Annotated in this window: 104 protein-coding genes (1 of these 104 only partly in view); 60 read left to right on the top strand and 44 right to left on the bottom strand. The window is 72.2% G+C overall.

Annotation, left to right across the window (positions count from 1 at the left end; translation table 11 throughout):
• The 5 genes from ACIRD8_RS23905 to ACIRD8_RS23885 form a co-directional block, all read left to right on the top strand.
• Window positions 1-428, top strand: the final stretch of a protein-coding gene (locus ACIRD8_RS23905; protein ID WP_403995010.1) for an urease subunit alpha. 1294 nt of this gene lie to the left of the window's left edge; 428 of the gene's 1722 nt are visible here — the last part of the coding sequence; its start codon lies beyond the left edge, outside the window; its stop codon occupies window positions 426-428.
• A 16-nt stretch (window positions 429-444) separates the two neighbouring features.
• The gene (locus ACIRD8_RS23900; protein ID WP_403995007.1) at window positions 445-1110 is read left to right on the top strand and encodes an urease accessory protein UreF; all 666 of its coding nucleotides are present in this window, start codon (window positions 445-447) and stop codon (window positions 1108-1110) included.
• A 42-nt stretch (window positions 1111-1152) separates the two neighbouring features.
• Complete coding sequence (ureG, locus tag ACIRD8_RS23895) at window positions 1153-1830, top strand: urease accessory protein UreG (RefSeq protein ID WP_403995004.1); 678 nt, start codon at window positions 1153-1155, stop codon at window positions 1828-1830.
• Window positions 1827-2612: an urease accessory protein UreD gene (locus ACIRD8_RS23890; RefSeq protein ID WP_403995001.1), complete on the top strand. Its 786-nt coding sequence runs from the start codon at window positions 1827-1829 to the stop codon at window positions 2610-2612. The genes ureG and ACIRD8_RS23890 overlap by 4 nt, the downstream gene beginning before the upstream one ends.
• Before the next feature lie 154 nt (window positions 2613-2766).
• The gene (locus ACIRD8_RS23885; protein ID WP_403994998.1) at window positions 2767-4344 is read left to right on the top strand and encodes an alpha/beta hydrolase; all 1578 of its coding nucleotides are present in this window, start codon (window positions 2767-2769) and stop codon (window positions 4342-4344) included.
• Window positions 4345-4420: 76 nt separating this feature from the next.
• On the opposite strand, the gene ACIRD8_RS23880 is transcribed toward ACIRD8_RS23885, so the two are convergent.
• Both ACIRD8_RS23880 and ACIRD8_RS23875 read right to left on the bottom strand, forming a co-directional pair.
• Window positions 4421-5470 (bottom strand): NAD-dependent epimerase/dehydratase family protein, encoded by a 1050-nt coding sequence (locus ACIRD8_RS23880; protein WP_403994995.1) that lies wholly within the window; start codon window positions 5468-5470, stop codon window positions 4421-4423.
• A 65-nt stretch (window positions 5471-5535) separates the two neighbouring features.
• Window positions 5536-6246 carry a lysophospholipid acyltransferase family protein gene (locus tag ACIRD8_RS23875; protein ID WP_403994993.1) on the bottom strand — a complete coding sequence of 237 codons (711 nt, stop codon included), beginning with the start codon at window positions 6244-6246 and terminating at the stop codon, window positions 5536-5538.
• 313 nt (window positions 6247-6559) lie between these two features.
• On the opposite strand from ACIRD8_RS23875, the gene ACIRD8_RS23870 reads away from it, so the two are divergent.
• Window positions 6560-7390: an IclR family transcriptional regulator gene (locus tag ACIRD8_RS23870; protein WP_403995335.1), complete on the top strand. Its 831-nt coding sequence runs from the start codon at window positions 6560-6562 to the stop codon at window positions 7388-7390.
• 32 nt (window positions 7391-7422) lie between these two features.
• Here the strand turns inward: ACIRD8_RS23870 and ACIRD8_RS23865 are convergent, their stop codons facing one another.
• A complete protein-coding gene (locus ACIRD8_RS23865) occupies window positions 7423-7992 on the bottom strand; it encodes a flavin reductase family protein (RefSeq protein ID WP_403994990.1) in 570 nt (189 codons plus the stop codon).
• Between the two features lie 314 nt (window positions 7993-8306).
• Here ACIRD8_RS23865 and ACIRD8_RS23860 point away from each other — a divergent pair, with 314 nt between their 5' ends.
• The 8 genes from ACIRD8_RS23860 to ACIRD8_RS23825 are packed head-to-tail and all read left to right on the top strand — an operon-like array spanning window position 8307 to window position 17580.
• Entirely contained in the window at window positions 8307-9176 is an 870-nt protein-coding gene (locus tag ACIRD8_RS23860) for an alpha/beta fold hydrolase (RefSeq protein WP_403994988.1), read from the top strand.
• A complete protein-coding gene (locus tag ACIRD8_RS23855; protein WP_403994985.1) occupies window positions 9173-10867 on the top strand; it encodes an FAD-binding protein in 1695 nt (564 codons plus the stop codon). Before ACIRD8_RS23860 ends, ACIRD8_RS23855 begins: the two co-directional genes overlap by 4 nt.
• Window positions 10864-11901 (top strand): 2Fe-2S iron-sulfur cluster-binding protein, encoded by a 1038-nt coding sequence (locus ACIRD8_RS23850; RefSeq protein ID WP_403994982.1) that lies wholly within the window; start codon window positions 10864-10866, stop codon window positions 11899-11901. Before ACIRD8_RS23855 ends, ACIRD8_RS23850 begins: the two co-directional genes overlap by 4 nt.
• Before the next feature lie 58 nt (window positions 11902-11959).
• Window positions 11960-12868, top strand: coding sequence for an acetaldehyde dehydrogenase (acetylating) (locus tag ACIRD8_RS23845; RefSeq protein WP_403994979.1), 909 nt, complete (start codon window positions 11960-11962; stop codon window positions 12866-12868).
• A 27-nt stretch (window positions 12869-12895) separates the two neighbouring features.
• A complete protein-coding gene (dmpG, locus tag ACIRD8_RS23840; RefSeq protein WP_403994976.1) occupies window positions 12896-13951 on the top strand; it encodes a 4-hydroxy-2-oxovalerate aldolase in 1056 nt (351 codons plus the stop codon).
• Between the two features lie 8 nt (window positions 13952-13959).
• Window positions 13960-15144, top strand: coding sequence for an acyl-CoA dehydrogenase family protein (locus tag ACIRD8_RS23835; protein ID WP_403994973.1), 1185 nt, complete (start codon window positions 13960-13962; stop codon window positions 15142-15144).
• Window positions 15145-15172: 28 nt separating this feature from the next.
• Entirely contained in the window at window positions 15173-16102 is a 930-nt protein-coding gene (locus ACIRD8_RS23830; RefSeq protein ID WP_403994970.1) for a VOC family protein, read from the top strand.
• The gene (locus ACIRD8_RS23825; RefSeq protein WP_403994967.1) at window positions 16099-17580 is read left to right on the top strand and encodes an FAD-dependent oxidoreductase; all 1482 of its coding nucleotides are present in this window, start codon (window positions 16099-16101) and stop codon (window positions 17578-17580) included. The genes ACIRD8_RS23830 and ACIRD8_RS23825 overlap by 4 nt, the downstream gene beginning before the upstream one ends.
• 81 nt (window positions 17581-17661) lie before the next feature.
• Here the strand turns inward: ACIRD8_RS23825 and ACIRD8_RS23820 are convergent, their stop codons facing one another.
• Together ACIRD8_RS23820 and ACIRD8_RS23815 are read right to left on the bottom strand one after the other, a co-directional pair.
• A complete protein-coding gene (locus tag ACIRD8_RS23820) occupies window positions 17662-17922 on the bottom strand; it encodes a ferredoxin (RefSeq protein WP_403994964.1) in 261 nt (86 codons plus the stop codon).
• Window positions 17922-19082: a Rieske 2Fe-2S domain-containing protein gene (locus tag ACIRD8_RS23815; protein ID WP_403994961.1), complete on the bottom strand. Its 1161-nt coding sequence runs from the start codon at window positions 19080-19082 to the stop codon at window positions 17922-17924. Before ACIRD8_RS23815 ends, ACIRD8_RS23820 begins: the two co-directional genes overlap by 1 nt.
• Before the next feature lie 216 nt (window positions 19083-19298).
• On the opposite strand from ACIRD8_RS23815, the gene ACIRD8_RS23810 reads away from it, so the two are divergent.
• The 15 genes from ACIRD8_RS23810 to ACIRD8_RS23740 all read left to right on the top strand — a co-directional run bounded on the left by ACIRD8_RS23810 (window position 19299) and on the right by ACIRD8_RS23740 (window position 35227).
• A complete protein-coding gene (locus ACIRD8_RS23810) occupies window positions 19299-20045 on the top strand; it encodes an SDR family NAD(P)-dependent oxidoreductase (protein WP_403994958.1) in 747 nt (248 codons plus the stop codon).
• A 124-nt stretch (window positions 20046-20169) separates the two neighbouring features.
• Window positions 20170-21330, top strand: coding sequence for a steroid 3-ketoacyl-CoA thiolase (locus tag ACIRD8_RS23805; protein ID WP_403994955.1), 1161 nt, complete (start codon window positions 20170-20172; stop codon window positions 21328-21330).
• Between the two features lie 10 nt (window positions 21331-21340).
• Window positions 21341-23536 (top strand): acyl-CoA dehydrogenase, encoded by a 2196-nt coding sequence (locus ACIRD8_RS23800; RefSeq protein WP_403994952.1) that lies wholly within the window; start codon window positions 21341-21343, stop codon window positions 23534-23536.
• Between the two features lie 2 nt (window positions 23537-23538).
• Window positions 23539-24432 (top strand): MaoC/PaaZ C-terminal domain-containing protein, encoded by an 894-nt coding sequence (locus ACIRD8_RS23795; RefSeq protein ID WP_403994949.1) that lies wholly within the window; start codon window positions 23539-23541, stop codon window positions 24430-24432.
• Window positions 24429-25076: a PaaI family thioesterase gene (locus tag ACIRD8_RS23790; RefSeq protein WP_403994946.1), complete on the top strand. Its 648-nt coding sequence runs from the start codon at window positions 24429-24431 to the stop codon at window positions 25074-25076. The genes ACIRD8_RS23795 and ACIRD8_RS23790 overlap by 4 nt, the downstream gene beginning before the upstream one ends.
• 13 nt (window positions 25077-25089) lie before the next feature.
• Window positions 25090-25854 carry an SDR family NAD(P)-dependent oxidoreductase gene (locus ACIRD8_RS23785; RefSeq protein WP_403994943.1) on the top strand — a complete coding sequence of 255 codons (765 nt, stop codon included), beginning with the start codon at window positions 25090-25092 and terminating at the stop codon, window positions 25852-25854.
• Window positions 25855-25973: 119 nt separating this feature from the next.
• Complete coding sequence (locus tag ACIRD8_RS23780) at window positions 25974-27629, top strand: AMP-binding protein (protein ID WP_403994940.1); 1656 nt, start codon at window positions 25974-25976, stop codon at window positions 27627-27629.
• 60 nt (window positions 27630-27689) lie between these two features.
• The gene (locus tag ACIRD8_RS23775; RefSeq protein WP_403994937.1) at window positions 27690-28856 is read left to right on the top strand and encodes an acyl-CoA dehydrogenase family protein; all 1167 of its coding nucleotides are present in this window, start codon (window positions 27690-27692) and stop codon (window positions 28854-28856) included.
• Window positions 28853-29815: a bifunctional MaoC family dehydratase N-terminal/OB-fold nucleic acid binding domain-containing protein gene (locus ACIRD8_RS23770; protein WP_403994934.1), complete on the top strand. Its 963-nt coding sequence runs from the start codon at window positions 28853-28855 to the stop codon at window positions 29813-29815. Before ACIRD8_RS23775 ends, ACIRD8_RS23770 begins: the two co-directional genes overlap by 4 nt.
• Window positions 29815-30933 carry an acyl-CoA dehydrogenase family protein gene (locus ACIRD8_RS23765; RefSeq protein ID WP_403994931.1) on the top strand — a complete coding sequence of 373 codons (1119 nt, stop codon included), beginning with the start codon at window positions 29815-29817 and terminating at the stop codon, window positions 30931-30933. Before ACIRD8_RS23770 ends, ACIRD8_RS23765 begins: the two co-directional genes overlap by 1 nt.
• On the top strand, window positions 30930-31376 hold the full coding sequence (locus ACIRD8_RS23760; RefSeq protein ID WP_403994928.1) for a MaoC family dehydratase: 447 nt from the start codon (window positions 30930-30932) through the stop codon (window positions 31374-31376). Before ACIRD8_RS23765 ends, ACIRD8_RS23760 begins: the two co-directional genes overlap by 4 nt.
• Window positions 31373-32554, top strand: coding sequence for a lipid-transfer protein (locus ACIRD8_RS23755; RefSeq protein ID WP_403994925.1), 1182 nt, complete (start codon window positions 31373-31375; stop codon window positions 32552-32554). Before ACIRD8_RS23760 ends, ACIRD8_RS23755 begins: the two co-directional genes overlap by 4 nt.
• Complete coding sequence (locus ACIRD8_RS23750; RefSeq protein ID WP_403994922.1) at window positions 32551-33393, top strand: MaoC/PaaZ C-terminal domain-containing protein; 843 nt, start codon at window positions 32551-32553, stop codon at window positions 33391-33393. Before ACIRD8_RS23755 ends, ACIRD8_RS23750 begins: the two co-directional genes overlap by 4 nt.
• Entirely contained in the window at window positions 33386-34201 is an 816-nt protein-coding gene (locus ACIRD8_RS23745; RefSeq protein WP_403994919.1) for a 2-keto-4-pentenoate hydratase, read from the top strand. The genes ACIRD8_RS23750 and ACIRD8_RS23745 overlap by 8 nt, the downstream gene beginning before the upstream one ends.
• Window positions 34202-34300: 99 nt before the next feature.
• Window positions 34301-35227: a 3-oxoacyl-ACP reductase gene (locus ACIRD8_RS23740; protein WP_403994916.1), complete on the top strand. Its 927-nt coding sequence runs from the start codon at window positions 34301-34303 to the stop codon at window positions 35225-35227.
• A 42-nt stretch (window positions 35228-35269) separates the two neighbouring features.
• Here ACIRD8_RS23740 and ACIRD8_RS23735 read toward each other — a convergent pair whose 3' ends face one another.
• Window positions 35270-35881, bottom strand: coding sequence for a TetR family transcriptional regulator (locus tag ACIRD8_RS23735; RefSeq protein WP_403994913.1), 612 nt, complete (start codon window positions 35879-35881; stop codon window positions 35270-35272).
• Window positions 35882-36056: 175 nt separating this feature from the next.
• Between ACIRD8_RS23735 and ACIRD8_RS23730 the strand changes: the two genes are divergently transcribed.
• The 4 genes from ACIRD8_RS23730 to hsaA all read left to right on the top strand — a co-directional run bounded on the left by ACIRD8_RS23730 (window position 36057) and on the right by hsaA (window position 41346).
• Window positions 36057-37619, top strand: a complete 1563-nt coding sequence (locus ACIRD8_RS23730) for an FAD-dependent oxidoreductase (protein ID WP_403994910.1) — start codon at window positions 36057-36059, stop codon at window positions 37617-37619.
• Between the two features lie 105 nt (window positions 37620-37724).
• Window positions 37725-38519, top strand: coding sequence for an SDR family NAD(P)-dependent oxidoreductase (locus tag ACIRD8_RS23725; protein WP_403994907.1), 795 nt, complete (start codon window positions 37725-37727; stop codon window positions 38517-38519).
• A gap of 38 nt (window positions 38520-38557) precedes the next feature.
• Entirely contained in the window at window positions 38558-40150 is a 1593-nt protein-coding gene (locus ACIRD8_RS23720; RefSeq protein WP_403994905.1) for a FadD3 family acyl-CoA ligase, read from the top strand.
• A 29-nt stretch (window positions 40151-40179) separates the two neighbouring features.
• Entirely contained in the window at window positions 40180-41346 is a 1167-nt protein-coding gene (gene hsaA / locus ACIRD8_RS23715; protein ID WP_403994902.1) for a 3-hydroxy-9,10-secoandrosta-1,3,5(10)-triene-9,17-dione monooxygenase oxygenase subunit, read from the top strand.
• Window positions 41347-41415: 69 nt separating this feature from the next.
• Here hsaA and ACIRD8_RS23710 read toward each other — a convergent pair whose 3' ends face one another.
• The 5 genes from ACIRD8_RS23710 to ACIRD8_RS23690 are packed head-to-tail and all read right to left on the bottom strand — an operon-like array spanning window position 41416 to window position 46349.
• Window positions 41416-42204, bottom strand: coding sequence for an SDR family oxidoreductase (locus tag ACIRD8_RS23710; protein WP_403994899.1), 789 nt, complete (start codon window positions 42202-42204; stop codon window positions 41416-41418).
• Between the two features lie 36 nt (window positions 42205-42240).
• Entirely contained in the window at window positions 42241-43317 is a 1077-nt protein-coding gene (locus tag ACIRD8_RS23705) for an acyl-CoA dehydrogenase family protein (RefSeq protein WP_403994896.1), read from the bottom strand.
• Window positions 43318-43342: 25 nt separating this feature from the next.
• Entirely contained in the window at window positions 43343-44326 is a 984-nt protein-coding gene (locus ACIRD8_RS23700; RefSeq protein WP_403994893.1) for an acyl-CoA dehydrogenase family protein, read from the bottom strand.
• Window positions 44326-45501 (bottom strand): acyl-CoA dehydrogenase family protein, encoded by a 1176-nt coding sequence (locus tag ACIRD8_RS23695; RefSeq protein WP_403994890.1) that lies wholly within the window; start codon window positions 45499-45501, stop codon window positions 44326-44328. Before ACIRD8_RS23695 ends, ACIRD8_RS23700 begins: the two co-directional genes overlap by 1 nt.
• On the bottom strand, window positions 45501-46349 hold the full coding sequence (locus tag ACIRD8_RS23690; RefSeq protein ID WP_403994887.1) for an enoyl-CoA hydratase: 849 nt from the start codon (window positions 46347-46349) through the stop codon (window positions 45501-45503). Before ACIRD8_RS23690 ends, ACIRD8_RS23695 begins: the two co-directional genes overlap by 1 nt.
• A gap of 46 nt (window positions 46350-46395) precedes the next feature.
• Here ACIRD8_RS23690 and ACIRD8_RS23685 point away from each other — a divergent pair, with 46 nt between their 5' ends.
• The 6 genes from ACIRD8_RS23685 (at window position 46396) to ACIRD8_RS23660 (ending at window position 52015) form a co-directional block, all read left to right on the top strand.
• Window positions 46396-47565 (top strand): acyl-CoA dehydrogenase family protein, encoded by a 1170-nt coding sequence (locus tag ACIRD8_RS23685; RefSeq protein WP_403994884.1) that lies wholly within the window; start codon window positions 46396-46398, stop codon window positions 47563-47565.
• Entirely contained in the window at window positions 47562-48347 is a 786-nt protein-coding gene (locus tag ACIRD8_RS23680) for an SDR family oxidoreductase (protein WP_403994881.1), read from the top strand. The genes ACIRD8_RS23685 and ACIRD8_RS23680 overlap by 4 nt, the downstream gene beginning before the upstream one ends.
• Before the next feature lie 4 nt (window positions 48348-48351).
• Window positions 48352-48945 carry a TetR/AcrR family transcriptional regulator gene (locus ACIRD8_RS23675; RefSeq protein ID WP_403994879.1) on the top strand — a complete coding sequence of 198 codons (594 nt, stop codon included), beginning with the start codon at window positions 48352-48354 and terminating at the stop codon, window positions 48943-48945.
• Window positions 48946-48977: 32 nt separating this feature from the next.
• The gene (locus tag ACIRD8_RS23670; RefSeq protein WP_403994876.1) at window positions 48978-50135 is read left to right on the top strand and encodes an acetyl-CoA C-acetyltransferase; all 1158 of its coding nucleotides are present in this window, start codon (window positions 48978-48980) and stop codon (window positions 50133-50135) included.
• Between the two features lie 135 nt (window positions 50136-50270).
• Window positions 50271-51221 (top strand): DUF4862 family protein, encoded by a 951-nt coding sequence (locus ACIRD8_RS23665; RefSeq protein ID WP_403994874.1) that lies wholly within the window; start codon window positions 50271-50273, stop codon window positions 51219-51221.
• 116 nt (window positions 51222-51337) lie between these two features.
• Complete coding sequence (locus tag ACIRD8_RS23660; protein ID WP_403994871.1) at window positions 51338-52015, top strand: hypothetical protein; 678 nt, start codon at window positions 51338-51340, stop codon at window positions 52013-52015.
• Between the two features lie 39 nt (window positions 52016-52054).
• On the opposite strand, the gene ACIRD8_RS23655 is transcribed toward ACIRD8_RS23660, so the two are convergent.
• The 4 genes from ACIRD8_RS23655 to ACIRD8_RS23640 all read right to left on the bottom strand — a co-directional run bounded on the left by ACIRD8_RS23655 (window position 52055) and on the right by ACIRD8_RS23640 (window position 55585).
• Complete coding sequence (locus tag ACIRD8_RS23655; protein ID WP_403994868.1) at window positions 52055-52399, bottom strand: hypothetical protein; 345 nt, start codon at window positions 52397-52399, stop codon at window positions 52055-52057.
• 118 nt (window positions 52400-52517) lie between these two features.
• A complete protein-coding gene (locus tag ACIRD8_RS23650) occupies window positions 52518-53798 on the bottom strand; it encodes an MFS transporter (RefSeq protein ID WP_403994865.1) in 1281 nt (426 codons plus the stop codon).
• Window positions 53795-54403: an ArsR/SmtB family transcription factor gene (locus ACIRD8_RS23645; protein WP_403994862.1), complete on the bottom strand. Its 609-nt coding sequence runs from the start codon at window positions 54401-54403 to the stop codon at window positions 53795-53797. The genes ACIRD8_RS23650 and ACIRD8_RS23645 overlap by 4 nt, the downstream gene beginning before the upstream one ends.
• 84 nt (window positions 54404-54487) lie before the next feature.
• Window positions 54488-55585, bottom strand: coding sequence for a hypothetical protein (locus ACIRD8_RS23640; RefSeq protein WP_403994859.1), 1098 nt, complete (start codon window positions 55583-55585; stop codon window positions 54488-54490).
• A 127-nt stretch (window positions 55586-55712) separates the two neighbouring features.
• Here ACIRD8_RS23640 and ACIRD8_RS23635 point away from each other — a divergent pair, with 127 nt between their 5' ends.
• Window positions 55713-56384 (top strand): HEAT repeat domain-containing protein, encoded by a 672-nt coding sequence (locus ACIRD8_RS23635; RefSeq protein WP_403994856.1) that lies wholly within the window; start codon window positions 55713-55715, stop codon window positions 56382-56384.
• 3 nt (window positions 56385-56387) lie between these two features.
• A complete protein-coding gene (locus ACIRD8_RS23630) occupies window positions 56388-57404 on the top strand; it encodes a MerR family transcriptional regulator (protein WP_403994853.1) in 1017 nt (338 codons plus the stop codon).
• On the opposite strand, the gene ACIRD8_RS23625 is transcribed toward ACIRD8_RS23630, so the two are convergent.
• Genes ACIRD8_RS23625 through ACIRD8_RS23610 form a run of 4 tightly spaced genes read right to left on the bottom strand, consistent with a single transcriptional unit; the run spans window position 57387 to window position 60845 of the window.
• Entirely contained in the window at window positions 57387-58454 is a 1068-nt protein-coding gene (locus ACIRD8_RS23625; RefSeq protein WP_403994850.1) for an NAD(P)H-dependent flavin oxidoreductase, read from the bottom strand. The two genes, ACIRD8_RS23630 and ACIRD8_RS23625, sit on opposite strands and share 18 nt — an antisense overlap.
• A complete protein-coding gene (locus ACIRD8_RS23620) occupies window positions 58451-59230 on the bottom strand; it encodes a CoA-transferase subunit beta (protein ID WP_403994847.1) in 780 nt (259 codons plus the stop codon). The genes ACIRD8_RS23625 and ACIRD8_RS23620 overlap by 4 nt, the downstream gene beginning before the upstream one ends.
• Window positions 59227-60075, bottom strand: coding sequence for a CoA transferase subunit A (locus ACIRD8_RS23615; RefSeq protein WP_403995332.1), 849 nt, complete (start codon window positions 60073-60075; stop codon window positions 59227-59229). The genes ACIRD8_RS23620 and ACIRD8_RS23615 overlap by 4 nt, the downstream gene beginning before the upstream one ends.
• A 14-nt stretch (window positions 60076-60089) precedes the next feature.
• Window positions 60090-60845, bottom strand: coding sequence for an enoyl-CoA hydratase family protein (locus ACIRD8_RS23610; RefSeq protein ID WP_403994844.1), 756 nt, complete (start codon window positions 60843-60845; stop codon window positions 60090-60092).
• Between the two features lie 146 nt (window positions 60846-60991).
• On the opposite strand from ACIRD8_RS23610, the gene ACIRD8_RS23605 reads away from it, so the two are divergent.
• Window positions 60992-61912: an SDR family oxidoreductase gene (locus ACIRD8_RS23605; protein ID WP_403994841.1), complete on the top strand. Its 921-nt coding sequence runs from the start codon at window positions 60992-60994 to the stop codon at window positions 61910-61912.
• A 56-nt stretch (window positions 61913-61968) separates the two neighbouring features.
• Here ACIRD8_RS23605 and ACIRD8_RS23600 read toward each other — a convergent pair whose 3' ends face one another.
• Together ACIRD8_RS23600 and ACIRD8_RS23595 are read right to left on the bottom strand one after the other, a co-directional pair.
• Window positions 61969-62460, bottom strand: a complete 492-nt coding sequence (locus ACIRD8_RS23600) for a nuclear transport factor 2 family protein (protein WP_403994838.1) — start codon at window positions 62458-62460, stop codon at window positions 61969-61971.
• The gene (locus tag ACIRD8_RS23595; RefSeq protein WP_403994835.1) at window positions 62457-63332 is read right to left on the bottom strand and encodes a TIGR03619 family F420-dependent LLM class oxidoreductase; all 876 of its coding nucleotides are present in this window, start codon (window positions 63330-63332) and stop codon (window positions 62457-62459) included. Before ACIRD8_RS23595 ends, ACIRD8_RS23600 begins: the two co-directional genes overlap by 4 nt.
• A gap of 213 nt (window positions 63333-63545) precedes the next feature.
• Here ACIRD8_RS23595 and ACIRD8_RS23590 point away from each other — a divergent pair, with 213 nt between their 5' ends.
• On the top strand, window positions 63546-64322 hold the full coding sequence (locus ACIRD8_RS23590) for an SDR family oxidoreductase (RefSeq protein WP_403994833.1): 777 nt from the start codon (window positions 63546-63548) through the stop codon (window positions 64320-64322).
• Window positions 64323-64398: 76 nt separating this feature from the next.
• Here ACIRD8_RS23590 and ACIRD8_RS23585 read toward each other — a convergent pair whose 3' ends face one another.
• Window positions 64399-66036, bottom strand: coding sequence for a class I adenylate-forming enzyme family protein (locus ACIRD8_RS23585; RefSeq protein ID WP_403994830.1), 1638 nt, complete (start codon window positions 66034-66036; stop codon window positions 64399-64401).
• A 278-nt stretch (window positions 66037-66314) separates the two neighbouring features.
• Here ACIRD8_RS23585 and ACIRD8_RS23580 point away from each other — a divergent pair, with 278 nt between their 5' ends.
• The 7 genes from ACIRD8_RS23580 (at window position 66315) to ACIRD8_RS23550 (ending at window position 74673) form a co-directional block, all read left to right on the top strand.
• The gene (locus ACIRD8_RS23580; protein WP_403994827.1) at window positions 66315-67928 is read left to right on the top strand and encodes an ABC transporter substrate-binding protein; all 1614 of its coding nucleotides are present in this window, start codon (window positions 66315-66317) and stop codon (window positions 67926-67928) included.
• 70 nt (window positions 67929-67998) lie between these two features.
• Window positions 67999-68967 (top strand): ABC transporter permease, encoded by a 969-nt coding sequence (locus tag ACIRD8_RS23575; protein WP_403994824.1) that lies wholly within the window; start codon window positions 67999-68001, stop codon window positions 68965-68967.
• Window positions 68960-69994, top strand: a complete 1035-nt coding sequence (locus ACIRD8_RS23570; RefSeq protein ID WP_403994820.1) for an ABC transporter permease — start codon at window positions 68960-68962, stop codon at window positions 69992-69994. The genes ACIRD8_RS23575 and ACIRD8_RS23570 overlap by 8 nt, the downstream gene beginning before the upstream one ends.
• Window positions 69991-71037, top strand: coding sequence for an ABC transporter ATP-binding protein (locus ACIRD8_RS23565; protein ID WP_403994817.1), 1047 nt, complete (start codon window positions 69991-69993; stop codon window positions 71035-71037). The genes ACIRD8_RS23570 and ACIRD8_RS23565 overlap by 4 nt, the downstream gene beginning before the upstream one ends.
• Window positions 71034-72053: an ABC transporter ATP-binding protein gene (locus ACIRD8_RS23560; protein WP_403994814.1), complete on the top strand. Its 1020-nt coding sequence runs from the start codon at window positions 71034-71036 to the stop codon at window positions 72051-72053. The genes ACIRD8_RS23565 and ACIRD8_RS23560 overlap by 4 nt, the downstream gene beginning before the upstream one ends.
• Entirely contained in the window at window positions 72050-73276 is a 1227-nt protein-coding gene (locus ACIRD8_RS23555; RefSeq protein ID WP_403994811.1) for an NADH:flavin oxidoreductase, read from the top strand. Before ACIRD8_RS23560 ends, ACIRD8_RS23555 begins: the two co-directional genes overlap by 4 nt.
• A complete protein-coding gene (locus tag ACIRD8_RS23550) occupies window positions 73273-74673 on the top strand; it encodes an amidase (protein WP_403994805.1) in 1401 nt (466 codons plus the stop codon). The genes ACIRD8_RS23555 and ACIRD8_RS23550 overlap by 4 nt, the downstream gene beginning before the upstream one ends.
• A gap of 45 nt (window positions 74674-74718) precedes the next feature.
• Here the strand turns inward: ACIRD8_RS23550 and ACIRD8_RS23545 are convergent, their stop codons facing one another.
• From ACIRD8_RS23545 to ACIRD8_RS23525, 5 genes are all read right to left on the bottom strand, one after another.
• Window positions 74719-74877 carry a hypothetical protein gene (locus ACIRD8_RS23545; protein WP_382495563.1) on the bottom strand — a complete coding sequence of 53 codons (159 nt, stop codon included), beginning with the start codon at window positions 74875-74877 and terminating at the stop codon, window positions 74719-74721.
• Between the two features lie 67 nt (window positions 74878-74944).
• A complete protein-coding gene (locus ACIRD8_RS23540) occupies window positions 74945-75895 on the bottom strand; it encodes a cytochrome c oxidase assembly protein (protein WP_403994802.1) in 951 nt (316 codons plus the stop codon).
• A gap of 112 nt (window positions 75896-76007) precedes the next feature.
• Window positions 76008-77033 carry a 6-phosphofructokinase gene (locus tag ACIRD8_RS23535; RefSeq protein WP_403994799.1) on the bottom strand — a complete coding sequence of 342 codons (1026 nt, stop codon included), beginning with the start codon at window positions 77031-77033 and terminating at the stop codon, window positions 76008-76010.
• Window positions 77034-77231: 198 nt separating this feature from the next.
• Window positions 77232-77960: a type 1 glutamine amidotransferase gene (locus ACIRD8_RS23530; RefSeq protein WP_099172055.1), complete on the bottom strand. Its 729-nt coding sequence runs from the start codon at window positions 77958-77960 to the stop codon at window positions 77232-77234.
• 34 nt (window positions 77961-77994) lie between these two features.
• Window positions 77995-79233: a MurT ligase domain-containing protein gene (locus tag ACIRD8_RS23525; RefSeq protein WP_403994796.1), complete on the bottom strand. Its 1239-nt coding sequence runs from the start codon at window positions 79231-79233 to the stop codon at window positions 77995-77997.
• Between the two features lie 114 nt (window positions 79234-79347).
• Between ACIRD8_RS23525 and def the strand changes: the two genes are divergently transcribed.
• Window positions 79348-79902, top strand: a complete 555-nt coding sequence (gene def, locus ACIRD8_RS23520) for a peptide deformylase (protein WP_403994793.1) — start codon at window positions 79348-79350, stop codon at window positions 79900-79902.
• Between the two features lie 44 nt (window positions 79903-79946).
• On the opposite strand, the gene ACIRD8_RS23515 is transcribed toward def, so the two are convergent.
• Window positions 79947-80597 (bottom strand): TetR family transcriptional regulator, encoded by a 651-nt coding sequence (locus ACIRD8_RS23515; protein WP_403994790.1) that lies wholly within the window; start codon window positions 80595-80597, stop codon window positions 79947-79949.
• A 184-nt stretch (window positions 80598-80781) separates the two neighbouring features.
• Between ACIRD8_RS23515 and ACIRD8_RS23510 the strand changes: the two genes are divergently transcribed.
• The gene (locus tag ACIRD8_RS23510; protein WP_403994788.1) at window positions 80782-82008 is read left to right on the top strand and encodes an acyl-CoA dehydrogenase family protein; all 1227 of its coding nucleotides are present in this window, start codon (window positions 80782-80784) and stop codon (window positions 82006-82008) included.
• A gap of 64 nt (window positions 82009-82072) precedes the next feature.
• Here the strand turns inward: ACIRD8_RS23510 and ACIRD8_RS23505 are convergent, their stop codons facing one another.
• Genes ACIRD8_RS23505 through ACIRD8_RS23495 form a run of 3 tightly spaced genes read right to left on the bottom strand, consistent with a single transcriptional unit; the run spans window position 82073 to window position 83740 of the window.
• A complete protein-coding gene (locus tag ACIRD8_RS23505; RefSeq protein ID WP_403994785.1) occupies window positions 82073-82561 on the bottom strand; it encodes a glutathione peroxidase in 489 nt (162 codons plus the stop codon).
• A gap of 31 nt (window positions 82562-82592) precedes the next feature.
• Entirely contained in the window at window positions 82593-83144 is a 552-nt protein-coding gene (locus tag ACIRD8_RS23500; RefSeq protein ID WP_403994782.1) for a GNAT family N-acetyltransferase, read from the bottom strand.
• Window positions 83145-83164: 20 nt separating this feature from the next.
• A complete protein-coding gene (locus ACIRD8_RS23495) occupies window positions 83165-83740 on the bottom strand; it encodes a helix-turn-helix domain-containing protein (RefSeq protein ID WP_403994779.1) in 576 nt (191 codons plus the stop codon).
• Window positions 83741-83869: 129 nt separating this feature from the next.
• Between ACIRD8_RS23495 and ACIRD8_RS23490 the strand changes: the two genes are divergently transcribed.
• Entirely contained in the window at window positions 83870-84301 is a 432-nt protein-coding gene (locus ACIRD8_RS23490) for a hypothetical protein (RefSeq protein ID WP_403994776.1), read from the top strand.
• Here ACIRD8_RS23490 and ACIRD8_RS23485 read toward each other — a convergent pair.
• The 3 genes from ACIRD8_RS23485 to ACIRD8_RS23475 form a co-directional block, all read right to left on the bottom strand.
• A complete protein-coding gene (locus ACIRD8_RS23485) occupies window positions 84255-85589 on the bottom strand; it encodes a chloride channel protein (protein ID WP_403994774.1) in 1335 nt (444 codons plus the stop codon). The genes ACIRD8_RS23490 and ACIRD8_RS23485 overlap by 47 nt on opposite strands.
• Before the next feature lie 127 nt (window positions 85590-85716).
• Entirely contained in the window at window positions 85717-87147 is a 1431-nt protein-coding gene (locus ACIRD8_RS23480; protein WP_403994771.1) for a DUF2252 domain-containing protein, read from the bottom strand.
• Window positions 87148-87263: 116 nt separating this feature from the next.
• Window positions 87264-88214, bottom strand: a complete 951-nt coding sequence (locus tag ACIRD8_RS23475; RefSeq protein ID WP_403994768.1) for a DUF389 domain-containing protein — start codon at window positions 88212-88214, stop codon at window positions 87264-87266.
• A 194-nt stretch (window positions 88215-88408) separates the two neighbouring features.
• Here ACIRD8_RS23475 and ACIRD8_RS23470 point away from each other — a divergent pair, with 194 nt between their 5' ends.
• Window positions 88409-88636 (top strand): DUF6011 domain-containing protein, encoded by a 228-nt coding sequence (locus ACIRD8_RS23470; RefSeq protein ID WP_403994765.1) that lies wholly within the window; start codon window positions 88409-88411, stop codon window positions 88634-88636.
• Between the two features lie 20 nt (window positions 88637-88656).
• Here the strand turns inward: ACIRD8_RS23470 and ACIRD8_RS23465 are convergent, their stop codons facing one another.
• Window positions 88657-89532, bottom strand: a complete 876-nt coding sequence (locus tag ACIRD8_RS23465) for an acyl-CoA thioesterase (protein ID WP_403994762.1) — start codon at window positions 89530-89532, stop codon at window positions 88657-88659.
• 43 nt (window positions 89533-89575) lie between these two features.
• Complete coding sequence (locus ACIRD8_RS23460; protein WP_403994759.1) at window positions 89576-92089, bottom strand: DEAD/DEAH box helicase; 2514 nt, start codon at window positions 92087-92089, stop codon at window positions 89576-89578.
• Between the two features lie 156 nt (window positions 92090-92245).
• Between ACIRD8_RS23460 and ACIRD8_RS23455 the strand changes: the two genes are divergently transcribed.
• Entirely contained in the window at window positions 92246-93037 is a 792-nt protein-coding gene (locus ACIRD8_RS23455; RefSeq protein WP_403994756.1) for a metal-dependent hydrolase, read from the top strand.
• A gap of 54 nt (window positions 93038-93091) precedes the next feature.
• Complete coding sequence (locus tag ACIRD8_RS23450; RefSeq protein ID WP_403994753.1) at window positions 93092-94627, top strand: ATP-dependent DNA ligase; 1536 nt, start codon at window positions 93092-93094, stop codon at window positions 94625-94627.
• A 54-nt stretch (window positions 94628-94681) separates the two neighbouring features.
• Here ACIRD8_RS23450 and ACIRD8_RS23445 read toward each other — a convergent pair whose 3' ends face one another.
• Window positions 94682-96043 (bottom strand): NAD(P)/FAD-dependent oxidoreductase, encoded by a 1362-nt coding sequence (locus ACIRD8_RS23445; RefSeq protein ID WP_403994750.1) that lies wholly within the window; start codon window positions 96041-96043, stop codon window positions 94682-94684.
• A gap of 205 nt (window positions 96044-96248) precedes the next feature.
• On the opposite strand from ACIRD8_RS23445, the gene ACIRD8_RS23440 reads away from it, so the two are divergent.
• The gene (locus ACIRD8_RS23440; protein WP_403994747.1) at window positions 96249-97157 is read left to right on the top strand and encodes a serine/threonine-protein kinase; all 909 of its coding nucleotides are present in this window, start codon (window positions 96249-96251) and stop codon (window positions 97155-97157) included.
• Between the two features lie 338 nt (window positions 97158-97495).
• Here ACIRD8_RS23440 and ACIRD8_RS23435 read toward each other — a convergent pair whose 3' ends face one another.
• From ACIRD8_RS23435 to ACIRD8_RS23415, 5 genes are all read right to left on the bottom strand, one after another.
• On the bottom strand, window positions 97496-99277 hold the full coding sequence (locus ACIRD8_RS23435; RefSeq protein ID WP_403994744.1) for an ABC transporter ATP-binding protein: 1782 nt from the start codon (window positions 99275-99277) through the stop codon (window positions 97496-97498).
• Entirely contained in the window at window positions 99274-101106 is a 1833-nt protein-coding gene (locus tag ACIRD8_RS23430) for an ABC transporter transmembrane domain-containing protein (RefSeq protein WP_403994741.1), read from the bottom strand. The genes ACIRD8_RS23435 and ACIRD8_RS23430 overlap by 4 nt, the downstream gene beginning before the upstream one ends.
• 179 nt (window positions 101107-101285) lie before the next feature.
• The gene (locus tag ACIRD8_RS23425; RefSeq protein WP_403994738.1) at window positions 101286-102746 is read right to left on the bottom strand and encodes a Gfo/Idh/MocA family protein; all 1461 of its coding nucleotides are present in this window, start codon (window positions 102744-102746) and stop codon (window positions 101286-101288) included.
• Between the two features lie 358 nt (window positions 102747-103104).
• Window positions 103105-106047, bottom strand: a complete 2943-nt coding sequence (locus ACIRD8_RS23420; RefSeq protein ID WP_403994736.1) for an FAD-binding and (Fe-S)-binding domain-containing protein — start codon at window positions 106045-106047, stop codon at window positions 103105-103107.
• Window positions 106048-106093: 46 nt separating this feature from the next.
• Window positions 106094-106540, bottom strand: a complete 447-nt coding sequence (locus ACIRD8_RS23415) for a MarR family winged helix-turn-helix transcriptional regulator (RefSeq protein ID WP_403994733.1) — start codon at window positions 106538-106540, stop codon at window positions 106094-106096.
• A 166-nt stretch (window positions 106541-106706) separates the two neighbouring features.
• Between ACIRD8_RS23415 and ACIRD8_RS23410 the strand changes: the two genes are divergently transcribed.
• On the top strand, window positions 106707-108512 hold the full coding sequence (locus ACIRD8_RS23410) for an ABC transporter ATP-binding protein (protein WP_403994730.1): 1806 nt from the start codon (window positions 106707-106709) through the stop codon (window positions 108510-108512).
• 342 nt (window positions 108513-108854) lie between these two features.
• Here the strand turns inward: ACIRD8_RS23410 and ACIRD8_RS23405 are convergent, their stop codons facing one another.
• Window positions 108855-109916 (bottom strand): NAD(P)-binding domain-containing protein, encoded by a 1062-nt coding sequence (locus ACIRD8_RS23405; protein WP_403995329.1) that lies wholly within the window; start codon window positions 109914-109916, stop codon window positions 108855-108857.
• A gap of 98 nt (window positions 109917-110014) precedes the next feature.
• On the opposite strand from ACIRD8_RS23405, the gene ACIRD8_RS23400 reads away from it, so the two are divergent.
• Window positions 110015-110437 carry a secondary thiamine-phosphate synthase enzyme YjbQ gene (locus tag ACIRD8_RS23400; protein WP_403994727.1) on the top strand — a complete coding sequence of 141 codons (423 nt, stop codon included), beginning with the start codon at window positions 110015-110017 and terminating at the stop codon, window positions 110435-110437.
• A 149-nt stretch (window positions 110438-110586) separates the two neighbouring features.
• A complete protein-coding gene (locus ACIRD8_RS23395; RefSeq protein WP_403994724.1) occupies window positions 110587-110850 on the top strand; it encodes a recombinase family protein in 264 nt (87 codons plus the stop codon).
• Here the strand turns inward: ACIRD8_RS23395 and ACIRD8_RS23390 are convergent.
• Window positions 110851-111084 (bottom strand): transposase family protein (locus ACIRD8_RS23390; protein WP_403994721.1); only part of this gene is annotated, 234 nt, incomplete at its 5' end. It lies immediately after the preceding gene.

Genomic DNA, 111084 nt, shown 5'->3' with positions numbered 1-111084 from the left:
CCGGCAAGCTCGCCGATCTCGTCCTCTGGGACCCGGCGTTCTTCGGCGTCAAGCCGCAGACCGTCATCAAGGGCGGCCAGATCGCGTACGCGCAGATGGGCGACGCCAACGCCTCGATCCCCACCCCGCAGCCGGTCATGCCCCGCCCGATGTTCGGCGCCGTGGGCCGGGCCCCCGCGTCCAACTCCCTCAACTTCGTGTCCTCGGCCGCCGTCGAGGACGGGCTGCCGGAACGCCTGGGGCTAGGCAAGGAGTTCGTGCCGATCACCAGCACCCGGGGCGTCACCAAGGCGGACATGCGGGAGAACGACGCCCTGCCCCGGGTCCGGGTCGACCCCGACAGCTTCGCCGTCACCATCGACGGCGACCCGGTCGAACCCGCCCCGGCCGTAGAACTCCCCATGGCCCAGCGGTACTTCCTTTTCTGAGGCAGGACAGCACCTCATGACGACGCGCGCAGCCCTGCTCGTCCTCGCCGACGGCCGGTTCCCCGCCGGTGGCCACGCCCACTCCGGCGGCGCCGAACCGGCCGTCAAAGCGGGACGCATCCGCACCACCCAGGACCTGGAGGACTTCTGCCTGGGCCGGCTCCACACCACGGGGCTCACCTCCGCCGCGCTGGCCGCGGCGGCGGCCCACGGACTCGACCCGCTCACCCTCGACGAGGCCGCCGACGCCCGGACGCCCTCGCCCGCGCTCAGGAACACCGCCCGCAAGCTCGGCCGGCAGCTGATGAGGGCGGCACGGGCCACCTGGCCCAGCGCCGACCTGACCGCGCTCGCCGAAGCCCGGCCGCGCGGCGCCCACCAACCCGTCGTCCTCGGGCTCACGGCACGCTCCGCCGGCCTGGAACCCGCCGACGCCGCACACTGCGTCGCCTACGAAACGGTCAGCGGCCCCGCCACCGCGGTGGTCCGCCTGCTGTCCCTGGACCCCTTCGAGGCCACCGCCGTCCTTGCCCGGCTCGCGCCCGCCCTCGACCGGGTCGCCGAACAGGCCACCGAGGCCGCACGGCACGGCATCGACGCGCTGCCCGCCGCCTCCGCCCCACTGCTCGACATCTCGGCCGAGGCCCACGCGGCCTGGCCGGTCCGCCTGTTCGCGTCCTGAACCCCCGCACCCCGCCCCCCTGCCATCACCAGGAGCCGCACCATGCACCTCGACCACGCGCACACCGGCCCGGCCGCCGTCAGCGCCGACTCCACACGCCCCGACGGCACCCGCCGCGCGCTGCGGATCGGCCTGGGAGGGCCCGTCGGATCGGGCAAGACGGCCACCGTCGCCGCCCTCTGCCGCGCCCTGCGCGACCGGATCTCCATCGCCGTCGTCACCAATGACATCTACACCCGCGAGGACGCCGCCTTCCTGCTCCGCAACGCGGTGCTGCCGCCCGAGCGCATCCAGGCCGTCGAGACCGGCGCCTGCCCGCACACCGCGATCCGCGACGACATCTCCGCCAACCTCGAAGCGGTCGAGGACCTGGAGGCCTCCGTGGGGCCCCTCGACCTCATCCTCGTCGAATCGGGCGGCGACAACCTCACCGCGACCTTCTCCAAGGGCCTCGTCGACGCACAGGTCTTCGTGATCGACGTCGCGGGCGGCGACGACATCCCCCGCAAGGGCGGCCCCGGTGTCACCACTGCCGACCTGCTCGTCATCAACAAGACCGACCTCGCCCCGTACGTCGGCTCCGACCTGGACCGGATGGCCCGCGACGCCGCCGAACAGCGTGGCGACCTGCCCGTGGTGTTCACCTCCCTGACCGGTGCCGTCGGTGTCGCCCCCGTCGCCGACTGGGTGCGGGAGCGGCTCGCGGACTGGACCGCATGAGCGTCACGGCCACCGCCCGGATCACGGCGGCCGCCGACGGACGGGGCTCCACCGCACTCCCGGTCCTCGAGAGCGAGGGCCCGCTCGCGCTGCGCCGGACCAGATCACCGGATCCCGCGTACGCGCGTGTCACCGTGGTCGGCGCGATGAGCGCCCCGCTGGGCGGCGACCGGCTCGCCATCGAGGTCCGGGCGGGGGACGGCGCACGGCTGACGGTGGACTCCGCAGCCGCCACCGTGGCGTTGCCGGGGGCCGGCCCGGACGCCGTGCCCGCCTCGTACGACGTGCGCCTGCGCGTGGGGGAGGGGGCCGAACTCCGCTGGCTGCCCGAACAGATCGTCTCCGCGCACGGCAGCGAACTCGACCTGACCACCCGGGCCGAACTCGCCGGCACCGCACGCCTGGTGCTGCGTGAGGAACAGGTTCTGGGCCGGCACGGCGAGACGACCGGTCGGCTCTCCACCCGTCTGACCGTACGCAGGGCCGGAAGGCCGCTGCTCGACCAGCAGTTGGCGTACGGGCCGGGAGCGCCCGGGGGCTGGGACGGCGGGGCCGTCCTGGGAGGCCACCGTGCCGTCGGGCAACTGCTCCTCGTCGACCCCGCCTTCGGCGACCGTCCTCCCGGGCCCCGGCTGCTCGGCCCCACCGCCGTGCTCACCCCCCTGGCCGGTCCCGGTGTCCTGGTGACCGCGCTCGCCGCCGACGCACGGCTGCTCCGTGCGGTGCTGGACGAGGCGCTGGAGGGCCTGCTGAAGGAGGCAAAGGTCCTTGAGAGGACCTGAGTTCGCTGAGCGGGACAGGGTGCACCGGTTATTGGTTCGGTAAAGAATCATGCGTACGCCCTGTTCTCAGCAACCTCACAGACGAAAGGATCCTCCTGGACTCATGAACCAGCGCGCCGCCACAGGCGGCGCATCACACAGGGGGAGGTTCCACTTGAGACGCACAGCGGTGCTCGGTTCGGCCGGCACTCTGATCGCGGGCACGCTCATAGCGGGGGCGATAGCCGCACCGGCCGCCGGTGCCGACAGCAGGCACCACGGCGACCAGGAGGCGCGCGGCGTCCAGATCGCCGCGGCCCGGGCCGCGAAGACCGGTATCGACTGGGCGGACTGCCCGGCCGACTGGGCGATCGCCGCACCCATCCAGTGCGGGTGGGTGAGCGTTCCGCTCGACTACGCCAAGCCGAACGGCAAGCAGGTCAAGCTCGCGGTCGACCGGCACGTCAGCACGGGCACGAAGAGCGAGCGCCAGGGCGCACTCGTCTACAACCCCGGCGGCCCCGGCGGCTCGGGGATGGCGTTCCCGAAGCGCATCGTCACCAAGAACCCGCTCTGGACGAAGGCCGCGAAGGCGTACGACTTCGTGGGCTTCGACCCGCGCGGCGTCGGCCACTCGGCGCCGATCTCCTGCATCGACCCCCAGGAGTTCGTGAAGGCTCCGAAGGCCGATCCGGTGCCGGACAGCGAGGCCGACAAGCGGGCCCAGCGCAAGCTGGCGGCGGAGTACGCCGACGGCTGTGCCGAGCGCAGCGGCGACATGCTGCCGCACATGACCACGCCCAACACCGCACGCGACCTGGATGTCATCCGCGCCGCGCTCGGTGAGAAGAAGCTCAACTTCCTGGGCGTCTCCTACGGTACGTACCTGGGTGCGGTCTACGGCACGCTCTTCCCGACGCACGTACGCCGCATGGTCGTCGACAGCGTGGTCAACCCGGCGAAGAGCAACATCTGGTACGAGGCCAACCTCAACCAGGACATCGCCTTCCAGACCCGCTGGAACGACTGGAAGGCGTGGGTCGCGAAGAACGACGCCGCCTACCACATCGGTGACACGCCCGAGAAGGTCGAGCAGGCCTGGCTGACGCTGCGCGCCGCGGCCAAGAAGAAGCCGATCGGCGGGGTCCTCGGCCCGGCCGAGCTCATCGGATTCTTCCAGAGCGCGCCGTACTACGACTCCGCCTGGGCGCCCACCGCCCAGATCTGGAGCGACTACCTGGGCGGCGACACCCAGGCGCTGATCGACGCCGCGGCACCCGACCTGTCGGACACCAAGGGCAACATCAGCGCGGAGAACGGCAACGCCGTGTACACGGCGGTCGAGTGCACGGACGCCCAGTGGCCCACCAGCTGGAAGAAGTGGGACCGCGACAACACCCGGCTGCACCGGGACAACCCGTTCATGACGTGGGCCAACGCCTGGATGAACCTGCCGTGTGCGACATGGCCGGCCAAGCAGCAGACCCCGCTGGACGTCCGTACCGGCAAGGGCCTGCCGCCGGTGCTGATCGTGCAGTCCACGCGTGACGCCGCCACCCCGTACGAGGGCGCCGTCGAGCTGCACAAGCGGTTCAAGGGCTCCCGTCTCATCACCGAGAAGGGCGCCGGTTCGCACGGTGTCACCGGCCTGGTCAACCCCTGCATCAACGAGCGGGTGGACACCTACCTGCTCACCGGGAAGACCGACCGGCGCGATGTGACGTGCACCCCGCACGCCACACCGACGCCGTGATCACCACCTGACGTGAGCGGGCGGCCGATGAAGTCCGGCGGCCGCCCGTTCACCCCCGGCAGATGCGAAGGCGCGCTCATGCCTGCCTGTCGTACCGATCCAGCCAGGCGTCCTCCGCCGCGTAGTCGAAGAGGGCCTCGCCGTAGCTGCGCACCATCTTGGGGAAGGCCTCCCTCCAGTCCCGCCCGTCGAGCTGCGCGGCGAGCCACTCGACGGTCTGCGGCAGCGACTCGGCATACCCCGTCACCGGGCGGTAGCCCAGCTCCCGTTCGGCGGCCGACATGTCGTGGACGACGGGGTGCGCGCCGCTCCACGGCGTCTCCCCGATGCCTCCCTCGGGCGGCGCACCCGCCACCAGCACCGTCTCGGTCTCCAGCCCCAGCACGCCGTCGACGGCCGCGCCTATCTCGGCGACGGTCGGCACCTGAGGATCCCCGGCGTTGAGCACCCGGGAAGCCGGCCGCAGAGCGGCGAGGCGGATCAGCTCGGCGACGTTGGACACATGGACCGGATGGAAGCGGCTCTCCCCGCCGTACGCGAGGACCCTCCGGCGGCGGCCGTCCAGCAGGCGCTTGACGAAGTACAGCTCGCGCGGCGTCCGGCAGTACGGTCCGTGCACCGCGCCCGCCCTGAGCAGCGTCACCGGCAACGCGTCGCCGGCCGCGAGCAGTTCCTGCTCCAGCGCGGCCTTCCGTGTCCCGTACGTCGCTTCCCCGGGGGCGACCGTGCGCTGTGTCTCCGTGACCGGCACCGGATACTCCGGGAAGCCGTCCGGCTCGTCCTGGGTGTCGAAGCTCCGGCCCCGCCCGTCCTCGTACACCGCGCCGCTGGAGATGACCACCGCGGAACCGGCCCGGCCCGCGAGCCCGGCGAGCTGTGCGGCGTGATCCCGGTCGAAGGCGACCATGTCGACGAGGACGTCGCAGCCGTCGCCCAGCGCCGCCTCCAGCGCCCCCTTCTCCTCGCGGTCCACCGCGACCGTGCGGACCCCCGCGTCCCAGCTGCCGTCCCGGCCGCCCCCGCGCGACGCCGCGGTCACCTCCCAGCCGTCCTCGGCCAGGGCCCGCACCGCGGGCCGGCCCATCTGTCCCGTGGCTCCCAGTACGAACGCTCGTCCTCTGCTCATACGGGAGACGCTACGGCGGCCTCACGGCCCGGACCGCCGGAATCGGCCCACAGCAGATTCCTCGCTCAGCGTGACCGGCGTGGGAACTTCTTGGACTCCTCGGCCTGCGCCGCCTTCGCCTTGACCGCGTACTCGTCGACGTACTCCTGTCCGGAGAGGCCGAGGATGGCGTACATGATCTCGTCCGTGACCGCCCGGATCGCCGCCTTCTGGTTCGCCAGGCCGGCGTAGCGGGAGAAGTCCAGCGGCTCCCCGAACCTGATCGTGACCCGCTTGATGTTCGGCACCTTCTGTCCGGGCGGCTGGATCTCGAACGTGCCGACCATCGCGCAGGGGATGACCGGGACCCCCGCCCTGATCGCCATCACGGCGACCCCCACCTTGCCCTTGTACAGCCGGCCGTCGTGCGAACGGGTGCCCTCCGGGTAGATGCCCAGCAGTTCCCCCTTGTCCAGCACTCCCAGGCCCTCGCGGATGGCCGCCTGCCCGGCCTCCTTGCCCGAGCGGTCCACGGGGATCTGCCCGATGCTGTGGAAGAACGCCGCGGTCAGCTTCCCCTTGATCCCGGGGCCGGTGAAGTACTCGGCCTTCGCGAGGAACGTGATGCGGCGCTTGAGGATCGCCGGCATCAGGAAGTGGTCGGAGAAGGAGAGGTGGTTGCCGGCGACGATGGCGGCACCGTCGTCGGGGATGTGCTCCAGCCCTTCGATGCGGGGGCGGAACAGCAGCCGGAGCAGAGGGCCCAGCACGGCGTACTTCAGGACGTAATAGAACACAGCTTCTCTCCTAGCCTTCCGGACCGGGCTGTTGGCCGCGTTCTGCCAGGTCGCACACAGCGTGATGAACTCGTCGGCTCTCTCAGGTGATCGATCGTAGCCGTGTTCCGGGTGTCTCCGGGAGGCCGTGCGCGTGGGGGCCGGGTGGTTCGTGCGGAGAGAGGTCGTGCGCATGTCTTCACCGGGCTCGGGGGGCGCTGTTACATTCCTGAAAACAAGAATTCATTTCAGTCTGTGACTGGAGGCTCCCATGACGGCTGTCCACGAAGCTCCCCCCGTGCAGGTGCCGGCCCGGCGGGAGCTGCCACCGTCGATGGTCGAGCGGATGACGCTCATCATGGACGTCTTCGAGGGCCGGACGGCCCGGCTCTCCCTGGAGGAGGTGGCCGGGTCCACGCGCCTGCCGAGGTCGACGGCGCACCGGATACTCGACCAGCTGGTGCGGCTGAACTGGCTGGAGCACACCGACTTCGGCTACGGGCTCGGGCGCCGCGCCCTCGGCCTCGGGGGAGGGGACGGCGGGCACGGCAGGATCCGTGAGGCCGCGGCCGCCCGGCTGCACCACCTGCAGATCCGGACCGGCCTGGTCGTCCATCTGGCCGTCCTGGACGGAGCGGAGGTGTACTACCTCGACAAGGTCGGCGGCCGCTTCGCCGCGACGGTCCCCTCCCGCGTCGGAGGCCGGGCGCCCGCCCATTCGACGGCACTCGGCAAGGCCATGCTGGCCTGGCTCGAACCGGAGGACGTCGAGGCCCGGGCGACCGGCTTCATCGGCCGCCTGACCCAGCGCACCATCTCCGACGTCGGCACCCTTCACCAGGAACTCAACCGCATCCGGCGCCGTCACGGTCTCGCCTTCGAGCGCGGGGAGTGCTTCCCCAAGATCGCCTGCGTCGCCGCCGCGGTCCGTGGCCCCGAGGGGCCCGTCGCGGCGATCTCCCTGGCGGGGGACGCCTCGTCCCCCCTGGAGAAGGTCGCACCACTGGTCGGTGACGCGGTCCGGCAGGTGTCACGCGAGCTCTTCCCCGACCAGGTGAAGCCGGCCGGCAGGGCGCGCCGCGCGGTGGCGGAACCGGAGGCGACGTGGTCCCCGCAGACCATGGACCGGCTGCTCGCCGCGGGACAGTACGGCGACTGGCAGTAGGCACGGGGCGGGCGGCCACCGCCGGCCGCCCCTCACCCCCAGTGGTCGCCCCAGCCCCATGGGCCGGGGGACGCCGTCGCCACCGGGGTGCCGATACCGAAACCGCCGCGGAAGAAGAGCATCGGCCGCCGGTCGGTCACCGTCTCCAGGGCGAGGACCCGGCCCACCACCACATCGTGGTCGCCCGCACCGTGCACGTCGTACACATCGGCGTGCACCCGGGTCAGGACGCCGGGCAGCGAGGGCGTCCCCCAGCGGGAGACCTCCCAGTCCAGCCCCTCGTACTTGCGGCCCTTGCCCGAGCCGAACCGCCCGCAGAGATCGGTCTGTTCCTCGGCCAGGATGTTCACGGTGAACCGGCCCGACTCCCGGATCCTCGGCCAGGCGCGCCCCCGGTGGTCGGCGCAGAACAGCACCAGCGCCGGATCGAGCGACACCGAGGCGAACGACTGGCAGGCGAAGCCGACCGGAATCCCGTCCCGGCCGATCCCCGTCACCACCGTGACCCCGGAGGCGAAGGTCCCCATGGTGCCCCGCATCCGCAAAGGCGTCGGCTCGGTCTCCTCACGTGCCTCGGGCGCGGACAGGGACTCTGCGGTCATGGGATCCACCTCGGGGGAACGGTGCGCTCGTGTGCCCGGGGCCGGGCAGGGGGCCGAAGCTAGGACACCGGCCCGCCCGCCGGGCCCACGTTCCCGATCAGTGGAACGCCCTCCGGGCGCGGAGCGCCGGACCCCGCCCGCACCCCCGCGTCCGTACGCATCCCGCTGACCGAGACGCCCGCCGCGCCGTCCCGCGGGCCGTAGTTACCGTCCAGGGACCGTGCACACGGCACCCCTGGGCGCCCAGGGCAGGCCGGCGGCCGGACCCATCGGGCCGTCAGGGCCACCGCACACCGAGGTCAACCGAGGCAGGGATGATGACGGAGCTCAGTCACGACTCCACACTGCGTGAACTCGCCACCGAAAAGGGCGTGTTGCGCTACCACGAGGCCGGCGACGGGCCGCCCCTGCTCCTGCTGCACGGTTCCGGCCCGGGCGTCACGGGCTGGCGCAACTACCGTCACAACCTGGGTGTGTTCGCCGAGCACTTCCGCTGTCTCGTCCTGGAGTTCCCCGGGTTCGGGGTCAGCGACCCTGCCGACGGCCATCCCATGGCGACGGCGGCCTCGGCCGTGACCCGGTTCCTGGACGGGCTCGGGATCCAGCGGGCCGATGTCATCGGCAACTCGATGGGCGGCATCGTCGGCACGCAGTTCGCCCTCGCCCACCCGGACCGGGTACGCCGCCTCGTGACGATCGGCGGCATCGGCCGGAACCTGTTCGGCCCGGGGCCGGGCGAAGGTGTCAGGCTGCTCTCCGAGTTCACCGACGCGCCGTCCCGCGAGGGCCTGGTCCGCTGGCTCAACTCCATGGTGTACGACCGGTCCCTGGTGACCGAGGAGCTCATCGAGGAGCGGTGGGCACAGGCCACCGACCCGGAGACGCTCGCCGCGGCCCGCCGGATGTACGGCAGCGAGGCGTTCGCCGCACGGACCGCCGCCGCTGCCGCCTCCGACGAGGCACCGTACTGGGCCGTGCTGCACCGGCTCCAAGCCAGGACCCTGCTCACCTGGGGCCGCGACGACCGGGTCAGCCCCGTCGACATGTCGATCCTGCCGATGCGCACCATCCCCGACGCGGAACTGCACGTCTTCCCCGACTGCGGGCACTGGGTGATGATCGAGCAGAAGGCCGCCTGGGAGAGCGCGGTCCTCGCCTTCCTCACCCGTGAGGACGCGGCATGAGCGCCGGTGCGGCCACCGGTGCGGCACACGAGACCGCCTGGGACGAGGAGTTCGACTTCGTCGTGGTCGGCAGCGGCGGAGGCGGCATGGCCGCCGCGCTGACCGCGGCCGACAGCGGACTGAGCACGGTCGTGGTCGAGAAGGGCGCGAAGTACGGCGGCACGACCGGCATCTCCGGCGGCGGCATCTGGATCCCCAACAACCCCACCCTGCGGGCCAAGGGCCACGACGACAGCCGCGCCTCCGTACGCCGCTACCTCGACCTGCTCACCGAGGACCGTGTCCCCGCCGCCCGCCTCGACGCCTACGTCGACCAGGGGCCGGCCGCGATGGAACTCCTCGGGAAGAGCCGCTGGATGAGGTTCTTCTGGGTCAAGGGCTACGCCGACTACCACCCCGAGTACGACGGCGGCCGCCCGCTCGGCCGGTCCGTCGAGGCGCTGCCCTTCGACACCCGCAAGCTCGGCGAGGACGAGAAGTACCAGCGCCCCAACAGCCTCAAGGGCCCCCTCGGCCTCTGGATCACCGCCAAGGACTACCGGGACCTCGCCATGGTCAAGCGGACCTGGCGCGGACGCCGGGCCTCCCTGGTCGCCGCCTGGCGGGTCTCGTCCAACATGGTCCGCCGCCGCCACATGGCGACCGGCGGACGGGCCCTGGTCGCGCGGATGCGCATGGCGCTGAAGGAGGCCGGCGTGCCCGTGTGGCTGCGCAGCCCGATGACCGGACTCGTCACCGACGGGAGCGGCAAGGTCACCGGCGTCGTCGTCGAACGGGACGGCGGGCCCGTGCGGGTCGGCGCCCGGCACGGTGTGCTCCTGGCCACCGGAGGGTTCGACCACAACCGGGAGATGCGCGAGAAGTACCTGCCCGAGGGCGCCCGGGACAACCACAGCGCCGGAGCCGTCGAGAACGTGGGTGACGGCATCGTCGCGGGCGAAGCCCTCGGCGCGGCCCTCGACTTCATGGACGACGCCTGGTGGATGCCGTCCGTGCGCCACCCCTCCGGCGCCACGGTCCCCTTGGTCTCCGAGCGGTGCATCCCGCCGTCGGTGATCGTCGCCGGCGACGGCAGGCGCTTCACCAACGAGTCCTCGCCGTACGTCAACTTCGTCCACGACCAGCTCGAAGGCGGGCACACCCCCGCCTGGTTCGTGATGGACGCCAAGGCCCGCGCCCGCTACCCCTTCGCGCAGATCCTCCCCGGCATGCCCTTCCCGAAGGCGTTCTACGAGAACGGCACCGTCCACCGCGCCGACACCCTCGCCGGGCTCGCCCGGAGCATCGGCGTCCCGGCCGAGACCCTCACCGGTACCGTCGAACGGTTCAACGGCTTCGCCCGCACCGGGAAGGACACCGAATTCGGCCGGGGCGACAGCGCCTACGACCGGTACTACGGCGACCCGACCCTGAAGAACCCCAACCTCGACGAGCTCGACAAGGCCCCCTACTACGCGATCCGCATCGAGGTCGGCGACCTCGGAACCAAGGGCGGCCTGGTCTGTGACGAGCACAGCCGGGTCCTCCGCGAGGACGGCTCCGCCGTCGCCGGGCTGTACGCCACCGGCAACACCTCCGCGTCCGTGATGGGCAACGAGTACGCCGGGCCGGGCGCCACCATCGGCCCCGCCATCGTGTTCGGCTACATCGCCGCCCGGCACGCCGCCACGACCACCGGAGGCGCGCCATGAGCCCGGCGCCGCTGATCGTGCGCGTCGTCAAGGTGATCCGGGAGACGGCCGACGCGCACTCGCTGGTCCTGGAACCCGCCGAGGAACACCGGGACAGGTTCGCCTACGCACCGGGCCAGTTCCTCACCGTCAGGGTGCCGTCCGAGCGCCCCGGCGGCGCGGCCCGCTGCTACTCGCTGAGCAGCGCTCCGGGCCGCGACGAGCACCTCAAGGTGACCGTCAAGCGCACCGCGGGCGGCTACGCCTCGAACTGGATCTGCGACCACGTCACCGAGGGGGACAACCTCGAAGTCCTGAGGCCCGCCGGCACGTTCACCCCCGGCTCGCTCGACGGTGACTTCCTGCTGCTCGCCGCGGGCAGCGGCATCACCCCGGTGATGTCCATCCTCACGTCCGCCCTGCACGCCGGGACCGGCAAGGTCACCCTCCTCTACGCCAACCGCGACGAGCGGTCCGTCATCTTCCGCGACGAACTGGCCTCACTGGCACGGGAGTACGGCGACCGGCTCACCGTCCTGCACTGGCTGGAGTCCGTCCAGGGCCGGCCCACCGCGTCCGGCCTGCGCTCCCTCGCCGGTCCCTGCACCGGGCGCCCCGCCTTCGTCTGCGGCCCCGGTCCCTTCATGGACCTGGCGACCGCGGCGCTCACCGAGCTGGGCGTGCCACCCGACCGGATCACCGTCGAGCGCTTCACCTCACTGGCCGGCGACCCGTTCGCGGAGCGCGAGCCGGTTCCGGAACCTGACGCCGCCGGGCCCGTCAGCACGGCGGAGGTGGAGCTGGACGGGCAGCACCACACCGTCGACTGGCCCCGGGGCACGCCCCTGCTGGACGTGCTGCTCGCCGCAGGCCTGGACGCCCCGTACTCCTGCCGGGAAGGCAGCTGCAGCGCCTGCGCCTGTGTCCTCGTCGCGGGCGAGGCGGCCATGGCACGCAACGAGGTCCTCGACGCGCGGGACCTCGCCGACGGACTGATCCTCGCCTGCCAGGCGCGCCCGGTCAGCGACCGGCTGCGGATCACCTACGACGGCTGACCGCCCCACCCGCCCCTATCCGCTCTCCGCACCACTCGACCCGGATGAGGTTCGAACAGTGACCAAGGCGACCGCCGCGATCGTCGGCTCCGGAAACATCGGCACCGACCTGATGTACAAACTCCTGCGCTCGGAGGCCATCGAGCCGCGCTGGATGATCGGCATCGACGAGCAGAGCCCCGGCCTCAAGCGCGCCGCCGACCACGGCCTGCACACCAGCGCCGACGGTGTCGAGGCCCTGCTGACCGGCGAGGACCGACCGGACCTCGTCTTCGAGGCCACATCCGCGTACGTCCACCGGGCCAACGCGCCCAGGTACGCGGAACTCGGCATCCAGGCCATCGACCTGACCCCCGCAGCGATCGGCCCCGCCGTCGTGCCCGCCGTCAACCTCGGCGACCACCTCGACGCACCGAACGTCTCCCTCATCACCTGCGGCGGCCAGGCCACCATCCCGATCGTGCACGCCGTCTCCCGGGTCACCGACGTCCCCTACGCGGAGATCGTCGCGAGCGTCGCCTCGCCGTCCGCCGGTCCCGGAACCCGCGCCAACATCGACGAGTTCACGCTCACCACGGGCCGGGGCATCGAGACGATCGGCGGCGCCGCCAGGGGCAAGGCCATCATCATCCTCAACCCGGCCGAACCCCCGATGCTGATGCAGGACACCGTCTTCTGCGCCGTCCCCGCCGACGTCGACCAGGACGCCGTGACCGCCTCGATCCGGGAGACCGTCGCCCGGGTCGCCGAGTACGTCCCCGGCTACCGGCTGCGCACCGAGCCGCAGTTCGACGAGCCGACCGCGGTCAGCGGCGGGCTCGCCCGGGTCGCGGTGTTCATCGAGGTGGAGGGCGCGGGCGACTTCCTGCCGCCGTACTCCGGGAACCTCGACATCATGACCGCCGCCGCCACCAGGGTCGGCGAGGGCTTCGCCCAGCGGATCACCGCCCGCCGCGCCGGTGCCTGAACCCGCTCACCGAGGAGTGCACGAGCCATGCCCTACAGTCCCGACCTGGACATCCGCGTCACCGACTCGTCCCTCAGGGACGGTTCGCACGCCAAACAGCACCAGTTCACCGTCGACCACGTCACCTCGATCGTCGCGGCCCTCGACGACGCGGGCGTGCCTGTCATCGAGGTCACGCACGGCGACGGCCTCGGCGGGTCCTCCTTCAACTACGGCTTCAGCCACACCCCCGAGCAGGAACTCATCAAGGCCGCGGTACGGACCGCGCGCCGGGCGAGGATCGCCTTCCTGATGCTGCCGGGCCTCGGCCTCCAGGACGACATCCGCGAGGCAGCCGACAACGGCGCCGCGATCTGTCGGATCGCCACCCACTGCACCGAGGCCGACATCTCCGTCCAGCACTTCGGACTGGCCCGCGAACTCGGCCTGGAGACAGTCGGTTTCCTCATGATGTCGCACAGCAGCCCCCCGGAGGCCCTGGCCCGCCAGGCCCGCATCATGGCCGACGCCGGCTGCCAGTGCGTCTACGTCGTCGACTCCGCGGGGGCCCTCGTCATGGAGCAGACCGGTGACCGGGTCGCCGCGCTCGTCGCCGAACTCGGCGACGACGCGCAGGTCGGCTTCCACGGCCACGAGAACCTGGGCCTCGGCGTCGCCAACTCGGTGCTCGCGGTACGCGCCGGGGCCACCCAGATCGACGGATCGACCCGCCGGTTCGGCGCGGGGGCGGGCAACACACCCGTCGAGGGGTTCGCCGCCGTCGCCGAGAAGCTCGGCATCCGCACCGGCATCGACGTACTGAAGATCATCGACGCGGCCGAGGACGTCGTGCGGCCCGTCATGGACGGCGAGTGCCTGCTCGACCGGATGTCCCTGACGATGGGATACGCCGGTGTCTACTCCAGCTTCCTGAAACACGCCGCCCGGCAGGCCGACACGTACCAGGTGTCCGGCGCCGAGATCCTCCTGGAGGCGGGGCGGCGCAAGCTCGTCGGCGGCCAGGAGGACCAGCTCATCGAGATCGCGGTCGCCCTCGCGGCGAGGAACCGGTCCGGGACCGCCCAGCACTCCTCGGGGAAGTGAGCACAGCCATGTCCAATCCCGTACTCGAAGCCGTCGAGGCTCGCGCCGACGAGATCCGCGCACTCGGCCCCGCCAACGAGGCGCTCGGCCGGCTCGACGACCAGACGGCGAAGATCCTGCGGGACGTCGGTGCCATCCGGATGCTCCAGCCCAAGGCGTACGGCGGCCTCGAACTGCACCCGCGCGAGTTCGCCGAGACCGTCATGAGGATCGCCTCCCTGGACGGGGCCACCGGATGGGTCGCCGGAGTCGTCGGCGTACACCCGTGGGAGATGGCGATGGCCGACCCCCGCGTCCAGGAGGAGATCTGGGGCGAGGACCCCGACACCTGGATCGCCTCCCCGTACGCCCCGATGGGCCTGCTCAGGCCCGTCGACGGCGGCTATGTCTTCGACGGGCACTGGCAGTTCTCCTCCGGGACCGACCACTGCCGGTGGATCTTCCTCGGCGGGTTCCTCGCCGACGTGGACGGGAACCGGCTGAGCCCCCCGCGGTCCGTGCACGTCATCCTGCCGCGCGCCGACTACGAGATCGTCGAGGACTCGTGGGACGTCGTCGGGCTGCGCGGCACCGGCAGCAAGGACGTCGTCGTCAAGGGCGCCTTCGTGCCCGCCCACCGTGTCATCGAGTACGCCGAGGTGGTGGACGGCTCCCTGGCCGCGAAGTCCGGGCTGACCAACCCCGCCTACCGGCTGCCGTTCTCCGCCGCCTTCCCGCTCGGCATCACCGCCGCCGTCATCGGCATGTGCGAGGGCGCCCTCGCCCACCACCTCGACCACCAGCGCACGCGGGTGCAGATCACCGGCCAGGCGGTGAGGGACGACCCGTACGTCCTCTACGCCATCGGCGAGGCGGCGGCCGAGATCGCGGCCTCCCGCGCGGCGCTCCTGGACAACGTCTGCCGGATGTACGACATGGTCGCCGCAGGCCAGGAGGTCAGCTTCGAGCGGCGTGCCGTCGGACGGCGCACCCAGACCGCGGCCGCCTGGCGCGCGGTCCGCGCGGTCGACGAGATCGTGGCCCGCTCCGGCGGCAACGCGATGCGCATGGACAACCCGATCCAGCGGTTCTGGCGCGATGTGCACACGGGCCTCACCCACGCCATCCACGTGCCGGGCGCGGTCTTCCACGCCTCGGCGCTGACGGAGATCGGCGTGGAGCCGCCGCAGGGCCCGATGCGCTCCATGATCTAGCCCCCTTTTCATCGCGAGAGGAACACGCATGACACAGATCCGCGGGCTCGGGTATCTCCGCGTCCAGACCCGGGACATCGACCGCTGGCGCGAACTCACCGTGGACGCGCTCGGTTTCGCCGAGGGCTCGGGGCCGGAACCCGACGGCCTGTACCTGCGCATGGACGAGCGCCGCTCTCGGCTCGTCGTCCTGCCCGGCGACAGCGACCGGGTGCTGTCGGTCGGCTGGGAGGTGCGGGACCAGTTCGCGCTCGCCGCCGTCGGGCGTGCCGTCGAGGCGTCCGGGACGGCGGTGAAACAGCTCGGCCGGGAGGAGGCCGACGACCGGGGCGTCGAGGAGGGCATCAGCTTCGACGATCCGGCCGGCGTGCCCGTCGAGGTGTTCTTCGCCCCGGTCCTCGACCACAGCCCCGTACTGACCGGACTCGGTCAGCGCTTCGTCACCGGCGGCCAGGGGATGGGGCACGTCGTGCTGCCCACCACCTGCCCGGACGAGACGGTCGCCTTCTACACCGAGGTGCTCGGCTTCCTGCCGCGCGGCGGGATCCGGCTCAGTGGTCAAGCGCCCGACGCCCCGCCCCGGCGGGTGCGCTTCATGGGGGTGAACGAACGCCACCACAGCCTCGCCGTCTGCCCCGCACCGCACGGCGAGGAGCCCGGCCTGGTCCACCTCATGGTCGAGGTGGACACCCTGGACGCCGTCGGCATAGCCCTCGACAACGTGGGCAAGCAGGGCTTCTCCCTCTCGTCCACCCTGGGCCGGCACACCAACGACAAGATGGTGTCCTTCTACGTGCGCGCCCCCGGCGGCTGGGACATCGAGTACGGCTTCGACGGGATGCGCGTCGACGAGACGGACTACACGGCCGAGGAGATCACCGCTGACAGCTACTGGGGCCACGACTGGTCGGGGTCCGAGCCGCTCGCCGCCTTCACCCCGCCCGGAACCTCGAAGTGAGCGGTTCCCGCCCGGTCACCCCGGTCCGCGCCGGGAGCATCGAGCGGTACGACGCCGAGACCGACGTCCTGGTCGTCGGCTTCGGCTGCGCCGGAGCAGCCGCCGCGTACGAGGCCGCGGCGGCCGGCGCCGGGGTCCTCGTCCTGGAGCGGGCCGGCGGCCCCGGCGGATCGTCGGCCCTCTCCGGGGGAGAGCTGTACCTGGGCGGCGGGACCCCGGTGCAGCACGCCTGTGGGTTCGAGGACAGCCCGGGCGAGATGTTCGGCTACCTCGCCGCCGCCCTCGGGCCGCACGCGGACGAGGAGAAACTGCGCCTGTACTGCGACGGCAGCGCCGAGCACTTCCAGTGGTTCGTGGACCGTGGGCTGGAGTTCGAGCCGTCCCTGTGGGACGCGCCGACCTGGATGCCGGTCACCCGGGACGGGCTGATGTGGCTGGGCGAGAACGCCTGGCCGTACAACGAGATCGCGGTGCCCGCCCCGCGCGGGCACCGCTGCGCGACCGAGGGGTTCGGCGGCCGGCTGGTGATGGAGAGGCTGGTCGCCGCCGCCCGGAGAGCCGGGGCCGCCGAACACGCCGACACCCTGGCCACCGCGCTGATCGTGGACGACACCGGCCGCGTCGTCGGTGTCACCGCCCGCCGGCACGGCCAGGACCTGGCGTACCGGGCCCGCAGAGGCGTCGTGCTGACCACCGGCGGGTTCGCCGACAACGAGGAGATGCTCGCCGACCACGCCCCGCACCTCCTCGGCCACGGCAAGGTCAGCGACGGACTCGACGACGGCAGCGGCATCCGGATGGCGTCCGCGATCGGCGCCGCCACCCGGCGGATGGGCACGGTCGAACTGGCCCTCACCGCGCTGCCCGCCATGGTCACGCGGGGCATGCTGGTCAACGCCCACGGGCAGCGCTTCGTCAACGAGGACGTGTACCCGGGCCTGTTCAGCGTGGCCGCCGTCCTGACCCAGCCCGCCCCCTACTGGGTGATCATCGACGAGGAGGGCTACGAGTCGGTGCCCGAGAGCGAGCGCTGGGGTGTCGTACCCCGGTTCGTGACGGAGACCCTGGCGGAGCTGGAGACCGAACTCTCCATGCCGCAGGGGGCGCTGGAGTCCACGGTCGGCACGTACAACACGTACGCGGCGCGAGGGGAGGACCCGTACTTCCACAAGGACCCCCGCTGGCTCAGGCCGCTGACGGGTCCCTTCGCTGCGGTCGACCCGAGGGCCGGATTCCACCAGGGCGGCCGGACGAGTGCCGGGGCCGGGACGGGGGCCGCGGGGTTCACCCTGGGCGGGCTGCGCACCACCGTGGACGGCGCGGTCCTCGACGTGTCGGGCGGAACCGTACCCGGGCTCTACGCCGCCGGCCGGGCCTCCTCCGGCATCCACGGCGAGGGGTACGTCAGCGGGACCTCGCTCGGTGACGGAACGTTCTTCGGGCGGCGCGCGGGCGTCGCCGCGGCGGGTTGCTACTGAGCCCCAGCCGTGACAGCAGGAGGCCGGATACGCACCGCACGGCGCGTATCCGGCCGGCCTCCTCCTGTCACCGCCGCTGTGTCACGGCGCGGCCCCGCCCCCGTCCACCAGCTCGATCGCACCCCGCAGGGCCGCCTCGCGGATCGTCTCGCGCAGGGACCCGCAGCCCTCGAAGGCCTCACCCGCCGCATCGCGTTCCGCGCAGACCGCCATGGCCCGGCCGTCCCACTGCACACTCGTCTGCTGCCAGCTGCTCTTGCGCACCAGGACCTGCGCGGCGCACCGCTCGCAGGACAGCGGGCGCATCGGGCCGCCGTCGGCCAGCCGGTTGTCGACGCGCATCAGGCGGGGCCGCCCTCGGCACCGGCGGCCTTCCGGGCGAGATTCCCCTCGACCTCCTTCTGCCACGCCTCGACCGGCCGCGTGGTGTCCAGCTCGAACTCGAAGCGGTCGGTCATCTCCGGCGTCACCTCGGCCACGTCCGAGTAGAACTGCTCGTACCAGCGCCGTAGTTGGTAGACCGGACCGTCCTCCTCGCAGAGCAGCGGATTATCGATGCGCGCCTTGCTCTTCCAGATCTCGATGTCCTGCTCGAAACCGAGCTTGATGAACTGCGCCATTCCCGACGCAAGTTCATCGGCAGCGTCGCCCTTCATGGCCGGCGAACGCTTCACGACGATCCCGTACTGCAGCACGAACCGCTCTGCGTCGACCGGATAGTGACAGTTGATCAGGACCGCCTGCACATCACCGGTGTCGTAGTGGTAGGTGAGGTCGTCGATCATGAAGGACGGGCCGTGGTACGAGGCCAGCGAGTTGCTTCCGGTGGTCTTCGGCTTGCCGTCCGCCTCCTGGGGGCGGGCGTCCGGGCGGCCGGTGGCCCGCATGTGCTGGGTGGCGGTGTGCCCCTCGAAGACGTTCCTGAAGTACGTCGGGAAGGAGTAGTGGACGTAGAAGAAGTGGGCCATGTCCACCACGTTGTCCACGACTTCACGGCAGTTGGCGTCGACGACGGTCTCGTACCAGAGCCAGTCGGTCCACTCGTCGCTCGTCGCGCCCTCGATCCGGGGGATGGTCACCCCGGCGGGAGGGGGGTTGCCCTCCGGGTCGTTCCAGACGAAGAGCATGCCGTCCTGGTCGAGGGTCTGCCAGGCGGCCGTCCGGGCCCGCAGCGGTACGCGCCTGGAGTACGGGATCTGCTTGCAGCGGCCGTCGCCGCCCCAGCGCCAGTCGTGGAACGGACAGGCGACGTGATCGCCCTTGACGGTGCCCTGCGAGAGGTCGCCTCCCATATGACGGCAGTAAGCGTCCAGGACGCTGAGCGTGCCGTCGCCCGCCTGGAACACCACGAGCTTCTGTCCGAAGGCTTGGACCGCGTGCGGCTTGCCGTCCTTGAACTTCTCCGCGAGGCCCAGGCAGTGCCAGCCGCGCGCGAAACGCGTGGGGGCCGCGGCGGCCTCGATGGCCCGGACGTCGTCGTGTGCTGACTCCACTGCGCTCACGTCGCTCTCATCTCCTTCAGCACGTTCGGTCACCAGGGTCCGGACGGTAGGCCGGGACCCCGGTGCCCGGCCGGGGGAGTCCCACTGACCGGTACCCCTGCACCTGGGCCTGCCCGGGGGCCCGTCCCGGTCGGTGGGACCGCGGCCGCGCGCCCCCGCCGGCCGCGTATACATTCCGCCGCTCGTCCGCCCGTACGTACAGCGAAGGAGCCCGTGGTGAACCGGTTCGACGGCGTGAAGGTCCTGCTCACCGGAGCTGGTTCGGGGATCGGGCGGGCCACCGCCCTGCGCCTGGTCTCCGAAGGGGCGGCCGTGTACGCCGTCGACCGGTCGTGCGAGGGCCTGACGGGGACGGCCTCGGCGGCGGCCGGGCCCGGGCGGATCGTGACCCGGGTCGCCGACGTGTCCGACGAGGACGCGGTGGTGGCGGCCGTACGGGCCGCCGCCGACGCGCTCGGCGGTATCGACGTGCTGGTCAACGTGGCGGGGATCCACCGCACGACACCGATCGCCCGGCTGACCGTGGCCGACATGGAGCGGCTCTTCGCCGTCAACGCGGTGGGCACGGCCCTGTTCTGCCGGGAGGCCCTGCCCCATCTGCCGGACGGCTCGGGCGTCATCGTCAACGTGGCGTCGTCGGCTGCCTCGCACGGGAACCCGTACATGACCGCGTACGCCGCCTCCAAGGGCGCGGTCCTCGCCTTCTCGCTCTCCCTGGCCGCCGAGGTCGCGCACCGCGGGATCCGCGTCGTGCCGCTGTCGCCGGGCTCCGTCGCCACCCCGCTCGCCGGGCCGCACGTGCTGCCGCCGGATCTCGACACCTCGTACTACGGGCGGATCCGCGCACCCTTCGGCACCGGTGAACCGGAGCAGATCGCCGGGGTGATCGCCTTCGCCGCGTCGCGGGACGCGGCCTACCTCACCGGGGCGGAGATCCGGGCCGACGGCGGATCCCACATCTGACGCCCGTCCCCGCTGACGCGGCCACTGAGCGGGACTGGCGCTTGCCCAGTTCGAGAACGAATTCTAGTTTTCATCCGTCAGCGCCCAGGCCCCCACGGGCCACCTCACACCTTTACGGAGAGCCATGACCGAGGCCGTCATCGTCGAAGCCGTACGGACCCCGGTCGGCCGGCGCCGCGGGGCCCTGTCCGGGCTCCACCCGGCCGAGCTCCTCGGGCTCGCCCAGAAGGGCCTCGTGGAGCGCGCCGGCATCGCGCCCGACACCGTGGAGCAGGTCATCGGGGGCTGCGTCACCCAGGCCGGTGAACAGTCCAACAACGTCACCCGCACCGCCTGGCTGCACACCGGACTCCCACGGACCACCGCGTGCACCACCATCGACTGCGCCTGCGGATCGTCCCAGCAGGCCGTGCACCTCGTCGCGGGCCTCATCGCCTCCGGCGCGATCGAGACCGGCATCGGCTGCGGCGTCGAGTCCATGAGCCGGGTCTTCCTTGGCGCGGCGCTCACCCCGGACAACGGCTCCCCGGTACCGGAGAGCTGGACCCTGGACATGCCCGACCAGTTCACCGCCGCCGAACGCATCGCCCGCAACCGGGGCATCACCCGGGCCGACGCCGACGCGTTCGGCCTGAGTTCCCAGCAGAAGGCCGCCCGCGCCTGGGCCGAGGGACGCTTCGGACGGCAGATCGTCGAGATCCAGGCCCCCGTCACCGGCCCGGACGGCCCCACCGGCGAGACCACGTCCGTCACCCGCGACGAGGGGCTGCGCGACACCACCGCCGAGGCGCTGGCCGGTCTCAGGACCGTCGTCCCCGACGGCATCCACACCGCGGGGAACTCCTCCCAGATCAGTGACGGCGCCGCCGCCGTCCTGCTCATGAGCCGGGAGCGCGCAGACCGTGAAGGGCTGCGCCCACGGGCCCGGATCGTGGCCTCCGCCATGGTCGGCTCCGACCCGTACTACCACCTCGACGGGCCCATCGCCGCGACCGAACGGGTCCTTCGCACGGCCGGGATGACGCTCGCCGACATCGACCTCGTCGAGATCAACGAGGCGTTCGCCTCCGTCGTCCTGTCCTGGGCGCAGGTCCACAAGGCGGACCTGGACAAGGTCAACGTCAACGGCGGGGCCATCGCGCTCGGCCACGCCGTCGGCTCCACCGGTGCCCGGCTCATCACCCAGGCCCTGCACGAACTGGAGCGCACCGGCGGGTCCACCGCCCTGATCACCATGTGCGCCGGCGGGGCCCACGCGACCGCCACCGTCATCGAACGCATCTGAGGGCACCGTCATGACCATCGGACTCACCCAGGAGCACCGCGACCTGCGCGACGCCGTACGCGCCTTCGCGAACCGGCACATCACCGAGGACACCCTCCGCGCGGCGGCCGACGCCGGCAAGGAGACCCTGCCCGCCTACTGGGGCGGCCTCGCCGAACAGGGACTGCTCGCACTCCACCTGCCCGAAAAGGACGGCGGCGCCGGGTACGGGCTCCTCGAACTCGCCGTCGTCACCGAGGAGCTGGGGCGGGCCATGGCCCCAGGGCCGTTCCTGCCGACGACACTCGCCTCGGCCGTCCTGCACGCGGCCGGGCACCGGACGCACCTCGGCCCGCTCGCCGCCGGCACCGCCCTCGGCGCGGTGGGACTCGCCCCCGGCACGCTCACCCTGACCCGCGCCGCCGACGGCACGGTCACCGTCACCGGAACCTCCGAACTCGTCATCGGCGGACACCTCGCCGACGTGTTCGTGCTCCCCGCCTCCGACGGCGGCCGTACGACCTGGCTGGTGCTGCCCCGTACCGCCGTGGACACCGCTGACGTCCGCAGCCACGACCTCACCCGCCGCTCGTCCCGGGTGACCGTACGCTCGGTGCCGGTCGACGCCGCCGATCTGCTGGACCTGGACCCACGGACGCCCCGGGACCTCGCCGCGACGCTCTTCGCCGCCGAAGCCGCCGGGCTCGCCGACCGCTGCGTGACCACCGCGGCGGAGTACGCCCGGGTAAGGGAGCAGTTCGGCCGCCGCATCGGCCAGTTCCAGGGGGTCAAGCACCGCTGCGCCCGCATGCTCGCCCAGGCCGAACAGGCCCGCGCCTGCGCCTGGGACGCCGCCCGCGCGGCCGGCCCCGGTGGCGCGGCCGACGCACAGGAGGCCTCGCTCGCCGCGGCCGTCGCCGGGGTGGTCGGCGTCGACGCCGCGTTCTCCGTCGCGAAGGACTGCATCCAGGTGCTCGGCGGCATCGGCTTCACCTGGGAGCACGACGCGCACCTCACGCTGCGCCGCGCGCAGACCCTCCGGATCGCCCTCGGCCCGTCCACCGCCTGGCGCCGCCGTGTCGCCAGCCTCACCCTGGACGGCGCCCGCCGGGACCTCGGCGTGGAGCTGCCGCCGGAGGCGGAGGCCGAACGCGCGGGCGTACGCGCCGAACTGCGGGCGGCCGCGGCCCTGGACGGCCGGGAGCGCCTCACCCACCTCGCCGACCACGGCTACACCGCCCCGCACCTGCCGGCCCCCTGGGGCAAGGGCGCGGGTCCGGTCACCCAGCTCGTCATCGCCGAGGAGCTCCAGGCCGCGGACCTCACCCCCGTCGACATGATCATCGGCGGCTGGGTGGTGCCCACGCTCGTCGCGCACGGGAACCCGGCGCAGCAGGAGCGCTTCCTCGCCCCGAGCCTGCGCGGCGACATCGTGTGGTGCCAGCTCTTCAGCGAACCGGGCGCGGGGTCCGACCTCGCGGGGCTCACCACCCGCGCCGAGAAGGTGGAGGGCGGCTGGCGGATCACCGGGCAGAAGGTGTGGACGTCCATGGCCCTGGACGCGCACTGGGGCGTCCTGCTGGCCCGCACCGACGCCGGTGTGCCCAAGCACAAGGGCATCTCCTACTTCCTGCTCGACATGAAGAGCCCCGGACTCGACATCCGGCCGCTGCGGCAGATCACCGGCGACGCAGAGTTCAACGAGGTGTTCCTCGACGAGGTGTTCATCCCCGACGAGCTGCTGGTCGGGGCCCCGGGCGACGGCTGGAAGCTGGCCCGGACCACCCTCGCCAACGAACGCGTGGCCCTGTCCCACGACTCGGTCGGCTCCGGGGCCGAGGCCCTGCTGACGATCGCCGCGGGGTCGGACGGCCTCGACGACGAGCAGCTCACCACGCTCGGCGGCCACCTCTGCGACGCCCAGTGCGGCGCCGTCCTCGCACTGCGCACCACCCTGCGTACGGTCTCCGGGCAGCAGCCCGGCGCCGAGGCGTCCGTGGCCAAACTGCTCGGCGTCGAACACCAGCAGCGGGTCTGGGAGACCTGCATGGACTGGCAGGGCACCGCAGCGCTCACCGGCGAGGGCGAACGCCTCGACGCCACCTGGCAGTTCCTCAACGCCCGCTGCCTGTCCATCGCGGGCGGCACGACGGAGGTCCAGCTGAACATCATCGGCGAACGCATGCTCGGCCTGCCGCGCGACCCCGAGCCCCTCCGGAAAGGCTGACCATGCCCATCGACCGCGACAAGGCGCTGACCGCGTCCCCGTCCGTACGCGAGATCCACTGGACCACCCGCGACGTGCTCCTCTACCACCTGAGCCTGGGCGCCGGTGCCGACGCGGCCACCGGCCCCGAGCTGCACCTGACCTACGAGAATGGCCTCGGCGTGCTGCCCACGTTCGCCATGGTGGCCGGCTCCGGGATCTCCGCGGGCGAGGCGCCCCCGCCCGGTCTCCACCTGCCGGGAATCGACGTCGACCTGCGGACCGTGCTCCACGCCGGCCAGGGCCTGCGGGTCCACCGGCCGCTGCCGGCCTCCGGCACCGCCACGCTCAGCTCGCGGGTCGCCGAGGTGTGGGACAAGGGCAAGGCCGCACTCGTCGTCCTGGAGTCCGCGGCCACGGGCCCCGACGGCGAACCGCTGTGGACCTCCACCACCCGCATCTGGGCGCGCGGCGAGGGCGGCTTCGGCGGGGAGCCGGGACCCGAGGAGAACCGGGCGGGACCCGACCGCCCCGCGGACACCGTCCTCTCCGTCACCACCACGCCCCAACAGGCCCTCTGGTACCGCCTCAACGGTGACCTCAACCCGCTCCACGCCGACCCGGAATTCGCCAGGGCGGCCGGCTTCGACCGGCCGATCCTGCACGGGCTCGCCTCGTACGGGCTTGTCTGCAAGGCCCTCGTCGACGGTGTTCTCGACGGCGACGTCACCCGGCTCACCGGCCTCGCCGTGCGCTTCTCCGGCCCCCTCGTCCCCGGTGAGTCCCTCGCCGTCTCCGTATGGCGTGAGGGCCCCGCCGACGACGGTACGGAGCGGCTCACGCTGCACGTGGCCTGCCCCGGCCGCGACGGCGCGCCCGTGCTCACCCACGCGACGGCGACGGTGACCGCGTCATGAACTCCTCCTCCGACGGGAACACCGCACCGGCCGCCGGCCTCCGTCTGGTCGCCGACCCGCACAAGGACGGTGTCGACGCGGCGGTCGCCGCGGCCCGCCGGGTGATGGACGCCCTGCTGCGCACCGGCGACGGGACGGGCGCCGACATGGATGCGATCGCCGAAGAACTCCACGCCGTCGCCGACCGGCTCACGGAGGACGCGCCCTCCGTCGAGGACCGCCTCGCCGAGATGTGGCGCGGCCAGGGCGTCACCCGGCACGACCCCGTCACCGGCCCGGAGAACGCCCTCGCACCGCCGCTGCACCTGCACGGCAAGGACGACGGCTCCATCGAAGGCGTCGTCACGCTCGGACTGCCCTACCAGGGACCGCCCGGCCATGTGCACGGCGGGATCTCGGCGCTGCTCCTTGATCACACGCTGGGCGTCGCCAACCACTGGGGCGGCACCTCCGGCATGACGGCGGAGCTGACCCTGCGCTATCTGCGGCCCACCCCGCTGTTCGAGCCCCTGACCGTCACCGGGCGCCAGGTCTCCGTGGACGGCTCGCGCATCCGCACGGTCGGCGAGATCCGGGCCGGCGGCCGCGTCTGCGTAACAGCGGAGGGGCTCTTCATCAACAAGCAACTGCCCAGGCCAAGTTGACGGAGGCGGAGTGATGGGGAACCTCGACGGAAAGGTCGCGGTCATCAGCGGCGCGGGACAGGGCGTCGGCCAGGGCATCGCGCTCGCCCTCGCCTCCGACGGAGCCTCGGTCGCCGCCGTCGGACGGACCGCGGCGAAGCTGGAGGCGACGTGCGAGCTCCTGCGCGAACGGGGGGTGAAGGCCGAGCCGTTCGTCCTCGACGTACTGGACACGGACCGGATCCCCGCCGTGGTGGAGGAGGTCGCCGAGCGCTTCGGCGCCATCGACATCCTGGTCAACAACGCCTACACCGGCTGTTACGGACCGCTCCTGTCGCTCGGCGACGAACAGTTCCGACGGGGCTTCGACAGCGGCCCGTTCGCGGCGTTCGCCTTCATGAAGGCCGCGCATCCGTACCTGAAGCGTGACGGCGGCGGCTCCGTCGTCAACCTCGTCACCTCCGCCATGGTCCGCTGGGACCTGAGCACCTACGGGGCATACGCGGCGGCCAAGTCCGCCCTGCGCTCCCTGACCAGGGCCGCCGCCAACGAATGGGGCCGCGACGGCATCAGGGTCAACGCCGTCGCCCCGCACGCCGTCTCACCCGCGTACGCGGGCTGGCAGGCCGCCCACCCGGAGGAGGCCGCCGACTTCTGCGCCTCCATCCCGCTCGGATACGTCGGCGACTGCGAGCAGGACATCGGGCGGGCGGTGGCGATGCTGTGCGGCCCCGACGCCCGCTATCTGACGGGCGCCACGGTGCCCCTCGACGGCGGCCAGGCCAACTTCGGCGGCTGACCGCACCGGGCCGGGGCGACCCCGGCCCGCGCACCGCCCCGCCGGGCGCGCCGCGCACCCGCGTGGCCCGCCCCGTACCGACACCGGCAGACCCGGCCACCGGGTGAGAGGGACCGACGTTGCCACACCAGACGATTGCCGACCTGCTGCTCGCCCGGGTGGGGGACGACCACCCCGGCCTCCTGACCCGTGACCGGTCCTGGACCTGGGGGGAGGTCGTCGAGGAGAGCGCCGCCCGGGCCGCCTGGGCCCTGGAGCTGCGCGCCGACGGCCCGTTCCACATCGGCGTACTCCTGGACAACGAACCCGAGTACGTCTTCTGGCTGGGCGCGGCGGCCCTCGCCGGCGCGGCCGTCGTCGGCATCAACCCGACCCGCCGCGGCGCCGAACTGGAGCGGGAGGTACGGCACACCGACTGCCGGGTGATCGTCACCGACCGGGCCGGCGCCGCCCTGCTCGACGGACTCGACACCGGGGTCGACCCGGACCGCTTCCTCGTCGTCGGCACACCGGAGTACGGGGAACGCCTCGCCGCGCACCCCCGGCTGCCCGCCCCCGCCCCGGACGTCACCGCCGCCACCCGGATGCTGCTGCTCCTGACCTCCGGCACCACCGGCACGTCGAAGGCGGCGATCTGCTCGCAGGGCCGGCTCGCCGCGCTCGGTGCGGCCAACAGCGCCAAGTACGACATCACCCGCGAGGACATCTGCTACTGCCCGATGCCGCTGTTCCACGGCAACGCGCTGATGGCCCTCTGGGCCCCCGCCCTCACCGCGGGCTCCACCATCGCCCTCACCCGCAAGTTCTCCGCCTCCGGCTTCCTGCCCGACGTACGCCACTTCGGTGCCACCTACTTCACGTACGTCGGCAAGGCCATCGGCTACATCCTGGCCCGCCCCGGGACTCCCGAGGACGCCGACAACCGGCTCACCCACGCCTTCGGCACCGAGGCCTCCCCGGAGGACGCGGCCCGCTTCCTGGACCGCTTCGGCTGCCGCCTCGTCGAGGGCTACGGATCCAGCGAAGGCGCGGGCATGCTCAAACGGGTCCCCGGCGCACCCACGGGCGCGCTCGGCATGCCCGCCCGGGACGGCGTCCGCATCGTGCACCCCACGACCCGGGCCACCTGCCCGCCCGCACGCCTCGACACCTACGGCCGGGTGCGCAACCCGGAGGAGGCCATCGGCGAGATCGTCGACACCGAGGGCGCCGCCCGCTTCGAGGGCTACTACAACAACGAGGCGGCGAACGCCGAACGCGTCCGCCACGGCTGGTACTGGACCGGCGACCTCGGTTACGTCGACGAGGCCGGCTGGTTCTACTTCGCGGGCCGCTCCGGGGACTGGATCCGCGTCGACGGCGAGAACATCTCCGCCCTCCTCACCGAACGCATCCTGCGCAGGCACCCCGGTGTCGTCGCCGCGGGAGTGTTCGGCGTGCCCGATCCCCGCTCCGGCGACCAGGTCATGGCCGCCGTGGAGGTGGCTTTCGGCGCCCGCTTCGACGACCTGGACCTGCCCGGCTTCCTGGACCGGCAGGAGGACCTGGGCACCAAGGGAGCACCCCGCTTCGTCCGTGTCTCCCACGCGCTGCCCACCACCGGCTCCAACAAGCTGCGCAAGAAGGAGATGCAGCTGGACGGCTGGCGCACCGACGACCCGGTGTACCGCTGGGCCGGCCGGGGGCGGCCCTCGTACACACCGATGACCGACGAGGACAAGACCGCGCTGCGCGGCGAGTTCCTGGCCAACGGGCGTGCCCGCTTCCTGCCCTGACGGGGCGCCGGCTTGCGGCCGATCACGGACCACCGCGGCACCGACCAAGGAGAACCACACATGCAACTGCGCGAGAGCGCCGCGCACCTGGAGCTGCGGCGGGAACTGCGGGCGTACTTCTCGGGCCTGATGCCCGAGGACGAACGCCGCCGCGTCGGCGAGGAGGGCGTGGGCGGCGACCGCTTCCGCGAGGTCGTCAAGAGGCTCGGATCCGACGGGTGGCTGGGCATCGGCTGGCCCACCGAGTACGGCGGCCAGGGCCGGCCGGTCGAGGACCAGTACGTCTTCTTCGACGAGGTCCAACGGGCGGGCCTGCCCTTCCCGTTCGTCACCGTCAACACCGTCGGCCCGACCCTCATGGCCCACGGGTCCGAGGAGCACAGGAAGCGGTTCCTGCCCGGGATCCTCTCCGGCGACATCGTGTTCGCGATCGGCTACACCGAGCCCGGGGCCGGCACCGACCTCGCCTCGCTGACCACCCGCGCCGTCCGCGACGGCGACACCTATGTCGTGGACGGCAGCAAGATCTTCACCAGCGGCGCCAACACCGCCGACTACGTGTGGCTCGCCGCCCGCACCGACCCGGAGGCCCCCAAGCACAAGGGCATCTCCATCCTGATCGTGCCCACCACCGACGACGGCTTCTCCTGGAGCCCCATCCGCACCGTCGGCGGCATGGTCGTCACCGCGACGTACTACAGCGGGGTACGCGTCCCGGCCGGTGACGTCGTCGGCGACGTGGACGGGGGCTGGCGGCTGATCACCGCCCAGCTGAACCACGAACGCATCGGACTCGCCGCCCTCGGCGGCCGCATGATCCAGCTGTGGGAGCGGGTCCTGGAACGGTCCCAGGAGGACGGCACGGCCGAGATCCCCTGGGTGCGGCAGGAGTTCGCCCGTACGTACGCCCGGCTGGAGGCGATGCGGCTGATGAACTGGAAGATGACAGCCGCCGTCGCCCGTGACGCCCTGACCGGAGCCGACGCGGCAGCCGCCAAGGCGTACGGCACCGAGACCCACATCGACGTACAGCGCGGGCTGACCCAGATCCTCGGCGCCGCCGGGCGCATCCGGCCCGAGTCGCCGGGCGCCGCCCTCGCCGGCCAGATCGAACAGCTCTCCCGGCAGGGCATCGTGAACACCTTCGGCGGCGGCGTCAACGAGATCCTGCGCGACATGGTCGCCACCCAGGGCCTCGGCCTGCCGCGCAAGGGACGTGGCGCGTGACGACCGAACAGCGGCTGCCGGAGTACGAGGACCGGCTGCAGGCCTTCACCGGACGCGAACTCCGCGCCCCCGCACCGTGCCAGGACCCGGTCAACCAGCCGATGATCAGGCACTGGGCGGAGGCGATGGGCGACACCAACCCGGTGTACACCGACCCCGCGGCGGCCCGTGCCACCGGCCGGGAGGGGGTGGTGGCGCCCGCATCGATGGTCCAGGCGTGGACGATGCGCGGTTACGCGGCCACCGTCGACCCACCGCCGGACGGCGGGGCCGGCGGCTCCGACGAACTCCTCGCCCTGCTCGACGAGGGCGGCTACACCTCCGTCGTGGCGACCGACTCGGAGTTCACCTTCCTCCGGGAGCTGACACCGGGGGACCACGTCGCCGTACGGGAGACCGTCGAGTCGGTGTCGGGGGAGAAGAGGACCAAGCTCGGCACCGGACGGTTCGTCACCACCCTCAGGACGTACACCGACCAGCACGGCGCGACCGTCGCCACACAGCGCTGGAGGACACTGAGGTTCCGCCCCGAACCGGCCGCGCCCGCCCCCGCGCTGCGCCCCCGGCCCGCGGTCAACCGCGACAACGCATTCTTCTTCGACGGCGCGCAGCAGCACCGGCTGCTCATCCAGCGCTGTGCCCGGTGCGCCGTCCTGCGCCATCCCCCGGGGCCTTGCTGTCCCGCATGCCGGTCGCTGGAGTGGGACTCCGTCGAGGCCTCCGGCCGCGGCGAGGTCTACAGCTTCGTCGTGAACCACCACCCGAGGCACCCCGCCTTCGACTCGCCGTACCTCGTCGCCGTCGTCGAACTTGCCGAGGGCACCCGGCTCGTCACCGGCCTGACCGGCGTCGCCCCCGAGGACGTGACGATCGGCATGCCCGTGGTCCTCGACTGGCTCGACGCCGACCCCGACCTGACCCTGCCGGTGTTCCGGCCCGCCCCGACGGAGGTGCCCTGATGGATTTCTCCCTGGGAGAAGAGCTCGAAGCGGTACGTGACCTGGCGCGGGAGATCTTCTCCGACCGGGCCACACCCGAGCGGCTGCGTGAGGTGGAGACCTCGCCCGGCCGCGTCGACGAACGGCTGTGGGCCGACCTCGCCACCGCAGGGCTGCTCACCGCCGTCCTGCCCGAACGCGACGGCGGGGCGGGGCTCGGCACGGCGGGGCTCTGCGTCCTCCTGGAGGAACAGGGACGGCACGTGGCCCCGCTGCCCCTGTGGCCCGCGCTGACCGGGGCGCTCGCCGTGGCCGCCCACGGCACGGGAGCGCAGCGCGCGGCGGTGCTGCCCGCCCTCATGGACGGGACGGGCCGGCTGACCGTCGCCCTGGAGGAGTTCGCCACCGCCGACCCCCTCGCGCCCCGTACGACCGCTGTCGCCGACGGAGCGGGATGGCGGCTCAGCGGGCTCAAGGCGGTGGTGCCCGCCCCCGCAGGAGCGCGGCACGTCCTGGTGACCGCGGCCACCGGCACCGGGACCGGACTCTTCCTGGTCGCCCCGGACGCCAGGGGCGTGAGCTGGGAGTACGCCGAGACCACCAGCCTCGACATGAGCGCGCACCTCACCCTTGACGGCACCCCGGCCGAGGCCGTCGGCACACCGGGCGGCGGGGCCGCCGCCCACCTCGTACGGAACGCCTCGGTGGCGCTGGCGGCCGTCCAGGCCGGCGTGGCCGACGGGGCACTGCGGCACGCGGCCGGCCATCTGCGCGAGCGCGAGCAGTTCGGCCGTCCGCTGGCCACCTTCCAGGCCGTGCAGCACCAGCTCGCCGACTGCTACATCGACATCGAGGCGATGCGGGTCACGCTCTGGCACGCGGTGGACGCGCTGGCGGAGCCCTTCGACGAGGGGAGCGCCGACCGTGCCGTACTGGTCGCCAAGTGGTGGGCCACCGAAGGGGGCCTGAACACCGTCCACCGGGTGCAGCACGTGCACGGCGGCATCGGCGTCGACACCGACTACCCGGTGCACCGCCACTTCCTGTGGGGCAAGCAGATCTCCACCACCCTGGGCGGCGCGGGCGCCGACCTCGAACGTCTCGGGACCCTGCTGGCCGGAGCGGCGGTGCGCTCATGACCCGGAGCCCCGGCACCCTCCCGCCCTCCCGCACCTATGACGAGGTGGCCGTCGGCGACGTGATCCCCGAGCTGGTGGTCCCGGTCACCCGCACCCTGATCGTCGCCACCGCCCTCGCGAGCCGCGACTACCAGGACGTGCACCACGACCCCGAACTGGCGCGGCGACGCGGCTCCGAGGACATCTTCATGAACATCCTGACCAGCAACGGCCTCGTCGACCGGTACGTCACCGGCTGGGCCGGCCCCGCCTCCGTCGTCAAGGCGATCCGGATCAGGCTCGGTGCCCCCAATTACCCCGGCGACACGATGGTGCTCACCGGCACGGTGACCGCGAAGGACGATGTGGACCGCCGCGTCGAGATAGCGGTCACCGGCACCAACAGCCGGGGGGCGCATGTCACCGGGAGCGTGTCGGTGCGGCTGCCGGGGGAGGACCGATGAGCGCCCTCCCGCTGTCCGGGGCCGCCGCCGTCGTCGGGATCGGCGCCACGGAGTTCTCCAAGCACTCGGGGCGCAGCGAACTCCAGCTCGCCTGCGAGGCCGTGCTCGCCGCCCTCGCCGACGCGGGCCTCGAACCCGCCGACGTCGACGGCCTCGCCACCTTCACCGCGGAGACCAACTCCGAGATCCACGTGGCCCGTAACACCGGGATGGGCGACCTCACGTTCTTCTCCCGCATCGGGTACGGCGGCGGGGCCGGCTGCGCGACCGTGCAGCAGGCGGCCATGGCCGTGGCCACCGGGGTGGCCGACGTGGTCGTCTGCTACCGGGCGTTCAACGAGCGCTCCGGCGAGCGGTACGGGCTCGGGCAGGCCGACCGTCCCATGGACACCAGTGCCGACCGTGCGGCCTACGCCTGGATGACCCCGTTCGGGCTGAGCACGCCCGCCCAGTGGGTGGCGATGTTCGCCCGCCGTTATCTGCACGAGTACGGCGCCACCACCGACGACTTCGGCCGTGTGGCGGTGGTGGACCGCAAGCACGCCGCGAACAATCCGGCCGCCTGGTTCCACGGCCGCCCCATCACCCTCCAGGACCACCGGGACTCCCGCTGGATCGCCGAGCCGCTGCGGCTGCTGGACTGCTGCCAGGAGACCGACGGCGGTCAGGCCCTGGTGATCGTCTCCGCGGAACGCGCACGTGACCTGGCGCACCCGCCCGCGGTGATCCGCTCGGCGGCCCAGGGGCTCGGAGCCGACCAGCACATGATGACCAGCTACTACCGGCCCACCATCACCGGCATCCCCGAAATGGGCCTGGTCGGGCGCCAGTTGTACGGCCTGAGCGGACTCGGCCCCGATGACATCGACGCGGCCGTCCTCTACGACCACTTCACCCCGCTGGTCCTTCCGCAACTGGAGGAGCTGGGCTTCTGCAAGCCGGGAGAGGCGAAGGACTTCATCGCCGACGGCCATCTGGAGCTCGGCGGCCGGCTGCCCTTCAACACCCACGGCGGGCAGCTCGGCGAGGCGTATCTGCACGGCATGAACGGCATCGCCGAGGGCGTCAGGCTGGTCCGCGGCACCTCGGTCAACCAGCCGGCCAGGGCCGACCACGTCATGGTCACCGCCGGCACCGGAGTGCCCACCAGCGGACTGATCCTGGGGGCGGACCGATGAGGGTGTCCCCCTGGCAGGGGCGCGCCCTCGGCACCCGTACGGTCTCCTGGACCGCACGTGACGCGATCCTGTACGCGCTCGCGGTCGGCGCCCCGGCGGACCGGCTCGACCTGGTGTACGAGGAGCGGCTGCGGGTGCTGCCCACCTTCGCGCTCACCCTGGCGCAGTGGGCGCCCGACGCGCTCGGCGCGCTGGGAGCCTTCGACGTCACCACGGCGGTGCACGGCAGCCAACGTCTGCTGGTGAAACGGCCGTTGGAGGCGTCCGGCGAGCTGACGACCTCGGCGCGGGTGGCCCGGGTCCGGGACAAGGGCTCGGCCGCGGTCTTCGATGTCGAGGTGTCCTGCGCGTACTTCACGGCGACCTGGTCCCTCTTCGCCCCCGGCGCCGGAGGCTTCGGCGGTGAACGCGGTCCGTCCGCGCCGCGCAGCCCCGACCGGCCGGCCGAGCACACCTGGACCGTGGCGACGCACTCCCGGCAGGCGGCGCTCTACCGGCTGCTCGGCGACCGGCACGCCATGCACATCGATCCCGCCGCCGCGAAGGCGGCGGGGATGCCCCGGCCCTTCCTGCACGGGCTGTGCACCCTCGCCGCGAGTCTGCTGCCGCTGGCCGACGGCCTCGGCGTACACCCGGCCGCCCTGGTGGAGCTGGACGCCCGGTTCGCCGCGCCGGTGTTCCCGGGCGACCGGCTCACCCTGCGCGGCTGGGACGGCACACCCCGGGGCGCCGCCGTCCGCTTCGAGGCCTCCACCGCCGGAGACCGTCCGGTGCTCTCCGGCGGCCACGCCCGGTTCGCCCCCGACACGCCCTCCGAGAAGGAGACCCCCGATGCTTGAACCCGCACTGCGTACGGAGGCCGCCGAGGTGCTGTGGGCCGCCCAGCGCGACCGGACCCCGGTCGAGCCGCTGACCACCGCCTATCCGTCCATCGACGCGACCGACGCCTATGAGATCCAGCTGATCAACATCCGCCGGCAGCTTGCCGAGGGGCGCACCGTGAGCGGACACAAGGTCGGCCTGTCCTCGAAGGTCATGCAGCAGATGATGGGCGTGGACGAACCCGACTACGGCCATCTGCTCTCGGACATGGTGCTGGCCGAGGGGACCCCTGTCGGGACGGACCGCTACTGCTACCCCCGTATCGAGGTCGAGATCGGGTACGTGCTCGGCCGGAGCCTGCCCGGGGAGGGATGCACCACGGCGGACGTCCTCGCGGCCACCGAGTACCTCGTCCCCTCCATCGAACTCATCGACAGCCGGATCAAGGACTGGCGGATCGCACTCGCCGACACCATCGCCGACAACGCGTCGTCCGCCGGGGTGATCCTCGGCTCCGCCCGGGTCCGCCCGGCCGACCTGGACCCGGCCGACATCGCCGCCACGCTGTACCGGAACGGCGAGGAGATCGCCGCCGGCCACACCAGCGCGGTGCTCGGCGACCCCACCGAGGCCGTCGCCTGGCTGGCCCGCACGGTGGCGTCGTACGGCGTGGAGCTGGAGGCCGGACACGTCATCCTGCCGGGGTCGTGCACCAGGGCCGTGGACGTGCGGCCGGGGGAGACGTTCCGTGCCGAGTTCGAGGGGCTCGGCTCCGTCATGGTCGGCTTCGCCCACTCAACGGGACAGCACCCACGCGAAAACTGAAATCAATACTAGTTTCGGTGCCGGGCGCACCCCAGCGGGCACATCCCTGGGGTGCGCCCGCACATCCATACGCCCGACGGAACACGGGAGAGGCACACCATGAGCTCGACGAACACCCTGGAGGGGCGCACCGCCGTCGTCACCGGTGCCGGAGCGGGCCTCGGCCGCGCCGAGGCGCTGGCGCTCGCGGGGCTCGGCGCCAATGTGGTGGTGAACGACGTCGGTCCGTCGGCCGGCGAGGTGGCCGCCGAGATCAAGGCCCTCGGCGCCGGGGCGGTGGCGGTGACCGGGGACGTCGGCGACTGGTCCATGGGCGACCGCCTGGTCCAGGCCGCCGTGGAGAGCTTCGGCGGCCTGGACATCGTCGTCAACAACGCGGGCGTGCTCCGCGACAGGATGCTGTTCAACCTCACCGAGTCCGACTGGGACGACGTCATCCGCGTCCACCTCAAGGGCCACGCCGGTGTCTCCCGCGCCGCGGCCGTGCACTGGCGCGCGGCGAGCAAGGCCTCCGGCACCCCGGTCTACGGGCGCGTGGTCAACACCTCCTCCGAAGCCTTCCTGTTCGGCTCCCCGGGCCAGCCCAACTACTCCGCCGCCAAGGCCGGCATCACCGCACTGACGCTGGCCACCGCGCAGGGCCTGGCCCGCTACGGGGTGCGCGCCAACGCGATCTGCCCCCGGGCCCGCACCGCCATGACGGCGGACGCCTTCGGCGAGGGCGTGGACGCACCGGGCGGCCTCGACATCATGGCCCCCGAGCGGGTCGCCGCCCTCGTCGCGCACCTGGCCTCACCGGCCGCCGACGGGATCAACGGCCAGGTCTTCGTCGTCTACGGAGACATGGTCGCCCTGCTGGCCCCGCCCACCGTGGAGCAGAAGTTCACCGCCGCCGACGGCGCCTTCACCCCGGAGGAGCTGGACGCTCAGCTGACTCCGTACTTCAGCGAACGAGACCCGCACCGGAGTTACGCCGCCTACAGCGTCGCCGGACTCGACACCACGGGTACGCAGCAGACGCCGTGAACCGGCCGGTGGATCCGGCCGGGGCGCCTGCCGCCGGCCGGGTCAGCCGCCGTCCGGCCCCGGCGCGAGCAGCAGATGGCACGCCGTCCGCAGGTCGGCGTCGGCCTTCTCCGGGGAGAGCCGCTCGTTGAGCCGGGACTGCAGCACCCCGTACCAGAGCAGGATGAGCAGCCGCAGACGGGCGATGTGGTGCTCCGTGGGCCGCTCCACCCCCCAGGCCCGCCCCAGCAGGTCGATGAACCCCGAGTCGATCCGCGCCAGGTCCGGAACGGTCGAGGCACGGGCGGCGTTCGCCGACTGGATCATCGCGGTGGCGAGGGCCGGCCTGCGCAGCAGATTGCGGGTGGCGCTTCTCAGCGTCTCGAAGACGGCGTCCTCCGGGGAGGTGCCCTCCGCGCGTTCGGGCACGCGCGCCGCGAACCCCTCGATCCGGTCCGCCATCAGCGCGGTGAACAGATGGGTCTTCGACGGGAAATAGCGGTACAGGGTGCCGATCGCGACCCCCGCCGACTTGGCCACCTCGTGCATCTGCACCCGATCGAGGCCTGCCTCCGCGGCACGGTCCGCCGCCACCTTCAGGATGCTCTGACGACGTGCGCGCTGCCTCGGCGAACTGGGCTCGGCCCCCGCCCTGGCCTCGGCGATCCTGGGCACGCTCTCACCCCCTGGCGCTCGGTTCGTGTCAACGGTCGCTCAGACAATACGCCGGGCCGGGCCCCGCGTCAGGCGCCGTCCCACCGCCGTACCGGTCAGCGGGACCGGGCCGCCCGAGCCGCCCCGGAAACGGTCTGCTGAGGCCACACACCACCGAGCGGCAGGAGGCACACCCATGCGGGACGGCCGGCAGGAATGGGACGCCACCCACGACGTGATCGTCGTCGGGTCCGGTGCCGGAGCGATGACCGGGGCCCTGACGGCCGCCCGGGACGGCCTCGACACCGTCGTACTGGAACGGACGGCACTGCTCGGCGGCACCTCCGCCTACTCCGGGGCCGCCTGCTGGCTGCCCGGCACCCAGGTGCAGGACCGGGCCGGCCTCGACGACTCCACCGAGGCGGCCGGACGCTATCTGCGGGCCCTGACCGGTGACGCCGAGGCGGAACTCCAGGACGCCTTCCTGCGGCACGCGCCCGAACTGGTCGCCCGGCTGGAGGAGGACCCGGCCGTCGAGTTCGAGTGGCGCGCCTTCCCCGACTACGTGGCCGCCCCCGGACGGATGGACGCCGGACGCTCCGTCGTCCCGCTCGACCTCGACCCGGGCCTTCTCGGCGACCTGCTCCCCCTCGTACGCCCGGCGATCGACCGGGACCGCGCCGGGCAGGGACACCCCGACGCACCGCTGACCGCGGGCCGCGCCCTGATCGGCCGTCTCCTGCTCGCCGCGACCCGCACCGGCCGGGCGCACATCCGCACCCGGCACCATGTCACCGGGCTGGTCACCGAGGACGGCTGGATCACCGGCGTCGAGGCCCGGACGCCGCACGGCACCGTCCGGGTGCGGGCCCGGCGCGGCGTACTGCTGGCCGCGGGCGGCTTCGAGGGGGACGACACGCTGCGCGGCGAGCACAAGGTGCCGGGCGGCGCGGCGTGGAGCATGGCGCCCCGGGGAACCAACACCGGGGAGGTGCTGCGCGCCGCCGTCGCGGCCGGCGCCGCCACCGGGCTCATGGACGAGGCCTGGTGGTGCCCGGGTACCGAACTCCCCGACGGATCCGCCGCGTTCACCCTCGGGCTGCGCGGGGGCCTGGTCGTGGACGGTTCGGGACACCGGTTCGCCAACGAGTCACTGCCGTACGACCGCATGGGCCGCGCCATCGCCGCCGCCGGGGGAGCGGAGTCGCCCGTCCACCTGGTCTTCGACTCCCGGGAGGGCGGTGCGCTGCCCGCCATCACCGTGCCCCCCACCGACCCCGCGGACCACCTGGCGGCCGGCACCTGGGTACGGGCGGACTCGCTTCCCGAGCTCGCCGCGCTCATCGGCGTACCGGCCGGTGCTCTGACGGACACCGTCGCCCGGTTCAACGGCTTCGCCGCCACGGGCACCGACGAGGACCACCACCGTGGAGAGGACCCGTACGACCTGTTCTTCGCCGCCACCGGGAACGCCCCGGGGCCCAACCCCTGCCTGGTCCCGCTCGACCGGCCGCCGTACTACGCGGCCCGGCTGGTCCTCTCGGACCTCGGCACGAAGGGAGGGCTCCGCACGGACGCCCATGCCCGTGTCCTCGCCGCGGACGGCCGCCCGCTCCCCGGCCTGTACGCCGCCGGGAACACCAGCGCGTCCTTCACGGGCCGTGTGTACCCGGGACCCGGTGTGCCCCTCGGCTCCGCCATGGTCTTCGCCTCCCTGGCCGTCCGGCACATGACGGGGCGGTCCGGCCGCCCGGCCTGACCCGCGGCGGCCGACGAGGCATCCCGGCCAGTGGGATCCCCGGAGGCGCCGCTCAGGACGGGCGTTCTACGGTCACGGCACCGCCGGCCAGGAAAGAGGTACTTGATGCTCGACAGAAGCGTGTACGGACCGTGGGCGGTCGTCGCCGGAGGGTCCGAGGGGGTCGGTGCCTCGTTCGCCCACCAGCTCGCGGACGCCGGGATCAACCTGGTCCTGATCGCCCGCAGGCCCGGCCCGCTGGAGGAGACCGCCGACCGGGTACGCGCCAGGGGTGTCGAGGTCCGCACGCTCGCGCTCGACCTGCTCGACCCCGGGGCCCTCGCCTCGGTCCGCGCGGTCACGGACGGTCTGGAGATCGGTCTGCTGATCTTCAACGCGGGCGCCAACAGCTACGGCCATGAGTTCGTGTCCGGCGACCTGGCCCGCGTCCAGGGCGTCCTGGACCTGAACATCACCGCACAGCTGGCCCTCACCCACCACTTCGGCGCCCTGATGAAGGAGCGGGGGAGGGGCGGCATCATGCTCGTCGGCTCGCTCGCCGGCTACCTGGGCCAGGCGCGGATCGGCGTCTACGCGGCGGCCAAGGCCTTCAGCCGGGTCTTCGCCGAGAGCCTGTGGCTGGAACTCGCCCCGCACGGCGTGCACGTGCTGGAACTCGTCCTGGGCGTGACCCGGACCCCCGCCATGGAGCGTGCGGGGCTCCGCATGGACCTGCCCGGGCTGCGCGTGGCGGAGCCGGACGACGTCGCCCGGGAAGGGCTGGAACACCTGGCCGACGGCCCGGTGCGGGTCGCCGGCGGAAACGCGGAGACCGCCAGGAAGCGCAGCGGCTTCCCCCGCGCCGAGCTGGTGCTCGGCGCCCACGAGGCATCCGCGCGCCTGCTGCCCCGGCCGTCCTGATGGGCCGTCAGAACATCTGCTCCGGAAGCCCGTTCCCGGTGGGCGGACCGACCGAGGCCGAACACCCCCTCACCATCCCCGCCACCCTCGAACGCGCCGCGGCCCGGCACCCCGGCCGTGAGGCCGTCGTGGACGGTGACGTACGGCTGACCTGGGCGCGGCTGCACGACCGGGTACGGGCGGCCGTGCGGTCGCTGATCGCCCTCGGCATCCAGGCAGGCGACCGCGTCGCCGTCTGGGCACCCAACAGCCATCACTGGGTGGTGGCCGCGCTCGCGACCACCTCGGCCGGGGCGGTGCTCGTCCCCGTCAACACCCGCTACAAGGGCGCCGAGGCACGCCACCTCCTGGAACGCAGCGGAGCACGGCTGCTGTTCGTCGAGAACGGCTTCCTCGGCAACGACTACCTGTCGATGCTGACCACCGGCGACGGGGGAGCGGCGGAGCCCCGGCCGGCCGCACTGGAGCGGGTGGTGGCACTCGACGCCACCCCGCCGTCCGGCACCCTGCCCTGGGAGGAGTTCCTCCGGCACGGTGCGCGCCTGCCTGAGGCCGAAGCCACCGCACGCATCGCCGCCGTACGCCCCGACGACCCCTCGGACCTGCTCTTCACCTCGGGAACCACCGGCCGGCCCAAGGGCGCCCTGACCACCCACCGGCAGAACCTCACCACCTACCGGGCCTGGTCCGGCCGCACCGGGCTCACCGGCGACGACCGCTACCTCGTCATCAACCCGATGTTCCACTGCTTCGGCTACAAGGCAGGGGTGCTGGCCTGCCTCGTACGGGGCGCCACGATGGTGCTGCAGCCGGTTTTCGACGTACAGCGGGCGCTCCGGGCCGTCGAGACCGAGCGGATCACCGTCCTGCCCGGCCCGCCCACGATTCACACCGGACTGCTGGACGCGCCGGGACGGGACCGCTTCGACCTGTCGTCGCTGCGGCTCGCCGTCACCGGAGCGGCCGTCGTGCCGGTCGCCCTCGTCCGGCGGATGCGTGCGGAACTCTTCCCCGAGGTGCTCACCGCCTACGGCCTGACCGAGAGCTGCGGCACGGTGTCCGTGTGCTCCGCCGCCGACGACGACGAGACCGTGGCCCTCACCGCCGGGCGCCCCGTCGACGGTGTCGAGGTACGCGTGGCCGGGCCCGGCCGGGAACCGCTGCCGGCCGGACAGGACGGCGAGATCCTGGTACGCGGCTACAACGTGATGCTCGGCTACCTCGACGACCCGGAGGCGACCGCCGCGGCCGTCGACCCGGACGGATGGCTGGCCACCGGGGACGTCGGCCACCTCGACGCCCGAGGCAACCTGGTCGTCACCGGCCGGCTCAAGGACATGTTCGTGGTCGGCGGATTCAACGTCTACCCGGCCGAGATCGAGCAGGTGCTCGCAGGTCACGAAGCCATCGCCGAGTCCGCCGTGCTGGGCGTCCCCGACGCACGGCTCGGCGAGGTCGGACGCGCCTACGTCACGCCTCGCCCGGGCACCAGGCCCGACCCCGAGACGCTCGTCGGCTACTGCCGGGAGCGGCTCGCCAACTTCAAGGTCCCGCGCGAGGTCGTCGTCCTCGACGACTTCCCGCGCAATGCCACCGGCAAGGTGGACAAGAACGCCCTGCGCACGATCTGAGCCCGGCGAGGGCATGGAGGTACGGACGGATGGACAACAAGGTTCTGGAGTCGGTACGCGCCCTGCTTCCGGCCATCGGCAAGCGGGCGGCCGCCACGGACGAGGCGCGGCGCATCCCGGACGCCACCGTCCGCGAGCTGGCCGGTGCCGGTGTGTTCCGGATGCTCCAGCCGGCCCGGTACGGCGGCCTGGAGAGCGACCCGGTCGACTTCTACAAGGTGGTGCGGGAGATCTCCGCGGCGTGCTGCTCCACGGGCTGGGTGGCGTCCGTCCTGGGCGTCCACCCCTGGCAGCTGGGCCTGTTCCCCGAGCAGGCGCAGGAGGACGTGTGGGGCGAGGACCAGGACACGCGTGTCTCCTCGTCGTACGCCCCGGTGGGCCGGCTCACCCCGGTCGACGGCGGCTACGAACTCAGCGGCCGGTGGAGTTTCTCCTCGGGCTGCGAGCACGCCTCGTGGGCGCTGCTCGGCGCCCTCGTCGTCGGGGCGCAGGGACGGCCGGTGGACTTCCTCACCGTCCTGGTGCCCCGGTCCGACTACCGCATCGAGGACATGTGGGACGTGGTCGGGCTCCGCGGCACCGCCAGCAACGACATCCTCGTCGAGTCGGCGTTCGTGCCCGCCCACCGGGTGCTCCGCAACTACGAGCAGGCGCAGCTGAAGGTGCCGGGACAGCAGGTCAACCCGGGGCCGCTGTACCGGCTGCCGTTCGGCGCGATCTTCACCAGCGCCATCACCGCCCCCGTGATCGGGGCCGTCTCGGGCGGCTACGCGTCGTACGTGTCGCGGATGAAGGAGAGGGTACGGCTCAGCCTCGGCGGCGGCAGCTTCACCGAGGACCCGTTCGCCCAGGTCGCCATCGCGCGCGCCGCCTCCGACATCGACGCGACGGTCCTCCAGATGGACCGGAACCTGCGCGAGCTGTCCGAACTCGCCGCCGCCGGGCAGGAGATCCCCATGGAGCTGCGGCTGCGCACCCGGCGCGACCAGGTGCGGGGCACCGAACGGGCCGTCGCCGCGATCGACCTGCTCTTCAAGACCGCGGGCGGCAACGCGCTGCGTCGCGGCAACCCCGTCGAGCGTGCCTGGCGCGACGCCCACGCGGGCAGCGTCCACGTCGCCAACGACGTGGAGAGGGCCCTCGCCATGTACGGGCGCGGGGCGTTCGGCCTGACCGTCGAGGACAACCTCGTCTGAGGCGGCCCGGCCGGCCGGAGAACTGGTTCGGTCCCGGACCCCCGCGGGGGTCCGGGACCGAACCAGTTCTCACCGCACCCCGGAGGCGCCCTTCGCGGCGAGCCAGCGGGCGGGGAACTCACCGCCGCCGTGCACCGCCAAATCCGCGCCGTTGACGTACGCGGACAGGTCGCTCGCCAGGAACAGACAGGCGCGGGCCACGTCCTCGGGCACCGCCATCCGCTCCATCGGGATGACGCGGGCCACCGACGCCCCGCCGTCGGCGCCGTAGACCGACGCCGCGCTCTCGGTGCGGATCAGCCCCGTGGTGATGTGGTTGACCCGGACCGCGGGTGCCCACTCCAGGGCCAGCGCCCTGGTGAGGGCCAGCAGCCCGGCCTTGGCGGCCGTGTACGCGGCCGTCCCGGGCTGCGGGGTGTGGGCGGAGACACTGCCGATGTTGACGACCGAACCCCCGCCGTCCTGGGCCGCCATGACACGGTGGGCCGCCTGTGCCACATAGAACGGCGCGAGCAGATTGAGCGCGACGATCTTCTCGGCGAAACGCGGCGAGACCGTGGCCGCGTCGGCGTCCGGGGAACCGCCCGCGTTGTTGACGAGTACGTCGAGGCGGCCGAAGCGCCCCACCATGGTGTCGACCAGCGAGGCCACGGCCGTGGGGTCGCGTACGTCGGCCGGGACGAAGACCGCCTCCCGGCCCCCGGCCGAGGGCGGTGCCCCCGGCGCGTTCCGGCCGCAGACCACCACCTCCGCACCCGCGCCGAGGAACGCCCCGGCGATGGCGGCACCGATGCCCTTGGTGCCGCCGGTGACGAGCACGACGCGTCCGGTGAAGTCCAACGGGTCGCCGATGTCCATGTGTTCAGGCCTCTCTGTCGGCTGGGCGGACGGTGCTCAGTGCGTGGTCAGGCCGAGCCCGGCGGCGAGCCGCTCCCGATGGTGCGCGGGCGGGCCGAACAGCTCGCCCGATCCGTGCGCCCGCTTGAAGTACCGGTGCGCGTCGTGCTCCCAGGTGACGCCGATCCCGCCGTGCAGCTGGATCATCTCGCCGGCCACCGCCGAGAACGCCTCTGAGCAGACCGACTTGGCGACGGCTGCCGCCCGCGGCAGCGCACCCGGGTCCTCGTCGGCGGCGAACGCCGCACCGAGCGCCGCCGAACGCGCGGACTCCACCAGGACGTAGGCGTCAGCCAGCCGGTGCTTGACGGCCTGGAACGAACCGATGGAGCGGCCGAACTGCACACGCTCCCTGGCGTACTCCACGGTGAGTTCCAGGCAGCGCCCCGCGGCGCCGGCCTGCTCCGCGGCGAGTGCCGCACACGCCAGGTCCCGTACGTGCTCCAGGGCACGGCCGCCGTCGCCGTCCGCACCCAGCAGGCGCCCCTCGGCGCCCTCCAGGGCCCACCGGGCCTGGCTCCTGGTCCCGTCCATGGTCACGACGGGGGCGCGCGACACTCCGGGAGCGTCCACCGCCACCTCGAAGAGCGACACCCCCGCCGGTGTCCGTGCCGCGACGAGCAGCACGTCCACCCGCGGCCGGTCCAGCACGTGTTCCTTGGCCCCGGTGAGCAGCCAGCCCCCGCCGGGGCCGCCCGGGACCGCCTGGGCACGCACCGCCGCCGGGTCCCAGGAACCCCGCTCGGCCCAGGCCAGCGCACCCACCGAGGTGCCCTCGGCGAGCCCCGGCAGCAGCCGCCCGCACGCCTCCTCGTCACCGGAGGCGAGCAGCGCCCCGGCGGTGAGCACCGCCGATCCCAGGTACGGCACCGGGCTCAGACTCCGCCCCAGCTCCTCCATCAGCACATGGACGTCCCGCGCGCCGCCGCCCGCGCCGCCGTACTCCTCGGGTACGGCGAGTGCCGCCACGCCCATCTGCGTGGTCAACGGCAGCCACGCAGAGGCTCCTTGATGGCGCGTCAGCAGCGAGCGTACGGCCGACCGCAGCTCGTCCTGCTCCTCAGTCAGCCTCATCAGGGCTGCTCCCCTCGGTGTCGGGTCAGCCGGCCAGGACGCGGGCCCGGCACGCGGCCGGAGTGCCCCAGGCGTCGCGCAGCGGGCGTGCCTTGCGGATCCACAGGGACAGGTCGAGTTCGTCGGTGTAGCCCACGGCCCCGTGCAACTGGAGGGCCGTGCGCGCCGCCCCGTACGCGGCCTCGCCCGCCGTGACCTTGGCCGCGGCGGCATCACCCCCCGCGTGGTCCTCGCCCGCGGCGAGCGCGAGCGCCGCCCCGTGCACCAGCGGCTCGGCGAACTCCAGGGCCACCAGGGTGTCGGCCAGCCGGTGCTTGACCGCCTGGAAGGAGCCCACGGCCACGCCGAACTGGGTGCGCCGGGAGACGTATTCGACGGTACGGGCCAGCAACTCACGGCCGAGTCCGAGCGCCTGGGCGGCGGTGACCAGGGCGGCCACATCGGCGGCGTACGCGGCCGCCGCGGCCACCGCGGGCCCCTGGGCGAGGACCGCCCCGCCGCGCGGCCGCGACAGCCGCCGCGCGGGATCGGCCGAGGGCTGTACGGGCCCGGGGCCGTCGGCCAGGCGCAGCGTGTCGCCGTCCACCACGAACACCGAGTCGGCCGCGTCGGCGTCCAGGGCGTACGGGCCGAGGGAGGTGAGGCAGAGGGAGGCCACGGTCACGCCCGAGGCGATCCCCGGCAGCCGGGCGGCGGCCACGTCGTCGTCGAGCCGGCCGAGGAGAGCGGCCGCCGCCACCGTCTCGACCAGTGGGCCGGGCACCGCATGGCGCCCCAACTCGGTGAAGGTCACCGCGAGTTCGACGGGCAGCACACCGAAGCCCTCGTACCGCTCCGGCACGGCGAGGGCGAACACCCCGGCCCCGGCCAGCCGGCCCCAGACGGTCCGTCCCGGGCCCTGGTCGCCGTTCGACCACGCCCGTATCGCGGCCGGGGTGTCGCAGGAGTGGAGCAGACCGTCGAGGGAACGGGCGAAATCCCGCTGCTCGGCGTCCAGGGAGAAGCGCATCACCGGCGTCCCTTCGGCAGGCCGAGCAGCCGCTCGGCGATGATGTCGCGCTGGATCTCGTTGGTGCCCGCGTAGACGGGGCCTGCCAGGGAGAAGGTGTAGCCCTCGGCCCAGCTTCCGTGGGCGGGCGAATCGGGCGCGTGGTCGGCGAGTTCGCCGTACGGGCCGAGGAGGTCGAGCGCCGTCTCGTGCAGGGCGATGTCCAGCTCGGACCAGTAGATCTTGTTGAGGCTGGAGGCCGCCCCGGCGGGCCCGCCCTCGTCGTGCAGCAGGCGCGAGGCGCCCGCGTACGAGAACAGCCGGTAGGCGCGGGCTCCGATCACCGCGTCGGCGACCCGGTCCCGCAGCGCCGTGTCGGCCGGGTCGCCGTGCTCGCGCCACAGGGCGGTCAGCCGGTCGGCGGCAGCCGTGAAACGCCCGGGACTGCGCAGGGTGAGGCCGCGTTCGTTTCCGGTGGTGCTCATCGCGACCCGCCATCCCTGCCCCGGCTCGCCGATGACGTCCTCGTCGGGGACGAACACCTCGTCCAGGAAGAGTTCGGCGAAGGCCGGCTTCCCGTCGAGCCGCCCGATCGGCCGCACCGTGACACCCTCGGCGTCCAGCGGGAACATCAGGTACGTGAGCCCCCGGTGCGGCCGGTCCGCGTCCGGGTCGCTGCGGAACAGCCCGAAGGCCCGGTCGGCGAAGGCGGCCCGGGACGACCAGGTCTTCTGGCCGCTGAGCAGCCAGCCTCCCTCGGTCCGCACGGCCGTCGACCTCAGCGAGGCCAGGTCGGAACCGGCCTCCGGCTCGGACCAGGCCTGCGCCCAGATGACCTCACCGCGTGCCATCGCGGGAAGGACCCGGGCCCGCTGTTCCGCGGTGCCGTGCTCGAAGAGCGTCGGGGCCAGCAGACTGACGCCGTTCTGGCTGACCCGGCCGGGAGCACCGGCGGCGTAGTACTCCTCCTCGAAGAGCAGCCAGCGCAGGATCGAGCTGTCCCGCCCGCCGTACTCCTCGGGCCAGGAGACCGCCGACCAGCGGCCGGCGGCCAGCGTGGCCTCCCAGTCCCGGTGGGCGGCGAAGCCCTCGGCGGTCTCCAGGGACGGCAGGGGGACGGCCGGGACATGGGTGGCCAGCCACTCGCGTGCCTCGGTGCGGAACGCCTCGTCGGCCGCGTCGACTTCGAGGTCCATCAGCCGCCCGCCTTCTTCATCGCCCGGATGTCCATGCCGCCGAGCGCGTCCGGTGCGGTCGCGGCGTTGTGGGCGTGCGCCAGGTGGTGCAGGCCGAACACCGAGTCCAGGCCGGTGTGCAGGCCCTGCAGGTCCTCGGCCTGGTTGACGGCACGCTTGGTCAGGGCCAGACCCAGGCGCGGCATCTCGCCGATGCGCAGCGCCAGTTCCCTCGTGCGCTCGGCCAGTTCCTCGCGGGGCACGACCCGGTTGACCATGCCGACCTCGTACGCCCGCCGGGCGCTCATGCGGTCGCCGGTGTAGAGGAACTCCTTGGCGATCCGTGGCGGCATCACCCAGGGGTGGGCGAAGTACTCGACACCGGGGATCCCCATCCGGACCACGGGATCGGCGAAGAAGGCGTCCTCCGACGCCACGATCAGGTCGCACACCCAGGCGAGCATCAGACCGCCCGCCACACACGCGCCCTGCACGGACGCGATCACGGGCTTGGGCAGCTCCCGCCAGCGGCGGCACATCCCCAGATACACCTCGGACTCACGGGCGAAGCGGCTCTCCGCGCCCTCCTTGTCCGAGTGGTCCCACCAGAGCCCCGCCCTGCGTTCGAACGGGAGATGGGCATCCCGTCCGGGGGTGCCGATGTCATGGCCGGCGGAGAAGTGCTTGCCCGCCCCGGCCAGGACGACGGTCCTCACCTCGCTGTCGTCGGCCGCGCGGTAGAACGCCCGGTCCAGGGCGTAGGTCATCGCGGAGTTCTGCGCGTTGCGGTAGTCGGGCCGGTTCATGGTCACCGTCGCGACCGGGCCCTGCTTCTCGTAGCGCACCGGTTCGTCGTGGGCAGCGGGCATCGGCCCCTCCTTCCCTAACAAGTGTTTGGTAGATTAACGTACCCCCATGAGCAGCGTCGAGGAGTTCCGCACCGAGATCCGCGGCTGGCTGGCCACCCACCTCACCGGCCCCTTCGCCGATCTGCGCGGCCGCGGCGGGCCGGGACGCGAGCACGAGGCCTTCGCCGAACGGCTCGCCTGGGAACGGCACATGGCGGCCGAGGGTTGGACCTGCGTGGGCTGGCCCGAGGAGTACGGGGGCCGGGGCGCGACCATCGAGCAGCAGGTCGCCTTCCACGAGGAGTACGCCCTCGCCGACGCGCCCGCACGCGTCAACCACATCGGCGAGCAGCTGCTCGGCCCGACCCTGGTGGCGTTCGGCACCCCCGAGCAGCGGGCCAGGTTCCTGCCGCCGATCGTCGCCGTCGAGGAACTCTGGTGCCAGGGCTACAGCGAGCCCGACGCCGGCTCCGACCTGGCGAACGTACGGACCAGGGCCGAGCGGGACGACCGGGGCGACTGGGTGGTCACCGGGCAGAAGACCTGGACCTCACTCGCCCAGGACGCCCAGTGGTGCTTCGTCGTCGCCCGCACCGAAACGGGCTCCACCCGCCACGCCGGCCTGTCCTATCTCCTGGTGCCGCTCGACCAGCCCGGCGTGGAGATACGGCCGATCCGGCAGCTGACCGGCACCTGCGAATTCAACGAGGTCTTCTTCGACGGCGCCCGCACCCACGCCGGCCACATCGTCGGCGAACCCGGCGACGGCTGGCGGATCGCCATGGCCACCCTGGGCTTCGAACGCGGGGTGTCCACCCTCGGACAGCAGGTCGGCTTCCGGCGCGAACTGGAAACCCTCATCGGCCTGGCCCGGCGCAACGGCGCGGCCGACGACCCGCTGATCCGCGACCGCCTGGCCCGCGCCTGGACAGGGCTGGAGACCATCCGGTGCAACGCCCTGCGCATGCTCGACGGCGTGGCGGCCGGCGCCCCCGGCCCCGAGGCGTCCATCGGCAAGATCTTCTGGGCCACCTGGCACCGCGAACTCGGTGAACTGGCCATGAGCGTCCTGGGCGCCGGCGGCACGGTCGCCGCCGGGGAACCGTACGACCTCGACGACTGGCAGCGGCTGTTCCTCTTCTCCCGCGCCGACACCATCTACGCCGGATCCAACGAGATCCAGCGCAACATCATCGCCGAGCGCGTCCTCGGCCTGCCCAAGGAGAACCGCCCGTGACCCAAGCGCCGCCCTATGCACCGGGGCACTCCCTCCTGGACGGCCGCACCGCGGTGATCACCGCCGCCGCGGGCGCCGGGATCGGCGGAGCGACCGCCCGCAAATTCCTCGAGGAGGGCGCCCGGATCGTCATCGGCGACGCCCACGAACGCCGCCTCGGGGAGAGCGCCGCCGCCCTCGCCGAGGAGTTCGGGGCGGACAACGTCGCCGCACTGCCCTGCGACGTCACCGACCAGCGGCAGGTCGACGCCCTGTTCGCGCTCGCCGCCGAACACCACGGCGGCCTCGACATCGTCGTCAACAACGCGGGACTCGGGGGCACCGCCGACCTCGTCGACATGACCGACGAGGCATGGTCGAAGGTCCTCGACGTCACCCTGAACGGAACCTTCCGCTGCACCCGCGCCGCCCTGCGCCACCTCGGGGAACAGAACACCGGAGGTATCGTCGTCAACAACGCCTCCGTCATCGGCTGGCGAGCCCAGCGCGGTCAGGCCCACTACGCCGCCGCGAAGGCCGGCGTCATGGCCCTCACCCGGTGCGCCGCCCTGGAGGCCGCCGACTTCGGCGTACGCGTCAACGCCGTGGCCCCGAGCCTCGCCATGCACCCGCACCTGGTCAAGGTCACCACACCGGGGCTGCTGACCGAACTCACCGGACGCGAGGCGTTCGGCCGGTACGCCGAACCGTGGGAGATCGCCAACGTCATCGTCTTCCTGGCCAGCGGATACTCCTCCTACATGACCGGGGAGACCGTCTCCGTCAGCAGCCAGAGAGCATGAAGACATGAGCACCAACTCCAACGCCGAACGGCGCGCCGAACTCCTCGCCACCGCCGCCCAGGTCTTCGCCGACCAGGGCTACAACGCCACCACCGTCCGCCGCATCGCGGACGCCGCCGGGCTGCTCGCGGGCAGCCTCTACTACCACTTCGACTCCAAGGAATCGATGCTGGACGAGATCCTCTCGGCCTTCCTCGACGAGCTGTGGACCGGGTACGACACCGTCCTCGCCGCCGGGCTCGGCCCCCGCGAGACCATCGAGGCCCTCGTCACCGAGTCCTTCCGGCAGATCGACCGGCACGGCCCCGCGGTCGCCATCTACCAGAAGGAGTCCAGGCACCTCTCCGCCCAGCCGCGCTTCGCCTACCTCGCCGACTCCCAGGTGAAGTTCGAGAAGGCCTGGCTGCGCACCCTGGAACGCGGCGTCGCCGAGCAGGTCTTCCGTGGCGACCTCGACGTCCGCCTGGTCTACCGCTTCGTCCGCGACACCGTCTGGGTGGCCGCCTCCTGGTACCGCCCCGGCGGTACGCACAGCCCGGAGGAGATCGCCCGCCAGTACCTCTCCATGGTCCTCGAAGGCATCACCCCGAGGACCTGACCCGCACCGCCCCCTCTCACCAAGGAGCAGTCATGGCCGAGGCCTACATAGTCGAAGCGGTCCGCACCCCGGTCGGCCGGCGGAAGGGCGGGCTGTCCGCGGTCCACCCCGCCGACCTCGGGGCCCATGTCATCAAGGCGCTGATCGAGCGCACCGGGGTAGATCCGGCGGCCGTCGACGACGTCGTCCTCGGCTGCCTGGACACGGTCGGCCCGCAGGCGGGGGACATCGCCCGCACCGCGTGGCTCGCCGCGGGCCTCCCCGAGGAGGTGCCCGGCACCACCGTCGACCGCCAGTGCGGCTCCTCCCAGCAGGCCGTCCACTTCGCAGCCCAGGGGGTCCTCTCCGGCACCCAGGACCTGGTCGTCGCGGGCGGCACCCAGAACATGTCGATGATCCCGATCGCCTTCGCGAGCCGCCGGGCCGCGGAACCCCTCGGACTCACCGACGGCCCCTACGCGGGCTCCGAGGGCTGGCGCGCCCGGTACGGCGACGCGCCCGTCAACCAGTTCCACGGCGCCGAACTCATCGCACAGAAGTGGGACATCACCCGCGAGGACATGGAGCACTTCGCCCTGCGCTCGCACCGGCGGGCCCTGCGCGCCATCGACGAGGGCCGCTTCGCCCGGGAGACCGTCGCGTACGGCGACGTCACCGTGGACGAGGGCCCGCGCCGCGACACCTCACTGGAGAAGATGGCGGGCCTCGAGCCCGTCGTCGAGGGCGGCCGGCTGACCGCCGGAGTCTCCTCCCAGGTCTCCGACGGCGCCTCGGCGATGCTCATCGCTTCCGAGCGGGCCGTCGCCGAACACGGCCTCACGCCCCGCGCCCGCATCCACCACCTGTCGGTGCGCGGCGAGGACCCGATCCGGATGCTGTCGGCACCCATCCCGGCGACGGCGTACGCACTGAAGAAGGCCGGGATGTCCATCGGTGACATCGACCTGGTGGAGATCAACGAGGCCTTCGCGCCGGTCGTCCTGTCCTGGCTGAAGGAGACCGGGGCCGATCCTGACAAGGTCAACGTCAACGGCGGCGCCATCGCGCTGGGCCACCCGCTGGGCGCCACCGGCACCAAGCTGATGACGACCCTCCTGCACGAACTGGAGCGCACCGGCGGCCGCTACGGCCTCCAGACGATGTGCGAGGGCGGCGGGCAGGCCAACGTCACCATCATCGAGCGCCTCTGATCACCGGCTCGCCGATCCCAGAACATCTGACGTCTGATCTTAGGTAGGGTCGCCCTGTCGGCACGGCTGGACGAGGTTGCGGCAGCGCCGACGCACCTGGTCCGCGCGATTCATCAGCCTGGGAGACCCGACACCATGAACACAGAACGGCCCGTCGCCCTGGTGGGCGCGTATGCGGCGCTGCCCTCCCTGCGCGCCGACCAGGAAGACTTCTACGACGGGCTCGCCGGCCGGGGGATCGCCGACGGGCTGGAGATCCCCTTCCGCGACGGCCTCGGTGAGGACGTGCGCTGGCTGGCCGCACAGCTGCGCGGCCGTTTCACCCGCTCGGTGATCACCCTGATTCCCGGCACGATGACGCGTGTCGGGGCCTCGGGCACCTTCGGGCTCGCCTCCGGGGACCACGACGGCCGACGGGCAGCGCTCGCGTTCCTCCGCGAGGCCCGCATCGCCGCCGAGGAGATGAACCAGCTCACCGGCGAGCAGTCGGTCTCGGTCATTCACATCCACACCGCGCCCTCGAAGACCGCGGTGGGAGAGATGTTCGCTCGTTCCCTGGACGAGATCGCGGCGAGCGTACCCGCCGCGGGCGCCTGGTCCACCCGCCTCGTCCTGGAGCACTGCGACGCGTACGCGCCGGCCGTCCCGGGCGAGAAGCGGTTCCTGCCGCTGGAGGACGAGATCCCCCTCGCACGCGAGGGCGGGATCGGCATCACCGTCAACTGGGGCCGTTCGGCGATCGAGGCGCAGGACCCGGGCCGGCCGCTCGCCCAGATCGGCCGGCTGGCCTCGGAGGGCCTGCTGGAGGGCATCGTGTTCTCCGGCGCCGGGCCGACCGCGAACGACTTCGGGGGACCGTGGGCGGACGCGCATCTGCCCCTCACCGAGGACGAGCCCGCCTCCCTCATGGACTCCGACGAGGTACGCCGCTGTCTCCGCGCGGCCGAGGGCGCGTTCTCCTACGCGGGCGCGAAGATCCAGGTTCCCGGCGACGCCACGGTCGACGAGAGGCTCGCGATGGTCGGCCGCGTCATGCGGCTCCTGTCCGAACGTGGGACCGCCCCGGCGCCCGTACGGGGTTCATAGCCCCATATGTCGTGCGACCCGTCCCGCTCTTCCGCCACACTGGGCCCAGGATCCGACGCCCCGACGCCGCCGCCGGCCGGATGATCACGGTCCAGGACTGGAGCTTCAGGAAACCGATGGCCGCAATGACCGCTCTCACCACGCTCTGCCCGCCTCCGGGCCAGGCCATGGACATCCACTGGGCGACCGTCGAGGCGAACCTCGGCACACCGCTGCCGCAGGACTACAAACAGCTGGCCGACCGCTACGGGCCCGGGGTGTTCAACGACTACGTGCACGTCTACCACCCGCACGGCGTGACCGAGTACGTCGACCTCACGGGCCCCATGCCCGGCCGGATCCGGGCTCAGCTGCGCAAGGACCACAAGCAGGGGACGCATCCCGTTCCGTACGACCCCGAGACGCTCTTCGCGTGCGCCGGAACCGGCAACGGTGAGTACCTCTTCTGGATCACGGACCCCGCGGGCGACCCCGACCGCTGGCGCATCGCGGTCAACGAGGCCCGTGGACCGGGCTGGTTCACCTACGACGGGACCCTGACCGCCTTCCTCGCCGCCGTGCTCGGCGGCCGGATCCGGGTCCCCCTGTTCGCGCCGGACCTCGCCGAGGCATCCGCCCGCTTCGCACCCGCACGCCCCGCCCTCCGCAAGCCCGTCCCCTTCTCCGACGCCAGGCCCGTCGACTCCGGGACGATCCGCTCGTGGGCACGGGCCCGCGGCTACGACGTGCCGCCCAGGGGGCGGATCCCCCTGGAGGTCAGGGAAGCATGGGAACGCAGGGCGCCGAAGGGCTGAGGACGAGTGCGGTTGTGGCGCGCGGCGTCGGCGCCGGGATCAGTCCCGGTCGGACCTGGGGTGCCGACCACGCCACACCAGGAGCCCGCCCGTGACACCGTACGCGAGGACCAGGGCGCCGTTCCGGGCGTCGTGGCGCCGCTCCAGGGACTGGACCCGCCGCTGCTGCTCGTAGGTACGCGTCCCGACGGAGGTGTTCCCGTCGAGCACCGCGCACCCGGTGTCCCCCGGCCGCATGGGGCCCGGATGCTCCTCACCGTCCTCGTGGACGTTCTCCCCGGGGCATACGATCTCCGTCGACGCCGTCAGCGCGCTCCCCAGGGTGGCTGCTCCCCAGAGGCCCGGCACGACGAAAAGGGCCACGAGGACCATGCTGTGCTTCACGGAACTCCTTCGCGCCGGACCCGGAACCGGACGTCCACGCCCCGATCCGCCGGGACTTGACGACCCGCCTCACCGTACACATGTCCGACTCCGGTCTCATCCCTTGTCGAGCACGGCGTCAACCGGCAGCGTCCGCGGTCCTGTCCGGCGTCAGGGAGTGGATGCGGGGTATCGGCGAGGGCAGGAGCCAGAGCAGCGACAGGGCTCCGCCCACGGCGGCGATGAGGAGCGTGGCCCTCAGCCCGACCGCGGTGGCCAGGAGACCTCCGACGACGGCACCGACGGGGCGTATCCCGTAATTGATCGTGCTGTACGCGCCGGCCACGCGACTGCGCAGGCTGTCGGGGATCACGGTGGTCTGAAGGGCGTTGAGGTTGACGTCGAACAGCATGACACCGAAGCCGGACAGGAACTGGTACGCGGCCAGAGCCCCGGCGCCGAGCCAGAACGGACCGGCCGCGACGGCGGCGACGGCGATCGGTGCGGGGAAGAGCACCGCGCCCACGGCGATGCTGCGCCCCACGCCGAAGCGCCGTGAGATCCCCGGAGCGACCAGGGCGCCGAGGAGGGAGCCCGTGGCACCGACGCCGAACGCGATACCGATGACTCCTGCGGACAGTCCGAGGTTCCGGCTGGCGAACAGCACGATCAGCCCGCTGCCCGCGACGAAGGTGAAGAAGTTGACGGTCGCCGCGCATCCGAGACTCGCCCGCAGCACCGGGTGACGTACGACGAGGGCCAGCCCGTCCTTTGCGCGCCGCACCACGGACGGTGCCGTGCTGTCGGCGGCCACGGGCGGTTCGTCGACCGGGACACGGCCGATCAGGACCGCCGATGCCAGGAAGGTCAGGGCATCGACGACGAGGGTCACGGGGGCGGTGAGGACCTGGATCAGCGCACCACCGATGGCCGGGCCGACGACGTAGGAGGCGGAGCGGCCGGCGCTGAGTCTGCTGTTCGCGTCCACGTAGGACTCGCGGGGCACGAGGCCCACGAAGAACGGCGGGTAGGCGGTGTTGAACAGGACGCCGGCCGCGCCCGTGAGCAGCGCGACGACATACAACTGACCGAGCGTCACCGCCCCGAGGAGGAAGGCCGCCGGGACGCTCAGCAGCACTGCGGCGCGCACCAGGTCGGCGAGGATCATCAGACGGCGCTTGCGGGCCCGGTGGTCGACCCAGGCACCCAGGAGGATCGCGAGCAGGTTCGGGGTCCAGATGAGTGCGGTCAGCCATGCCACCTGGTTCGCCGAGGCGTCCAGGGCGCTCACGGCGATCAGCGGCAGGGCCAGTTCGGTGATCCGGTCGCCGAACTGCGAGACCGTGTTGCCGGCCCAGAAGCGGCGGAAGCGCCGGTCCCGCCACAGCGACGCCGAGGCGGTCGGGCCCGGGGAGTTCACGGCGTCTGCCCGGGCTGCTCCTCGGCACCTTCCGGCAGCACGTAGCGCATCAGCTGGACACCTCGGCCGTCGGCCGGCCGCTCGGCAGGGTCGCGCGTGACGTACGGCGCGAGGACGCGCTCGATCCCGTCCTCGATGGCGGCGAGTTCCTCGGCCGAGACGACGAGACGGGTGCTGGCCAGCCCCGCCAGCCTCCGCCACTCCGGTTCGAGACCGGGCTCGACCTCTTCCGCCCACCGGCCCGGCAGGTCCGCATGGCGCAGGAACATCTGCTCCGACAGGACGCGCGCGGCCGACCGGCCCTCCTCGTCGGCCGGATCCTGCGGCGTCGCGAACCGGAAGCCGCGTGCCACCGCCTCCCACCTCCTCCGGCGGCGGTCCGGGCCGGGCTCGCTGTCGCGCACCAGTCCGAAGCCGGCCAGGTGGCGCAGATGCCAGCTGGTGACCGACGGAGTCGCTCCCACGTCCGGCGCGAGCTCGGTCGCGGTCGCGGGCCCGTGCTGCCGCAGACGGTCGAGGATCGCCAGCCGCACCGGGTGCGCCAACGCCCGCATCGCTTGCGGATCACTGATCTCGATATCGCCCAGGCGATTACTGGAGTCCATGACGTGAGAGTCTCCTCTCGCGATATGTGAGAGTCAACTCTCAGATTGCGTCTCCGCGCCGCGGCTTCCCCGGCGGAGGGGCTGTCAGTCCGCGTCCGGGTGGACTGTGCGGCCGGGGAGCTCCAGACCTGTGCAGTCCCGGTGCTCGGCCTGGTCCGCCGCGAACCTGTCGAGGAGCTGCCGAACCTCACTCATCGGCAGCGCCGATCGGGAGCGGTCCCGGGCGTAGCTGGTGGCGAGGAAGTTGGCGGATTCCCCGGCGCACCGGGCCTTGGCGCGGCCGAGGTTCTCGCCGAGCAGTGCGTCGTGGGCGCTGTGCGTCTTCGGGATCTGCACGTTGGACAGGAGCAGTCGCTCGAAAGGCTTGTCCGTCCAATCGCCGTACCAGCCCGTGAGGTTCACGGCGGGCTCGCCCGTCCCGGAGTCGATCAGCGAGCAGCTGGTGATCGTGGCCCGCTCGTCCGTGGGCGCGACGACCTGCCACTGCTTGCCGGACGGGCTCCCGGGCAGCGTGCCCTGGCCCAGCCAGCCGCACATCGTGCCCTCCGCCTGCCTCACGGACAACTTCCGGGTGGGTTCGACGCGGTCCGGAAGCGGCAAAGGGTCTGCCCCGCAGCCGATCTCGGCACCGGCGCCGTTGGCGATACGCACGGCCGTACGCAGGGACTGGCGTGAGGGGGCGCTCTCCACCCCGTGGGCGAACACCTTGGTGACGAGGCGCCGTGTGCGGCCCTCGGAGTCGCGGCCGAGCTTCGGGCACTCCTGAATGATCACGGGGCCGAACTCGCCGTAGAATCCTGGGACCGAGCCCGGAAAGACGTAGTCGAGGTCCCTGGGGACGGTAATCTCCATGGCCAGCGGACCCAGCGGCTCGCCCGTGTCGATCTCCGCCTCGACATCGAGCACGTAGTGCTTGCCGTCGCTCTCGTCCACCCCGCATCTGAGCAAGCCGTGCCCGGAGCCGAAGGTGTCCTTGGCGGCCTGCAGCCGTTCGTTCGGCAGCAGTTCGGCGAGTTCGCCGCCCGACAGGTTGCCCCCGCACAGCGTCGCGGCGTACCACCACGGCTGCCACACCGGTTTGGCCAGCCAGCCGGCGCCTGCGACGACGGCGAGCACCACCGCCACGATCCCGAGCGCACGCCCGCTGGGCAGCCACCGCCGCCCCTGTATCCCCGTAGCCATGACCTGCGGTCTCCCCCTGCTGTGCTTTCTCGACCGGGGCAGCCTACGTGGCGTGCGCACGCGTCGGCCCACGGCTTGACCCTGTCACCGTGGCAAGGTCTTCAGTGGGTCCGAGGAGGTGGTAGCGATGACCCTGCCGATGCAGGACACGGATGTGACGCGCGCCCTTCAGGGGCTGGAGGCCGACCGCTCGGCGGTGCGGCTGCGGACGGCGATGGGGGTCGGTACGACGCCGGACCCCCGCTTCGTCGCCAAGCTCCTCGAACGCTGCGCGGTCGAACCCGACTTCCAGGTGCGTGAGATGCTCACCTGGGCGCTGACCCGTCACTCGCCCGCGGCGACGGTCCCCGAGCTTGTCGGTGAGGTCCGCTCGGAACGTGCCCAGGCACGGAGCCAGGCCCTCCACACGCTGTCCAAGATCGGGGACCGGCAGGCGTGGCCGGTGATCACACGGGCTCTGCTGTCCGATGCCGAGGACGAGGTGGCGCGGAGCGCCTGGAGGGCGGCGGTCGTGCTGGTGCCACCCGGCGAGGAGGGTGAGCTCGCGGACGCCCTGGCGATGCAACTCGGGCGTGGCGGGCGGGAGATGCAGCTCAGTCTCAGCCGGGCGCTCGTCGCGCTCGGTGAGGTGATCCTGCCGGTCCTGCACGCGGCGGCAGCGGGCCCCGCCCCCGGCGTACGCGCACACGCGCTCGCCACGGAACGGCTGCTGCAGGACCCGGACGCCGGGTTCGGATTCGCGATCGAGGAGGCGAAGCGCGTGGTGGCCCTCGGTACGGGTGGAGAGGAGGGGCAGTAGCCCGTGTTGATCGGTGAGGTGGCACGGCGGTCCGGGGTCAGCGCCCGCATGCTCCGGCATTACGAGTCGCTCGGGCTGGTGCGGCCGACGGGGCGGACCGGCGGCGGCTACCGGGAGTACGCGGACGAGGACATCCGGCGGATCTTCCACATCGAGAGCCTGCGGTCGCTCGGGCTGTCCCTGCGGGACGTCGGCCGCGCACTGGACGATCCCGGCTTCACGCCCGCCACGCTCGTCGAGGACCTGATCCGCGAGACCCGGGAGCGCATCGCACGTGAGACGGAGCTGCTCACGCGCCTCGGCCGGATCGGTGCCGCGCAGCCCGCCGGCTGGGAGGACGTCCTCCGGACCGTGGCACTGCTCCAGGGGCTGACGTCGGAGAGTGCCGGGCGGCGCCAGCGCGCCGCCCTGTCCTCGGTCGACGAGGCGGTGCCGGTGGAAGCGCTGGTCGAAGCGGCGTTGCGCGAGGCGGACCCGCATGCGGCCGGTGCGTTCCGGTGGGCCCTGGCCCGATCGGGCGACGACGGAACGCGGTTGCTGGCGGAAGGGCTCGCCTCACCGGTCGCCGACGTACGCGAGCGCGCCGTGCAGGCCCTCGCCGAGATTCCGGGGGACGAGGTGACCGCACTGCTGCGGAGTGCTCTCGCGAGCGACGACCTCGCCGTCCGCGGTCACGCGGCCCTGGAGCTCGGGGCACGCGGGGTGGCCGAAGCGGTGCCGACGCTCCTCGACATGGTCGTCGAGGAGACGGGGGACGTGGATGCGGCCGATGCGCTGAGCGCACTGGCCGGCAGTCCGGCCCTGGCGGACCGGATCGCGGACGGTCTCATCGGCCGCCTCGCCCACCCGGCCGCCGGTCCGGCCGTACGCCGACGGCTCACCCAGGCCCTCGCGGACATCCCGGGCGCCACGACCGCACGCGCCCTGGAGGAGCTGTCGCACGACGAGGACCGAGGGGTCGCGGTCACCGCGGAATACCTGCTCGGAAGGCGCGCCGCCGGATCAGCAGGACCCGGGTAGCGACGTGAGCGCCGCCCGCGCCTCGGCCATGATCCGGTCGACCAGTTCCGCGCAGGACGGCAGATCGTCGATCAGCCCCGCCACCTGGCCCGAGGCCATCACTCCGAGGTCCGTACGCCCCTCGACCAGCGCGGCCTTGAGCAGCATCGGGGTGTTGGCGGCCAGCAGCACCTGACTCCAGGTCAGCTCCTTGCCGTGCTTCATCGCCAGTCCGTCGCGGACCAGCCGGGGCCAGCTCGCACCCGTCTCCTTCCGGAAGGCCGAGGCGTGCCGCAGCGCCCGCAGCGTCGAGGTCACACGGCCGGAGCGCTCCAGCGAGTCGACCATGGCGGTACGGAGCATGCGGTGCGGCAGGCCGTCCACCTGGTGGGTGACCGTGACGTCCTTGACGGTGGCGGCCAGGTACTTCGCCTTCACCGCGTCGGGGACGGTGCTGTCGGAGGTGAGCAGGAAGCGCGTCCCCATCCCGATGCCGGCCGCCCCGTAGGCGAGCGCGGCGAGCAGACCCCGGCCGTCGTGGAAGCCGCCGGCCGCGATCACCGGGATGTCCACGGCGTCCACGACCTGGGGGAGCAGCACGGTGGTGGCCACCTCGCCCGTATGGCCGCCGCCCTCACCGCCCTGGACCATCACCGCGTCCGCCCCCCACGCGGCGACCTTCTCCGCGTGCCGGCGGGCGCCGACGGAGGGGATGACGACGACGCCGGCGTCCTTGAGCCGGGCGATCAGGTCCTTGGAGGGGGCGAGCGCGAACGACGCCACCCGTACGCCCTCGTCGACGATGATCCGCACGCGCTCACCCGCGTCCGCCGCGTCGGCGCGCAGATTGACGCCGAACGGGGCGTCCGTACGGGACTTGACCTCGCGGACCGCGGTGCGCAGCTGCCCGACGGTCATCGTCGCGGAGGCCAGGATGCCGAGCGCGCCCGCGCTCGCGGAGGCGGACACCAGCCGGGGGCCGGCCACCCACCCCATCCCGGTCTGCACGATCGGGTGGCGGACCCCGGTCAGCTCGGTGAGCCGGGTGGGGAACGGCGTGGGCCCGGTCATGCCGGGACCTCCCGCTCGCGCAGCCCCTTCGGGTCGATGACCTCACGGATCAGCCGGAGTTCGGCCTGGGTGGGCTCACGGGTGAACGGCACATCGTCCGGGACCGCGAGAGTGAACCCGGTGGCCCCGGTGACCTGCTCGACGCTCACGCCGGGGTGCACGGAACGCAGCCGCATCGTGCGGCCGGGGGTCTCGAAGTCGAAGACGCCCAGATCGCTGACGACTTCGGGGATGCGGTGGTAGCGGGTCGCGGAGGGGCCCGCCGCGGCCGCCCGCTCGTACCCGACCCCGCTGACCATGTCGACGTGCTCCACGAAAACACGCGCCGAATGCTTGGGGATCCAGTAACTCGTCGAGTTGTTGAGGGTGTTGACGGGTGCTCCGCGCACCCCGAGCAACTGCCGCGCGGGCCGGGCCCAGTCACCGATGCAGGAGATGTTCTGGTTGCCGTGCCGGTCGATCTGGCTCGCCCCCATCATCACGTGCCGGCGGCCGGTGGCGGTCAGCGTCAGGTGCTGGCGGAAGGGCAGCCACCCCTCGATGCTCCCGGGCCCCGACCCCACCGCGGGGGTGTCGCCCATCAGCAGTGCCTCCCCGTCCGTCAGCAGCAGGTCCGGCGAGAAGGTGAGCTTCGCCAGGCGCGCCCCGATCGCCGGGACGGTCCCCATGGGGCTGGCGAGGATCTCCCCCGCGTCCCGCCACGCCTCGGCGCAGGCCACCACGCAGTACTCGGCGCGGCTCGCCGCCGCGAGGCCGGTGCTCCCGGTGACGCTCATGCTTCCTCCTCGTGGAACGCGGTGACGGCTGCCTGGTAGGCCGCTTCGTCCCCGGACAGGAACCGTGCGACGAAGGCGGGCCACGCCTCCGGGTCGCGGGCGGCCCGGACGTAGGCGCGCTGGAAGGCCTCGTCCCGGTCGTGGTCGGGCGCGCAGGACGTGAAGTGCGCGCCGTTGGGCGTCTCGACGACCCCGTCCACGAACAGCCGCTTCACCAGCAGGGTCTGCGGCCCGTGCTCCTTCAGCAGGTCCGCGGTCTCCACGAGCCGCTCGCAGGAGACGTACGCCTGGTCGGCGGCCTCGCAGAACAGGTCGTCGAAGTACGGGTCGGGGCCGAGGTACTGGCCGTTGCCCTGCGCGTCCGCGCGGTTCAGATGGACCAGGGCGGCATCCAGGCGCAGGGCCGGGACCGCGACCAGCTCCTCCCCGTCCTCGTACGGCGAAGTGACCGTACGCAGAGCGGGGTTGACCTCCATCAGGTCCGAACCCAGGCCCGCGCGCACCGGCATGAACGGCAGCCGTTGCGCGCCCGCCGTCAGGCCCCACATCATCATCGCCTCGTCGAGCTCGGCGAACTCGAACGCGCCACGCTGCCGGGCGGCGGTGAAGTGCGGTTCCAGCGGGATCGAGTCGAGCGTCCCGAACGCGGCGACCAGCTTGCGGATCTTCCCCGCCGCCGCCAGCAGCCCGACGTCCGGGCCGCCGTACGACACCACGGTCAGATCGGTGACGTCCGAGCGCAGCAGCGCCCGGACCAGGGCCATCGGCTTGCGGCGCGAGCCCCAGCCGCCGATGCCGAGCGTCATGCCGCTCCCCAGCCGGCCGACGACCTCGTCGGCCGTCATCGTCTTGTCCTGAGTCACGCCTGCTGCTCCTTGTCCGTGCCGAAGCCCGCGCGCACCCGGTCGGCGACGCCGCTGAGGTTGGCCTCGAAGGTGAAGCCCTGCTCGAAGCGGTAACTGCGGCGTACGTCGACGGGGTCGATGCCGTTGATGGCGGCCTTGGCCAGCCGGATCAGATATCCGTCCTTGGCGGCGATCTCCCCGGCCAGTTCGAGTGAGGCGCCGATGAGCTGTTCACCCGGGACGACCCTGAAGACCGAACCGTGCCCGTGCAGTTCGGCGGCCGTCACGGTGCGGGAGGTGTAGTAGAGGGTCCGCATCAGGTGCTGGGGGACGAGCCGGGCCAGATGGGTGGCCGCGCCGAGGGCGCCCCGGTCCAGCTCCGGCAGGCCGAAGACCGCGTCATCGGCCGCCACGATCACATCCGCGTTGCCCACCAGGCCGATACCGCCGCCCAGGCAGAAGCCCCGCACGGCGGCGATCACCGGGACCTCGCACTCGTAGACCCCGGCGAACGCCTCGAAGCAGCCCCGGTTGGCGCCGATCAGCGCCTCGGGCCCGTCCGCGCGCTGCATTTCCTTGATGTCCACGCCCGCGTTGAAGCCGCGGCCCTCGGCGGTGAGGACCACACAGCGGATGTCCGGATCGGCCCCGGCGGCGCGCACCGCCGACGCGAGGTCGTACCAGCCCCGAACCGGCAGGGCGTTGACCGGAGGGAAGTCCACGGTGACGACGGCGACACCGTCGCGTGGGACGGAGGTGGAGACACCCATGAGCAGATCAGCTACCTTTCCACCAAACGTTTGTTAGGGCCCGAAGGTAGCAGCGATAAGGACGCCGTGGGAGGGCGCCGTGCCACTCAGCGGTACCGGCTCCGCTCCCCGGCCGTGGCCCGTCGCCCGTCGAAAGGACACCCGTCATGACCTCACCGACCGCCCTGTGCGCCGGACGCGTCGCCGCAGTCACCGGAGCGGGCCGTGGACTCGGCCGCGCCCATGCGCTGGCCCTCGCCGCCGAGGGCGCGAAAGTCGTCGTCAACGATCTGGGCGTGGGGCCGGACGGCTCCGGCGCGGGCGACGGCCCTGCCCAGCAGGTCGTGGCGGAGATCCGCGCGGCCGGGGGCGAAGCGGTCGCCCACGGCGGTGACATCGCCAGCTCCGAGGGAGCGGCCTCGCTCGTCGCCACAGCGCTCGACTCCTTCGGGCGGCTCGACACCCTCGTCAACAACGCCGGATTCCTCCGCGACCGGATGCTGGTCAACCTGGACGAGGACGACTGGGACGCGGTGATGCGGGTCCACCTCAAGGGCCACTTCCTGCCGCTCAAGCACGCCGCGGCCCACTGGCGGGCGGAGGCCAAGGCGGGCAGGACACCCGAGGCGCGGGTCGTCAACACCAGCTCCGGAGCAGGGCTGCTGGGCAGTGTCGGACAGGGCAACTACGCCGCCGCCAAGGCGGGCATCGTCGGTCTGACCCTGGTGGCCGCCGCCGAGATGGGCCGCTACGGGGTCCAGGTCAACGCGATAGCCCCGGCCGCCCGGACCCGTATGACCGAGGAGACCTTCGCCGCGACCATGGCGGCGCCCGGGGAGGGGGCGTTCGACGCGATGGCCCCGGAGAACGTCTCGCCGCTCGTCGTATGGCTGGGCTCCGCCGCGTCCGCCGGGGTGACCGGCCGGGTCTTCGAGGCCGAGGCCGGCCGGATCACCGTGATGGAGGGCTGGCGGCCGGGACCCACCGCCGACAAGGGCGCCCGCTGGAGTCCGGCCGAGGCCGGCGCGGCGGTGTCCGGACTGCTCGCCGGGGCCGAGACGCCGCAGCCGGTCTACGGGGCGCACTGACCCACCTGCGTACGGCGGGGTGACGTCACGTCACCTCGCCGTTCAAAGCGCCGCGTTCAGGGACCGGCGGGCTCGCCCCGTACCCCTCGGACCAGCAGCGCGGGGGACTCCGGGCGGCCGTCCAGGATCCGGTTGGTCCGGGTCACCACCTTCCAGCCCGCCTCCGTGCGCCGCAACCGCCAGTGGTTGGCGGTGGCCCGGCGCACGACGTACCGGCCCTCATCGCGCACCACCATCAGCGAGTGGCACACCGCAACGGCGGCGTCGCCCTCGACCGTGATGTGCGGCGGACCCACGACATGCGCGCAGCCCTGCCTGATCCAGCCCTGGTGCGCGGGGGAGCGCACCATCTCGCGGATCCGCTCCGCACCCGCGAGGAAGATCTCGTCGATGTCGTACACACCGTCAGGTGCCCAGAGGGCCGCGACCCCGTCCGCGTCGCCGCCGTCCACCAGGGGCCCGTACGAGGCCATCGCACGGGCGACGTCGCGCTCGTCCTCCAGGAGCGCCAGCCGAGCCTCGACCGCCGCCAGCCGGTCCTCGCTCATGCCCGCACCTCCGGAGCCGCCGTGACGCCCGCGATCGCGGCGAGCGCCTCCAGCTGTTCGAGGTAATGGCTCACCGACATGGCGCTCAGCGACACGCCGGCCAGCGTGGCACCGGCCTCGGACACCTTCCGCAGCGCCGTCGACGTACCCTCCGCGTCGCCGGACGGATCGAGGGGGCGGCCTGCGCTCAGCACCACCTCGAAGCCCTCCGGGAGCGAGGCGGCACCGACCATCTCGCGCAGCCGCTCCAGCGGCAGCCCGAACGGCACCCAGCCGTCGCCGTGCGTCACCGCCCGGCGCAGGGAGCGCGCGGTGCGGCCACCGATCCACAGCGGCACCCGGGCCTGCACCGCGTGCGGCTCCACGACGAGCCCCTCGTAGGCGAAGTGCTCCCCGTGGTACGCGGGTTCACGCATGGACAGCGAGGCCCGCAGCGCCGCGACCGCGTCGTCGGCGACCGCACCCCGGCCCTCGAACTCCGCACCCAGCAGCCGGAACTCCTCCTCCAGACTGCCGACACCGAGCCCCAGCACGAGCCGCCCGCCAGAGACGCGGTCCAGGGTGCCGTAGCGCTTCGCGAGCGCCAGCGGATGGTGGTAGCCGAGCACCAGGACCTGGGTGGCGAGCCGGATCCGGTGGGTCCGGGCAGCCAGATATCCGAAGGTGGCGAGCGGATCCCAGTAGGTGCCGCCGCGCTGTCCGGCGACCTCGACGGGCACCGCCACATGTTCCGAACAGGTCAGATGGTCGAAGCCGAGCCGGTCCGCGGCCTCGGCGACCGCCCCCAGCTCCTCGATTCCGGCGGTGCGCTCCCATGGGGAGTGCACGCCGGGAACGGCCGTGACGACGGGACTGTTGATGCCGAGCCGCATGGGCAACCTCTCGGTCAGGACGGGACACAGGGACGAGCCGCCATCCAAGTCCACGCGCCCCGCACGCAGGGGGTCCGTCCCGGTGGGCGGGAAGCCGCACGCCCGTGCGGGGCCGGGCTCCCTACGGTGCGCAGGGGGCCGCCCCGGGGACAGTGTGTCCGCCCCGGCGGGCCGGGCCCCGCGTCGCGCCTTCGGTCGATCTGAGGAGTACCCATGCCCCGTAACGTCGTCGTCACCGGATCCGGTTCCGGGATCGGTGCCGCACTCACCGCTCTGCTCCGTGCCCAGGGAGACCGGGTGATCGGGGTGGATCTCCACGGGGGCGAGATCGACGCGGACCTGTCCAGCCCGGAGGGCCGCAGCGCCGGCGCCGGGGCGGCCGTCGAGGCGGCCGGCGGCGTCGTGGACGCGGTCGTCACCTGCGCCGGCACCTCCGTACCGGGAACCGCCATGGTGAGCGTCAACTACTTCGGCACCACCGAGTTCCTGACGGCGCTGCGGCCCGCGCTCGCCGCCGCCGAGCGTCCCCGGGCTGTCGTCATCGGCTCCATCTCCGGGACCCGGCCCAGCGACCCCGACGTCGTCGCCGCCTGCCTCGCCGGCGACGAGGCCGCGGCCCTGGCACATGCGGAGCGGGCCGTGGCCGACGGCCGCGCACGGCAGCTGTACCCCTCGTCCAAGGCGGCGCTCGCCCGGTGGGCGCGGCGTACCGCCGTCGCCGAGGGCTGGGCCGACGCCGGAATCCCCGTGAACGTGGTCGCCCCCGGCACCGTCCTCACCCCCATGAGCGCCCCGGTCTTCGCCGACCCGGAGATGAAGAAGCTCATGGACGCGGCGGTCCCCATGCCGCTCAACGGCTATCTGCGGCCCGAGGACGTCGCACGGGCCGTGATGTTCCTGGCCTCCGGGGAGAACAGCCACATCACCGGGCAGGTGGTGTACGTCGACGGGGGCGCCGAGGCGACCCTGCGGGGATCCGCGGACTCCTGAGAGGACGACCCACCGGTGCCCCGGCCGCTTCGGGCGAGCGGCCGGGGCAACGGTGGGTCCGGTCCGGGAACGCGCCTCAGACCCGCACCCCGCGCCGGATCACCTTGCCGGTCGCGTTGCGCGGCAGCTCCTCGGTGGTCAGCCGCCACCGCTCGGGCACCTTGAAGTAGGCGAGTTCGTTCGCCGCGTACTCCCGCAGTGCCTCCTCGGTGACCGTCGAGCCGGCCCTGAGCACCACGACCGTGCCCACCTCCTGGCCGAGGTCGGGGTGCGGTACACCGAGGACCAGGCACTCCCGGACGTCCGGGTGCTCCGTGAGGACGGTCTCGATCTCGGCGGGGTAGATGTTCTCGCCGCCCCGGATGATCAGGTCCGAGCGGCGGGTGCTGAGATACAGCCGGCCCTCACGCAACTGCCCCATGTCCCCGGTGCGCAACCAGCGTTCGGCGTCCACGGCCCCGGCGGTGGCCTCCGGGTCGCGCCAGTAACCCAGCATGTTGTACACGCTGCGGACCCAGATGTCGCCCTCCTCGCCCTCGCCGAGCACCTGGCCGGCGGGGTCGCGGATCTCCAGGGTCACGCCGACGACGGGCCGGCCGAGGGTCCCCGGGGCGGCCGCTAGCTCGACCGGGTTCGCCGCGGCGATACCGGTACACGTCTCGGTCAGCCCGTAGCTGTCCACCAGCGAGTCCTTCGCGAACGGCAGGTTCCTGCGCAGCCGCTCCTTGAACTCGGTGGACGACGGGGCGGAGGCCAGCGCGAAAGCCGTCAGCGACGACGTGTCGTACCGGTCGGCCCCGCCGTGTTCGAGCAGCCGGTGGGCCATCGTGGGCACCGCGCCCCAGTTGGTGACGCGTTCCCGCTCGACCATGCCGAGTACTGCGTCCACGTCGAACGCCCCCTGGTGCAGGGCGATACGGCTGCCCGTGGCGAGCCGTGGCACGGCCAGATTGTGCAGGCTCGCGATGTGGAACAGCGGCAGCGTCAGCAGGTAGACCCGCTCCTCGGGCGCCAGCGGGTCGCCGAACTCCTGGAGCAGCGCGTCGTTGAGACGGTGGTACTCCACCACGGCCAGCAGATTGCGATGAGTGTGTACGGCGCCCTTGGGGCGCCCCGAGGTGCCCGAGGTGTAGAGGATGACGGCCGGGTCGTCCTCGGCGACGTCCGCGGACGGCAACGGCGCCCCGGGGTGGGCCGCGGCGAAGCGGCCGATGTCGTCCTCCAGGGACAGCACCGGGACCGTGCAGCCGGCCAGCTTCCCCGCCTGCCTGGCGTCGGCCACCACGAGCGCGGGGTCCGCGTTGCCGATGCCGTGCGCCATCTCGCGCCCCGACCACCAGGCGTTGAATCCGACCGCCACCGCGCCGATCGACACGGTGGCCCAGAACGTCTGGATCCACTCCGGCGAGTTGGCGGCGGCGATGGCCACCCGGTCGCCCCTGCCGATGCCGTACTCCTCCCTCAGCACCTGTGCCAGCGAGGCGACCTGGGCGGCGTGCTGGGCGAAGGTGATCCGCCGGTCCGCGGTGACGATGTAGTCACGGCCGGCATGGGCGACGGAGGCGTGCAGCACCTCGTGCAGAGCCCGCTGCCGATGGGTGAACACCGGCAGCCGGGTGCCCAGCACATCGTCGTCCAAGAGCTCGAACGGGCCTCCCGGGCCGGTGAGCCGGGCCACGGGGGCGGGGGTGCGGTGGTCCGTTTCGCTGGACATCGGGAACTCCTGGGCGTCGTGAACTCCACTGGGATCGCGGTCGGGGCCAGTGTCGGCCGGACGGGGGTGCCACCCCCCGGCCGGTTCCGGTCACTGGGACACCGCGGCACGGCGCGGACGGAGACACGACGGCCGCCCCACCGGCCGTGCTCGCGCCCCGCCCGGCTCCCGGTGAGTGGGATGCGTCACGTCAGCCGGATTTGGGCGGCCGTAGCGTCCCCCCACCTGATCCCGCCCCGCGCCTCACCGCTTCCCGCACCGGACACCTGGAGCAAGAAATGAAGCGAGCACCACGGGTGAGAGCCCGCCTCCTGGCCGCCCTGGCCGCCGCCGCGATGCTCACCTCCGCATGCGCCTCACCCGATGACGGGGACGACGGCAAGAAGCAGAAGGCCGAACGCGGCCGCTACGTGTTCGGGAACATCGGCGAGCAGCCCGACGGCGGCACGCCGGTCCGTGGCGGCACCCTGCGCTTCGCGGACTACGGCGAGGCCCGCAGCCTCAGCCCCGCCGCCACCTACGCCACGGGCGCGTCGGGCGGCTCCGCCCTCGCCGCCGTCTACGACGTGCTGATGCGCTACGACACCGCCGCCAAGCAGTACGAGCCCTGGCTGGCCCGGTCACTGAGCAGCAGCGACGACCTGAAGACCTGGACCCTGAAGCTCCGCGACGGTGTGACGTTCTCCGACGGCACCCCCCTCGACGCCGGAGCCGTGATCGGCAGCATCGAGTGGTACCAGAAGAACAAGGGGGCCGACACCGCGCTGCTCGCCCCGAACCTCACGCGGACGCAGGCCACCGACGACTCCACCGTCGTCTTCACCCTCCGCAGCCCCTGGGCGACCTTCCCGGCGATGCTCGCCCAGGCACCCGGCATGATCGTGGCCCCCGCCGCGTACGCCAGGAAGACCTTCGAGCCGATCGGGGCGGGGCCCTTCACCCTGGACACGTACGCCCCCCAGGAGGAGATGGTCCTCAAGGCCAACAAGAAGTACTGGAAGGGCGAGCCCCACCTCGACGCGCTGCGCTTCACCTGGCCGCAGTCGGACCGCGCCAAGCTGGAGGCGCTGAACGACGGCACCGCCGACGTGACGTACATGCGCAGCCCCGACGTCGTCGACGACGCGGTGAAGGAGAACCACCCCGGGGAACTGACCCTCACCGGCCTCGGCAACATGATCACCATCAACACCCGCGAGAACCGGCCCGGCGCGGACCTGCGCGTCCGCAAGGCGATGGCCCTGGCACTCGACCCCGACCTCGACACCGAACGCGCCTACGACGGCAAGGGCCTGCCCGGCCAGGAGATCTTCCCGCCCGAGTCACGTCTGCACTCCGGGGTGAAGCCCGTCGGCATCGACCTCGACCGGGCGAGGGAACTCCTCGCCGAGGCGAAGAAGGACGGCTACGACGGCACCCTCACCTACATGGACGGCACCGACCCCGTCTCCCGGGCCAAGGCCGTCGTCACCAAGGCCATGCTGGAGCGGGTCGGATTCACCGTCCGGCTCGACCTCGTCCCCTCGATCGCCGACCGGGTGGCGAAGACCTACGTGGAGCACGACTTCGACATCAGCCGCGGTGCGGCCAGCATCTCCGAGAGCGACCCGTACCACCGTCTGCAGAGCGTCCTGAACTCCCGGAGTTACGGCAATCCCGGCGGGTACGCCAACCCGAAGATGGACGCGCTGCTCGAACAGCTGCAGGGCGCCGACGGCGACGCCGAGACGCAGCGGGTCCTCGACGCCGTACAGACGCTCTTCAACGAGGACGTCCCCGTGGTGAACCTCGGGGCCAGCGCCGCCTTCACCGCCTGGGGCGAGAACGTCCACGGCATCGTCCCCACCGACGAGTACATGGCGCTCTTCGGCGAGGCGTGGATCAGCAGGTGACCCGCCCGGCCCCTCCCCAACCGTCCCGCCCGGGCCGCGCAGCCGGCACCGGGCAGATCCTGGAGGAACCATGAGTCCCGCTGCGCTGCGCCGGCCGGCCCTCCGGGTCCTGGAACTGGCGGGCGTGCTCCTCATCGCGAGCATCGGGGTGTTTTCCCTGGTGACCCTGCTCCCCGGCGACCCCGCGACCGACATACTCGGGGCGGGCCGGGCGCCCTCCGAATACGCCGAGCTCCGCCACGACCTCGGACTCGACCAGCCTCTCGTCTCCCGCTACTTCGACTGGCTGGGCGGAGCCCTCACCGGCGATCTCGGCCGCTCCGTCGTACCACCGCAGAGCGACGTCACCGACCGGGTGCTGTCCGCACTGCCCGTCAGTTTCGAGATCGCCGCACTCGGCCTGCTCATCGCCCTGGTGATCGCCGTGCCGCTGGCCATGTGGTCGGCGTACCGGGAGGGTTCGGCGGCCGACCGCGCCATCAGCGCCGGCACCTTCGGTGTGCTGTCCGTACCCAGCTTCCTGGCCGGGCTGCTGCTGATCCTCGTCCTGGTCGACTCGGCCGGCTGGTTCCCGCGTTCCGAATGGATCCGGATCGGCGAGGGCGACCCGCTGGGCAATCTGCACCACGCCTTCCTGCCCGCACTGACCGTCGCACTGGCCGAACTCGCCATGTTCGCCCGGGTGCTGCGCGGCGATCTCATCGTGACCCTGCGCGAGGACTTCATCCTCGCCGCCCGCGCCAAAGGCATGAACCCGCTGCGCATCCTGTTCTCCGACGCGCTGCGCCCCTCCTCCTTCTCCCTGGTCACCCTGCTCGGTCTGAGCCTCGGCCGGCTGATCGGCAGCACGGTCGTCGTGGAGTACCTGTTCGCGCTGCCCGGCATGGGGACGCTCATCGTCAACGCGGCGGGCCAGGGCGACTACCCCATGGTCCAGGGCGCGGTGCTCACCATCGCCGTGATCTACGTGGTGATCAACGCCGGCATCGACCTCTCCTACGGCTACCTGGACCCGAGGACGCGACGTGTTCATGTCTGACATCGTTCCGCGCACGCGGACCGCACTCGCGCCCGGCCTGCTCACCGCCGTGGCGCTCACCCTCGTCGGCCTCGGCCTGCTCGTGTTCGGCGCGACCACGGCCCAACTCGTCCCGCTCGCCAGGGCGGCCGTCGCGCTGCTCGGTCTGGGCATGACGTTCGGCGGGGCCTTCCGGCTCGGCCGGCGATGGGCGGGACCCGGCTTCGACGTGGTCCTCTGGTTCGGCGCCGGCTGGCTCCTGCTGCTCGGCCTCGCGATCCTGTTCAGCCCGTGGCTGCCGCTCGCCGAGGACCGTGACGTCGCCACCACCGTCCTCGAACCCGCCTTCGCCACCCCGACGTTCACCGGCGGCCACCCGCTGGGCACCAACGCCTTCGGCCTCGACCTGCTCTCCCGGTCCCTGTACGGCGCCCGGTCCTCGCTGCTCATCTCCCTGTCCGCGGTCGCCATCGGCACCGTCGTCGGCGGAGCCGTCGGCATGGTCGCCGGCTACTTCGGCAGAGCGACCGACCGGGCGGTGGGCATCGCCACCAACTCGCTGCTCGCCGTGCCCCCGCTCATCCTGCTCATCGCCCTGGCCACCGTGCTCCAGCCACACCTGCGCAACGTCGCGCTCTCGCTGTCGCTGCTCACCGTCCCCGGCATGGTCCGGCTGGCCCGCGCCACCACCATGGCCTACGCCAACCGGGAGTTCGTCGTCGCCGCCCGCGCCATGGGCGCCACCCGCTCCCGCATCCTGCTGCGCGAGCTGCTGCCCAACGTCCTGCTGCCCCTGCTGTCCCTGGCCGTCGTGATGATCTCGGTCCTCATCGTCGCCGAGGCCTCCCTCAGCTTCCTCGGACTCGGCATCCAGCCGCCCGAACCCACCTGGGGAAACATGATTGCCGAAGGGGAGGGCCGGGTCTTCGAGGAGCACCCGCACATCGTGCTCGTGCCCGGCACCTTCCTCTTCCTCACCGTGTTCGCCTTCAACATCGTCGGCGAGAAGGCTCGCGGGCGCTGGGACTCCCGGAGCGTGAAACTGTGACCACCGCACCGCTGTCCGAGGGCCCCGCGCACCGCACCGAACCGCCCCTGCTGAGCGCCACCGACGTACGCACCGCCTTCCACACACCCCACGGCCCCGTGCAGGCCGTCGACGGCGTCAGTCTGTCGCTGTCCGCGGGGGAGACGCTCGGCATCGTCGGCGAGTCCGGATCGGGCAAGTCCGTTCTCGGCCGCACCCTCATGGGCCTGATCACCGACGGCCCGGGCACCAGCGTCTCCGGAACCGTCACGCTCGGCGGCCGGGACGTCCACGCCCTGAGCCCCGCGGGGCGGCGGTCCCTGTGGGGCACCGAGGTCGCCATGGTCTTCCAGGACCCGATGACCTCACTGAACCCGGTGAAGAAGGTCGGTGCGCATCTCTCCGAGAGCCTCCGCGCGCACCTCGGCCTCAGCCGCTCCGCGGCCCGGGAACGGGCCGTCGACCTGCTCCGGCAGGTCGGCATCCCCGAACCTGCCCGGCGGGCACGCCAGTACCCGCACGAACTCTCCGGCGGAATGCGGCAGCGCGTCGTCATCGCCATGGCGCTGGCCTGCGGCCCACGCCTGCTCATCGCCGACGAACCCACCACCGCGCTCGACGTCACCGTCCAGAAGCAGATCCTCGACCTGCTCCAGTCGCTCGCCCGGGACCTGCGGATGGCGACCGTCCTGATCAGCCACGACCTCGCCACCGTCGCCGGCCGCACGGACCGGGCCGCGGTGATGTACGCGGGCCGCTTCGTCGAGTACGGGCCCACGCAAGCCCTGTTCGAACGCCCCCGGCACCCGTACAGCAGCGCCCTGATCGCGTCCGTACCCCGCCTCGACCTGCCCCCGCACACCCTGCTCCCCACCATCGAGGGCCGCCCGCCCAACCTGCTGCACCCGCCACCCGGCTGCCGGTTCGCCCCGCGCTGCGGCGCGGCCACCGAGCGCTGCACCACCGGGACGCCTCAGCTCTCCGCCCCCGACGCGGACCGTGACGCCGGGGGTTCCGTCGCCTGTCACCACCCCTTGGGCGCCGCCGAGGAGGCCACCGTATGACCACCACCCGCACCGCCGTCACCGCACAGGGCCCGGAGCCGGCCGCACTCACCGCCGAGGACCTCGTCGTGGAGTTCCCCGCCGGGCGCGGCCGCAGGGTGCACGCCGTCTCGGGGGTCAGCCTCCAGGTCGAGGCGGGCGAAACCCTCGGCATCCTGGGGGAGTCCGGCTGCGGCAAGTCCACCGTCGGCCGCTCCCTGATCCAGCTGCCGCCCCCGGACTCGGGCACCGTACGTCTCGGCGGGACGGCCCTCACCGGCCTCGCCCCCGAGGAACTGCGCAGGGCCCGCGCACGGATGCAGATCATCATGCAGGACCCGGTCTCCGCCCTGAACCCCCGGCGCAAGGTCAAGGACCTGGTGTGGGAGGGCCTTTCGATCTGGGGGAGCGGCGACGACGCCCGCGACAAGGACACCCGGATCGACACGGCCCTGCGAGACGTCGGCCTCGACCCCGCCACCGTACGGAACCGCAGACCGCACGAACTCTCCGGCGGCCAGTGCCAGCGGGTCTGCATCGCCCGCGCCCTGCTCCTCGACCCCGAGGTGCTGATCTGCGACGAACCCGTCTCCAGCCTCGACGTGTCCGTACAGGCGCAGATCCTCAACCTGCTGGAGACGGCCAAGCGGCGGCGCGGGCTGAGCATGGTCTTCATCGCCCACGACGTCTCCGTGGTGAAGAACATCAGCGACCGCGTCATGGTGATGTACCTCGGCAAGGTCTGCGAGGTGCTGCCCTCCGACCGGATGCAGCACGAGGCCGCCCACCCCTACACACGGCTGCTGCTCGCCTCCCTCCCCGAGGCCCGGCGCGACCCCGGCACCGGCCAGGACCCGGCCGGGGATCCGGTCGCCGAACTCCCCTCGCCCCTGAACCCGCCGTCGGGCTGCCGCTTCCGCACCCGCTGCCCGATGGCCACCGACCGGTGCTCCGAGGAGGAGCCCCCGCTCAGGGACATCCGTCCCGGACACCGCATCGCCTGCCACCACGCCGAACCCAGGAGGAACCACCCGTGACCGCCACCGAGACACCCGATGTCCTGGCCCCCGCCCAGCTGGGCCCCGTCAAGCTCCGCAACCGCATCATCAAGGCCGCGACCTACGAGGGGCTCAGCCACAGGTCCCTGGTGACCAAGGACCTCGTCGACTTCCACGTCGGCTACGCCCGCGGCGGCGTCGGCATGACGACCGTCGCCTACTGCGCCGTCGCCAAGGAGGGCCGGACCGACCGGCACCAGATCCACTGGACGGACGAGGCGATGCCCGGGCTCCGCACACTCACCGAGGCCGTGCACGCGGAGGGCGCCGCGGTCGCCGCCCAGATCGGCCACGGCGGGCCCGTCGCCAACCCCAAGGGCAACGGCGCCCCGGCCCTCTCCCCGTCCAGGCACTTCCACGCCACCACCCTCAGCTGGGCCCAGGAAGCCACCCACGCCGACATCCGGCGCATCACCGAAGCCCATGCCGAGGCCGCACGCCGCGCCGTCGACGCGGGCTTCGACGCCGTCGAGGTCCACCTGGGCCACAACTACCTCGCCAGTTCCTTCCTCAGCCCCAGGATCAACCACCGCACCGATGCCTACGGCGGCAGCCTGGAGAACCGGGCCAGGTTCGCCCGGGACATCATGCGGGCCGTCCACGACGCCGTCGGCGGCCGGATCGCCGTCATCGCCAAGATGAACATGGACGACGGCGTGCCCGGCGGCTTCTGGCTCGACGAGGCCATCCCGGTGACGCAGTGGCTGGAGAAGGACGGCACCGTGGACGCCCTGGAGATGACCGCGGGCAGCTCCCTGCTCAACCCGATGTACCTCTTCAAGGGCGACGCCCCGCTCGACGACTTCTCCGCGATCATGCCCCAGCCGATCAAGCTCGGCGTGAAGCTGGTCGGCAAGCGGTTCCTGCGGACCTACCCCTACCGGGACGCCTACCTCCTGGAGGACGCCCGGCAGATCCGGGCCGCCGTGAAGCTCCCGATGATCCTGCTCGGCGGCATCACCGGAAGGCCGGTCATGGACCTCGCGATGCGCGAGGGCTTCGAGTACGTGGCCATGGCGCGGGCCCTGCTGCGTGAGCCCGACCTGATCAACCGGCTGCGGGACGACGCCGCCACCCCGTCCCTCTGCATCCACTGCAACAAGTGCATGCCGACGAACTTCACCGGCACCCGCTGCGTCCTGGTCGACCGTGCCACCACCCGCCGTGAGACCTGGGGCACGCCCGCCGGATACGTGGCGTGAGGCGCCCCGACGCCGTCGCCACCGCCGAGGCGGTCAGGAGCGGCGCGAGCGACGCCCGTACGGTGACCGAGGAGGCGATCGCCCGCATCCAGGCGCTCGATCCCGCCCTCGGTGCGGTGGTCCACACCCGGTTCGAGGCCGCCCGTGCCGACGTCGCGGCGGGCCTGCCCGACGGCCCGCTGCGGGGCGTCCCCATGCTCGTCAAGGATCTCGGGACCGATGTCGCGGGCCTGCCCGCGACCGGCGGAAGCCGCCTCTTCGCCGACGTGACCGCCCGGCACGACAGCGAACTGGTGGCCCGCTACCGGCGCGCCGGGGCCGTGGTCCTCGGCACCACCAACACCCCCGAACTGGGCCTCAACGCCTCCACCGAGCCGGCGCTCTTCGGCCCCACCCGCAACCCGTGGAGCACCTCCCACTCACCCGGCGGCTCCAGCGGGGGCTCGGCGGCCGCGGTGGCGGCCGGGATGGTCCCGGTCGCGCACGCCAGCGACGGCGGCGGCTCGATCCGCATCCCGGCGTCCGCCTGCGGACTGTTCGGTCTCAAGCCCAGCCGCGGGCGCGTCCCGCCCGCGCCGCGCCCCACCACCCTCTCCGGCCTCGTCTCCGGACACCACGCCCTCACCATGACCGTCCGGGACAGCGCCCTGCTCCTCGACGTCGCCGCCGGCCCGCGGCTCGGCGACGCGTACACGGCGCCGCCCCCGGCCGAACCCTTCGCGGAAACCGCCCGCCGCGCACCGGGACGGCTGCGGATCGGGCTGCTCACCGCACTCCCGGACGGCCCCGACGTGCACCCCGCGTGTGCCGGGGCCGCCCGCGCCGCCGGCCTGCTGTGCGAACGCCTCGGCCATGAGGTCGTCGAGACCACGGCCCGCTACCGGCCCGCCGACGTCGCCCGCACCTCCGGCGTCCTGATGGGAGCCGACATCGTCGCCCAGATCGAGGCCAGGCTCGCCGTCCTCGGCAGGTCCCTGGCCAACAACGACATCGAGCCCTTCACCCGTGTCGTGTACGAGACCTACCGGGCCCTGCCGGCCGCCGACGTCAGCCGTGCGCTGCGGCGCGCGCAGGAGATCGGCTGGGAGGTCGGCGCGGCGTTCCACCGGTTCGACGTCCTGCTCAGCCCCACCCTCGCGCGGCCCACCCCGCTGCTCGGCACCCTCGACACCACGGACCCGGAGTCGATCTACCGGCACGCGTCCGACTGCTCCGCCTTCACCAGCGTCCACAACGTCACCGGGATGCCGGCCATGTCCGTACCCCTCGGCCGCGACGACGACGGCCTGCCGGTGGGGGTCCAGTTCGCCGCACCCCTCGGCGGAGAAGGAGTGCTGCTCGCCCTGGCGGCACAGCTGGAACAGGAGGCGCCCTGGGAGGGTCCCCCCGCTCCGTGACACCCGCTCCGTGACACCGGCTGCGTGACACCCGCTCCGTGACGCTCAGGTGTCTCGGGTGGCGAGCATCCCCAGAGTGGCGAGCCCGAGGATCACCCAGCCGAACCAGAGCCAGCCGTTGCTCCCCAGCGCCACCGTGTACGCCGTCACCGCGACCAGTGCGCCGACGGTGAGCACTCCCATGGTTTTCGTGGATCCAGGCATGAGCACACGCTCCTCACCCGGCCGCACGGCCGGTGAAGCCATGGTCACCCCTCGGGCGTGCCCGGCGCTACTGCCCGCGCGTCTGCAATGAGGCGAGATAGGCGTTGTACGCCTTCAGCTCCTGGTCGCCGTCCCGGTCGGCGGCACGGTCGGAGCGCTTGGCCGTCCGCTGGTCGGAGCGGTACCACTGGAAGACCAGCGCGATCAGCACCAGCACGGACGGGATCTCGCTGAACGCCCAGGCGATGCCGCCGGCCGCGGACTGGTCGCCCAGGGCATCGATACCGAGGGACGCCGGGGGGTTCTCGTACGCCTTCACCATCGGCTGGCTCGCCATCATCAGGGCGATCCCGAAGAACGCGTGGAACGGCATGCCCGCGAAGAGCTCCAGCATCCGCATCACGTAACCGGGCCGGTGCGGGCCGGGGTCGACGCCCATGATCGGCCAGAAGAACACCAGGCCGACCGCCAGGAAGTGCACCATCATCGCGATGTGGCCGGTCTTCGACTCCATGAGGAAGTCGAACAGCGGGGTGAAGTAGAGCCCGTACAGGCTCGCGATGAACAGCGGGATCGTGAACACCGGATGCGTGATGATCTTCATGTAGCGGCTGTGGAGCAGCTTGAGCAGCAGCTCGCGCGGACCCGTACGGCCCCGGCCCGCCACGGGCAGCGCCCGCAGGGCCAGCGTCACCGGGGCGCCCAGCAGCAGCAGGATCGGCGACACCATGCTGATCACCATGTGCTGCACCATGTGCACGCTGAACATGACCATGCCGTAGTCGTTGAGTCCCGTGCACATCACCAGGGCGATGGACAGCACCCCGATGACGAAGAGCACGATCCGGTTCACCGGCCAGCCGTCGCCCCGCCGGCGCAGCCGCACGACCCCGTACCCGTACAGGGCGAGCGCGACGGCGCAGCCGATCAGGAAGAACGGGTCCGCGGAGAACTCCAGCCCGCGCCCCAGCGTGAACGGCGGCAGATCCATGTTCATGCCGTGCCCGCCGTGATCCATCTGTTCACTCCCGCTGGGGTCGTCCCCGTTTCGTGCCGGTTGTCCGGTCCAGACTAGAACCGCCCCCGGCCGCGGGTGCGGCCGGGGGCGGTCCGGGGAATGTCGCGACGGGTCAGAGCACGACCTGCGCCTCGGCGTAGCGCTCGGCCGGGACCGTCTTCAGGGTCTCCACGGCCGCCGCCAGCGGGACCATCGTGATGTCGGTGCCGCGCAGCGCCGTCATCATGCCGAACTCACCGCGGTGGGCGGCCTCCACCGCGTGCCAGCCGAAGCGGGTGGCCAGGACACGGTCGTACGCGGTCGGGGTGCCGCCGCGCTGCACATGGCCGAGGATCACCGGGCGGGCCTCCTTGCCGAGGCGCCGCTCCAGCTCACCGGAGAGCTGCGTCGCCACACCGGCGAAGCGCTCATGGCCGTAGATGTCCTTCGTGCCCTGGGCGAACTCCATGGAGCCCTCCCGGGGCTTGGCGCCCTCCGCCACGACGACGATCGCGAACTTCTTGCCGTCCGAGAAGCGCTTGCCGACCACGGCGGTCAGCTCGTCGATGTCGAAGGGCCGCTCGGGTACGACGATGGCGTGCGCGCCGGCCGCCATGCCCGAGTGCAGTGCGATCCACCCGGTGTGCCGCCCCATGACCTCGACGATCAGCACCCGCTGGTGCGACTCCGCCGTCGTCTTCAGCCGGTCCAGCGCCTCGGTCGCGACCCCGACGGCCGTGTCGAAACCGAAGGTCACGTCGGTGGAGGCGATGTCGTTGTCGATGGTCTTCGGCACACCGACGATGGGCAGCCCCGACTCGGAGAGCAGGTTGGCGGCCTTCAGCGTGCCCTCGCCGCCGATCGGGATGATCGCGTCCAGGCCGAGATCGGCGACATGGCCCTTCGCGCGCTCCACACCGTCACGCAGATGCGCGGGCTGGACACGGGAGGAGCCGAGGATCGTGCCGCCACGGGCGAGGATGCCGCCGACCGCGTCGAGGTCGAGCTTGCGGTAGTCGCACTCGAGGAGGCCCTTCCACCCGTCGTGGAAGCCGATGACCTCGTCGCCGTGGTCGACCACCGCACGGTGCACGACGGAACGGATGACGGCGTTGAGGCCGGGGCAGTCGCCGCCGGAGGTGAGCACACCAATTCGCATTGCCCGGGAAACCTTTGCAACGTGGGCCGACGCCGGACCACGTCGTCCGGTTGGATCCCCGCCACCCTACCGGCGCGGGGTGGCCGGACCGAACCCACTGTCCGACTGCTGGACGTCCACCGGATGTACACCGGCCACGCACGTACGGACCGGCCCCCGTGGAGGCCGGTCCGCACGGGACGCGCAAGGACGGACGTGTCAGGCGGGCTGGGTCGCCGCGGCGATCCGCTCGGCGCGCAGCGCCTCGTACCACCGGTCGTCGCTCGGCGGCAGCGCGTTGACGTCCAGGGCCAGCTTCAGCAGCAGGTCCGCGATCAGCGGGTTGCGTGCCAGGACGGGCCCGTGCATGTACGTGCCGAAGACCGTGTCGTTGTACGCGCCCTCCGTGCCGTCGCCCGTGCCGTTGCCCCGGCCCAGACGCACCCGGGCGAACGGGCGGGCCGAAGGACCGAGGTGGGTGACGCCCTGGTGGTTCTCGAAACCGGTCAGCGGCGGCAGCCCCAGGTTCGGGTCGATGTCGCCGAGCACGTCGCCGACGCACCGGGCGCCCTCGCCCCGGGTCGAGACGACGTCGAGCAGCCCGAGGCCGGGCTCGCGCTCGCCGAGGTCGTTGATGAACTCGTGGCCGAGGATCTGGTAGCCGGCGCAGACCGAGAAGATGATCGCGCCGTTGGCCGCGGCCCGGCTCAGCCCGCCGTCACGGCGCAGCCGCTCCGCCGCGAGCCGCTGCGGCCGGTCCTCGCCGCCGCCGATCAGATAGATGTCGCCCGACGTCGGGATGGGCTGGTCGCTGCGCACGTCCACGCGTGACACGTCGAGACCGCGCTGGCGTGCCCGGCGCTCCACCACCAGGGCGTTGCCCTGGTCGCCGTAGGTGCTGAGGAGGTCGGGGTAGACCCACACCAGCCGCAGGCTGTTGTTGCTCATGCTTCGTCCTCTCCGGGGGGTGCCCGCGCGGGGGTCAGTTGCCGACACGACGGCGCAGATCCTGGAAGGCGGTGTAGTTGGCGATGACCTCGATGCGGCCGGGCGGGGCCATCTGGACGGCCTCGTCCAGGGTCTCGCAGACCCGGAAGTCCAGTCCGGCCACCTCGAGCCGGACCGCGAGGTCCAGCTTGCGGTCACCGAGCACGAAGATCGGGTGACCGTAGAGCTGGGTGTAGTCGACGTCCCACAGCCAGGACGTGTCCGTGCCGTCGGCGCCGCGGGCATTCACCGAGAGGATCACCGGGGTGGGCGGCGGATCGATCAGGGAGAACGTCTCCAGCCAGCCCGCCGGGTTCTTCGCCAGCAGGAGCCGGAGCTCACGGCCGAGGAAGGTCACGACGTCGTAGCGGCCGGCCACCGCCTGCACCTGGTACATGCGCTCCAGGGCGACCTGCGGCGGCACGCCGAAGACCGCGGCCACGGCGGCCGAGCTCGTGGCGTTCGCCTTGTTGGCCCGGCCCGGCAGCTGGAGGTGGATCGGCCACGCGGACCCGTGCGGGTCCAGGACGTAGTCGCCGTTCAGCGCCCAGCTGGGCGCGGGCCGGCGGAAACCGCAATCGCCGCAGAACCAGTCGTCACCGGGGCGCTGCATCACACCGCCGCAGGACGGGCAGGACCACGCGTCGTCCTTCCACGCCTGTCCCGCCGCGACCCACACCACGTTGGGGGAGGACGAAGCGGCCCACACGATCAGCGGGTCGTCGGCGTTGGCCACGATCACGGCCTTGGAGCCCGACAGGCCCTCACGCCACTTCTCGGCCAGCATCCGGGTCTCCGCCGCGCGGTCCAGCTGGTCGCGGGAGAGGTTGAGCAGCGCGATCACCTTCGGGGTGGTGTCGCGTGCCACACCCGCCAGGTACTTCTCGTCGACCTCGATCACGCCGTACCGCGCGTCCGAGCCGCCCGCCAGCGCGGAGGTGATCCCCGCGGGCATGTTGGCTCCGAGCGCGTTCGACACGACGGGCCCCGCGGCCCTGAGTGCCTCCGCGATCAGCCGGGTCGTGGTCGTCTTGCCGTTCGTCGCGGACACGAGGATCACGTCCAGGTGCTGCGCCAGCCGCCCGAGCAGGTCGGGGTCGAGCTTGAGCGCCACCCGGCCGCCGATCACCGATCCGCTGCCGCGCCCCGCAGCGCGCGACACCGCCGCCGCGGCCTTGCCCGCCGTCACGGCGAGCTTGGCCCGCGGCGACAACGGCTCCGTGTTGCCTGCCATCGTCCTAGATCCTCCTTGCGTAAGTCCGCGCCCAGCCTATCGATGTCCGGCGGGGCGACCGCACCTCGGCACCACGGGGAACGTGGAGGTCACGTGGAACGTACGCTTCTCCCCATGCGAAACCGCCCGATCCCCGGCAGTTCCGGACGCGTTCGTGCCATGAGTCTGCTCGGAGCCCCGGTCCTCCACAGGCCGTGCGACGACGTCACCGAGTTCGGCCCGCCGCTCGCCCGTCTGGTGGAGGACATGTTCGCCACGATGTACGCCGCGAACGGAGTAGGGCTCGCCGCGAACCAGATCGGCTTCTCCCTCCGGGTGTTCGTCTTCGACTGTCCTGACGACGACGAGGTCCGGCACCTGGGCCACGTCGTCAACCCGGTACTCGTCGAGGCGGACGGCATCACCGTACGCGGAGCGGAGGGCTGCCTCTCGCTCCCGGGGCTCGAGGCGGGCACCCCGCGCTTCGACCACGCGGTGGTCGAGGGCCTGACCATGACGGGGGAACCGGTGCGGATCGCCGGCACCGGCTGGTTCGCCCGCTGCCTGCAGCACGAGTGCGACCACCTCGACGGCCTGGTCTACACGGACAGGCTGACGGGACTGCGCCGCGCCAGGGCGCTGCGCGCGGCCCGGCGGGCGCCGTGGGGGCGTACGGCCGCCGACGACTGATCCGGGCGCGCGCCACCGGAGGCCCCGGAGAGCGCTGTGGGGGCTCAGAAACCCTGGCCGCCGGGCAGGTCACCCGCCTCGGCCAGCCTGCCCCACAGCAGGTCGGCGAGACTGCGTACGAGCTGCTCGCGCGAACACGGCCGGTCGCCCAGCCACCAGTCGCCGGCCGCGTGCATCATGCCGACGATGCCGTGACCCCAGATACGGGCCATCTGCTCGCTGTCCGGACCGAGGTCGACCCGCTCCACGATCACCTTTCCCAGCTCCTCACCGAGGCGGCGCAGCAGCGGCGCGGAGTGCCGGCCGACGTCGAAGCCCTGCTCGGGGGAGGGGGCCGCGTCGTCGGACGGGTGCATCAGGAAGCGGTAGACCTGCGGGCGCGCCTCGATCGCCGCCAGGTAGGTGTCCAGCGTCGCCTCGACCCGTTCGCGCCGCTCCGAGGGCGCGTCGAGCGCGGCCCGCAGGGCGCTCAGCAGCGCGTCGGTGTGGCGTTTGGCGAGCGCCCGGTAGAGGCCGCCCTTGTCGCCGAAGTGCCGGTAGAGGATGGGCTTGGTGATCCCGGCCTCAGCGGCGATCGCGTTCATCGACGCCTTCGGCCCGTCCCTGAGCACCACCCGGTCCGCGGCCTCCAGCAGCTCCCGGCGGCGCTGTTCGGCCGCTGTCCGCTGCCGTTCGGCCCCTCGTGTGGTCTCCATGTCGTCTTCTCCCGCCCCGCCCAGCTGTCCTGCGATCTCGTCACGCCCGGGCAACGTAACACCCTGGTCCGCGGCGCGCGGATAGGCGGCGGACAGGCGGCTGACCGGTTGACAGAGGCTACTTGCTGGTAACAGACTGTTGTTACCGCTAGTAACGGGTTTTCCGGAAGTGCATGGAGGGAACATGGCCGAGTTCACGCTCGAGCTCAACGACGACCAGAAGCAGGTCCGTGACTGGCTGCACGGATTCGCCGCCGAGGTGATCCGGCCGGCCGCTTCGGAGTGGGACGAGCGTGAGGAAACGCCCTGGCCCGTCATCCAGGAGGCGGCCAAGGTCGGGATCTACTCCCTCGACTTCTACGCCCAGCAGTTCTTCGACCCCACCGGCCTCGGCATCCCGATGGCCATGGAGGAGCTCTTCTGGGGCGACGCGGGCATCGCCCTGTCGATCGTCGGTACGGGACTGGCGGCCGTCGGCGTCCTCGCCAACGGCACCGAGGAGCAGATCGGTACCTGGATCCCCCAGATGTACGGGGACGCGGCAGACGTGAAGGTCGCCGCCTTCTGTTCCTCCGAGCCTGACGCCGGCTCGGACGTGGCCTCGATGCGTACCCGCGCGGTGTACGACGAGGCCAAGGACGAGTGGGTGCTCAACGGCACCAAGACCTGGGCGACCAACGGCGGCATCGCCAACGTCCACGTCGTCGTCGCCGTCGTCGACCCGGAGCTGGGCTCGAAGGGCCACGCCTCCTTCATCGTCCCGCCGGCCACCCCCGGTCTCTCGCAGGGGCAGAAGTTCAAGAAGCACGGCATCCGCGCCTCGCACACGGCCGAGGTCGTCCTGGAGGACGTCCGTATCCCCGGCCACTGCCTGCTCGGCGGCAAGGAGAAGCTCGACGAGCGCCTCGCCCGGGCCCGCGAGCGCGCCAGGTCCGGCGGCGAGCGCGTCAAGAACGCGGCGATGGCGACCTTCGAGGCCTCCCGCCCTGCCGTCGGCGCCATGGCGGTCGGCACCGCGCGCGCCGCCTACGAGGTCGCCCTCGACTACGCGAAGACGCGTACCCAGTTCGGCCGCCCGATCATCGACAACCAGGGCATCGCCTTCCAGCTGGCCGACATGCGTACGCAGATCGACGCGGCACGGCTGCTCGTCTGGCGTGCGTCCTGGATGGCGAGCGCGGGCAAGCCGTTCACCGCGGCCGAGGGGTCGATGTCGAAGCTCTACGCGAGCGAGACGGCCAAGACGGTCACCGCCCAGGCCGTGCAGATCCTGGGCGGCAACGGCTTCACCCGTGAGTACCCGGTCGAGCGCATGCACCGGGACGCCGCGATCTACACCATCTTCGAGGGCACGAGTGAGATCCAGCGCCTGGTGATCGCCCGCACCCTCTCGGGGATGCCGATCCGCTAGTCACACACCGCGGGGCCGGACCGTGCGCCGGTCCGGCCCCGCGTGCTGTGCCGAGCGCGGACCGCTACCGCGGCAGCTGCGCCTCGATGGCCGCGAGGACCTCGGGCGCGTCCGGCTCGGTGCGGGGGCGGATCCGGGCGACCGGCTCACCGGCGGGGGAGACGAGGAACTTCTCGAAGTTCCACTGGACGTCCCCGGCCGTGCCCTCGGCGTCTTCCAGCTTCGTCAGCTCCGCGTAGAGCGGGTGCCGGTTCTCGCCGTTGACGTCGGTCTTCTCCAGCAGCGGGAAGCTCACCCCGTACGTCGTCGAGCAGAACGTCCGGATCTCCTCCGCGGTGCCCGGCTCCTGGCCCGCGAACTGGTTGCAGGGCACCCCGAGCACGGTGAACCCGCGGTCCGCGTACTCCTTCTGGAGCCTTTCCAGGCCTGCGTACTGCGGAGTGAGCCCGCACTTGGAAGCGACGTTCACCAGCAGGACCGCCGAGCCCGCGTAGGTGCCCAGGGTGGTCGGTTCGCCGGTGAGCGTACGGAGCGGGATGTCGTGCAGCGTCATGGGATGTCTCCTCGGTGGCGTGGCGTCCCCCTCATTGTGACGGCCCCTGCGGGGAGACCTCCCGCGGGTCCAGTGCCCGGTAGTAGAACGTGGTCGCCCTGAGCGTGCCGTACGGGTCCGCGGCGTAGTCCGGGACGGAGCCGCAGAGTGTCCAGCCCGCCGAGCGGTAGAGCCTCTCGGCATCGCTCCCCGTCTCGGTGTCCAGGACGAGCAGCGTCAGCCCCTGGTCGGCGGCGGAGCGTTCGGCCGCCGTGAGCAGGGCCCGGCCGACCCCCCGGCCGCGGGCGGAGGGCCTGACCACGAGCTTGGCGACCTCCGCGCGGTGGCGGGCGTTGGGCATGGCCGCCCTGGCCAGCCCGATCGTGCCCGCCACCCGCTCGTCGTCGCGGGCGATCCAGACCTGCTGGCTCCCCGACTCGACCGCGGCCGCCCGGTCCCGCCACCAGGTGGCCGCCGTCTCCCGGTCCAGCGGGGCGAGGAATCCGACCGAGGCCCCGCCCTCCACGGACTCGATCAGCAGGGCGGCGAGCTCATCGGCGTACGTGACCAGTTCGGGGCCGGACACGGGGACGATCTCGGTCATGGAGCGGGGTCCTTTCACGTTCACGGCAGGACGATCATCAGTGCGTACCGGACCCGTCGCGGGCCCGGACAGTGGAAGCGCGAGGGGCCGTGCAGCCGGAAGCGCAGGCAGTCGCCCTCGTTCACGGTGTGCACCGTTCCCTCGGCGGTGATCTCGACCGTGCCCTCGAGCACCCAGATGTGCTGCTCCACACCGGGCACCGGCGCGTTCTCGTACGCGAGGGTGGCGCCGGCGTCGAGCGCGACCTCGACGACCTCGGCGCGCAGGCCCGGGTGCGGCGGCGAGACGGAGCGGCGGACGAACCCGGCGGCCCCGTCCCGCCACACCGGCTGCCGCTCGGCCGGAACCAGCTGCGGCGGCTCGGCCTCCACCTCCATCAGCAGCCGCGACATCGTGCGTCCGTACACCGTGCACAGCCGGCCGAGTACGGCGGTGGTGGGGCTCAGCTCGCCGCGCTCCAGCCGCGACAGGGTCGAGCGGCTCACGCCGGCCAGCCCGGACAGCTCGTCCAGCGACCAGCCGCGTTCGGTGCGGAGCATGCCCAGCCGTGCCGCGAGGCGGTCGTCGACGCTGTCCGGCCCTTCCGGGTCTCTCATATGCGGGATCATATCTCTGTTCGGAGAAGAGTGCCGATCAGGTGATGCCGTGTCAGGCTGATAAACGGAACATAAGCCGTGAAGTGGCTCGATCGAGTCGCTCATCGGCTGGGAACCGAGGAGGCCGACATGGCTGGAAGTGCGAGCGAGACGAAGGTGGGGCGCGACACCGCCGGAGGGGGCGGAGCCCAGTCGGGCTGGACCGTCTTCGCGGCGGTGATGATGATCTTCGGTGGGACCATGGCCATCCTCGAAGGCATCGCCGCCATCGCCAAGGACGACCTCTTCGTCTCCACACGCAACTACGTGTTCCAGTTCAGCCTGACCGGCTGGGGCTGGGTGCACCTCATCCTGGGCATCGTCGTCGTCCTCGCCGGCTGCGCCCTCTTCACCGGAGCCCTCTGGGCCCGCGCCGTCGGCGTCCTGCTCGCCGGGCTCCTGGTGGTCGCCCACTTCCTGTGGCTTCCCTACTATCCGTTCTGGTCGCTGGTGCTCATCGCCATCAACATCTTCGTCATCTGGGCGCTGTGCGTGGGTCCCCAGAAGAGCGTTCGAACCTGAGCGTGAGGACGTAGGAGACCACCACGGTGACGATCACGAGCGGCATGACGGTGATGCCCTCGGATCCCAGCAGCAGCGTGGCGAGCAGTACCGATGTCATCGGCAGGCGGAGCATCGCCACACACATGGCTCCGATGCCCATCGCGAAACCCGAGGTGGCGTTCAGGCCGGGCAGGTGCGACAGCGCCAGCCCGCCCGCCGCTCCCAGGAACATCGAGGGGAAGATGGGCCCGCCCCGGAAGGCGCTCAGGGACGCGGAGTAGGCGAGCGCCTTGCAGACGATCAGCACGATGAGCGTTCCGACCGTGTACGTGGCGTCCTCGGCGAGCAGACCGCCGAGGGCGTCCTGGCCGGAGTACAGCACCTCGGACGCGTCCCTTCCCGTGTTCTCGGCGTAGAGGAGCGCGAGTACGCCGACGGTCAGGCCCATCACCACCGTCGCGATCACCCGCCGCGGCTCGACCCGCTCCTGCAGGGACTGGGCGAGTCTCTTGACGCCGGTGCCCGCGAGGGCCGCGGCGGCCCCGAGGACGATGGCCCAGCCGAACTCGGCGAGCGTGGGCTGGGGAGCGTGCGGTACGTGGGGGAGGGTCAGGGAGTACGTCCCCAGGCCCGTCCACGATCCCAGGCCGATGAAGATGAGCGATCCGATGCCGGAGGCCAGCAGTCCCGGCACGAGCACCAGGCCGAGCATCATCCCGGCGAGGCCGGACGCCTCCATCAGCAGGAACGCGCCGAGGAGCGGCGAGCCGAGCAGGGCGCTGACGGCGGCGAAGCTCCCCGCCGCCGCCACCATGGCGCTCGCGTTCGGCGCGATACCGGGCTTGAGCAGGCGTACCGCGTACACGGCCAGCCCGCCGCCGAGGGCGATCAGGGGGGCCTCGGGGCCGAGGACCACGCCGAGCCCGAGGGACGCCAGGGCGGCGAGCGCGACCCCGGGCAGCTGCGCGGCCGTCGGCGCCCCCGTGTTCACGAACCCCTCGGCCGGCCTGTGTCCGCCCGTGCCCGGGAGGTGGCGGATGACCAGCCCGGTCAGCAGACCCGCCACGGCGAGCAGCGGCACCGGCCACCACGACGGCGTGCTCTCGAAGCCCAGCGCGTGGGGGAGGTCCTCGAAGGTCAGGGACTGCAGCTCGTGGACGAGTGCCAGAAAGCCGAACGCCGCGGCGGAGATGGGGACGCCGAGGGCCGCCACGATGATCAGAAGTACCGCGTACCCCCGGGTGCGGACCACCGCGAGCGGATCCGGGGCCTCCGTGCCGGGTGCTCCGACCGATTCGGCCGACATGGTCATGGTCTCCTCGGTGTCGGTTCCCGGCCAGGTCCACCGACCCGCCGGGGTCCACACGGTGATACCACGATGTCCGGTTATGTCCGCGAAGTACCCGCTGTCGGCGAGTGGTGAATCCGGCCCGCTATTTCTCGTCCTCCCCGGCCGCGGGCAGGCGGCCCGCGGCCACCGCATCGACGAGAGCCCGGTGGTCCCGCTCGTTCTGGTCCGCGTACCGCTCGGCGAACGTCTCCAGCGCCCGGTCGAACGGGTCGCCGTGGCCGAGGTAGGACGCGATGGCGATGCGGTCGCCGGACCGCGCGTGCGCACGGGCCAGGGTCGTCCCGCACAGCTCCCCGAAGGCTTCCATGCCGCGCGGCTCCATCAGTTCCGGTTCGGCGACGCCCTTCCAGTCGCGCAGTTGGCGCACGTAGAAGTCCCGGCGCCTTCCGTCGAACCCGTCGACCCGCTCCCAGCCCAGGAAGATGTCCCCCGCGGCCTGCATCAGGCGCTGACCCGCCACCACCCGTTGGCCCTGGTTCCGGTACCTGCTTGCCCCCGCGTAGGGCGCCAGTACCGAGGAGTCGGCCTCCTTGGCCTGGAGGAAGAGCGGATCCCCGCCGTCCCTGCCCAGCAGGAGGAAGATCCAGCAACGGGTCCCGACGCTTCCCACGCCCACGACCTTGCGGGCCATGTCCACCGGCTCGAAGTCGGCGAGCAGGGCCCGCCGGTCCGAGGGCAGGCTGCGGCCGTAGCGCCGGAGGAGTCTCCTGAACTGCCCTTCGGTCGCGCGGCGTTCCGCATCGGGCAGCAGGTCCGCGATCGGCACCACCAGAGGCGGATCCGGGGCGATGCGCAGGCGCCCGCCACTCACCTCGGTGAGCTTGGCGAACGCCTGCAGACTGTCCCGGGTGCGGGCCTTCGCCGTCGCACCGGCGATGCGCTTGCGGCCACGGGCGGCCAGTCTGCCGGCGGCCATGGCCCTCAGGTGGTCCTCGTCGGTCTTCGTGTACCAGACGTCGAGATTGCGCATGTCCGCGAACCGGATCATCGACTCCCGGTACGAGCGCACGGTGGCCCGTACGATGCGGGCCCGTTCCTTGTCCGTGAAGCCGTTGGCGCGCCCCGCGATGACGAGGCTGGCCGCCAGCCGTTTGACGTCCCACTCCCAGGGCCCCGGCAGCGTCTCGTCGAAGTCGTTGATGTCGAAGAGCAGATGGCGTTCGGGTGAGGCGAGCAGCCTGAAATTCAGAAGATGGGCATCGCCGCACAGCTGGGCCCTGATCCCGGAGTCCGGCGTCCCCGCCAGGTCGGAGGCCATGATCGCCGCGGCGCCCCGGTAGAAGCGGAAGGGCGACTCCGTCATCCGCCCGTACCGGATCGGCACGAGCTCCTGCACCCTGGCCGCCGACTGGGCCTCCAGGAGGGCCAGTGGATCCGGCCGGTCACCCGGTGCCTCGTACGCCTGATGGCTGGACCTGGGGACCCGTTTGCGGGCCGCCTTGCCGAGCGCGGCCCGTTCCTCGGGGGTCGCGCCCGGTACGGCGCGGAGCGGTGAGGTGCGTCTCTGGGGCATGGTGGCCCTCCTGACTGCGTGCGGGGCCGTGCGGGCGGCCCCTGCCTCCCATCATCCCGGGCCTGCCCGGATCCGGCCGCTCGGCCGGGTCCGGCGACGGGCGGGGCCGTGCGGCCTCAGGCCCGTCCGTCTTTCCCGGCCCCGGCCACATGCCGCCAGATCGCCCGCTGGCACCTGAGCGCGACGGCGCCCACCACGATGAGCACCGAGATGTTGACCAGGAGCTGGACGAGGGACCCCCATGCCTCGGACCAGCTCGCGAAGGCCGTCGAGACGCTGATGGCCGCGGCCGCCGGGATGGTCGTCACCGAGATGAACACCCCGAGCAGAGCGCTCGTACGGGCTTCGGTGAGCGACACGATGCCGACGACGCCGGCCAGGCCCGCCACGGCGAACGAGAAGAAGTTCGGGGTGTTGATCAGGTCGGAGACAGGCCGCAGGCCCCGTTCGAACGCCGCCGACTGCAGACCGAAGCCACGGATGAGCAGACTGAAGAGGAGGGTGACCGCGATCGTGAGCAGGAGGCCGGCGCCCAGCGCGGACAGGCCCGCGCGGACCATGCTCCGGTCCCCCCTGTCGATGCCCAGGGCCACAGCGACGATCGCCCCGTACTCGGGGCCGACCACCATCGCGCCGACGATCAGGATCTGGGAGTTGGTCACGATGCCGACCGAGCCGATCAGGCCCGCGACGACCAGATAGAGGTAGAAACTCGGTGCGTATCTCCCCTCGGACCGGATCCTCGCCTCCACCTGCTCCCACACCGGTGTGCCGGCGAGCGCCCCGAGTCTGCGGGTCGCGCCGTCCGCGGCCCGCCCCGGGAAGGCCATGTCGACCGGCTCGATGACGACGGACCCGCGAAGCTCGACCTGGAGGTCCCGCAGGCCGCGCAGGACCTCGTTCGCGGCCCCCGTCAGCACGTCGCACGCGATGGAGTCCCCGTCGGGGTTGCGCGCGGCGCCCCGCTGCACGATCAGGTTGAGGACGTACGGACTGCCGCCCAGGAACGCCTCGGCCCGGTCGGTCAGGTCCGGCGGGCTGACGGCACGGACATGGATCATGTCCACGCGCCACCTCCGCGAGGCCGGGGGATGCCTGAAAGGGTGCGGCTTTCGTGGGGGTACGGCGAGGTTCGGGCGGTCATGGACCGATACCCTCCCACAGCGGCATACGGTCCGGTGGGCGCCCTGCGGACGGCGACGCCGGTGCCGCGGCACGGAGCGGCCGACCGGTTCCCGGTCCTGCCTGGGAGAATCCTCGCGTGGAGATCCCCGAGCCCTTCCCCGGCTTTCCCGAACCGCCGGCCGCACCGGACCGGCAGGCGGGCCGCCGCCCCGTGCGCTGCGCCCTGTGCGGACGCCCCCTCACCGGCGCGGAGTCACGCCGCACCGGACTCGGCCCCGCCTGCGACGCCAAACTGCATCCGGCGGGCCCTGACATCCGGACCCGCCGTCATGAGGTCGATCAGGACCCGCTGCCCGGCACCTGAAACGGCCCCGGGCGCGCGGGCTACGCGCCGTCGAGCCGGCGGAACAGCCCCTCCTGCACCACGGACACCAGCAACTGCCCCTGACGGTCGTAGATCCGCCCCCGGGCCAGCCCGCGGCCACCCGTGGCGATCGGCGACTCCTGGTCGTACAGGAACCACTCGTCCGCCCGGAACGGCCGGTGGAACCACATGGCGTGGTCCAGCGACGCCATGTCGAAGCCGCGCGGACCCCACAGCGGCTCGACCGGGATGCGTACCGCGTCCAGCAGCGTCATGTCGCTCGCGTACGTCAGCGCGCAGGTGTGCACGAGCGGGTCGTCACCCAGCGGTCCGACCGCGCGCATCCACACGGCGCTCCGCGGGTCCGCGTCCTTGACCTCCTCGGACGTCCAGCGCAGCCGGTCGGCGTAACGGATGTCGAAGGGCTGGCGCCGGGCCATCCGCTCCAGCGCCTCCGGCAGTCCGCCCAGATGCTCGCGCACCTCGTCGGCGACCGTCGGCAGCTCCTCCGGATCGGGCACGATGCGGGCCGGCGGCAGCTGGTGCTCGAAGCCGGCCTCCTCCGGGCGGTGGAACGACGCGGTCAGATTGAAGATCGTCCGGCCCTGCTGCACGGCCGTGACCCGGCGCGTGGTGAAGGACCGGCCGTCCCGCACCCGCTCCACGTCGTAGACGATCGGCACGCCCGGGCGGCCCGGACGCAGGAAGTAGGCGTGCAACGAGTGGACGGGACGGTCCCCGTCGGTCGTGCGGCCGGCCGCGACCAGCGCCTGGCCCGCGACCTGCCCGCCGAAGACCCGCTGCAGGGACTCGTCGGGGCTGCGGCCGCGGAAGATGTTGACCTCGATCCGCTCCAGGTCGAGCAGCTCGACCAGGCTGTCGGCGGGGTTCGTCATGCGGTTCTTCTCCACTCTTCGGGCCGGTGCGGGCGATGCGCCGTCACAGCTGGCCCACGGCCGTGACCCGGACGACCGCCCGGCCCTCCTCGTCGGAGGCCGCGAGATCGACCTCCGCACGGATTCCCCAGTCGTGGTCGCCCGCGGGGTCGGCGAAGGCCTGCCACACCCGCCACAGACCGTGCTCCTGGTCCTCGTCGATCTTCAGCAGCTTCGGGCCGCGCGCGTCCGGGCCCGTACCCAGGTCCTCGTGCGCGTCCCAGTAGCCGTCCATCGCCTCGCCCCAGGCGTCCTCGTCCCAGCCCGAGTCGGCGTCGAGCTCGCCCAGGTCGCGGACGCGGTCCAGGGCGGCCAGCTCCACCCGGCGGAACATGGCGTTGCGCACCAGGACCCGGAAGGCGCGGGCGTTGGCCGTCACCGGCTTGACCTCGTCGGCCTTCTCCTGCGCCTGCTCGGCCGTCTCCACCTCCGGGTTGGCCAGCTGCTCCCACTCGTCCAGCAGACTGGAGTCCACCTGGCGCACCATCTCGCCCAGCCAGGCGATCAGGTCCTCCAGGTCCTCGGACTTCAGGTCGTCCGGGATGGTGTGCTCCAGCGCCTTGTACGCGCTCGCCAGATAGCGCAGCACGATGCCCTCGGTGCGGGCCAGCTCGTAGTTCGACGTGAACTCCGTGAAGGTCATGGCCCGTTCGTACATGTCCCGGATCACCGACTTCGGCGACACGGGGTGGTCACCGACCCACGGGTGGCTCGTGCGGTACACGTCGTACGCGTGCCAGAGCAGCTCGCTCAGCGGCTTGGGATACGTGACCTCCTGGAGCCGCTCCATCCGCTCCTCGTACTCGACCCCGTCCGCCTTCATCTGCCCGACGGCCTCGCCCCGCGCCTTGTTCTGCTGGGCGGCCAGGATCTGCCGCGGGTCGTCGAGCGTCGACTCGACGACGGAGACCATGTCCAGCGCGTACGAGGGGGATTCGGCGTCCAGCAGGTCGAACGCGGCCAGCGCGAACGTGGACAGCGGCTGGTTGAGCGCGAAGTCCTGCTGGAGGTCGACGGTGAGCCGTACGATCCTGCCCTCGGCGTCGGGCGTGTCGAGCTGCTCCACGACACCGCCGTCGAGCAGCGAGCGGTAGATCGCGATGGCCCGGCGGATGTGCCTCAGCTGCGCCCTGCGCGGCTCATGGTTGTCCTCCAGCAGATGGCGCATCGCCTCGAAGGCGTTGCCCGGGCGGGCGATCACCGACAGCAGCATCGTGTGCGTCACCCGGAAACGGGAGGTCAGCGGCTCGGGATCGGACTGGATCAGCTTGTCGAAGGTGGTCTCCGACCAGGCGACGAAGCCCTCGGGGGCCTTCTTGCGGACCACCTTGCGCTTCTTCTTGGGGTCGTCGCCCGCCTTCTTGACGGCCTTCTCGTTCTCGATGACGTGCTCGGGGGCCTGTGCCACGACGAAGCCCGCCGTGTCGAACCCGGCCCGGCCCGCGCGGCCCGCGATCTGGTGGAACTCACGGGCGCGCAGGGTGCGCACCCGGGTGCCGTCGTACTTGGTGAGGGCGGTGAACAGCACCGTACGGATGGGGACGTTGACCCCGACGCCCAGCGTGTCCGTGCCGCAGATGACCTTCAGCAGACCCGCCTGGGCGAGCTTCTCGACGAGACGGCGGTACTTGGGGAGCATGCCCGCGTGGTGCACCCCGATGCCGTGGCGCACGTAACGGGAGAGGTTCTGGCCGAACTTGGTGGTGAAGCGGAAGTTGCCGATCAGGTCGGCGATCTTCTCCTTCTCCTCCTTGGTGCACATGTTGATGCTCATCAGCGACTGCGCCCGCTCCACGGCCGCCGCCTGCGTGAAGTGCACGATGTAGACGGGCGACTGCCGGGTGTCCAGGAGCTCGGTGAGTGTCTCCGTGATCGGCGTCAGCCGGTACTCGTAGCTCAGCGGCACCGGCCGGGTCGCGGAGCGCACCACGGACGTCGGGCGGCCCGTACGGCGGGTCAGGTCCTCCTCGAACATCTTGACGTCACCGAGGGTGGCCGACATCAGGACGAACTGGGCCTGCGGAAGCTCCAGGATCGGGATCTGCCAGGCCCAGCCGCGGTCCTGCTCCGCGTAGAAGTGGAACTCGTCCATCACGACCTGGCCGATGTCGGCGTACTTGCCGTCACGCAGCGCGATCGAGGCGAGGACCTCGGCGGTGCAGCAGATGACCGGGGCGTCGGCGTTGACCGAGGCGTCGCCGGTCAGCATGCCGACGTTCTCCGTGCCGAAGAGCTTGCACAGGTCGAAGAACTTCTCCGAGACCAGCGCCTTGATCGGCGCGGTGTAGAACGTGACCTTGTCCTGGGCCAGCGCCGTGAAGTGCGCACCCGCCGCGACCAGGCTCTTTCCGGAGCCGGTGGGGGTGGAAAGGATCACGTTCGCCCCGGAGACCACCTCGATCAGCGCCTCCTCCTGAGCCGGATAGAGGGTGATGCCCTGCGATTCGGTCCATGACGAGAAGGCCTCGAAGAGGGCGTCCGGGTCGGCGGTCGGGGGCAGCTGATCGATAAGGGTCACGCCCCCATCTTGCCTGCCTCCGGACCGGATGAGGGAACCGGAGGATCCGGCGAAGATCACGGACGATACGCTTCCCACTCAACTCGGCTGCCTCACACAGGCAATGGCGGCCCGGCCAGGACACACGGCCGAATCACGATGGGGGCGGGAACAGCCATGATGGGACCGGCACACTCTCTGTCAGGGGCAGCGGCCTGGCTGGGGGTGGGCGCCGCGGCCGCGGCCGCGGGCCACACGATGCCCTGGCCCGTCCTGGTCGTGGGAGCCCTGATCACCGCGGGCGCCGCGCTCGCCCCGGACCTCGACCACAAGTCGGCCACCATCTCGCGGGCCTTCGGACCGATCTCCAAGGGCGTCTGCGAGATAGTCGACAAGCTCTCGTACGCCGTCTACAAGGCGACCCGGGGCGCGGGTGACCCGCGCAGGACCGGTGGCCACCGCACCCTCACCCACACCTGGCTCTGGGCGGTGCTCATCGGCGCCGGAGCCTCGGCCGCGGCCATCTTCGGCGGCCGGTGGGCGGTCCTGGGCATCCTCTTCGTCCACCTCGTCCTCGCCGTCGAGGGCCTGCTGTGGCGGGCGGCCAGGGTCTCCAGCGACGTCCTCGTATGGCTGCTGGGCGCGACCAGCGCATGGATCCTCGCGGGCGTCCTCGACCAGCCGGGCAACGGTTCCACCTGGCTGTTCGACGCTCCCGGCCAGGAGTACCTCTGGCTCGGGCTCCCGATCGTGCTCGGCGCCCTCGTCCACGACATCGGCGACGCCCTGACGGTCTCGGGCTGCCCGATCCTGTGGCCGATCCCGCTGGGCCGCAAGCGCTGGTACCCCATCGGGCCGCCGAAGGCCATGCGGTTCCGGGCCGGCAGCTGGGTGGAGCTGAAGGTGCTGATGCCCGCCTTCATGATCCTCGGGGGACTGGGCGGCGCGGCGGCGCTCAACGTCATCTGACCACGGCGGTCCCTTCCGGGGGCGGTGCGCCCGGCTCCGTAGCACCATGGCGGCATGCAGCTCGCCCGGCTCGCCCATGTGTCCCTGGAGGTCGCCGCGACCTCGGCACGCACCCGGAAGACCGCCCTGCTGGCCGGGCTCTTCCGGGAGGCGGGGCCGGACGACGTCCCGGTCGTCATCCCGTATCTCGCCGGCCGTCTCCCGCAGGGGCGGCTCGGGATCGGATGGAGCGCCCTGCGCCACGAGGTGACGCCCGCCGACGCGCCCACGCTGACCGTGACGGAGACCGACGCGGAGCTGACGGCGATCGGAGCCCTCACCGGCCCCGGCTCGCAGGCCGCACGCAAGGAGCGCCTGACACGGCTGCTCGGCGCCGCCACCGCCGACGAACAGCGTTTCCTTCGCGCGCTGCTCACCGGGGAGGTGCGGCAGGGCGCGCTGGACGCCGTCGCCGTCGACGCCCTGGCCGACGCCGCCGGAGCACCGCCCGCCGAGGTGCGGCGCGCCGTCATGCTCGCCGGATCGCTCGGACCCGTCGCCCGTACGCTCCTCGCGGAGGGCCCCGGTGGCCTCGCGTCCTTCCGGCTCACCGTCGGCCGGCCGGTCCAGCCCATGCTGGCGCACACCGCCCGCTCGGTGACCGAGGCGATCGACCGGCTGGGACCCTGCGCCGTCGAGGAGAAGCTGGACGGCATTCGCGTCCAGGTGCACCGTGACGGGGCCGAGGTGCGCGTCTACACCCGCACGCTCGACGACATCACCGACCGGCTCCCCGAACTCGCCGCGGCCGTGACCGGCTTCCCCGCCGGGCGGTTCATCCTCGACGGCGAGGTGATCGCGCTCGGTGCCGACGGGCGGCCCAGACCGTTCCAGGAGACCGCCGGCCGGGTGGGGTCCCGGCGCGACGTCGCCACCGCGGCGGGGGCCGTCCCCGTGGTCCCCGTCTTCTTCGACGTGCTGTCCGTCGACGGACGTGAGCTCCTCGACCTCCCCTTCGCCGGCCGCCACCAGGAGCTGGCCGCGCTCGTCCCCGGACCGATGCGCGTACGGCGCGTCACCGTGGACGACCCCACGGACGGGCCGCAGCGCGCGGCCGCGGAGGCATTCTTCGGGGAGACACTGGCCCGCGGGCACGAGGGCGTCGTCGTCAAGGGCGGCACGGCCGCGTACAGCGCGGGCCGGCGGGGCGCCTCCTGGCTGAAGGTGAAACCCGTGCACACCCTGGACCTCGTGGTGCTTGCCGCCGAGTGGGGCCACGGCAGACGCACCGGGAAGCTCTCCAACCTGCATCTGGGGGCGCGTCGGGAGGACGGCACCTTCGCGATGCTGGGCAAGACCTTCAAGGGGCTCACGGACGCCGTGCTCACCTGGCAGACCGAACGCCTCCGGCAGCTGGCCACCGGCGACGACGGACATGTGGTGACGGTACGCCCGGAACTCGTCGTGGAGATCGCCTACGACGGGCTCCAGAGGTCCACCCGCTACCCGGCGGGCGTCACCCTTCGGTTCGCCCGGGTCCTGCGCTACCGCGAGGACAAGCGGGCCGACCAGGCGGACACGGTCGACACGGTCCTCTCCCGCCGGACATGACTCCGGCCCCCGCCCGCGCGGCCGGGGCCGGGGGAGGGGGCCGCACCGTACGGCTCAGCGGTGGACGTCCGCGGCGGCGGTGTGCGCGCGGATCTCCTCCGGCGTGAGATACGCGTCGGTGTACTCGAAGTCGCGCAGGGTGGCCTGTTTACGGGCCTGGAACCCCGTCCGTACGAAGTCGTCGCCGGCGATCGCGTTGAGCAGCCAGTTGGTCATGACCCGGGTCTTCGCAACGTTCGTCCGCAGCGCAGCCCAGTGGTAACCGCGCGCCGCGGCCTGGGCCGGCAGGCCCTTCAGCTCGATGCCCAGCGGCTTGGACACCGCGTCCCGGCCACCGAGGTCCACGACCAGGCCGAGGTCCTTGTGGACGTACGGCTGGAGCGGGCGGCCGCGCAGCGACGCGATGATGTTGTCCGCGAGCCTGCGGCCCTGGCGCATGGCGTGCTGGGCGGTCGGCGGGCAGATCGCCCCGTCGCCCTTGGCCAGGTCCGGCACCGCCGCCGCGTCGCCGAGCGCGAACACTCCGTCGCCGCCGGGCAGCGTCATCTCCGGTGTCACGGCGAGCCGGCCGCGCACCGTCTCCGCGCCGAGGGTGGCGATGAGCGGACTCGCCGCGACGCCCGCGGTCCAGATCAGCGTGCGGCACGGCAGCACCCGGCCGTCCGTGAAGGTCACCTTGTCCGGCCCCGCCTCCGCGACGGAGACACCGAGCGAGACCTCGATGCCGCGCTTGCGCAGGATCTCCAGGGCACTGAGACCGAGCTTGTCGCCGAGCTCGGGCATGAGCTTCGGCGCGATGTCGATCAGATGCCACTTGATCAGCTTGGGGTCCAGCCGGGGGTAGTGCTTGACGGCGTTGCTGGTGAGCAGCTGCAGGCACGCGGCCGTCTCCGTACCGGCGTACCCGCCGCCCACCACCACGAACTGCAGCCGGGACGCCCGCTCCTCCTCGTCGTGGCTGGCGTCGGCCAGATCGAGCTGGGAGATGACGTGGTCCCGGATGTAGGCGGCCTCGGCCAGGGTCTTCATGCCCCGGGCGTTCTCGACCAGTCCGGGGATGTCGAAGGTCCGGGTGACGCTGCCCGCGGCCAGCACGATGTAGTCGTACGGCTCGTTCACGATCTCGTCCGTGATCTTGCGGACCACGCAGACTTTCGCCTTCGTGTCCACCCCGATGGCCCCGCCCGGCACGATCCGGGTGCGGTGGCGCCGGCTGCGGCGCAGGGAGACGGCGACCGACTGGGGGGTGAGCACCCCGGAGGCGACCTGGGGGAGCAACGGCAGGTAGAGCTGGTACGAGAACGGGGTGACGAGCGCGATGTCCGCCTCGCCGGGCGCGAGGGTGCGCTCCAGCCGGCGCACGCACTCGACCCCGGCAAAGCCGGCGCCGACAACGAGAATCCTGGGTCGTGCCACGGTGTGCGTCCCTTCTCGGGTTTACGCGGTCATCGCTCGCCTGCCCCGTATCCGGGGCCAGTCACTCCTCATCCTCACCTCGGAGGCATCAGTTCGCCTCCTGTACGGCGGACCGTGGCGCGGGTGGGGGAACGCTGGAGCAGGGGAGGAGCCGGGACGACGTCGTGCATACTGTCGCTCGGTCCTGCGGGGAGGCATGGAGCGTATGGGGTCAGCGGAGGACGTGCCGGTGCGCATCGGCGCCTACACGGTCGAACGGGAACTGGGCGCCGGCGGAATGGGGACGGTCTACCTGGCGCGGTCCCGTGGGGGCCGCGCCGTGGCCGTGAAGGTGGCACGCCCCGAACTGGCCGGCGATCCGCACTTCCGTGAGAGGTTCCGCGCCGAGGTCGACGCCGCCCGCAAGGTCGGCGGTTTCCACACGGCCCCCGTCGTGGACGCCGACCCCGACGCGGAAGCACCCTGGCTGGCCACGGCGTACATCCCGGGGCCCACCCTCTCCGGTCTGCTCATGGACCGCGGAGCGATGGACGAGCAGCGGCTGCGGCTGCTGGGCGCCGCCCTGGCGGAGGCGCTCCAGGCCGTCCACGCCTGTGGCCTGGTCCACCGGGACCTGAAGCCCGGAAACATCATCATGGCCGAGGACGGTCCCCGGGTCCTCGACTTCGGGATCGCACGAGCTCTGGAGTCGACCCGGCTCACCGCCACGGGGGCGGCCTTCGGAACCCCCGGCTTCCTCGCACCGGAGCAGGCCCAGGGCCTCGAAGTGAGCGGCGGCACCGACGTGTTCGCCCTCGGCGCGGTACTGGTCGCGGCGGCCGGCGGCAGCGCGTTCGGGGCGGGCACACCGATGGGGCTGATGTATCGCACCGTGCACGAGCCGGCGGATCTGTCCGCGGTACCGGACGGCATCCGCCCGGTGGTCGCGGCCTGCCTGGACAAGGACCCGCGGCGCCGGCCCACGCCCGGCGCACTCCTGGACCTGTTCGTGCCGGAATCCGCCTCGTACACGCCGACCGTGGTCGTCCCGGTGGCCCCCGTGCCGGCCCCGCCCGGCTCCGGCGGACCCGGCGCCGCCTCGCCGTGGCGCAGGGGAGGCGGGAGCCGACGGTGACGAGGCCGCCTTCGTCGCCGCGGACAGCAGGAGCAGTGTCGTCATCGACGCGGAAGGCATCGCCATCGACGACACCCGGCAGAGCGTCGAACTCACCTGGGACGAGGTCGACGCCGTCCACTGCACGCCGGAGCCCGACAAGCGGCTCAGGCTGACGGTCCGTCTCCGTGACGGCACGTCGGTCCGGTGCCGGCTGGACGCTCGCCGCACCGCCCGCCTCAACGAGTGGATCGAGGAGCTGGACTTCGTACTCGCCCGCCACCTCCCGGCGTCGTAGGAGCGGGCCGCCGTCCGGCCTGTCCGCCCCGTCCGCCGTGCCCCCTCCCGAGACGGGTGCCTCAGCCGTGCCAGGAGCGCCACAGCGCCGCGTAGGCGCCGTCCGCGGCGACCAGCTCGTCGTGGCTGCCCAGTTCGGTGATGCGGCCGCTCTCCACGACCGCGATCACGTCCGCGTCGTGCGCCGTGTGCAGCCGGTGGGCGATGGCGATCACCGTACGGCCGTCCAGCACCCGGGCCAGCGAACGCTCCAGGTGCCGGGCCGCCCGCGGGTCGAGCAGCGACGTCGCCTCGTCCAGCACCAGCGTGTGCGGGTCCGCCAGCACCAGCCGGGCCAGGGCGATCTGCTGCGCCTGCGCCGGGGTCAGCGAGAGACTGCCCGAGCCGACCTCGGTGTCCAGGCCCTCGTCCAGAGCCCTGGACCAGCCGTCCGCGTCGACCGCCGCGAGCGAGGCCCACAGCTGCGCGTCGTCGGCGTCCGTACGGGCGAGCAGGAGGTTGTCGCGGAGCGAGCCCACGAACACGTGGTGCTCCTGGTTGACCAGGGCCACATGGCTCCGCACCCGCTCGGCCGTCATCCGGGACAGCTCGGCCCCGCCCAGCGAGACCGAACCCGCCCGGGGGGCGTAGATCCCGGCCAGCAGCCGGCCCAGCGTGGACTTGCCCGCCCCCGACGGACCGACCAGCGCGAGCCGCGTACCGGGGGCGATGTCGAGCGACACCTCGTGCAGGACGTCGACGCCCGCCCGGTAACCGAAGCGCACCTCATCGGCCCGCACCTCCCGCCCGTCGGGACCCACCAGGTCGTCACCGGCGTCCGGCTCGATCTCCCGTACGCCGACGAGCCGGGCCAGCGACACCTGGGCGACCTGCAGCTCGTCGTACCAGCGCAGGATCAGGCCGATCGGGTCCACCATCATCTGCGCCAGCAGCGCCCCCGTCGTCAGCTGCCCCACCGTGAGCCAGCCCTCGATCACGAACCAGCCGCCCAGCAGCAGCACCGCGCCCAGGATCGTGACGTACGTGGCGTTGATGACGGGGAAGAGCACCGAGCGCAGGAAGAGCGTGTACCGCTCCCACGCGGTCCACTCCCGCACGCGCCGGTCCGACTGCGCGACCCGGCGGGCCCCCAGCCGGTGCGACTCCACGGTCCGCCCGGCGTCGACCGTCTCGGCCAGCACCGCGGCGACCGCCGCGTACCCGGCCGCCTCCGAGCGGTACGCCGACGGGGCCCGCCGGAAGTACCAGCGGCAGCCGACGAGCAGCACCGGCAGCGCGACCAGCACCGCGAGGGCCAGCGGCGGGGCGGTGACGGTGAGCGCGCCGATCAGCAGACCCACCCACACCACACCGATCGCCAGCTGCGGCACGGCCTCCCGCATCGCGTTGGCCAGCCGGTCGATGTCCGTCGTGATCCTGGACAGCAGATCCCCGGTACCGGCCCGCTCCAGGACGCCGGGCGGCAGCCCGACCGACCGTACGAGGAAGTCCTCGCGCAGATCGGCGAGCATCTCCTCACCGAGCATCGCCCCGCGCAGCCGCATCGTCCGCGTGAACACGGTCTGCACGACCAGCGCCAGGGCGAACACCGCGGCGGTGCGCTCCAGATGCAGGTCGGCGACCCCGTTCGAGAGGTCCTCGACGAGCCCGCCGAGCAGGTAGGGCCCGGTGATCGACGCGATCACCGCGACCGCGTTGGCCCCGATCAGCAGCGCGAACGGCCTGCGGTGACGCCGCAGCAGGGAACGTACATACGTCCGAACGGTCGTCGGCGTACCGACCGGCAGAGTCGTCGCCGACGTCGGTGCGGCCGGGTCGTACTCCGGTGGTGCCAGGCCGATCATGCTCTCTCCTCGATTTCCTCGACCGTACGGGCCTGCCCGAGGCCTTCGATGGCGGTGATCCCGGCCTGCGCGGCGGCCTCGTCCTCGGTCTCACGGGTGACGACCGCGCGGTACCGCGGTTCGTCCCGCAGCAGTTCCCGGTGCGTGCCCGCCGCCATGACCGTGCCCGCGTGCAGGAGCACGACGCGGTCGGCGAGATCCAGCAGCAGCGGGGACGACGAGAACGCCACCGTCGTCCGGCCCTCCCGCAGCCGCTTCACCCCGGTGGCGACGCGGGCCTCCGTGTGCGAGTCGACGGCGGACGTCGGCTCGTCCAGCACCAGTGCCTCGGGGTCGGTGACCAGCGAGCGGGCCAGCGCGAGCCGCTGCCGCTGGCCACCGGAGAGGGAACGGCCGCGCTCGGTGATCCGGGTGTCCATGGGATCGCCGTCCGCGTCGACGGACGCCTGGGCCAGCGCGTCCAGCACATCGGCGCACTGTGCGGCCGCCAGGGCGTCCTCGGCGGCCACCGCGCCCGACGCGGGCACGTCCAGCAGTTCGCGCAGTGTCCCCGAGAGCAGCACCGGATCCTTGTCCTGCACGAGCACCGCGGTCCGGGCCGAGCCGAGCGGCAGCTCGTCCAGGGCCACACCGCCGAGCAGCACCGAGGGCGCCGGCACGGAGGCGTCATCGACCGGCTCGGCATGGCCGCCGAGCCGGTCCGCGAGCCGGCCCGCCTCGTCGGGGTCACCGCAGACCACGGCGGTGAACAGGCCCCGAGGAGCGAGCAGTCCGGTCACCGGGTCGTACAGGTCACCCTCCGGGACCCGGGCCTCCAGCGTCGACGCCTGATCGCTGCGCTTCAGCGACAGCACCCGGACGGCGCGCTGCGCGGACGGCCGGGAGAAGGAGTACGCCATGGCGATCTCCTCGAAGTGCCGCAGCGGGAAGAGCATCAGCGTCGCCGCGCTGTAGACGGTGACGAGCTGACCGACCTCGATCCGGCCGTCCTGGACCAGCGTGGCCCCGTACCAGACGAGTGCGATCAGCAGCACGCCCGGCAGGAGCACCTGAATCGCGGAGATGAGGGCCCACATCCGCGCGCTGCGCACGGCGGCCTTGCGGACCTCCTGGGAGGCGCGGCGGTAGCGGCCGAGGAACAGTTCCTCGCCGCCGATCCCGCGCAGCACCCGCAGACCCGCCACCGTGTCGGAGGCCAGCTCGGTGGCGTGGCCCGCCTTCTCACGCTGGATGTCTGCCCGCCGGGTGGCCCGGGGGAGGAGCGGCAGGACGGTGAGGGCGAGGGCGGGCACGGCGACCGCGACCAGCACGCCCAGGGACGGCAGGTAGAGGACCAGGCCGACGCAGATCAGGACGAGGGCGAGTGCGGCGGCCGCGAAACGCGACAGCGCCTCGACGAACCAGCCGATCTTCTCGACGTCCCCGGTGGAGACCGCGACGACCTCACCCGCCGCGACCCGCCGCGTCAGCGCCGACCCCAGCTCGGCGGTCTTACGGGCCAGCAGCTGCTGCACCCGGGCCGCCGCGGTGATCCAGTTGGTGACCGCCGTCCGGTGGAGCATGGTGTCGCCCACCGCGATCAGGACCCCGAGCACGACGATGAGCACCCCCGCGAACGCCAGGCCGCGGCCGGAGCGTTCGACGACGGCCTGCACCGCGAGCCCCACGCCGAGCGGGAGCCCCGCGATCGCGCACTGGTGCATCAGGCCCCAGGACAGGGACTTGAGCTGGCCGGTGAGCTGACCGAGGCCCAGCCAGAGGAGGAAACGTGGGCCCGACCTGACATCGGGGTCGCCGGGATCCGAGTACGGAAGATCGCGAATCTGCATGACGTCCCAAGGATCGGAAGGAGCGGAGATCCGCAGGGATCTCGTGGAACAGGAGGGAGCAAACCGTGCAAGGTTCGCTTCCCGCCCCTCTCCGAGGCAAGCGATTTAATCGGCGCGACGGCCGGTTCCGTTCCCGGGACCGCCCCGCCGCCGACGGGGCGGCGGGGCGTCGGCCGTGCCTACTCCGCGGGCTCGGTGGAGTCCATGCCGGAACGGGCCTTCTTCCACTCGCCCCTGGTGAAGTCGGGAATCGGCTGCGGTGCGCCCTTGGCCTTGATGGACAGGTGGCTCAGCGGTACGGGCGCCGTCCAGGTGGCGGCGTCGTACACGTCGAAGTCGGGGGCGAGCCCGAGACGCATGCACTGCATCAGCCGGAAGACCAGCATGTAGTCCATCCCCCCGTGGCCGCCGGGCGGATCGGCGTACTTCTTCCACAGCCAGTGGTCCCACTCGGCGTACGCGCCGAAGTCCGCCCACTCGTCGTTCGAGTGGTCCGGTTCGAGGTAGATCCGCTCGGGGTAGTCCTCGAACACCCCTTTGGTGCCGCCGAGGCTGTTGATCCGTGAGTAGGGGTGAGGCGTCGACACGTCGTGCTCCAGGCGGATCACCCGGCCCTTGGCGGTCTGGACGAGACTGATCGTCCGGTCGCTCTCGATGTAGGTCTCCTTCCAGCTCGGGTCACCCGCGGGCATGTGCTCCTTGCGGTAGGCGGCGAGACCGAGGGAGGGGGAGCCGACACTCGTGATGCTGACCGCGCGGTCGCCGCGGTTGACGTCCATGTAGTTGGCTACCGGACCGAAGCCGTGGTTGGGGTACAGATCCCCTCGCAGCCGGGTGTGCCACAGCCGCCGCCAGGGGCCCTCGTAGTAGTCCGGGTCGAACATCAGGCCGCGCAGGTCGTGGTTGTAGGCGCCCGCCCCGTGCAGCAGATCGCCGAAGAGACCGGCGTGTGCCATCCGCAGGACCCGCATCTCGTTGCGGCCGTAACAGCAGTTCTCCAGCTGCATGCAGTGGCGCCGGGTCCGCTCGGAGAGGTCGACCAGCTCCCAGAGCTGGTCCAGCCGCAGGGCGATCGGACACTCGACACCGACGTGCTTGCCGTTGAGCATGGCCGTCTTCGCCATCTGGAAGTGGAAGTCCCACGGGGTCGCCACATAGACGAAGTCGATGTCTCCGCGTGCGCAGAGATTCTCGTAGTCGTCTTCCCCCTTCGTGTAGACGGCGGGTGCCGGCTGACCCGCGGCCGTCACCTTCGCGGCGGCCCGTTCGGCCTTGTCCTTCACCGGGTCGCAGACGGCGACGACCCGCACCCCGTCGACGGCGAGGAACAGGTCGATCATGCTGCCGCCGCGGTTGCCGAGGCCCACGATGCCCACGCGTACGGTCGAACGCCGGTCGAAGCGGACCCCGGCCATGGTGGCGCCCTTGCGAGCCGGCACCGCCTGGGGGTCGGTGGCCGCGGCGTGTTCAGCGGCCGACGCCGGGCCTGCGCCGAGCGCTCCGAGTCCGAGTCCGGCGCTCGCGGCTCCCACCGCGCCGGCTGTGGTGCGAAGAACGGAACGACGGCTCAGCGAGCCGTCGTCCATGGTCTGCGGGTCCTGCCCCTGGGGGTTCTGGTCCTTTGGTGCGTCGTCATTCATCGGGCCTCCAGAGAGGGGGATTTGACGGTGCGCGTACCGATCCGGGGCCCGTGTGGACAGGGCGGGTCCCCGAACCTCGTCTAGGACCTTGGACGGTGGGGCTGTTCCTACGCAAGGGACGCGATTGGACTCCTGTGTTTAAACCATGGACTTCCATGGGCTTCCGCCCTGCGGGACGTCGGCGACAACAGCCCATGGCACGCCCGCATCGCCGTGCGCGGTCACACGGCCATGCGGGCGTGCCAGGACGGCGGGGCGGAGGAAGCGCGGGCGTGCCAGGACGGCGGGGCAGAGAATGTGCGGGCCTGCCGGGACGGCGGGGCGGAGGAAGCGCGGGAAGGCGGAGCCGGCCCCCGCGTCAGAGCACCGGGCGGGTGGCCCACTCCAGCTCGATCAGCGCCGAGCGGTAGCGGTGGCCGGTGGCCCGGTCCATCCCAATCTCGCACGTCCGGTTCGCCGACAGATAGGCGTCGTACGCACGGGTGTTGACCTCCGCCGCCTCCTTGGCGGTCGCCGAATCGGTGAGTTCCTTGTGGAGCAGGCCTCGGTCGCCCGCGAACCCGCAGCAGCCCGCGTCGTCCGGCACGACGACCTCCTCCGCGCAGGACTCGGCCAGCGTGCGCAGGTGCGCCACATCGCCCAGATGTTCCATCGAGCAGGTGGGGTGCAGCACGGCGGAACCCGTCCTGCGGAACACGGTCAGCGAGGGGAGCAGTTCGTCGGCCGCCCAGACGAGCGAGTCGACGATGGTCAACTCCCGGTGCAGCGCCCGGTTGTCCTCGGTGAGATACGGCACCACCTCGTGTGTCAGACCCAGCGTGCACGACGAGGCGTCGACGACCAGCGGGAGCGCGCCCCCGGCGGTCCAGCCCCAGGCCGCCTCCACGACGCGGTTCGCCATGACCGCGTTGGCGGTGTCGTACCCCTTGGAGTGCCAGATCGTCGCGCAGCAGGTCCCGGCGACGTCCTCGGGGATCCAGACGGGCTTGCCGGCCCGCGCGGAAAGGGAGACGACGGAGTCGGCGAGCGGCAGCGCGCCCTCGTTTTCCGGTCCGGCGAAGATGCGGTTCACACAAGCGGGGTAGTAGACGGCGCTCGCACCCGCCCGAGAGGTGGGCGGAAGCCTGCGAGGGGCGGCGCCGGGGATCTCGGGCAGCCACTCCGGCAGCAGATCCGGACGTACGGCCTTGCGGGCGAGCCGGGTCACGGCTTCCAGCACCCGGTCCCCGGCATGTCGGGTGACGGCGTCGGCCAGGCCCAGGGCGATCCGCGCCGAGGCCTCGACGACCTTGAAGTGCTGTGCGGTCAGAGCCGCGACCCGCTCCTCACGCGGGGAGTGCCGGTGATGACGGAAGTCCTTCATCATGGCTCCGGTGTCGATGCCGACCGGACACGCGAGCTTGCACGTGGAGTCGCCGACGCAGGTGTCCACGGCGTCGTAACCGTAGGCGTCGAGCAGCCCTGCCTCCACCGGGGACCCGCTCGGCTGGCGCATCATCTCGCGGCGCAGCACGATCCTCTGACGCGGCGTCGTGGTGAGGTCCTCGCTGGGGCAGGTCGGCTCGCAGAACCCGCACTCGATGCACGGGTCCGCGACCGGCTCGACCTTGGGGATGGTCTTGAGCCCGCGCAGATGGGCCTTCGGATCCCGGTCGAGGACGATCCGGGGGGCCAGGACCCCGTCCGGGTCGATGGCCTGCTTCGTACGCCACATGAGCTCCGTCGCGGCCGGTCCCCACTCCCGCTCCAGGAAGGGCGCGATGTTGCGGCCGGTGGCGTGCTCCGCCTTCAGTGAACCGTCGAAGCGGTCGACGACGAGCGTGCAGAACTCGTCCATGAACGCGGCGTACCGGTCGACGTCGGCCGGTTCCGCGGCGTCGAAGGCGAGCAGGAAGTGCAGATTCCCGTGCGCCGCATGACCCGCGACAGCGGCGTCGAAGCCATGGACGGCCTGGAGCGTGAGCAGCGCCTCGCAGGCCTCCGAGAGCCGGGACGGCGGAACGGCGAAGTCCTCGGTGATCAGCGTCGTGCCAGAGGGCCGGGAGCCGCCGACGGCGGTGACGAACGCCTTGCGCGCCTTCCAGTACCCCGAGACGGTGGCGGCGTCCCGGGTGAACGCATTGGTGACGGAGACGGCCGGGGTCACCAGATCGAGGTCCGCGACGACCGCGGCCGCCGCCCGCTCGCAGTCGGCGAGCGCGCTCTCGTCCGGGGCACGGAACTCCACCAGGAGCGCCGTCGTCCCCTGCGGCAGCCCTGCCCAGTCGGACGGGACGCCCTCGACGCGCACCGAGGCGCGCAGGGTGTTGCCGTCCATGAGCTCCACCGCGATCGCACCCGCTTCGTTGAACCTGGGCACCGCCGCCGCGGCCGCCGTGAGCGAGGGGAAGAACAGCAGCGCGGAGGAGACATGGCGGTCCAGCGGCAGGGTGTCGAAGACGACCTCGGAGATGAACCCGAAGGTGCCCTCGGAGCCGACCATCAGGCCCCGCAGGATCTCCACCGGTGTCGATCCGTCGAGGAACGCGTCCAGGCGGTAGCCGTTGGTGTTCTTGATTTCGTACTTGGCGCGGATCCGGGCGGTGAGCCGCTCGTCGGCCTCGATCTCTGCCTTGAGTGCCAGCAGCTCGTCGCACAGACGCGGCTCCGCGTGACGCAGCAACGCGTCGGCGTCCTCCTCGGCCGTGTCGACCACCGTGCCGCTCGGCAGGACGAAGGTCAGCGACGAGACCGTACGGTACGAGTTCCTGGTGGTCCCCGCGGTCATCCCCGAGGCGTTGTTCGCCACGACCCCGCCGACGGTGCAGGCGATGGCGCTGGCAGGGTCGGGGCCGAGGATCCGGCCGTGCCGGGCGAGCGTGGCGTTGGCCCGCATGACGGTGGTCCCGGGCCGGATCCGGGCACGGGCCCCGTCGTCCAGGACCTCGATCCCCGTCCAGTGCCGGCGCACGTCGACGAGGATGTCCTCACCCTGCGCCTGGCCGTTGAGACTGGTGCCGGCGGCGCGGAAGACGACCCCGCGGCCGTTGCCGTGCGCGTAGGAGAGGATCGCCGAGATGTCGTCGAGGTCCTCCGGGACCAGCACGACCTGGGGGAGGAAGCGGTAGGGGCTGGCATCGGAGGCGTACCGCACCAGGTCGGAGACCTTCCACAGCACCTTCTCCGGACCGAGCAGAGCGGTCAGGCCGGCCCTCAGCTCCGCCGGGGTTCCCGACGCCTTCCAGCCGGGCACCCGATCGGGGGACGGCGCGCGTCCCGCACGAGGGCGCAGGGCTTCCGGCTTCGGCTCCAGCAGCGGCATGTCAGGGTCCCCTCGACGGTGCGGTGCGGAGGCCGCACCGCGTGCCTCAGCAGCGGCGGCGCTCCGGCATCCCGTCGACCAGAGCGGTGAGCAGCCCGCCGAGCACCTCACGCTGCTCGGCGGTCAATGGAGCCAGGATCTCCTCCGCGGCGGCCTTGCGCGCGTCGCGCATCGAACGGAGCACAGCCCGGCCCTCCTCGGTGATCTCGATACGGACCACCCGGCGGTTGGCCGGATCCGGGGCGCGCCGCACCCGGCCGCTCGCCTCCAGGCCGTCGACCAGGGTGGTCACCGCTCGGGGGACGACGTCCAGGCGCTCGGCCAGATCGGCCATCCGGGGCGGGCCGTCGTAGTGCGCGGTCGTGCGGAGCAGGCGGAACTGGGCCGGAGTGATGCCTATCGGCTCCAGCTGCCGGCTCTGGATGCGCTGGAGGCGGCGGGTGAGCCGCAGCAGCTGCTCGGCGAGCATGCCGTCGGAGTCGGGGGAGTCCATGAGGGAACAATATCAGGACCTTGTTCATTGTGAATAGAGGTAACAATGAGCTAAGCTCTCGAAGTCCGCTCTCCTTCAGCTTCCCGGGCCTCCGTGTCGGCTGTGGCCGGCCGTAGCCGGCAGTCGGACGCACGAACCCATCCGTCGCACGCTCTCGAAGGAGCCCATGAAACCCGACGAACCCACCTGGACACCTCCAGCCGCAGACGCCGGGCAGCCGCCCGCCGAGCTGCGCCGCATCTTCCGGCTCTTCCGGCCCTACCGGGGCAGACTCACCGTGGTCGGACTGCTGGTCGGCGCCTCCTCACTGGTGTCGGTCGCCTCCCCCTTCCTGCTCCGCGAGATCCTGGACACCGCGATCCCGCAGGGGCGCACGGGGCTGCTCACCCTCCTCGCGCTGGGCATGATCCTCACCGCCGTGATGAACAGCGTCTTCGGCGTCCTGCAGACCCTGATCTCCACGACGGTCGGCCAGCGCGTCATGCACGACCTGCGCACCGCCGTCTACACCCAGCTGCAGCGGATGCCGCTCGCCTTCTTCACGCGGACCCGTACGGGTGAGGTCCAGTCCCGCATCGCCAACGACATCGGCGGGATGCAGGCGACGGTCACCTCCACCGCGACCTCCCTGGTCTCCAACCTCACCGCCGTCATCGCCACCGTGGTCGCCATGCTCGCGCTGGACTGGCGGCTCACCGTCGTCTCGCTGCTCCTGCTGCCCGTCTTCGTCTGGATCAGCCGTCGCGTCGGCCGGGAGCGCAAGAGGATCACCACCCAGCGCCAGAAGCAGATGGCCGCGATGGCGGCCACGGTCACCGAATCGCTCTCGGTCAGCGGCATTCTGCTCGGCCGCACCATGGGCCGCTCGGACTCGCTCACCCAGGCCTTCTCCGAGGAATCGGAGCGCCTCGTCGACCTCGAGGTGCGCTCCAGCATGGCGGGACGCTGGAGGATGTCGACCATCGGCATCGTGATGGCCGCCATGCCCGCCGTCATCTACTGGGCGGCGGGCCTCACCCTCCAGTCGGGTGTCACGGCCGTCTCCATCGGCACCCTGGTCGCCTTCGTCTCGCTCCAGCAGGGTCTGTTCCGGCCGGCTGTGAGCCTGCTCTCCACCGGCGTGCAGATGCAGACGTCCCTCGCGCTGTTCGCGCGCATCTTCGAGTACCTCGACCTCGAGGTGGACATCACGGAGCCCGAGAAGCCCGTCCGGCTGGAGAAGATCCGCGGCGAGATCGCCTTCGAGGACGTCACCTTCAGCTACGACGAGAAGAGCGGTCCGACGCTGTGCGGCATCGATGTGACCGTGCCCGCCGGGAACAGCCTGGCCGTCGTCGGCCCCACCGGATCGGGCAAGTCCACGCTCAGCTACCTCGTGCCCCGGCTCTACGACGTCACGGGGGGCCGGGTCACGATCGACGGCGTCGACGTGCGCGACCTGGACTTCGACACCCTCGCCCGGGCCGTCGGCGTGGTCTCCCAGGAGACGTACCTCTTCCACGCCTCGGTCGCCGAGAACCTCCGCTTCGCCAAACCGGACGCCACCGACGAGGAGATCGAGGCCGCGGCCCGCACCGCGCAGATCCACGACCACATCGCCGGGCTGCCCGACGGCTACGACACCCTCGTCGGCGAACGCGGGTACCGGTTCTCGGGCGGCGAGAAGCAACGGCTGGCGATCGCCCGCACGATTCTCCGGGATCCGCCCGTACTGATCCTCGACGAGGCGACCAGCGCCCTCGACACCCGTACGGAACACGCCGTGCAGCAAGCCATCGACGCGTTGTCGAAGGGCCGCACCACGCTCACCATCGCGCACCGGCTCTCCACCGTGCGGGATGCGGACCTGATCGTCGTCCTGGACGACGGCCGTGCGGCCGAGCGCGGCACGCACGAGGAACTGCTCGCACAGGACGGACGCTATGCCGCCCTGATCCGCCGCGACAGCCGTCCGGCCCCCGCACCCGTCTGATGCGCCAGGGTCGGAGGAGCGGGCGGACACACGGCAGCGCCGCCGCTCCCGTGGGACGGGAAGCGGCGGCGCCGTTGTGCAGGGACGGTCAGATGAGCCAACCCACGAAGTGGACGACGCCGGCAAGCAGGTTGGTCAGGAAGTTCATTCGGTGATTCTCCTTGTGCGTGGTGCATCTGTGGGACATGCGCAGTCGCGGTCTGCAGCCCGTTGTGTGCGCTCAGTAATCATCAGCCGCGATGTGGTGCTTGGGCAACCAATCCCGGAACGACCACGCGTTCGAGCGAACATCCGCTCCCGTGTTCGTGTGTTCTCGTGCCGCCCGCAGTCGCTGACGTCAGGTCAGGCCGGCACGCCGTCCAGCAGCCGGGTGACCGAACGGACGGCCGCCCGCCCGGCCCGGTTGGCGCCGATCGTGCTGGCGGACGGCCCGTAACCGACGAGATGGACCCGCGGGTCCCGCACCGCCCGGGTGTTCTCGACGCGTATGCCGCCACCCGGCTCCCGGAGTTTCAGCGGCGCCAGGTGATCCACGGCGGCACGGAAGCCGGTCGCCCAGAGGATCACGTCGGCGTCCACGCTGCGGCCGTCGGCCCAGGCCACCCCGTCCGGCGTGATCCGCTCGAACATCGGGAGCCGGTCGAGGACACCCTGCTCGCGTGCGCGCCGGACGGCGTCGTTGAGCGGCAGCCCGGTCACACTCACCACGCTCTGCGGCGGGAGCCCGAGGCGTACGCGCTCCTCCACCATGGCCACCGCGGCCCGCCCCTGCTCCTCGCCGAACGGGCCCTCCCGGAACATCGGGGGGCGCCGCGTCACCCAGTACGTCTCCGCCGCGACCTCGGCGATCTCCATCAGGTGCTGGGTGCCCGAAGCGCCACCGCCGACCACGACCACCCGAAGGCCGGCGAACTCCGCGGGCCCGGGATAGTTCGCGGTGTGCAACTGCCGCCCCCGGAAGGTCTCCTGACCCGGATAGCGCGGCCAGAACGGCCGGTCCCAGGTGCCGGTGGCATTGATCAGCGCACGCGTGGCATACGTACCCTCGGAGGTCTCGACGAGCAGCCGGCCGCCCTCACCCTCCCGCACGGCGCTCACCTCGACCGGCCGGTGCACCCGCAGACCGAAGCGCCGCTCGTACGCGTCGAAGTACGCGCCGATCACCTCGGACGAAGGGCGGCTGCCGTCCGCACCCGTCAGCTCCATGCCGGGCAGCGCGTGCATGCCGTGCACCTTGCCGTAGGTGAGCGAGGGCCAGCGGAACTGCCAGGCGCCGCCGGGCCCGGGCGCATGATCCAGCACGACGAAGTCCCGGCCGGGCCCGAGGCCGGCGCGCACCAGGTGATAGGCGGCCGACAGCCCGGCCTGCCCGGCGCCGATGACGACCACGTCCGGCTCATTCACTCCGAAGTTGTTCACGCTTCTACCAACCCTGGGGGCGTCCTGGATCTTCCCGGATCTTCCCGGAGCGCGCTACGTCCCGGCGGCGGGAGAATGGGGCCATGTCCGACACCTTTGCCACGCACGTGCTGAGCCTCACCACGGGACGGACCGAAACGGTCATGGACCTGACGGAGGACTGCGCGCAGTTCCTCACGCGCACCGCCCACGGGAGGGACGGCCTGCTCAACGTCTTCGTCCCCCATGCCACCGCGGGGATCGCGATCCTGGAGACCGGAGCCGGCAGCGACGAGGACCTCCTCACCGCCCTGCAGACCCTGCTCCCCGCCGACGACCGCTGGCGCCACCGCCACGGCAGCCCCGGCCACGGCCGCGACCACGTACTCCCGGCACTGGTGCCACCGCACGCGACGTTGCCGGTGATCGGGGGGAGGCTGGAACTGGGGACGTGGCAGTCCGTGTGCCTGGTGGACACGAACATTGCTAAAGACAACCGTCAGGTTCGTCTGAGCTTCCTGGGCTGACCAAGACCGCCCCAGGGGTCGTGCCGCCGATTCTCCGTACCATGCGTGCGCGAACGGAGAGAATCTTGCACGGTACGACCCCACATGCGATCGAACGTCCCTACGACGGATGCGGTAAATGCCTGCTCGGCGTGCGGCGACTGTCGCGCGTGAAGCTGGCGACGTCGTCCCCTGAGCGTCAGCGGGAGAACGTCCTCACGGCCGCAGCGTCCGTTGGCGCGCACATCATCGGCTGGGCCGACGACTGGGAGGTCTCGGGCGCCACCGACCCCGTGTCCCGTCCGAAGTTGGGCCCCTGGCTGCGTGACGAGAGGGGCCCTTACGACGGTCTCGTCGCGGCCGCCGTGGACCGGCTGGGCCGCAACGTCGTCGACTGCCTGAACACCGGATACAAGGAGTCTTTTCCATCTTGATCAGGTGGCGAGTTCGAGGGCGACGACGGCTCGGACGACGAGGGTGATCCGGGTGGTGCTGCAGCGGAGTTTCCGCAGGAGCCGCCAGGACTTGAGGATGGTCATGGCGCGCTCGCCGAGGCTGCGGATCTTGGTGTGATCGCGGTTGTGACGTCGGCGCCAGCCGCGCAGGTGCTTGCCCCGGATCGGGACACGGATCGCAGGGCCGGCACCCTGATACGCCTTGTCGGCCCA

This window comes from Streptomyces sp. NPDC102451 (genome assembly GCF_044765485.1).
Taxonomy (GTDB): Bacteria; Actinomycetota; Actinomycetes; order Streptomycetales; family Streptomycetaceae; genus Streptomyces.
The sequence above is the reverse complement of the archived record's forward strand: the minus strand, read 5'-3'. Positions and strand labels throughout refer to the sequence as shown.

What these genes read in the sequence shown, in the direction of transcription:
- ACIRD8_RS23745 (WP_403994919.1), top strand. Translation starts at nt 33,386, where the DNA reads ATGCTTGAACCCGCACTGCGTACGGAGGCCGCCGAGGTGCTGTGGGCC.
- ACIRD8_RS23730 (WP_403994910.1), top strand. Translation starts at nt 36,057, where the DNA reads ATGCGGGACGGCCGGCAGGAATGGGACGCCACCCACGACGTGATCGTC.
- ACIRD8_RS23615 (WP_403995332.1), bottom strand. Translation starts at nt 60,075, where the DNA reads ATGACGGCCGACGAGGTCGTCGGCCGGCTGGGGAGCGGCATGACGCTC.
- ACIRD8_RS23580 (WP_403994827.1), top strand. Translation starts at nt 66,315, where the DNA reads ATGAAGCGAGCACCACGGGTGAGAGCCCGCCTCCTGGCCGCCCTGGCC.
- ACIRD8_RS23800 (WP_403994952.1), top strand. Translation starts at nt 21,341, where the DNA reads ATGACCATCGGACTCACCCAGGAGCACCGCGACCTGCGCGACGCCGTA.
- ACIRD8_RS23740 (WP_403994916.1), top strand. Translation starts at nt 34,301, where the DNA reads ATGAGCTCGACGAACACCCTGGAGGGGCGCACCGCCGTCGTCACCGGT.
- ACIRD8_RS23880 (WP_403994995.1), bottom strand. Translation starts at nt 5,470, where the DNA reads ATGAGCAGAGGACGAGCGTTCGTACTGGGAGCCACGGGACAGATGGGC.
- ACIRD8_RS23535 (WP_403994799.1), bottom strand. Translation starts at nt 77,033, where the DNA reads ATGCGAATTGGTGTGCTCACCTCCGGCGGCGACTGCCCCGGCCTCAAC.
- ACIRD8_RS23430 (WP_403994741.1), bottom strand. Translation starts at nt 101,106, where the DNA reads ATGCAGATTCGCGATCTTCCGTACTCGGATCCCGGCGACCCCGATGTC.
- ACIRD8_RS23835 (WP_403994973.1), top strand. Translation starts at nt 13,960, where the DNA reads ATGTCCAATCCCGTACTCGAAGCCGTCGAGGCTCGCGCCGACGAGATC.
- ACIRD8_RS23545 (WP_382495563.1), bottom strand. Translation starts at nt 74,877, where the DNA reads ATGCCTGGATCCACGAAAACCATGGGAGTGCTCACCGTCGGCGCACTG.
- ACIRD8_RS23575 (WP_403994824.1), top strand. Translation starts at nt 67,999, where the DNA reads ATGAGTCCCGCTGCGCTGCGCCGGCCGGCCCTCCGGGTCCTGGAACTG.
- ACIRD8_RS23785 (WP_403994943.1), top strand. Translation starts at nt 25,090, where the DNA reads ATGGGGAACCTCGACGGAAAGGTCGCGGTCATCAGCGGCGCGGGACAG.
- ACIRD8_RS23585 (WP_403994830.1), bottom strand. Translation starts at nt 66,036, where the DNA reads ATGTCCAGCGAAACGGACCACCGCACCCCCGCCCCCGTGGCCCGGCTC.
- ACIRD8_RS23600 (WP_403994838.1), bottom strand. Translation starts at nt 62,460, where the DNA reads ATGAGCGAGGACCGGCTGGCGGCGGTCGAGGCTCGGCTGGCGCTCCTG.
- hsaA (WP_403994902.1), top strand. Translation starts at nt 40,180, where the DNA reads ATGGACAACAAGGTTCTGGAGTCGGTACGCGCCCTGCTTCCGGCCATC.
- ACIRD8_RS23525 (WP_403994796.1), bottom strand. Translation starts at nt 79,233, where the DNA reads ATGGCAGGCAACACGGAGCCGTTGTCGCCGCGGGCCAAGCTCGCCGTG.
- ACIRD8_RS23480 (WP_403994771.1), bottom strand. Translation starts at nt 87,147, where the DNA reads ATGCCCCAGAGACGCACCTCACCGCTCCGCGCCGTACCGGGCGCGACC.
- ACIRD8_RS23495 (WP_403994779.1), bottom strand. Translation starts at nt 83,740, where the DNA reads ATGAGAGACCCGGAAGGGCCGGACAGCGTCGACGACCGCCTCGCGGCA.
- ACIRD8_RS23500 (WP_403994782.1), bottom strand. Translation starts at nt 83,144, where the DNA reads ATGACCGAGATCGTCCCCGTGTCCGGCCCCGAACTGGTCACGTACGCC.
- ACIRD8_RS23635 (WP_403994856.1), top strand. Translation starts at nt 55,713, where the DNA reads ATGACCCTGCCGATGCAGGACACGGATGTGACGCGCGCCCTTCAGGGG.
- ACIRD8_RS23890 (WP_403995001.1), top strand. Translation starts at nt 1,827, where the DNA reads ATGAGCGTCACGGCCACCGCCCGGATCACGGCGGCCGCCGACGGACGG.
- ACIRD8_RS23675 (WP_403994879.1), top strand. Translation starts at nt 48,352, where the DNA reads ATGAGCACCAACTCCAACGCCGAACGGCGCGCCGAACTCCTCGCCACC.
- ACIRD8_RS23400 (WP_403994727.1), top strand. Translation starts at nt 110,015, where the DNA reads ATGTCCGACACCTTTGCCACGCACGTGCTGAGCCTCACCACGGGACGG.
- ACIRD8_RS23485 (WP_403994774.1), bottom strand. Translation starts at nt 85,589, where the DNA reads ATGTCGGCCGAATCGGTCGGAGCACCCGGCACGGAGGCCCCGGATCCG.
- ACIRD8_RS23540 (WP_403994802.1), bottom strand. Translation starts at nt 75,895, where the DNA reads ATGGATCACGGCGGGCACGGCATGAACATGGATCTGCCGCCGTTCACG.
- ACIRD8_RS23695 (WP_403994890.1), bottom strand. Translation starts at nt 45,501, where the DNA reads ATGGACCTCGAAGTCGACGCGGCCGACGAGGCGTTCCGCACCGAGGCA.
- ureG (WP_403995004.1), top strand. Translation starts at nt 1,153, where the DNA reads ATGCACCTCGACCACGCGCACACCGGCCCGGCCGCCGTCAGCGCCGAC.
- ACIRD8_RS23645 (WP_403994862.1), bottom strand. Translation starts at nt 54,403, where the DNA reads ATGGACTCCAGTAATCGCCTGGGCGATATCGAGATCAGTGATCCGCAA.
- ACIRD8_RS23465 (WP_403994762.1), bottom strand. Translation starts at nt 89,532, where the DNA reads ATGACGAACCCCGCCGACAGCCTGGTCGAGCTGCTCGACCTGGAGCGG.
- ACIRD8_RS23590 (WP_403994833.1), top strand. Translation starts at nt 63,546, where the DNA reads ATGCCCCGTAACGTCGTCGTCACCGGATCCGGTTCCGGGATCGGTGCC.
- ACIRD8_RS23820 (WP_403994964.1), bottom strand. Translation starts at nt 17,922, where the DNA reads ATGCGCGTCGACAACCGGCTGGCCGACGGCGGCCCGATGCGCCCGCTG.
- ACIRD8_RS23870 (WP_403995335.1), top strand. Translation starts at nt 6,560, where the DNA reads ATGGTCGAGCGGATGACGCTCATCATGGACGTCTTCGAGGGCCGGACG.
- ACIRD8_RS23660 (WP_403994871.1), top strand. Translation starts at nt 51,338, where the DNA reads ATGGCCGCAATGACCGCTCTCACCACGCTCTGCCCGCCTCCGGGCCAG.
- ACIRD8_RS23420 (WP_403994736.1), bottom strand. Translation starts at nt 106,047, where the DNA reads ATGCCGCTGCTGGAGCCGAAGCCGGAAGCCCTGCGCCCTCGTGCGGGA.
- ACIRD8_RS23625 (WP_403994850.1), bottom strand. Translation starts at nt 58,454, where the DNA reads ATGACCGGGCCCACGCCGTTCCCCACCCGGCTCACCGAGCTGACCGGG.
- ACIRD8_RS23620 (WP_403994847.1), bottom strand. Translation starts at nt 59,230, where the DNA reads ATGAGCGTCACCGGGAGCACCGGCCTCGCGGCGGCGAGCCGCGCCGAG.
- ACIRD8_RS23530 (WP_099172055.1), bottom strand. Translation starts at nt 77,960, where the DNA reads ATGAGCAACAACAGCCTGCGGCTGGTGTGGGTCTACCCCGACCTCCTC.
- ACIRD8_RS23850 (WP_403994982.1), top strand. Translation starts at nt 10,864, where the DNA reads ATGAGCCCGGCGCCGCTGATCGTGCGCGTCGTCAAGGTGATCCGGGAG.
- ACIRD8_RS23705 (WP_403994896.1), bottom strand. Translation starts at nt 43,317, where the DNA reads ATGAGGCTGACTGAGGAGCAGGACGAGCTGCGGTCGGCCGTACGCTCG.
- ACIRD8_RS23750 (WP_403994922.1), top strand. Translation starts at nt 32,551, where the DNA reads ATGAGGGTGTCCCCCTGGCAGGGGCGCGCCCTCGGCACCCGTACGGTC.
- ACIRD8_RS23505 (WP_403994785.1), bottom strand. Translation starts at nt 82,561, where the DNA reads ATGACGCTGCACGACATCCCGCTCCGTACGCTCACCGGCGAACCGACC.
- ACIRD8_RS23860 (WP_403994988.1), top strand. Translation starts at nt 8,307, where the DNA reads ATGATGACGGAGCTCAGTCACGACTCCACACTGCGTGAACTCGCCACC.
- ACIRD8_RS23755 (WP_403994925.1), top strand. Translation starts at nt 31,373, where the DNA reads ATGAGCGCCCTCCCGCTGTCCGGGGCCGCCGCCGTCGTCGGGATCGGC.
- ACIRD8_RS23425 (WP_403994738.1), bottom strand. Translation starts at nt 102,746, where the DNA reads ATGAATGACGACGCACCAAAGGACCAGAACCCCCAGGGGCAGGACCCG.
- ACIRD8_RS23665 (WP_403994874.1), top strand. Translation starts at nt 50,271, where the DNA reads ATGAACACAGAACGGCCCGTCGCCCTGGTGGGCGCGTATGCGGCGCTG.
- ACIRD8_RS23455 (WP_403994756.1), top strand. Translation starts at nt 92,246, where the DNA reads ATGATGGGACCGGCACACTCTCTGTCAGGGGCAGCGGCCTGGCTGGGG.
- ACIRD8_RS23700 (WP_403994893.1), bottom strand. Translation starts at nt 44,326, where the DNA reads ATGCGCTTCTCCCTGGACGCCGAGCAGCGGGATTTCGCCCGTTCCCTC.
- ACIRD8_RS23515 (WP_403994790.1), bottom strand. Translation starts at nt 80,597, where the DNA reads ATGGAGACCACACGAGGGGCCGAACGGCAGCGGACAGCGGCCGAACAG.
- ACIRD8_RS23790 (WP_403994946.1), top strand. Translation starts at nt 24,429, where the DNA reads ATGAACTCCTCCTCCGACGGGAACACCGCACCGGCCGCCGGCCTCCGT.
- ACIRD8_RS23795 (WP_403994949.1), top strand. Translation starts at nt 23,539, where the DNA reads ATGCCCATCGACCGCGACAAGGCGCTGACCGCGTCCCCGTCCGTACGC.
- dmpG (WP_403994976.1), top strand. Translation starts at nt 12,896, where the DNA reads ATGCCCTACAGTCCCGACCTGGACATCCGCGTCACCGACTCGTCCCTC.
- ACIRD8_RS23595 (WP_403994835.1), bottom strand. Translation starts at nt 63,332, where the DNA reads ATGCGGCTCGGCATCAACAGTCCCGTCGTCACGGCCGTTCCCGGCGTG.
- ACIRD8_RS23510 (WP_403994788.1), top strand. Translation starts at nt 80,782, where the DNA reads ATGGCCGAGTTCACGCTCGAGCTCAACGACGACCAGAAGCAGGTCCGT.
- ACIRD8_RS23415 (WP_403994733.1), bottom strand. Translation starts at nt 106,540, where the DNA reads ATGGACTCCCCCGACTCCGACGGCATGCTCGCCGAGCAGCTGCTGCGG.
- ACIRD8_RS23450 (WP_403994753.1), top strand. Translation starts at nt 93,092, where the DNA reads ATGCAGCTCGCCCGGCTCGCCCATGTGTCCCTGGAGGTCGCCGCGACC.
- ACIRD8_RS23605 (WP_403994841.1), top strand. Translation starts at nt 60,992, where the DNA reads ATGACCTCACCGACCGCCCTGTGCGCCGGACGCGTCGCCGCAGTCACC.
- ACIRD8_RS23685 (WP_403994884.1), top strand. Translation starts at nt 46,396, where the DNA reads ATGAGCAGCGTCGAGGAGTTCCGCACCGAGATCCGCGGCTGGCTGGCC.
- ACIRD8_RS23435 (WP_403994744.1), bottom strand. Translation starts at nt 99,277, where the DNA reads ATGATCGGCCTGGCACCACCGGAGTACGACCCGGCCGCACCGACGTCG.
- ACIRD8_RS23775 (WP_403994937.1), top strand. Translation starts at nt 27,690, where the DNA reads ATGCAACTGCGCGAGAGCGCCGCGCACCTGGAGCTGCGGCGGGAACTG.
- ACIRD8_RS23410 (WP_403994730.1), top strand. Translation starts at nt 106,707, where the DNA reads ATGAAACCCGACGAACCCACCTGGACACCTCCAGCCGCAGACGCCGGG.
- ACIRD8_RS23560 (WP_403994814.1), top strand. Translation starts at nt 71,034, where the DNA reads ATGACCACCACCCGCACCGCCGTCACCGCACAGGGCCCGGAGCCGGCC.
- ACIRD8_RS23440 (WP_403994747.1), top strand. Translation starts at nt 96,249, where the DNA reads ATGGGGTCAGCGGAGGACGTGCCGGTGCGCATCGGCGCCTACACGGTC.
- ACIRD8_RS23710 (WP_403994899.1), bottom strand. Translation starts at nt 42,204, where the DNA reads ATGGACATCGGCGACCCGTTGGACTTCACCGGACGCGTCGTGCTCGTC.
- ACIRD8_RS23765 (WP_403994931.1), top strand. Translation starts at nt 29,815, where the DNA reads ATGGATTTCTCCCTGGGAGAAGAGCTCGAAGCGGTACGTGACCTGGCG.
- ACIRD8_RS23760 (WP_403994928.1), top strand. Translation starts at nt 30,930, where the DNA reads ATGACCCGGAGCCCCGGCACCCTCCCGCCCTCCCGCACCTATGACGAG.
- ACIRD8_RS23640 (WP_403994859.1), bottom strand. Translation starts at nt 55,585, where the DNA reads ATGGCTACGGGGATACAGGGGCGGCGGTGGCTGCCCAGCGGGCGTGCG.
- ACIRD8_RS23855 (WP_403994985.1), top strand. Translation starts at nt 9,173, where the DNA reads ATGAGCGCCGGTGCGGCCACCGGTGCGGCACACGAGACCGCCTGGGAC.
- ACIRD8_RS23865 (WP_403994990.1), bottom strand. Translation starts at nt 7,992, where the DNA reads ATGACCGCAGAGTCCCTGTCCGCGCCCGAGGCACGTGAGGAGACCGAG.
- ACIRD8_RS23670 (WP_403994876.1), top strand. Translation starts at nt 48,978, where the DNA reads ATGGCCGAGGCCTACATAGTCGAAGCGGTCCGCACCCCGGTCGGCCGG.
- ACIRD8_RS23900 (WP_403995007.1), top strand. Translation starts at nt 445, where the DNA reads ATGACGACGCGCGCAGCCCTGCTCGTCCTCGCCGACGGCCGGTTCCCC.
- def (WP_403994793.1), top strand. Translation starts at nt 79,348, where the DNA reads ATGCGAAACCGCCCGATCCCCGGCAGTTCCGGACGCGTTCGTGCCATG.
- ACIRD8_RS23610 (WP_403994844.1), bottom strand. Translation starts at nt 60,845, where the DNA reads ATGGGTGTCTCCACCTCCGTCCCACGCGACGGTGTCGCCGTCGTCACC.
- ACIRD8_RS23690 (WP_403994887.1), bottom strand. Translation starts at nt 46,349, where the DNA reads ATGCCCGCTGCCCACGACGAACCGGTGCGCTACGAGAAGCAGGGCCCG.
- ACIRD8_RS23830 (WP_403994970.1), top strand. Translation starts at nt 15,173, where the DNA reads ATGACACAGATCCGCGGGCTCGGGTATCTCCGCGTCCAGACCCGGGAC.
- ACIRD8_RS23805 (WP_403994955.1), top strand. Translation starts at nt 20,170, where the DNA reads ATGACCGAGGCCGTCATCGTCGAAGCCGTACGGACCCCGGTCGGCCGG.
- ACIRD8_RS23570 (WP_403994820.1), top strand. Translation starts at nt 68,960, where the DNA reads ATGTCTGACATCGTTCCGCGCACGCGGACCGCACTCGCGCCCGGCCTG.
- ACIRD8_RS23490 (WP_403994776.1), top strand. Translation starts at nt 83,870, where the DNA reads ATGGCTGGAAGTGCGAGCGAGACGAAGGTGGGGCGCGACACCGCCGGA.
- ACIRD8_RS23725 (WP_403994907.1), top strand. Translation starts at nt 37,725, where the DNA reads ATGCTCGACAGAAGCGTGTACGGACCGTGGGCGGTCGTCGCCGGAGGG.